General features: G+C 51.7%; 92 protein-coding genes, 5 tRNA genes and 1 pseudogene. 32 read left to right on the top strand and 66 right to left on the bottom strand.

Annotated elements, in window-relative coordinates; all coding sequences use genetic code 11:
- Window positions 1–1095, top strand: a 1095-nt coding sequence (locus tag PKO01S_RS11670; RefSeq protein WP_164779577.1) for an Rqc2 family fibronectin-binding protein, incomplete at its 5' end; no start/stop codon positions are given.
- A 307-nt stretch (window positions 1096–1402) separates the two neighbouring features.
- On the opposite strand, the gene PKO01S_RS11665 is transcribed toward PKO01S_RS11670, so the two are convergent.
- The 12 genes from PKO01S_RS11665 to PKO01S_RS11610 form a co-directional block, all read right to left on the bottom strand.
- Window positions 1403–2242 (bottom strand): ATP-binding cassette domain-containing protein, encoded by an 840-nt coding sequence (locus PKO01S_RS11665; protein WP_127531518.1) that lies wholly within the window; start codon window positions 2240–2242, stop codon window positions 1403–1405.
- Window positions 2212–3009 carry an ABC transporter permease subunit gene (locus PKO01S_RS11660; RefSeq protein WP_127531517.1) on the bottom strand — a complete coding sequence of 266 codons (798 nt, stop codon included), beginning with the start codon at window positions 3007–3009 and terminating at the stop codon, window positions 2212–2214. The genes PKO01S_RS11665 and PKO01S_RS11660 overlap by 31 nt, the downstream gene beginning before the upstream one ends.
- A 12-nt stretch (window positions 3010–3021) precedes the next feature.
- Complete coding sequence (gene ssuD, locus PKO01S_RS11655; protein ID WP_127531516.1) at window positions 3022–4167, bottom strand: FMNH2-dependent alkanesulfonate monooxygenase; 1146 nt, start codon at window positions 4165–4167, stop codon at window positions 3022–3024.
- A gap of 36 nt (window positions 4168–4203) precedes the next feature.
- The gene (locus PKO01S_RS11650) at window positions 4204–5208 is read right to left on the bottom strand and encodes a sulfonate ABC transporter substrate-binding protein (RefSeq protein ID WP_127531515.1); all 1005 of its coding nucleotides are present in this window, start codon (window positions 5206–5208) and stop codon (window positions 4204–4206) included.
- Window positions 5209–5486: 278 nt separating this feature from the next.
- Window positions 5487–6347 carry a PHP domain-containing protein gene (locus tag PKO01S_RS11645; RefSeq protein ID WP_127531514.1) on the bottom strand — a complete coding sequence of 287 codons (861 nt, stop codon included), beginning with the start codon at window positions 6345–6347 and terminating at the stop codon, window positions 5487–5489.
- The gene (locus tag PKO01S_RS11640) at window positions 6338–7249 is read right to left on the bottom strand and encodes a selenium metabolism-associated LysR family transcriptional regulator (protein ID WP_127531513.1); all 912 of its coding nucleotides are present in this window, start codon (window positions 7247–7249) and stop codon (window positions 6338–6340) included. Before PKO01S_RS11640 ends, PKO01S_RS11645 begins: the two co-directional genes overlap by 10 nt.
- 167 nt (window positions 7250–7416) lie before the next feature.
- Entirely contained in the window at window positions 7417–7854 is a 438-nt protein-coding gene (locus tag PKO01S_RS11635) for a hypothetical protein (RefSeq protein ID WP_127531512.1), read from the bottom strand.
- A gap of 244 nt (window positions 7855–8098) precedes the next feature.
- Entirely contained in the window at window positions 8099–8362 is a 264-nt protein-coding gene (locus tag PKO01S_RS11630) for a YlbG family protein (protein WP_127531511.1), read from the bottom strand.
- A 46-nt stretch (window positions 8363–8408) separates the two neighbouring features.
- Window positions 8409–8912, bottom strand: a complete 504-nt coding sequence (locus tag PKO01S_RS11625) for a YlbF family regulator (protein ID WP_127531510.1) — start codon at window positions 8910–8912, stop codon at window positions 8409–8411.
- 78 nt (window positions 8913–8990) lie between these two features.
- Window positions 8991–10961 carry a helicase-associated domain-containing protein gene (locus tag PKO01S_RS11620; RefSeq protein ID WP_127531509.1) on the bottom strand — a complete coding sequence of 657 codons (1971 nt, stop codon included), beginning with the start codon at window positions 10959–10961 and terminating at the stop codon, window positions 8991–8993.
- A gap of 1 nt (window position 10962) precedes the next feature.
- Entirely contained in the window at window positions 10963–12660 is a 1698-nt protein-coding gene (locus PKO01S_RS11615) for a DNA repair helicase XPB (protein ID WP_127531508.1), read from the bottom strand.
- Between the two features lie 152 nt (window positions 12661–12812).
- Complete coding sequence (locus PKO01S_RS11610) at window positions 12813–14003, bottom strand: M20 metallopeptidase family protein (RefSeq protein WP_127531507.1); 1191 nt, start codon at window positions 14001–14003, stop codon at window positions 12813–12815.
- 220 nt (window positions 14004–14223) lie between these two features.
- Between PKO01S_RS11610 and PKO01S_RS11605 the strand changes: the two genes are divergently transcribed.
- Window positions 14224–14568, top strand: a complete 345-nt coding sequence (locus PKO01S_RS11605; protein WP_127531506.1) for a YugN family protein — start codon at window positions 14224–14226, stop codon at window positions 14566–14568.
- 12 nt (window positions 14569–14580) lie between these two features.
- Window positions 14581–15747 carry a putative lipid II flippase FtsW gene (gene ftsW, locus PKO01S_RS11600; protein ID WP_127531505.1) on the top strand — a complete coding sequence of 389 codons (1167 nt, stop codon included), beginning with the start codon at window positions 14581–14583 and terminating at the stop codon, window positions 15745–15747.
- A 67-nt stretch (window positions 15748–15814) separates the two neighbouring features.
- Here ftsW and PKO01S_RS11595 read toward each other — a convergent pair whose 3' ends face one another.
- Window positions 15815–16198 carry an Asp23/Gls24 family envelope stress response protein gene (locus PKO01S_RS11595; protein ID WP_127531504.1) on the bottom strand — a complete coding sequence of 128 codons (384 nt, stop codon included), beginning with the start codon at window positions 16196–16198 and terminating at the stop codon, window positions 15815–15817.
- A 161-nt stretch (window positions 16199–16359) separates the two neighbouring features.
- Here PKO01S_RS11595 and cax point away from each other — a divergent pair, with 161 nt between their 5' ends.
- Window positions 16360–17424: a calcium/proton exchanger gene (gene cax, locus PKO01S_RS11590; protein WP_127531503.1), complete on the top strand. Its 1065-nt coding sequence runs from the start codon at window positions 16360–16362 to the stop codon at window positions 17422–17424.
- Window positions 17425–17650: 226 nt separating this feature from the next.
- A complete protein-coding gene (locus tag PKO01S_RS11585; RefSeq protein WP_127531502.1) occupies window positions 17651–19408 on the top strand; it encodes an alpha-glycosidase in 1758 nt (585 codons plus the stop codon).
- Window positions 19409–20029: 621 nt separating this feature from the next.
- On the opposite strand, the gene PKO01S_RS11580 is transcribed toward PKO01S_RS11585, so the two are convergent.
- The 3 genes from PKO01S_RS11580 to PKO01S_RS11570 form a co-directional block, all read right to left on the bottom strand.
- Window positions 20030–20866 (bottom strand): sugar ABC transporter permease, encoded by an 837-nt coding sequence (locus tag PKO01S_RS11580; RefSeq protein WP_127531501.1) that lies wholly within the window; start codon window positions 20864–20866, stop codon window positions 20030–20032.
- The gene (locus PKO01S_RS11575) at window positions 20863–22176 is read right to left on the bottom strand and encodes a carbohydrate ABC transporter permease (protein WP_127531500.1); all 1314 of its coding nucleotides are present in this window, start codon (window positions 22174–22176) and stop codon (window positions 20863–20865) included. Before PKO01S_RS11575 ends, PKO01S_RS11580 begins: the two co-directional genes overlap by 4 nt.
- 118 nt (window positions 22177–22294) lie before the next feature.
- Window positions 22295–23623: a sugar ABC transporter substrate-binding protein gene (locus PKO01S_RS11570; protein ID WP_127531499.1), complete on the bottom strand. Its 1329-nt coding sequence runs from the start codon at window positions 23621–23623 to the stop codon at window positions 22295–22297.
- A 468-nt stretch (window positions 23624–24091) separates the two neighbouring features.
- On the opposite strand from PKO01S_RS11570, the gene PKO01S_RS11565 reads away from it, so the two are divergent.
- Both PKO01S_RS11565 and PKO01S_RS11560 read left to right on the top strand, forming a co-directional pair.
- A complete protein-coding gene (locus tag PKO01S_RS11565) occupies window positions 24092–25120 on the top strand; it encodes a LacI family DNA-binding transcriptional regulator (RefSeq protein ID WP_127531498.1) in 1029 nt (342 codons plus the stop codon).
- A 7-nt stretch (window positions 25121–25127) separates the two neighbouring features.
- On the top strand, window positions 25128–27065 hold the full coding sequence (locus PKO01S_RS11560; RefSeq protein ID WP_127531497.1) for a glycoside hydrolase family 15 protein: 1938 nt from the start codon (window positions 25128–25130) through the stop codon (window positions 27063–27065).
- Between the two features lie 78 nt (window positions 27066–27143).
- Here PKO01S_RS11560 and PKO01S_RS11555 read toward each other — a convergent pair whose 3' ends face one another.
- Together PKO01S_RS11555 and PKO01S_RS11550 are read right to left on the bottom strand one after the other, a co-directional pair.
- Complete coding sequence (locus PKO01S_RS11555; protein WP_127531496.1) at window positions 27144–27431, bottom strand: YlaN family protein; 288 nt, start codon at window positions 27429–27431, stop codon at window positions 27144–27146.
- 153 nt (window positions 27432–27584) lie between these two features.
- On the bottom strand, window positions 27585–27827 hold the full coding sequence (locus tag PKO01S_RS11550) for an HPr family phosphocarrier protein (RefSeq protein ID WP_127531495.1): 243 nt from the start codon (window positions 27825–27827) through the stop codon (window positions 27585–27587).
- A 252-nt stretch (window positions 27828–28079) separates the two neighbouring features.
- On the opposite strand from PKO01S_RS11550, the gene PKO01S_RS11545 reads away from it, so the two are divergent.
- Entirely contained in the window at window positions 28080–29195 is a 1116-nt protein-coding gene (locus PKO01S_RS11545) for an aminopeptidase (protein ID WP_127531494.1), read from the top strand.
- A gap of 81 nt (window positions 29196–29276) precedes the next feature.
- On the opposite strand, the gene PKO01S_RS11540 is transcribed toward PKO01S_RS11545, so the two are convergent.
- A complete protein-coding gene (locus PKO01S_RS11540; RefSeq protein ID WP_127531493.1) occupies window positions 29277–30125 on the bottom strand; it encodes a hypothetical protein in 849 nt (282 codons plus the stop codon).
- Window positions 30126–30207: 82 nt separating this feature from the next.
- Window positions 30208–32130, bottom strand: coding sequence for a sensor domain-containing diguanylate cyclase (locus PKO01S_RS11535; RefSeq protein WP_127531492.1), 1923 nt, complete (start codon window positions 32128–32130; stop codon window positions 30208–30210).
- Between the two features lie 442 nt (window positions 32131–32572).
- Between PKO01S_RS11535 and rpsD the strand changes: the two genes are divergently transcribed.
- Window positions 32573–33175: a 30S ribosomal protein S4 gene (gene rpsD / locus PKO01S_RS11530; protein WP_127531491.1), complete on the top strand. Its 603-nt coding sequence runs from the start codon at window positions 32573–32575 to the stop codon at window positions 33173–33175.
- Window positions 33176–33307: 132 nt separating this feature from the next.
- On the opposite strand, the gene yidC is transcribed toward rpsD, so the two are convergent.
- Both yidC and PKO01S_RS11520 read right to left on the bottom strand, forming a co-directional pair.
- Window positions 33308–34183 (bottom strand): membrane protein insertase YidC, encoded by an 876-nt coding sequence (gene yidC / locus PKO01S_RS11525; RefSeq protein WP_127531490.1) that lies wholly within the window; start codon window positions 34181–34183, stop codon window positions 33308–33310.
- The gene (locus PKO01S_RS11520) at window positions 34135–34470 is read right to left on the bottom strand and encodes a hypothetical protein (RefSeq protein WP_127531489.1); all 336 of its coding nucleotides are present in this window, start codon (window positions 34468–34470) and stop codon (window positions 34135–34137) included. The genes yidC and PKO01S_RS11520 overlap by 49 nt, the downstream gene beginning before the upstream one ends.
- 159 nt (window positions 34471–34629) lie before the next feature.
- On the opposite strand from PKO01S_RS11520, the gene PKO01S_RS11515 reads away from it, so the two are divergent.
- The gene (locus PKO01S_RS11515; protein WP_127531488.1) at window positions 34630–35991 is read left to right on the top strand and encodes a TrkH family potassium uptake protein; all 1362 of its coding nucleotides are present in this window, start codon (window positions 34630–34632) and stop codon (window positions 35989–35991) included.
- Window positions 35992–36179: 188 nt separating this feature from the next.
- Complete coding sequence (locus tag PKO01S_RS11510; protein ID WP_127531487.1) at window positions 36180–39299, top strand: transglycosylase domain-containing protein; 3120 nt, start codon at window positions 36180–36182, stop codon at window positions 39297–39299.
- Between the two features lie 141 nt (window positions 39300–39440).
- Here PKO01S_RS11510 and acsA read toward each other — a convergent pair whose 3' ends face one another.
- Window positions 39441–41165, bottom strand: coding sequence for an acetate--CoA ligase (gene acsA / locus PKO01S_RS11505; protein WP_127531486.1), 1725 nt, complete (start codon window positions 41163–41165; stop codon window positions 39441–39443).
- A 209-nt stretch (window positions 41166–41374) separates the two neighbouring features.
- On the opposite strand from acsA, the pseudogene PKO01S_RS11500 reads away from it, so the two are divergent.
- Window positions 41375–42006: pseudogene (locus PKO01S_RS11500) on the top strand (GNAT family N-acetyltransferase).
- A gap of 65 nt (window positions 42007–42071) precedes the next feature.
- Window positions 42072–43256 carry an acetoin utilization protein AcuC gene (locus PKO01S_RS11495; protein ID WP_127531485.1) on the top strand — a complete coding sequence of 395 codons (1185 nt, stop codon included), beginning with the start codon at window positions 42072–42074 and terminating at the stop codon, window positions 43254–43256.
- 83 nt (window positions 43257–43339) lie between these two features.
- Here the strand turns inward: PKO01S_RS11495 and PKO01S_RS11490 are convergent, their stop codons facing one another.
- From PKO01S_RS11490 to PKO01S_RS11470, 5 genes are all read right to left on the bottom strand, one after another.
- A complete protein-coding gene (locus PKO01S_RS11490; RefSeq protein ID WP_127531484.1) occupies window positions 43340–44044 on the bottom strand; it encodes a 5'-methylthioadenosine/adenosylhomocysteine nucleosidase in 705 nt (234 codons plus the stop codon).
- Window positions 44044–45051 carry a catabolite control protein A gene (gene ccpA / locus PKO01S_RS11485; protein ID WP_127531483.1) on the bottom strand — a complete coding sequence of 336 codons (1008 nt, stop codon included), beginning with the start codon at window positions 45049–45051 and terminating at the stop codon, window positions 44044–44046. Before ccpA ends, PKO01S_RS11490 begins: the two co-directional genes overlap by 1 nt.
- 69 nt (window positions 45052–45120) lie before the next feature.
- Complete coding sequence (gene ytxJ, locus PKO01S_RS11480; protein WP_127531482.1) at window positions 45121–45477, bottom strand: bacillithiol system redox-active protein YtxJ; 357 nt, start codon at window positions 45475–45477, stop codon at window positions 45121–45123.
- A gap of 72 nt (window positions 45478–45549) precedes the next feature.
- The gene (locus PKO01S_RS11475) at window positions 45550–45981 is read right to left on the bottom strand and encodes a hypothetical protein (RefSeq protein WP_127531481.1); all 432 of its coding nucleotides are present in this window, start codon (window positions 45979–45981) and stop codon (window positions 45550–45552) included.
- 117 nt (window positions 45982–46098) lie between these two features.
- On the bottom strand, window positions 46099–46551 hold the full coding sequence (locus tag PKO01S_RS11470) for a VanZ family protein (RefSeq protein ID WP_127531480.1): 453 nt from the start codon (window positions 46549–46551) through the stop codon (window positions 46099–46101).
- Window positions 46552–46613: 62 nt separating this feature from the next.
- Here PKO01S_RS11470 and PKO01S_RS11465 point away from each other — a divergent pair, with 62 nt between their 5' ends.
- Entirely contained in the window at window positions 46614–47147 is a 534-nt protein-coding gene (locus tag PKO01S_RS11465; protein ID WP_127531479.1) for a type 1 glutamine amidotransferase domain-containing protein, read from the top strand.
- A gap of 79 nt (window positions 47148–47226) precedes the next feature.
- Here PKO01S_RS11465 and ptsP read toward each other — a convergent pair whose 3' ends face one another.
- The 6 genes from ptsP to PKO01S_RS11435 form a co-directional block, all read right to left on the bottom strand.
- A complete protein-coding gene (ptsP, locus tag PKO01S_RS11460; protein ID WP_127531478.1) occupies window positions 47227–48963 on the bottom strand; it encodes a phosphoenolpyruvate--protein phosphotransferase in 1737 nt (578 codons plus the stop codon).
- The gene (locus tag PKO01S_RS11455) at window positions 48957–50846 is read right to left on the bottom strand and encodes a glucose PTS transporter subunit IIA (RefSeq protein WP_127531477.1); all 1890 of its coding nucleotides are present in this window, start codon (window positions 50844–50846) and stop codon (window positions 48957–48959) included. The genes ptsP and PKO01S_RS11455 overlap by 7 nt, the downstream gene beginning before the upstream one ends.
- Before the next feature lie 117 nt (window positions 50847–50963).
- Entirely contained in the window at window positions 50964–51551 is a 588-nt protein-coding gene (locus PKO01S_RS11450) for a hypothetical protein (protein WP_127531476.1), read from the bottom strand.
- Between the two features lie 87 nt (window positions 51552–51638).
- A complete protein-coding gene (locus PKO01S_RS11445; protein ID WP_127531475.1) occupies window positions 51639–52073 on the bottom strand; it encodes a CoA-binding protein in 435 nt (144 codons plus the stop codon).
- A 108-nt stretch (window positions 52074–52181) separates the two neighbouring features.
- Window positions 52182–53474 (bottom strand): 3-phosphoshikimate 1-carboxyvinyltransferase, encoded by a 1293-nt coding sequence (gene aroA / locus PKO01S_RS11440; protein ID WP_127531474.1) that lies wholly within the window; start codon window positions 53472–53474, stop codon window positions 52182–52184.
- A gap of 16 nt (window positions 53475–53490) precedes the next feature.
- Window positions 53491–54063 carry a shikimate kinase gene (locus PKO01S_RS11435; RefSeq protein ID WP_127531473.1) on the bottom strand — a complete coding sequence of 191 codons (573 nt, stop codon included), beginning with the start codon at window positions 54061–54063 and terminating at the stop codon, window positions 53491–53493.
- A 121-nt stretch (window positions 54064–54184) separates the two neighbouring features.
- Between PKO01S_RS11435 and PKO01S_RS11430 the strand changes: the two genes are divergently transcribed.
- Window positions 54185–54487 (top strand): hypothetical protein, encoded by a 303-nt coding sequence (locus PKO01S_RS11430; RefSeq protein ID WP_127531472.1) that lies wholly within the window; start codon window positions 54185–54187, stop codon window positions 54485–54487.
- A 28-nt stretch (window positions 54488–54515) separates the two neighbouring features.
- Here the strand turns inward: PKO01S_RS11430 and gndA are convergent, their stop codons facing one another.
- The 5 genes from gndA to PKO01S_RS11405 all read right to left on the bottom strand — a co-directional run bounded on the left by gndA (window position 54516) and on the right by PKO01S_RS11405 (window position 60451).
- Window positions 54516–55928, bottom strand: a complete 1413-nt coding sequence (gene gndA / locus PKO01S_RS11425) for an NADP-dependent phosphogluconate dehydrogenase (protein WP_127531471.1) — start codon at window positions 55926–55928, stop codon at window positions 54516–54518.
- Between the two features lie 257 nt (window positions 55929–56185).
- On the bottom strand, window positions 56186–56782 hold the full coding sequence (locus tag PKO01S_RS11420; protein WP_127531470.1) for a hypothetical protein: 597 nt from the start codon (window positions 56780–56782) through the stop codon (window positions 56186–56188).
- Window positions 56783–57161: 379 nt separating this feature from the next.
- Window positions 57162–58316, bottom strand: coding sequence for an ABC transporter permease (locus tag PKO01S_RS11415; RefSeq protein ID WP_127531469.1), 1155 nt, complete (start codon window positions 58314–58316; stop codon window positions 57162–57164).
- Entirely contained in the window at window positions 58309–59487 is a 1179-nt protein-coding gene (locus tag PKO01S_RS11410) for an ABC transporter permease (RefSeq protein WP_127531468.1), read from the bottom strand. The genes PKO01S_RS11415 and PKO01S_RS11410 overlap by 8 nt, the downstream gene beginning before the upstream one ends.
- 19 nt (window positions 59488–59506) lie before the next feature.
- Window positions 59507–60451: an ABC transporter ATP-binding protein gene (locus tag PKO01S_RS11405; RefSeq protein WP_127531467.1), complete on the bottom strand. Its 945-nt coding sequence runs from the start codon at window positions 60449–60451 to the stop codon at window positions 59507–59509.
- A gap of 170 nt (window positions 60452–60621) precedes the next feature.
- Here PKO01S_RS11405 and PKO01S_RS11400 point away from each other — a divergent pair, with 170 nt between their 5' ends.
- From PKO01S_RS11400 to PKO01S_RS11385, 4 genes are all read left to right on the top strand, one after another.
- The gene (locus tag PKO01S_RS11400) at window positions 60622–61767 is read left to right on the top strand and encodes a sensor histidine kinase (RefSeq protein WP_127531466.1); all 1146 of its coding nucleotides are present in this window, start codon (window positions 60622–60624) and stop codon (window positions 61765–61767) included.
- Between the two features lie 23 nt (window positions 61768–61790).
- Entirely contained in the window at window positions 61791–62474 is a 684-nt protein-coding gene (locus PKO01S_RS11395; protein ID WP_127531465.1) for a response regulator transcription factor, read from the top strand.
- Between the two features lie 34 nt (window positions 62475–62508).
- On the top strand, window positions 62509–63177 hold the full coding sequence (locus tag PKO01S_RS11390; protein ID WP_127531464.1) for a YktB family protein: 669 nt from the start codon (window positions 62509–62511) through the stop codon (window positions 63175–63177).
- 560 nt (window positions 63178–63737) lie between these two features.
- Window positions 63738–64631: a transposase gene (locus PKO01S_RS11385; RefSeq protein WP_127531463.1), complete on the top strand. Its 894-nt coding sequence runs from the start codon at window positions 63738–63740 to the stop codon at window positions 64629–64631.
- Between the two features lie 725 nt (window positions 64632–65356).
- Here PKO01S_RS11385 and PKO01S_RS11380 read toward each other — a convergent pair.
- Window positions 65357–68386: an efflux RND transporter permease subunit gene (locus PKO01S_RS11380; protein WP_127531462.1), complete on the bottom strand. Its 3030-nt coding sequence runs from the start codon at window positions 68384–68386 to the stop codon at window positions 65357–65359.
- A 235-nt stretch (window positions 68387–68621) separates the two neighbouring features.
- On the opposite strand from PKO01S_RS11380, the gene PKO01S_RS11375 reads away from it, so the two are divergent.
- Genes PKO01S_RS11375 through PKO01S_RS11365 form a run of 3 tightly spaced genes read left to right on the top strand, consistent with a single transcriptional unit; the run spans window position 68622 to window position 71108 of the window.
- On the top strand, window positions 68622–69398 hold the full coding sequence (locus PKO01S_RS11375; protein WP_174818567.1) for an ABC transporter ATP-binding protein: 777 nt from the start codon (window positions 68622–68624) through the stop codon (window positions 69396–69398).
- Window positions 69388–70413, top strand: coding sequence for an ABC transporter permease (locus tag PKO01S_RS11370; protein WP_127531521.1), 1026 nt, complete (start codon window positions 69388–69390; stop codon window positions 70411–70413). Before PKO01S_RS11375 ends, PKO01S_RS11370 begins: the two co-directional genes overlap by 11 nt.
- A 20-nt stretch (window positions 70414–70433) precedes the next feature.
- Window positions 70434–71108 (top strand): TetR/AcrR family transcriptional regulator, encoded by a 675-nt coding sequence (locus tag PKO01S_RS11365; RefSeq protein ID WP_127531461.1) that lies wholly within the window; start codon window positions 70434–70436, stop codon window positions 71106–71108.
- Window positions 71109–71159: 51 nt separating this feature from the next.
- Here PKO01S_RS11365 and PKO01S_RS11360 read toward each other — a convergent pair whose 3' ends face one another.
- The 6 genes from PKO01S_RS11360 to PKO01S_RS11335 form a co-directional block, all read right to left on the bottom strand.
- The gene (locus tag PKO01S_RS11360; protein WP_127531460.1) at window positions 71160–73931 is read right to left on the bottom strand and encodes an ABC transporter permease; all 2772 of its coding nucleotides are present in this window, start codon (window positions 73929–73931) and stop codon (window positions 71160–71162) included.
- Complete coding sequence (locus PKO01S_RS11355) at window positions 73925–74611, bottom strand: ABC transporter ATP-binding protein (protein WP_127531459.1); 687 nt, start codon at window positions 74609–74611, stop codon at window positions 73925–73927. The genes PKO01S_RS11360 and PKO01S_RS11355 overlap by 7 nt, the downstream gene beginning before the upstream one ends.
- Window positions 74612–74721: 110 nt before the next feature.
- On the bottom strand, window positions 74722–76041 hold the full coding sequence (locus PKO01S_RS11350; protein ID WP_164779576.1) for a sensor histidine kinase: 1320 nt from the start codon (window positions 76039–76041) through the stop codon (window positions 74722–74724).
- Window positions 76042–76064: 23 nt separating this feature from the next.
- Window positions 76065–76790, bottom strand: a complete 726-nt coding sequence (locus PKO01S_RS11345) for a response regulator transcription factor (protein ID WP_127531457.1) — start codon at window positions 76788–76790, stop codon at window positions 76065–76067.
- A 189-nt stretch (window positions 76791–76979) separates the two neighbouring features.
- The gene (locus PKO01S_RS11340; RefSeq protein ID WP_127531456.1) at window positions 76980–78170 is read right to left on the bottom strand and encodes an MFS transporter; all 1191 of its coding nucleotides are present in this window, start codon (window positions 78168–78170) and stop codon (window positions 76980–76982) included.
- Window positions 78171–78190: 20 nt separating this feature from the next.
- Entirely contained in the window at window positions 78191–79441 is a 1251-nt protein-coding gene (locus tag PKO01S_RS11335; protein WP_246070542.1) for an MFS transporter, read from the bottom strand.
- A gap of 177 nt (window positions 79442–79618) precedes the next feature.
- On the opposite strand from PKO01S_RS11335, the gene PKO01S_RS11330 reads away from it, so the two are divergent.
- Together PKO01S_RS11330 and PKO01S_RS11325 are read left to right on the top strand one after the other, a co-directional pair.
- Window positions 79619–81088 carry an aminotransferase class I/II-fold pyridoxal phosphate-dependent enzyme gene (locus PKO01S_RS11330; RefSeq protein ID WP_127531520.1) on the top strand — a complete coding sequence of 490 codons (1470 nt, stop codon included), beginning with the start codon at window positions 79619–79621 and terminating at the stop codon, window positions 81086–81088.
- A gap of 128 nt (window positions 81089–81216) precedes the next feature.
- Complete coding sequence (locus PKO01S_RS11325) at window positions 81217–81651, top strand: DUF1885 family protein (protein WP_127531454.1); 435 nt, start codon at window positions 81217–81219, stop codon at window positions 81649–81651.
- Window positions 81652–81716: 65 nt separating this feature from the next.
- Here PKO01S_RS11325 and PKO01S_RS11320 read toward each other — a convergent pair whose 3' ends face one another.
- The 3 genes from PKO01S_RS11320 to PKO01S_RS11310 form a co-directional block, all read right to left on the bottom strand.
- Window positions 81717–82028 (bottom strand): DUF1292 domain-containing protein, encoded by a 312-nt coding sequence (locus tag PKO01S_RS11320; protein ID WP_127531453.1) that lies wholly within the window; start codon window positions 82026–82028, stop codon window positions 81717–81719.
- Between the two features lie 131 nt (window positions 82029–82159).
- Window positions 82160–82723, bottom strand: a complete 564-nt coding sequence (locus PKO01S_RS11315) for a stalk domain-containing protein (protein WP_127531452.1) — start codon at window positions 82721–82723, stop codon at window positions 82160–82162.
- 184 nt (window positions 82724–82907) lie between these two features.
- The gene (locus tag PKO01S_RS11310; protein WP_127531451.1) at window positions 82908–83114 is read right to left on the bottom strand and encodes a hypothetical protein; all 207 of its coding nucleotides are present in this window, start codon (window positions 83112–83114) and stop codon (window positions 82908–82910) included.
- Window positions 83115–83316: 202 nt separating this feature from the next.
- Here PKO01S_RS11310 and PKO01S_RS11305 point away from each other — a divergent pair, with 202 nt between their 5' ends.
- On the top strand, window positions 83317–84048 hold the full coding sequence (locus tag PKO01S_RS11305; protein WP_127531450.1) for an MBL fold metallo-hydrolase: 732 nt from the start codon (window positions 83317–83319) through the stop codon (window positions 84046–84048).
- A 119-nt stretch (window positions 84049–84167) separates the two neighbouring features.
- Here the strand turns inward: PKO01S_RS11305 and PKO01S_RS11300 are convergent, their stop codons facing one another.
- The 3 genes from PKO01S_RS11300 to PKO01S_RS28770 all read right to left on the bottom strand — a co-directional run bounded on the left by PKO01S_RS11300 (window position 84168) and on the right by PKO01S_RS28770 (window position 84930).
- On the bottom strand, window positions 84168–84404 hold the full coding sequence (locus PKO01S_RS11300) for a DUF3892 domain-containing protein (RefSeq protein ID WP_127531449.1): 237 nt from the start codon (window positions 84402–84404) through the stop codon (window positions 84168–84170).
- Window positions 84405–84418: 14 nt separating this feature from the next.
- Entirely contained in the window at window positions 84419–84703 is a 285-nt protein-coding gene (locus PKO01S_RS11295) for a hypothetical protein (RefSeq protein WP_127531448.1), read from the bottom strand.
- Window positions 84704–84765: 62 nt separating this feature from the next.
- Window positions 84766–84930, bottom strand: a complete 165-nt coding sequence (locus tag PKO01S_RS28770; RefSeq protein ID WP_164779575.1) for a hypothetical protein — start codon at window positions 84928–84930, stop codon at window positions 84766–84768.
- Window positions 84931–85077: 147 nt separating this feature from the next.
- On the opposite strand from PKO01S_RS28770, the gene PKO01S_RS11290 reads away from it, so the two are divergent.
- From PKO01S_RS11290 to PKO01S_RS11265, 6 genes are all read left to right on the top strand, one after another.
- The gene (locus PKO01S_RS11290; RefSeq protein WP_127531447.1) at window positions 85078–85269 is read left to right on the top strand and encodes a DUF2524 domain-containing protein; all 192 of its coding nucleotides are present in this window, start codon (window positions 85078–85080) and stop codon (window positions 85267–85269) included.
- Between the two features lie 143 nt (window positions 85270–85412).
- Window positions 85413–85488: transfer RNA gene (locus PKO01S_RS11285), tRNA-Val, on the top strand.
- 195 nt (window positions 85489–85683) lie between these two features.
- A tRNA-Val gene (locus PKO01S_RS11280) sits at window positions 85684–85759 on the top strand.
- 25 nt (window positions 85760–85784) lie between these two features.
- Window positions 85785–85860 (top strand) — tRNA-Val (locus PKO01S_RS11275).
- Between the two features lie 122 nt (window positions 85861–85982).
- Window positions 85983–86321: a L,D-transpeptidase gene (locus PKO01S_RS11270; RefSeq protein ID WP_127531446.1), complete on the top strand. Its 339-nt coding sequence runs from the start codon at window positions 85983–85985 to the stop codon at window positions 86319–86321.
- A 177-nt stretch (window positions 86322–86498) separates the two neighbouring features.
- The gene (locus PKO01S_RS11265; RefSeq protein ID WP_127531445.1) at window positions 86499–87485 is read left to right on the top strand and encodes an S-layer homology domain-containing protein; all 987 of its coding nucleotides are present in this window, start codon (window positions 86499–86501) and stop codon (window positions 87483–87485) included.
- Window positions 87486–87529: 44 nt separating this feature from the next.
- Here PKO01S_RS11265 and PKO01S_RS11260 read toward each other — a convergent pair whose 3' ends face one another.
- Entirely contained in the window at window positions 87530–88216 is a 687-nt protein-coding gene (locus tag PKO01S_RS11260) for a uracil-DNA glycosylase (RefSeq protein WP_127531444.1), read from the bottom strand.
- Between the two features lie 174 nt (window positions 88217–88390).
- Here PKO01S_RS11260 and PKO01S_RS11255 point away from each other — a divergent pair, with 174 nt between their 5' ends.
- A complete protein-coding gene (locus tag PKO01S_RS11255) occupies window positions 88391–89146 on the top strand; it encodes a GTP pyrophosphokinase (RefSeq protein ID WP_127531443.1) in 756 nt (251 codons plus the stop codon).
- 68 nt (window positions 89147–89214) lie between these two features.
- On the opposite strand, the gene PKO01S_RS11250 is transcribed toward PKO01S_RS11255, so the two are convergent.
- The 13 genes from PKO01S_RS11250 to pyrF all read right to left on the bottom strand — a co-directional run bounded on the left by PKO01S_RS11250 (window position 89215) and on the right by pyrF (window position 102514).
- Window positions 89215–89754: an NUDIX hydrolase gene (locus PKO01S_RS11250; protein ID WP_127531442.1), complete on the bottom strand. Its 540-nt coding sequence runs from the start codon at window positions 89752–89754 to the stop codon at window positions 89215–89217.
- A 254-nt stretch (window positions 89755–90008) separates the two neighbouring features.
- Window positions 90009–90635, bottom strand: a complete 627-nt coding sequence (locus tag PKO01S_RS11245) for a nitroreductase family protein (RefSeq protein ID WP_127531441.1) — start codon at window positions 90633–90635, stop codon at window positions 90009–90011.
- 379 nt (window positions 90636–91014) lie between these two features.
- Window positions 91015–91103 (bottom strand) — tRNA-Leu (locus tag PKO01S_RS11240).
- Between the two features lie 22 nt (window positions 91104–91125).
- A tRNA-Ile gene (locus PKO01S_RS11235) sits at window positions 91126–91202 on the bottom strand.
- A gap of 138 nt (window positions 91203–91340) precedes the next feature.
- Window positions 91341–91508, bottom strand: a complete 168-nt coding sequence (locus PKO01S_RS28765) for a hypothetical protein (RefSeq protein WP_164779574.1) — start codon at window positions 91506–91508, stop codon at window positions 91341–91343.
- A gap of 248 nt (window positions 91509–91756) precedes the next feature.
- Window positions 91757–93337 carry an ABC transporter substrate-binding protein gene (locus tag PKO01S_RS11230; RefSeq protein WP_127531440.1) on the bottom strand — a complete coding sequence of 527 codons (1581 nt, stop codon included), beginning with the start codon at window positions 93335–93337 and terminating at the stop codon, window positions 91757–91759.
- 5 nt (window positions 93338–93342) lie between these two features.
- Window positions 93343–94218: an ABC transporter ATP-binding protein gene (locus PKO01S_RS11225; RefSeq protein ID WP_127531439.1), complete on the bottom strand. Its 876-nt coding sequence runs from the start codon at window positions 94216–94218 to the stop codon at window positions 93343–93345.
- 3 nt (window positions 94219–94221) lie between these two features.
- Complete coding sequence (locus tag PKO01S_RS11220; RefSeq protein WP_127531438.1) at window positions 94222–97101, bottom strand: ABC transporter permease; 2880 nt, start codon at window positions 97099–97101, stop codon at window positions 94222–94224.
- A gap of 3 nt (window positions 97102–97104) precedes the next feature.
- Complete coding sequence (locus PKO01S_RS11215) at window positions 97105–98190, bottom strand: efflux RND transporter periplasmic adaptor subunit (RefSeq protein WP_127531437.1); 1086 nt, start codon at window positions 98188–98190, stop codon at window positions 97105–97107.
- Window positions 98156–99007, bottom strand: coding sequence for an ABC transporter ATP-binding protein (locus tag PKO01S_RS11210; protein WP_246070541.1), 852 nt, complete (start codon window positions 99005–99007; stop codon window positions 98156–98158). The genes PKO01S_RS11215 and PKO01S_RS11210 overlap by 35 nt, the downstream gene beginning before the upstream one ends.
- 207 nt (window positions 99008–99214) lie before the next feature.
- Window positions 99215–100936, bottom strand: a complete 1722-nt coding sequence (locus PKO01S_RS11205) for a methyl-accepting chemotaxis protein (protein ID WP_127531436.1) — start codon at window positions 100934–100936, stop codon at window positions 99215–99217.
- Window positions 100937–101132: 196 nt separating this feature from the next.
- Entirely contained in the window at window positions 101133–101780 is a 648-nt protein-coding gene (pyrE, locus tag PKO01S_RS11200) for an orotate phosphoribosyltransferase (RefSeq protein ID WP_127531435.1), read from the bottom strand.
- The gene (gene pyrF, locus PKO01S_RS11195) at window positions 101777–102514 is read right to left on the bottom strand and encodes an orotidine-5'-phosphate decarboxylase (RefSeq protein WP_127531434.1); all 738 of its coding nucleotides are present in this window, start codon (window positions 102512–102514) and stop codon (window positions 101777–101779) included. The genes pyrE and pyrF overlap by 4 nt, the downstream gene beginning before the upstream one ends.
- Between the last annotated feature and the right edge of the window lie 95 nt (window positions 102515–102609).

The raw sequence follows: 102609 nt of genomic DNA, 5'->3' as shown, positions 1-102609 counted from the left end.
GGCAGCGACGAGCCGTTCGTGGACACCGCCCCGTTATGGCGGGCATTCGACGGGATGATGTCGCCGATTCGCAACCATATTTATTCGCCTGGAATCGTCACCGAGACGAGCGGCAAATCGTATTTTTCCGTAACAGAATTAACGAGGTTTGCGGGCGATCGGCAGTCGTTCGACTCCGTCAGCGGTTGTCTCGAAGCCTATTACGGCGATAAAGCGGAGCGCGATACGGTCAAGCAGCGTGCTGCCGACCTGCTGAAATTCGTCCACAACGAAATAGGCAAGAACAAAACCAAACTCGAGAAGTTGAACGATACGATTGAGGAAGCGCGCGGCGCTGATCAATACCGCATTCTCGGCGAGCTGCTGACCGCATACATGCACGCGATCGGCAAAGGCGATACGGCAATCGAAGTGATCAATTACTATGACGAGGACCAGCAGCCGATAACGATCACCCTAGATCCGCTTCTAACCCCATCGGAGAACGCGCAGCGGTATTTCCGCAAATACAACAAGCAGAAGAACAGCCTGCTAGCGGTTGAAGAGCAAATCGGATTAACGGTGCAGGAGACGGCCTACTTGGAGCAAATCTTACAGCAGCTGCAAACCGCAGCATTGCAAGACTTGCAAGAAATACGCGATGAGCTCATCGAGCAGCAATATTTGCGGGACCGGGGCAACAAGCGGGGCGGCAAAAAGAAAAAGCCGACGAAGCCTTCGCTGCTCTGCTACACGTCATCCGAAGGCATCCCGATCTACGTCGGCAAGAACAATACGCAGAACGAGTATTTGACGAACCGTCTGGCCGCTTCTTCGGACACATGGCTCCACACGAAGGACATTCCAGGCTCTCACGTTGTCATCCGCAGCGAACAGTTCGGCGACGCAACGCTGCAGGAAGCGGCCATGCTGGCTGCCTATTACAGTCAAGCACGGGAATCGAGCCAAGTGCCGGTCGATACGACGCTTATCCGCCACGTCCGCAAGCCCAACGGTGCCAAGCCCGGCTTCGTCATCTATGACAAACAGAAGACACTATATATTACGCCAGACGATCAGCGCATCCGCAGCTTGCCGAGCGTTATAAAGAACTAGGCGCGGCGGATAATCGCAACGGCAATGAGGTACGCTAACGAACTGCAGGAGCCCTATTTGCGCCAAAATTTGCCTGTTTCGAATTTTAACGAATCGAGGCGACGCTATTTAGCCCAATTAGCCGGATTTATGAGACGAAATAGCCAAATAAGGTTTCCTCGATTGGTTACACACTCGAATGCACCGTTTTACCTCGAATAAGGTTGCTGAGGTTCGTTAGAACCGACATCCAAGTTGCTTATGTCTGTCTGTTCAACACAAACGCACAAAGGCGGAACAGGTTAACCCTGCTCCGCCTTTGTGTTTATTAAATCGAGAATCCTTCCTTCGCGCCACCACTCGTGCGTCTTCCCAGTACGCGATTCAAAATGTTGCTCTCGTAATGGGCGAACCCGCTGTCTTTCTCCCTTGGCCGCGCCAAAGCGATATTCACATCATGCGAGATCGTCCCGTTCTCCACCAGCACGACTCGGTCGGTCAACGCTACCGCCTCGCTCACATCATGCGTAACGAGCACCGCCGTAAACTTTCGTTCCTGCCAGAGCCGCTCGATCAGCTGCTGCATCTCGATGCGGGTAAGCGCGTCTAACGCGCCAAGCGGCTCGTCGAGCAGCAGCAGGCTCGGGTCGCCGGCTAATGCACGGGCGAGAGCTACCCGCTGTTTCTGTCCGCCGGACAACACGCTCGGCCACTCCTTAGCACGGTCTGCCAGACCGACGAGAGCAAGCGCTTCGAGCGCTTTGCCGCGGTCTCCGCCCGGCACGCCGATCCGAACGTTGTCGAGCACCGATTTCCAAGGAAGCAGTCTAGCGTCTTGGAACATGATCCGCACATCCGGACGCAAGCCGGAGGTAACGGAACCGTCGAACTGAACCGCCCCTTCGGTCGCTGTCTGCAAGCCAGCGATGAGCCGAAGCAGCGTACTTTTGCCGCAGCCGCTTCTGCCCACGACGGAGAGGAATTGACCGGATGGAATCGTCAGATTGAGCTTGTGAAGCACGGTAAGCTCCCCGAACCGGACTTCTGCATCATGGATATCGATTCGAATACCGCTGCCAGATGTACTCGGAGACTGCGATTGAACAACAGGCACCGTTCCTAGCGCCGGCCTTGCTGTTATTTCGTTTTGCGGAAGTGTGGATGCCATTGCAGCCACCCCCTTTCCATCAGCTTCGCGACCCAATCCGACAACTTGCCCAACAAAGCGTAAATAATGATGCTCAGTACGACGACGTCCATTTGGAAAAACTCTCTCGCATTCATTGCCATATATCCGATGCCGCTGTTCGCGGATATCGTCTCCGATACGATCAGCGTAATCCACATAATGCCGAGCGCGAAGCGCAGACCGACCAGAATGGACGGGAGCGCCCCAGGGAATATAATCGACCGGAACAGCGTGAAACCGCGCAAGCCGTAAGTACGGCCCATCTCGATCAGTCCCGGGTCAACACCGCGAATGCCATGGAGCGTATTCAAATAGATCGGGAACGCGACGCCGAGCGCCACGAGAAAAATCTTGCCCTGCTCGCCGATGCCGAACCAGGCGATAATAAGCGGAATAAGCGATAAGTGCGGAATAGTACGAATCATCTGTATGCTGGAATCCGTCAGTTTCTCGAACAGCGGCAGCAGTCCATTAATGATCGCAAGCACGAAGCCGATTCCGCCGCCAATGACGAATCCGAGCAGCGCCCGCCGGGTGCTGTCACCGATATAGACGAACAGATTTCCGTTTTTGACGAGCTTCACGCCCGCTTCGACGACCGACAAGGGCGATGGCAGAATACGCTGCGAGATCCAGCCCGAACTGGAAAACCATTGCCAGAGCAGGACGGTCAGTACGGGAATGATCCACTCCAAGCCAACATTTCGCAGCTGGTTCGTCCATTTTGCCGAAGTTGAACTTTTCATGGTTGACGCCTCCTAGCTGACTGGAGCCTGCACAGACGGTTTGATCGAGTTGGCGATAAGCTCGCCGAACGGACTCGTCGAGGATGGACCGTCTGCAGACTTAAGATGATCGATCGGCAGCAGCGGGAATACGAGCTCTGCGAACCGGTAAGCTTCTTCCAAGTGCGGATAGCCGGACAAAATAAACGTTTCGATGCCAAGATCCGTGTACTCTTTCATGAGCGCGGCTACCTCTTCCGGGCTGCCCACAAGCGCAGTGCCTGCACCGCCCCGGACAAGTCCGACCCCAGCCCACAGGTTCGGATAAATTTCAAGCTGGCTGCGCTCGCCCCCGTGCAGGTCGGACATCCGCTTCTGCCCTTCCGAGTCGTAACGGCTGAATACTTTACGCGCCGCTTCAATTGCCGATTCGTCTACCTTGCTGATTAGCCGGTCCGCTTCACGCCATGCTTCTTCCGACGTTTCACGCACGATGACGTGAAGACGAATGCCGAACCGTACCGTTCTGCCTTGCTCGGCCGCCAGCTCACGAACACGCGCAATCTTCTTCGCCACTTCTTGCGGCGGCTCGCCCCAAGTCAGATAAACGTCGACGTGATCGGCCGCGACCTGATGCGCCGCTGCGGATGAACCGCCGAAATAAAGCGGCGGATACGGACGCTGCTTCGGCGGATAAAGTACCTTACCGCCGACGACTTTCAAATGGTCGCCTTCGAAATCAACCGTTTCGCCGGCCAGCTCTCTGCGCCATATTTCCAAAAACTCGCTCGTCAAATCGTAACGCTCGTCATGGCCCAGGAACAAGCCGTCACCGGCATGCTCCACCGGATCGCCGCCCGTCACGACGTTGACGAGCAGCCGTCCGCCCGATAACCGGTCGAACGTCGCTGCCATACGAGCCGATAGCGTCGGCGACATCAAGCCTGGACGAATCGCCACAAGAAACTTAAGCCGTTCCGTCACCGGAATGAGCGACGATGCGACAACCCATGCATCTTCGCAAGAGGTGCCCGTCGGCAGCAGAACTCCGCCATAACCTAGCCGGTCTGCCGCTTGGGCAACCTGCTGCAAATATTTAGTATCAACTGCACGCGCACCTTCCGCCGATCCCAAATAACGTCCGTCTCCGTGTGTCGGAATAAACCAGAATACTTCCATTTGTATGCACCTTCCCCGCTTTGTTTTGGAATGGATCTATTTCAACGTCGCTTCTTTTACATCGATTTTGTCCGGAATCAGCCCAAGTTCATGGAACGTGTCTGCAATTTGCTGCTGTGCCGAGATAATAGAATCATCAATCGGCTGCAAGCCGTAATCTCTCCGTCCCGAAGCAAGCTCAAGCGATGGAATGTCAATGCCAAGCTGCGGCGACAGCAGGGCAGCTACCTCTTTCTGATTCGCCTTCGACCACTCGTCGATTTTGTTCAGCTCTTCCTTAAAGATATCAATGACCGGCTTATTCGCCTCGGCGAACTTGCGGGAAGCCAAGTAAAATTCAATATTGGATACGAGATCTTTGCCGTCAGTCAGCACTTTAGCTCCCGTTGCGGACTGTGCAGCCGCGAGGAACGGATCCCATATAACCCAGGCGTCCACGTTGCCATTCTCGAACGCAACGCGCGCATCGCCTGGCGGAAGGAATACAGTCGTAATATCTTTATAGTCAACGCCGGCTTTCTCCAGCGCTTTTACGAGCAAATAATGAACGTTAGAGCCTTTATTCAATGCGACTTTTTTACCCTTCAGATCGGCTACCGAAGTGATAGCGGAATCTTTCGGTACGATAATCGCTTCGCTGGCTGGGCTTGCCGGTTCATGGGCCAAGTATACGAGCGGGGCACCTGCAGCCTGTGCAAAAATCGGAGGCGCTTCGCCGGTATGGCCGATATCGATGCTGCCGACGTTCAATGCTTCGAGCAGCTGCGGTCCGCCTGGGAATTCAGTCCAAGTGACTTTATAGCCTTCGGACTCCAACCGTTTCTCGAGTGTGCCTTGCGCTTTAAGAATGTTAACCGTGCCATATTTTTGATAGCCGATATGAATCTCTTTGCCATTGCCGGCGCTTGCCGTTTCGGATGGCTTCGTGTCGCTGCCCGATTCTTTGGAACCGTTCGAGCCGCATGCCGCCAGCAGCGCAAGCACACCGACTAGCGAAATAAGGAGCAGTGCACGGAATGATTTCGATTTTTTCTTATTCATTGGACAAATCCCCTTTATTAAGAATTCAATTCGAATCGTTATCCTTCATGCCAAGCTCCTAGTAGAGTATCGACAGTTTAATTCTTTGTAAACCAATAGGAATTAAGGAGATGATTACTTTCTCATTATCTACATATAATTCCTATAAGTCAACTATGAATTTAAATAATAAATAAAATAAGCTTTTGCCCAATCCATTTATTTGTCCATAAAAAAAGACAAGCCGCTTCGCCCGTAGGCCTGCTGCTTGTCTATACACATGCATGTTTATATTAATATTACCTTGTAATTAATAGTTTCATACGTTCCAACACTGTCACATCGACGGACCGGTGTCCAAGCGGACCGTGGAATACGACGCCTCTCTTCTCGCCGTGAAAATCGGAGCCGCCGGTTACAAGCAGGCCGTGCTTCTCTGCCATCGCCGCATACTTAAGCTCCTGATCCGCATCATGATCCGAATGGAATGCTTCGATCCCTTGCGCGCCATGACGCACGATCTCCTCCACCATATCGTCGTCTCCATATAAACCAGGGTGCGCAATGACGCTCACGCCGCCCGCTGCCCGAATCCAATCGACCGCGTCGAACGGGAGCGGCCTCGGCGGATTGCAATACGCCAGCCCGTTCTCGCCCAAATAACGGTCAAACGCTTCGCGAGTGTTCGAGACGACGCCGCGTACGACGAGCGCTTCCGCCAGATGCGGTCGCCCAATCTGCTCGGCGCTATCCGCCTGCTTCCCGCTCTTGCGCGCTATTGTAATTACCTCGTCCAAAGTGACATCGATGCCGAGCTGCTGAAGCTTCTCGATCATCATCACATTACGCTTACCGCGGAAGCCCTGCTGCGACTGGAGTCTTTGCTGCCACTGTTGATCTGCAGCATTGCACCAATACCCTAGAATGTGAACGTCACGCCCATTCATTACGGTACTAAGCTCCACTCCTGGAACGACCTCGATTCCGAGCCGTTCTCCCTCGGCTAATGCCTCGTCCCATCCGTCTATCGTATCGTGATCGGTAATAGCTACTGCGGCAAGTCCCGCCTCTTTCGCCAACCGGACGACAGCTGACGGCGAGTTCGTCCCGTCAGAAGCAAGCGTATGCGTGTGCAGATCCGCCCGTTGATTTACAACCATTGCTGCAAATCCCTCTCTCGCAAAAAAGTTAAAAACGTGACCGCAGAAATCGGCAGCAGCGCCGATTTCAAATGAATCGAATAAAAATGGCGTTTGAATCTGGCATCGGCAAGAGGCACAATCCGAATGAGACCGAGCGCAACTTCGTGCTTGACCGACGATGCCGATACGACGGATATACCTACGCCAGCTTCAACAGCCGACTTAATCGCGCCGGTGCTGCCCAGTTCCATGACGATATCGAGCGAGCTAGGATCGATGTTCTTGCTCTTCAACTGTTCCTCCATCACTAGCCGTGTACCTGATCCTTGCTCCCTTACAACGATACGGTGCTTCACCGCATCCGCAATCGTAACATGATCCATCTTCGCCAGCGGATGGTCTTGCGCCACGATAAGCACAAGCTCATCGCTCATCACTTTGTCCATCTGCATGTCTGGATGATTGACCGGCGCCTCGATTAATCCGAAGTTTAATTGATGGGTCGAGATATCGTCCATGATCTGGGCCGTGTTCATCACTTTCATACTGATGGAAATGTCCGGATATTCGCGGCCGAACGGTCCGAGCAGACGCGGCAATATATATTCACCGATCGTCAAGCTGGCGCCAAGCTGCAGTCTTCCCTTCAGCTTGCTCGTGAACGCGGACATCGCGGCGTCCGTCTCGCGAATCAGCTCCATGCTTCGCTGCGCATAAGGCAGCAAGGCACGGCCTGCTTCGGTCAGATCGATCCGCTTCGTCGAACGCTGAAGCAGCTTCGTACCGAAGTAATCCTCGAGCGACTGCACTTGCATCGTAACGGCTGGCTGCGTCATATGCAGCGCTTGAGCCGCTGCGGAGAAACTGCCTCTCTCTGCGACGGTATAAAATATGTGCAACTGATGAAAGTTAAGCGCCATGGTTTGTCGTTCCTGCCTTTTCGTTAATCGCTTCTTTCGTTCCATTATAACGCAACTTACTGTGTATACGCATGCAAATATAAACGGGAATTTATCAGCCGCCGTGCCCTTACTAGCAGCATAAAAAAAAAATAAGCGCCACCAGGCGCTTATTCATCAAACATACGTTATTTTCTCTTCCTGCTGTTCTTAATCAGCGTCATCCGCCGCGAGTGGCGCAACCACGAGTAATAAGACTTCAGATCGCGCAGTTCAATCGTTTCGGACATTCTGCCGAGAAAGGTTACCACGATCATCTTGTGCAGCGGATTGCCGATCAAATCCCGTTCATTCTCGAGCTCAGCAAATTCTGCGACAAATACGAGATCGTCGTCAATTAAGTAGACATCTTGTTCATTGCGGTAGTAGGAGGCGATGCGTCCCTGCTTCAGACATTGCCACATATATTCTGCAATATCGGCGAAGCCGGTCTTCTCGCTTTCTACGCGATCCGTCCATCTGCTCTTAGCATGGTTGGTTATAACGATGTCTGCGACTTTCTTATCAGCCAGTACGACGTGAAACGGTTCGTAAGTACTCCATCTCTCGGTCAACTTGTCTCTCATCCCGACTCACCCCTCCCCGGGAAGCAGGTCTTTTATACTATAATTATGCTTGCTTCCATTCTACCATTCCGGTTCGATAATTCAACTACAAAAATTAATGACACGCCATTACTGTTATTTATTGTATTACCATTATATGAAATATCTCAAGATCCATTCAAGCTTCTTTAACATAAGTTTAAAAAAAATTCCCCGTGCCCTTCCTTATGAAGCAAGGGACACAGGAAATTGGTTAGGCACAGCATTATAAACTGTAAAATCGGGTTTTATCTGGTACGTTCTTCGTATATTCGGTCTTTAATTCATTCCGGTAAGAACGTTCAATCTTGCGTACAAACGGCAGTCTCGCGACGTTGCGCGACGTATCCTCCGCACGGTCCGCATCGACGTAAAATACGACGTAGTGCATTCTTCTTGACATATAATGGACCGTCCCGTATTTATCCAATGTTCGAGCCGCCTTCAAATCCGATACCCAAACGATAAAGCCTGTACGCTCCGACAACATGACGACCTTCACTCCTCTTCACATGACAACTGGCCTATCTAGCCGATTAACCGCAGCCGCCGCTTCCGCAACCGCATGAACCGCCGCTTCCGCAGCCGCCGCCCTTAGGATTCGGATCGTTGCTCGGCACTTTGACCGTCTCCGAGACCGAATCGGCGATCAGACGCGATACATCGTACAGCAACGCGTCGACAGCTTGCTCCGCCGTCTTGAAGCTCTGCACGGATTCAAACGTATCGAGCTGCGCCTGTACTTCCTTCATCCGGTCCTTCGCCGCGTTGTAATCCGGATGGAACCGTCCGAAACGCTCGCATTCCTGAAACTGCTCCTTCGCTTTCGCGAATTGCTTCACCACGGCCTGCACATCGGCATCCGAATCGACAACCGACTTCCAATATAAATAATCGGCGACTTCAGCCGAATGATTGATTAATTCTCCCAACTCATAAGCTTTCATCGTCAGTTCCGTCATGTCGATCTCACTCATGACATCGACAAACTCGTCCGAAACGATAAAGTCCAGTTCGGGTTGTTGTTCTACTTGCGGCATCCGTTCACCATCTTCCCTTAAAAATTGAACGTTTCCTCTTTACTATACCATCTCAACCAAGTTTACGATAGAGCTGGCTTACGAACCGCTTTCATTTGGCGCCATCCGTGGAATGACAATCCGCATTTCTTCCCACATATCCGGCGAGAGACGAACATGTTCAATCCTGCTGTCTTTGCGGATATAGCCGGACACGAGCCACGGCTCAGAACCGCTTTCCAGCCGTTCAGGCAGCAGCTCCACCGATTGCCCCCCTGTAACCAGTTGAATCGGCGCTCCCCATTCCAATGCACTCTCTATCATAAGCTTGCGGGTAGAGTGATGATAGCTGCGCATCGGACCGGTCCAAGCCGTCGGCCAATCCGACGGAAACCATTGTTCGATCGCTCCATCCGATGAGCCTGGTGCCAATGTTGGCGCCAATAACTCGTAGCGTTCAACCGCGTGTTCATTATAGATAAAAGAATGCAGCCCATTCGTTAGAGGCTGCTGCGTACCGTTCCGTCTTTTGCCGGAGGCAGAAGCCTCAGCCTTATGGCTTGCGGCACTTCTGCTCCTGTCTGCTTCATTCATAAGCGGCGGCCATCCCGCACGCTCCAGCTCCTTGCGAAGCTTCGCCGTTTTTTCGGCGCGGACGATGAATGTACGGTCGCCGAGCCTTTCCACAAGAAGTTCCTTCAGCTCTGTACGCTCCGAGATGGCATCTGCTATTTCTTTCGCCTCGCACCTAAGCAAGACGACGTCTTCGACGGAAGTCCGGCATGCGCTGGCCGACCAGTGCCGGATCGCATGAACGAGCTCATCAGGTAACGGAATCCCGCCGGCAGCTTCTTGAAGCAGCATCAACTGCTCATCTGCCTGCATCCCTCTCTCCGCAGCAGAAGCGGCTGACTCCGCCGTGATGCGATAGATAGAGACGACATCGTCCCGCACCCACTGTGCGATACGCTCCAGCTTCCATCGCACGGCCAAACCCGCATAAGGGGGAACGATCAATTCGCCATCTGGAAGAACAATGACGGCTTCGCCATGCGCCGATTCCAGCGCATCCCGACGGTCAGCTATCGGATCGATCAGCCATCGGAACGTGCAGCCGCCGTCTGCATCCGCTTCATATTGTGCCCATCCGCATCCGTCCAGAAACCGCATCCACTCGATATGGAACGGATCAAGCCCCATCCCGGCGTTAGTTGTAAATTGGCACCTAGGCTCAAGCTTCAACAACCCGGATGTAAAAAAAGCTTCTTGCGGACTGTGGAAGCCGTACATCATCGTTACGAGCTGCGCCATCTCCGCCTCGCGTATCCGCTCGTCCCCGCCCAGCCAATCATCCAATGCTGAAACCGACCAGTTATATCGCCCATCCTCAAATTGAATGAGCCCAAGCTTAAGGGCAATATCCAGCGCCATTGCAAACGGTACCGGATAAACATTCTCATGGACGGGCCGAAGACGCGCCATAATATTGGAAACAGGCATGTCGAGCAGTCTTGTGACGTTATCGACCGTCTTCTTCGGAAACAATCCTTTGCCGGTCAAAGTAAGCCCAAGCCGTTCGAGGGTGGCGTAAGCGCGCAGCAGCCGCCTTGTGAACGTCGCACCTGGGGCGGTATCCAACTTCTCGCCGCTCGAGGACCGGGTCAACTCGGCCCATTCATCGTCTTCGTCAAGCGTCTGCCGCCAAGCTATATAACAGTCGGCAGGCATGAATAGAAGCCGTTCCCCCCAAGACTTGCGGACGGCGTACAATATGCCGCAGGCGCAAAGTTCTTGGACGGCGGCTTTCATTTCCGCTGCGGCTAACCCGGCATCCGGAACGCTCCGATTGAGCAGCTTCTCCTCTTGAATGGGCAGAGGCCCTACCGTGAGAATCCAATAGCCAAGCAGCCTTCGGCTCCATACGGAAAGACGGTTTGCCGCTTCGAAAAGCTCATCCGGATGAAGGAGCGCCTCAGGCCATGGTGTGGAGAAGCGTTCCCATACATAAGCCGTTTGAACCGCTTTAATGGAATCCGAAGATATCCGGTTCAATACGTCCTGTAGTCTCATCTCAATTCATCTCTCCTTCCTGCGCTTTCACCGTCGTCAAGCCGTACCGGTAGCCTTGTTCGGTCATAAAGCGCTGTCGCTTCAACGCATAATCGACCTCCATCGTTCCGTCGGACACGAGCGTATAGAACACCGCACTGTTGTCCTCCTGCTTCGGACGCAGCAGCCGGCCGATTCGCTGTGCTTCCTCTTGCCGGGAGCCAAAGCTGCCCGACACTTGAACAGCAACGGCGGCATCCGGGAGATCGACGGCAAAGTTGGCGATCTTCGAAACGACCAGCACCCGCTCTTCCCCGCGTCTGAACGCTTCATATAGCTTAGCCCGCTCCTCATGCGGCACTTCTCCCGTAAGCAGCGGGGCATTCAGCGCTGAGGCGAGCGACTTCAACTGCCGGATATATGCCCCAATGATCAGCGTCTTCTTATCTTTATGGCGATCGAGCAAATGTCTGACAACCGTCGTTTTGTTTGGATTTTCCGCTGCAAGCCTTACTCTCGTTCGGGAATCGCCAATCCAATAGTTGCGTTCGGCCGATTCCGGGAGCGGAACCCGTACTTCTTCACATCGAAGCTCGGCGATTTGCCCTTGCTGCTCCAACTGCTTCCACGGCATCTCGTACAGCTTAGGGCCAATTAGAGAAAATACATCCCGCTCCCGGCCGTCTTCCCTAACGAGCGTTGCAGTCAGCCCGAGCCGTCTAGTCGCCTGCAAGTCTGCCGTCATCCGAAAGACGGGCGCAGGGAGCATGTGCACCTCGTCATAGATGATCAAGCCCCAATCCCGCTCGTTGAACAGCCGCATATGGCGGTAATCCCGTTCTTCTCTCCCGCTGGTCGCCAGCATATTGTACGTGGCGATCGTAACCGGCCTTACTCGCTTCTCCTGCGACGAGTATTGTCCGATCGAATCATTGCCGAGCGTCGTCTTGTCCAACAGCTCTGCCTCCCACTGTTGAACAGACGTCACGCTGGAAGTAAGAATAAGCGTCTCACATTGGAGAGCTGCCAGCACCCCAATACCGATAATCGTCTTGCCCGATCCGCATGGCAGCACCATAATGCCGCTTCCGCCAGCCGCCGAGTCGCCTTGAACGAATCGCGCAACAGCCTGGCTCTGATAATCCCGCAGTGTGAACGCAGAGCCTCCGCACAATTGCCCTCGCAGGGCAAGCGGTAGCGTCTCGCCTTCACGATAGCCGGCTGCATCGACGACCGGATATCCGAGACGCATCAGTTCCTGCTTCACAGTGCCTCTTCGCTCTGCGCTAAGCCGGAAGGGCTCTCCGCTCCCTCGGCTGCCCAACAACGATTGCAGCGACTGCTCCTCTTGCAGCTCCTGCATAATCTCTTCGTCTCCGGACAATACCAGGCTGTTTTCGCCGGGACCGGCCAATCGGTTCAGACGCAGACGTCCGAACCGGTCCATCAGCCTCTTCAGCTTGTCCGCCAGACCAGACGGCATGTCATACTTACTGAAACGGCATAGCGTCTCTATAACTTGAACGCCTGTCATCCCTGCCGATGCCGCATTCCACAGCGTGAGCGGCGTCATTCTGTAAGTATGAAGATGGCCGGCATTTTTCATGAGCTCAGCGAATCCCGACAGCTTGGCTCTAGCTTCTTCACTGCCTGTGGTCCGATCATCGAATAGGAGAGTCATATCCGACAGGACGATGAGCGGTTTTAGATTCTGCTCCATTTGCCCAGTCCCTCCTATGTTCCATTTTGCACATACCCTTCTAGTTTCCGATAACAGCCGGGTTTTTATTCCTCCATGCACGCCGTTAACAAAAAGAGCTGCCCCATCGTCATCCGAAGATGTCCGATAAAGCAGCCCTTCCGGAGCCAGCGCTATCCGCGCTTCTCCGCCGCCCGGTGCTCAGCCATCCCGATCAATAGTCGGGCCGACATTAGCATCGCACGTTCGTCTATGTCAAATTTAGGATGATGATGGGGATGAACTGCGCCGCAAGCTTCGCCTCCGGCACCAACGAACAAGAAACAGCCTTTCACCTTCTGAAGATAATAAGAAAAATCTTCGCCTGCCATTATTAAAGTCGATTGCTGAACCGCTTGCCGTCCGAACAGTTCTGCCGCTACGGCGTCGAACCTTGCCGCTTCGGCTTCATCATTAATGACAGCGGGATACCCTTCCCGGTAATCGAACGTAATGCTGGCGTTAAACATTGCCGCCGTATGTGCGATGATCGATTCCATTCTGTCCCGTATCCTTGCTCGCGCTTCCGACGTGAACGTCCGTACTGTGCCAAGAAGCACAGCTTTCTCCGCAATGACATTGCCGGTCGAGCCCGCCTGGAATGAACCGACTGTTACGACCGTCGGCTCGAGAGGATCCACGTTGCGGCTGACGATCGTCTGCAGCGATTGGACTAACGATGCTCCCGCAATGACAGCATCGATCGTCTGATGGGGCAATCCGCCATGGCCGCCTTGACCGACGATCTCAATCTTAAATTCATCGGGCGCTGCCATGAATGCGCCTCCGCGTGTCGCAACGATACCATAGGGAAACGGCGTCCACAGATGTACGCCATAGATCGCATCGACGCCTTCCAGCACGCCGTCTCGAATCATTGCATTTGCTCCGCCCGGACACAACTCTTCTGCTGGCTGGAAGATAAACCTCCGACTGCCGTTCCAGCCGTCTCGGTTGTCTGAATAGGTCTTTGCAATAGCAAGCAAAGTTGCCGTATGCCCATCATGGCCGCATGCATGCATAACGCCTGGTACGGTCGATGAATATTCACATTGCTTGGCATCTTGTATAGGAAGAGCGTCGATATCGGCCCGCAGCGCAATGCACGGTCCTTCGCCCTCGCCTTCGATATCGGCAATTACGCCATATCCGCCGATTCCTTCCGTTACCTTACATCCAAAAGAGCGCAGCTTGCCGGCGATCCAAGCCGATGTTCTCTTCTCCTGAAACGAAAGCTCAGGATACCGGTGCAAATATCGCCGCCATTCGACCATTTGCGGATAAGCGCTTTGCAGTTCTCCTATTGGATCCCACCTTGCTGTCATATCCGTTTTCCTCCTGTCCTTTCGTGGATTCACTTAATTTCTAATTGTACCAGAATAGGCCTCGCCAAGGTAGTGCCGCGGCAATCGGATAATGGGCTGCAAGGCTTGCGCGCAAAGGGGAAACATACTATCATGGGTAAAGAATAGAAACAAACGTCACAAGCCTCTGGCCAATGACTATGACAATTTTTCTTCGTGAACTTTAGGAGGTCAACTGCAAATGATTATCGAGAATACGGGTTTGAACGGCATGACTAGTGATTTGGGGCATTTGGACGAGTCCGCAGAAAAGCTTGGCTTCGTTAGATGGCAATGGGAATATACGCGCGCTACATACGACTTGAAGCTGGAAGACAACGCAAGCCGTGAAACCTATTTCGTACGTTTCAATACGCGTGCTGTCGAAGGCAAGCTCGAGAATCCGAATGCCGTGCTCTCGATCGAAGCCGTTTACCTCGGCCGCGCAACGTTCCCGCACGGACTTGATTATGAATCGCAGGTTCCGCAACAAATTTTAAATATCGCGAACCAACGTCTAGAACAGCTTCGTAAACTGCTTGCATAGAAGGGCTGCCCTATGAAATCTAAGACGGGAACCGTGTCCAGAGGACGGCCTGATTTTTTGCTGCTCGTGCTCATCCTGCTGCTCGTCGGCTTCGGTCTCGTCATGGTATTCAGCTCCAGCGCAAGCACGGCGGTCTCCGATCCGCGCTACGGCTACGACGCTCTCTACTTCACCAAGCGTCAGATCATGTTCGCCTTCATCGGCATGGCTGGCATGTTCATCCTGATGAACATGCCTTATATGTCGTTTCAGAAGAAGTTGTTCACATGGTACGCCGTCGGCTCGATCGCACTGCTTGCTGTCGTGCCCTACATCGCTACCGAAGTTCATGGTGCTCGCAGCTGGCTGTATATCGGCGGGTTCGGCATTCAGCCGACCGAATTCGCCAAGCTTGGCCTTATTCTTTATCTTGGACGGCTGATCGCGAAGAAGGGTGAAACCTTCCGGGATTTCAAGAAAGGCTTGCTTCCGGTATTCATTATACTCGGCGTCGTATGCGGATTAATTATGAGACAGCCCGATCTCGGCGGCTGCCTTATCATCGCAGCCACAGCCGGCATCATGATGGTCGGCGGCGGCGCCAACATGAAGCAGCTCGCTTCAGCTGGCATATTGTCGGCAATTGGAGCGAGCCTGTTCCTGGCCGTTAGTGCGCTAATCGATCCGGAGAAATCATCGTACCGGGTTAACCGGTTCACTTCTTACATGCATCCGCTTGAGAATGCGCAGGAAAGCGGCTTCCATCTAGTCCGTTCTCTTGGCGCGCTTGGACACGGCGGCCTTACAGGCGCCGGCTTCGGCCAAAGCGTTCAGAAGCTTGACTACTTGCCTTTCCCTTATAACGATTTTATCTTCTCCATCATTGCCGAAGAATTCGGTTTTATCGGAAGCGCCGTCTTCCTGTTCGTATTCCTGCTGTTCCTATGGCGCGGATTGATTGTAGCGCTTCGTTGTCCGGATATTTACGGTACAATCGTAGGCACAGGTATCATCGGACTGATCGGCATACAAACGTTCATCAATATCGGAGGCGTAATCGGCGCCATTCCGATTACCGGTGTCACGCTGCCGTTCATCAGCTATGGCGGCTCTTCCATCATCGTCATGCTCATGTGCATGGGTGTACTGCTCAGCATATCGCGCGAGTACTACAAAACCGATCGGCCTGTTAAAGGCTAATGAACGACAACGCCCCTTCATCCAGCTCGTGAGCCGGGATGAAGGGGCGTTGTTTGGTTTTTCATTATTATTTCACGCGGTTGAGATCGGCTTCCGGTACGTCGTCTTCTTTGAATGCGACGCCTTCTACCTTGACGTTCACTTCAACGACGTGAAGACCCGTCATATTCTCGACGGATTCGCGTACGTTCATTTGAAGGGAACGGCATACTTCATGAATAGGAATGCCGTATTTCACAATGATGCGAAGATCGATAGCAGCTTCTACTTGCCCTACCTCTACCGTTACACCCTTCTGCACGTTCTTGCCGCTGAGCCGCTTGGCAAGACCTTCCGAGATGCCGCCGGACATTGCTGCAATGCCGGGTGTTTCCAATGCCGCCAAACCTGCAATCGTAGCGACAACGTCGTCGGATATCCGAATAAGTCCGGTTTGAAGTTGTTCAGTCATGTCGCTCACTCCTCTAATTACCATTTGTACTTATTGTATCGGAACGCCCTTGCGGAAGCAAGCCGCGAATGCCGTCGAATATGGAAAAGTTTACATACATTCTATTTTCAAGTATAGTATTGAGCAGTTAACACACAATGTTGTAAAACGGGGTGTTTAATTTGAGACAGAAACTGTTTTTCGCCGGACTGATCGTCATGTTCGTCCTAAGCGCAATCGGCCATTACGCGCATTGGGATATGACCGCTCAATTCGTTATTTCTGCCATTGCCATCATATTCGTGGCCGGATTTCTTGGCAAAGCGACCGAGAGCGTCGCGCATTACGCAGGTCAACGGCTGGGCGGATTTCTGAATGCCACGTTCGGCAACGCTGCCGAGCTGATCATTGCGATATTTCTCGTCAAAGAAGGTTTGTTCGATATGGTCAAGGCGAGCATCACCGGCTCCATTATCGGCAACCTGCTGCTCGTTCTCGGACTAAGCGTACTGTTGGGTGGGCTAAAATATAAGGTACAAAATTTCAATGCCAAGCTAGCCGACCATAACGGTACGTTAATGACCCTTGCCGTCGTCGCCTTGTTCGTTCCGGCTGTCTTCATCAAGGTCGAACATTTCTCCCTCGATCAAGATAAGCTGCTCAGCATTGCCGTTGCCTGCATACTGATCGTCAGTTACTTGCTCTGGCTTGTCTTCTCGATGATTACGCACAAAGACATGTTGGCTGATGAAGAAATGATCGCTGATCACGGCGAAGAGCCGACATGGTCCAAAGGCGTCTCCATCATCATGCTGTTTGTTGCGACAGCCATGGTCGCGTTCGTTAGCGAGTGGCTCGTTCATACGCTCGATACGTTCACCCACAAATTCGGCTTGTCCGAGCTGTTCGTAGGTGCATTCGTTATCGCAATCGTCGGTAATGCGGCAGAGCACAGTGCGGCCGTTATGCTCGCTATGAAGAACAAAATGGGAGCAGCCGTTGAAATTGCAATAGGCAGCAGTCTGCAGATCGCCCTGTTCGTTGCGCCAGTGCTGATCCTGCTCAGCGTTCTGTTCAATAAATCGTCGATCATGGATATCGTATTCTCTCCAATCGAGCTGACTGCGATCGGCGTATCCGTCTTTATCGCCAAATCGGTATCCAAGGACGGTTCGACGAACTGGTACGAAGGCGCCCTGCTGCTTATGCTGTATGTCATTCTAGGGTTTGCATTTTTCCTCGTCTAGAACAATCCATCGATTCTACTATGGCGTTTCATGCAGCAATACGATATAATAATGCCAGAAGAAGGGTTTTCTTGTCCCTTCCGACAATTTAAAGGCAATGTTACCTGTGAACCTGACAAAGGTACAACCTCGGACGTCTTACGACGATTTCGACGGTTGTACCTTTTTTGTTGTATCGGTAACAACCGAAATCATTCTATTCTAATGATTAAAGGAGCTGGCCCGCATGTTGCAAGAAGCAATTTACCACAGACCGAAATTGAATTGGGCATTCGCATACGATGCGGAAACCATCTATCTGCGAATCCGCACGAAGCGCGGCGACGTTACATCGGTTGAGACGATTTACGGAGACAAATATGCTTGGTCGCAAACGATGAACACAGCTGAGATGAGCATTTTCGCTTCGGATGAGCTGTTCGACTATTGGGAGGCGTCCGTCAAACCGCCCTTCCGACGGCTGCGGTATGCGTTCAAATTAACGGACAGCCATGGCGAGACGATGATTCTGACCGAGCAGACGTTCCAATCCGAACTTCCGGAAGATTCACTTACGTTCTTCGACTATCCCTATATGAACCCCGCAGACCTGTTCAATCCACCGGCATGGGTGAAAGACGCCGTCTTCTACCAGCTGTTCCCGGAACGGTTCGCCAATGGCGATCCGTCTATTAATCCGCCCGGCGTGGAGCCTTGGGGCGGCGTACCGACTCCGGGCAATTTTTTCGGCGGCGACCTTCAGGGTGTGATTGACCATCTCGATCATCTGAGCGAGCTCGGCATTACAGCTATCTATTTTAATCCGCTGTTCGCCGCACCGACGAACCATAAATACGATACATCCGATTATATGAAGGTCGATCCGCAATTCGGCACGAATGAACTGCTCAAACAGCTTGTGGACGAGTGTCATGCACGCGGTATCCGTGTGCTGCTCGATGCTGTCTTCAATCATTCCGGACGGACATTCGCACCGTTCGTCGATGTGGTGAACAATGGGGCTTCATCACGGTATGCTGACTGGTTCCATGTGCGGGAATGGCCCATTGCCGTTAAGAACGGCATACCTTCTTATGAAACGTTCGCTTTCGAGCGGAATATGCCGAAGCTAAATACCGAGAATACCGAAGTGAAACAGTATCTGCTCGGCGTCGCAAAATATTGGATCGAAGAAATCGGAGTCGACGGCTGGCGGCTTGACGTTGCCAATGAAGTCGATCATCACTTCTGGCGGGAGTTCAGACAGACGGTCAAATCCGTCAATCCGGACGCGTACATTTTGGGCGAAATCTGGCACGACTCCTTGATGTGGCTGCAAGGCGACCAGTTCGACGCCGTCATGAACTACCCGCTTACGAACGCCATTCTCGACTTTGTCGCATATGGCAAGCGCGATGCCAAGCAGTTCGCCGACGCCATCGGCCGGCAGCTTGCCGAGTATCCGCTTCAAGCGACCGAATCTGCGTTCAATCTGCTCGGCAGCCACGATACGCCTCGTCTGCTGACGATATGCGGCGGCAGCGAGCAGAAGACGAAGCTTGCCTCGTTGTTCCTGCTCACTTTCCCAGGCGTACCGTGCATATATTACGGCGACGAATTCGGGATGGACGGCGACGGCGATCCAGGATGCCGCAAATGTATGGTATGGGACGAGGAGCAGCAAAACCGCGATCTGTTCGCTTTCTACCGCGAACTTATTGCTCTGCGCAAATCATCTCCTGCTCTGCGCGGCACCGGCCTCTCATTTGCCAGCGCCGAAGCAGGCAGCAGCTTGCTCGCCTATGAGCGTGTGCTTGCAAATGAACGATTGCTCATTGTTATGAACGTATCGGAGGAACGGGCCGTGTACTCGTTGCCTGACTCCCCTGCATCAGCTTGGACGTACCGGATGACCTCCGGCGCGAGCCTTAAGACAGGCAATGCTGCTGCGGAGCTAACGCTTGAACCGCTTGGCTTTGCTGTTCTTCAGTTGCAGTCGAAATAAATCTCATTACCACAGAACCACTGGGAAAGCGAATGTTCTTACGATCGCTGTTGTCTTCGGATTGTTTTGAATTTGTAATACCACTAAGCGGTGACAATCCGAAGACAAAGGCGACCGCTGACGCTTCTTCAGAATCATTTGCTTACTCCGTTTAGTGTGGTACGGATCATACCGTCAAAACAACCTAATGCAACTGTCCTGTTAGCGATTGAAGCATATCTTCAATCGCTAGCTGAACAGTTGCTTTCGCATGTGCATTTTTTTCGAACAGCGGACAGTCTTCGATCATAGGCTCGAGTGCTTTGCAGCTTAAATGAAAGTACTCCATTACATGCAAGCTCATTAATACAAGCCAGCAGCGATATAAACAGCAAAAGGGAAGAGCTGAATTCATATCAGCTCTTCCCTTTTTTCACTTTTGAGTATTGGAGTGCTTATTGCAAAGCATGGAACGAAGCAAGCGAATGATTCTGAAGAAACGAAGTGGTCGCCTTTGTCGCCGGATTGCCCCCTTGTTGCGGTCTCACTAATTCAGAGCAATCCGGCGACAACAGCGATCGTAAGAACATTCGCTTGCGGAGTGACCGAACATTCGCTTGCGAAGTGGTTCGTGCTGGCTCCCTACCCCTTCGAAGCGCCGGAAGTCAAACCTTGCACGAGGAAATTTTGCAGGAAAACAAACAACAGCGTAATCGGAATTGCGATCAAAACAGCCCCCGCCGCGAACAACGTAAAGTTGCTGTTCTGGAACGAATTGACGAGATCCCACATGCCGACGGCTAGCGTCCATTTCTCCTTCGTCCGAAGCACGAGCCGCGCGAATATAAAATCGACCCACGCGCCAGTGAATGATGTCAACGCGACGTAAGTTAATACCGGGCGGGACAGCGGCAGCATGATCCGGGCGAACACCTGTAGATGGGAAGCCCCGTCTATACGCGCTGCTTCATCGAGACTGCGCGGAATCGTATCATAGAAACCTTTCACGATAAAGCCGCTAAGCACCGAACCCGCCGAATAGACAAGAATAATCGCTGCATGCGTATCGAGTAAATTAAGCTGCAGCAGAATAACGTAGATCGCAATCAGACTCATAAAGCTCGGGAACATGCCAAGTACGAGCATAACCGTCAGCGTTGTCTTGCGTCCGCGGAACCGGAACCGGGACAGTGCGTACATGCTGAGCGTAATGAGTATCGTGGAGAAGATCATCGAAAGGGTTGCGATTTTCAACGTATTTACATACCATGTGCCGTATAGAAACGTTTTGTTCGTGAACAGCTCACGGTAATGATCGAGTGTAAACGATGATGGCCAGAACCGTTTGCTGTACAGCGACGGTCCCGGACGTAACGATGACAGCAAGACCCATAGTGCCGGATACAAAGAGCATACCGCAATTGCGGCCAATGCGATGTAAGTGAACGTCAGCCGTACAAAGCCGGAGCGCTTGTTCATTGAATCATGTCCTCCTCTTTAAACGACCGCGAGCGGCGGTAATTCCAGATCGAGAATGCTGCTACGATGATGAATATAATGATGCCGATCGCCGAAGCCATATTGAATTGGCTGAAGTTGAGCGTTAAGTTATACAGCCATGTGACGAGCAGATCGGTATGGCCAGCATATTGATAATCGCCATTAACCGGCGCGCCGCCAGTCAGCAGGAAGATAAGATTGAAGTTATTGAAGTTGCCGGCGAATTGCGCGATCAGTATCGGCGCCGTCGAGAACAGCACGAACGGCAGTGTAATGATACGGAATTTCTGGAAGGCACTCGCTCCGTCCACTTCCGCAGCCTCATACATATCACGCGGAATCGAAGTCAGTACCCCAAGAATAAGGACCATCGATACCGGTATGCCAACCCACATATTAACGACAATTACGGTCACTTTCGCCCAGAATGGGTCGGTCAGCCACGGCAGTCCGTCCAGTCCGAACGATTTGAAATATTGATTGATCGGCCCGAACTGTCCATTGAACAGGTTGCGCATAACAAGCAAAGAGATAAGCTGCGGAATCGCATACGGCAGAATAAAGATCGTGCGCCACATCTTTTTGAAACGGACTCCCTGCTGTTCAATAAGAAGCGCTACGAGCAGCCCGCCAAAATAAGTCGTTCCCGTCGCAACGACGGCCCAAATGACCGTCCATTTCAAAATACCGAGAAAGGTGCCGCTCCAAGATTTTAATTGAATAAGGTCGGCAAACGTCTGAAACCCAACCCAATCAACGAGCTTGGCCGGCGGTATATGTCCAGGCGACGAATAATTCGTAAACGCCAGCATGATCGTGAACAAAATAGGCAATATCGTAAGGAACAATACGCCAATTGCCGGAATGGCAAGCATAATATGAGGAAAATAGTAATCGGTGACGAAACGGTACGATTGAACGAAATTGTTCGGTTTCGCTCCTTCGTCTCTCGCTTTGCCGATTCGCTGCGCATCATAAATGTTCGCAACATAAATCCCGATTACAACAAGCAGCAATAACACAATAATAAGACCGTCAATCATCAAATAAATCGAATGATCACCTTGTATAACCTTCGTTATCTTGCCGACTTTAACCCGCTGTTGCGCTTGATCGCCAAGCGTTATCAACCCCCACAAGGCATGGCCCACCTTCGGAGCCAAATAAATTAAACTGATCACCTGTAGTCCAAGCAGAACAAGGCCCTTGCCAATCTGTCGGTTGTATAGCTGGCCAAGTCCCATCGAAAGCACCGATAAGACTCCGGCTGTCGCGCGATGACGATTCATTCCGCCCCGCTCCCTCCTGCGAATGGTTCTCTAATTCTGATTCTAATTAGACGTCCCGCCGAGTCGTCCTCGGCGGGACATGATTGAAGCTCGCCGTCCCTTAACCGGTCATCGGCGCTTATTTCGAGTTAACTGCGTTCGCATCCTTAATCTGCTGAACGGCATTGTCAAGCGACGCTTTCGCATCCTTGCCGTCGTTCCATACTTCGGACAGCGCCGCAGCTGCCGGGTTCCATACGTTGCCCATTTCCGGAATGGATGGCATCGGCTGCGAGACGTTGAATTGATCCAGGAACGCCTTCGTTACCGCATCGCCTTGCACTTTGGAGTCGGCAGCCGCTTCTTTGTTCGCTGGCAGTATGCCGTTCATTTCAAACTCTTTCAGCTGAGCTTCTTTGCTCGTTACGAACTTCGCGAACAGCTTCGCCGCATTCGGATATTTCGTGAACGAATTGACGTACCAAGCTTTAACGCCGGAGAACGAAACCATTGGCTTGCCGCTAATCGTCGGAAGCGGTGCTACGCCATAATCGACACCGGAAGCTTTGTAGTCCGGCAATGTCCAAGGACCGTTAATGTCGATGCCAAGCGTACCGCCCGTGAACAGCCCTTTCTTAATGTCGTACGTAACATCGCCCGTGTTCATCGGAATAATGTCTTTGAGCGAAGCGTAGAACTTCGCGCCTTGAACCGCACCGTCGTTGTTCAGACCGATATCATCCGCTTTCGTACCGCCATCGCCGAACAGGTAACCGCCTGTAGCCGCAAGGAAGCCGTAATTGAAGTAGAAGTTACCGATTTCCCACATGATCGCAAACTTATTGTTTTTCGTATCGTTATACGTCTTCGCGAATGTCACGATATCCTCGAACGACTTTGGAGCGCCTTCCGGGAACAAAGTTTTGTTATAGATCATGGCATAAGTTTCAACTGAGCGGGGGTATCCGTACAGCACATCGTCATACGATACAGCCTTCACCGCGTTATCCGCGCTAGCATTTGCCGTTTCTTCGCCGAACACGTCGTTCTCAAGCACCAAACCCGCCGATACAGCACGGCCGAGCTGGTCGTTCGGGAAGTTGACAAGGTCAGCACCAAGGCCAGCAGGACCATCCGTCGTCAGCTTGTTGACTTGTTCCGGGGACTCGACTTCTTCGACCTTAACCGGTACGCCGTACTTTTCCTCGAATTGCTTCGCCATTTCGTCGATATACGCGCGTCCTGTCTTGCTGTCCCAGACGATCAGACTTGCTCCGTCCTCCGGCTGCAGTTCCTCTTCGGCAACGGCCGTCGTATCCGCAGCGGTTTTGTCAGTAGTTGCAGTCGTTTCACTTGTCGCTGCCGTATCCGTTGCCGTCGTCGTGTCCCCTGATTTGCTCGTATTACCGCATGCAGCGAGCATAAATACCATGGTGCTGACGATCATTAAGCCGACCCATTTCTTCATGAAAAGATCCCCTCTCTTAATCGCGAATTGAACAGTAACCGCGTTATCGCTCCGAGAAACGGTGAAATGGTGCATAACAAATCAAAACTTCGTTAATTTGGGTTTGAAAATCGACAAAATTTTGTGCAAACGTTTGTTCAGGCGTGCGCACTTTGCCCTTGCTTAACGAGTTTTCGAAACGTTTTTGACCATTAATCCACCGTTTCCCCGGATTGTAAGCGCTCTATTCACGCCATCATCATACATGACAGAGCTATTCGTTGTAAAAACGTTTGCACAGTCCGTTTCTTCCCTATTCCACGCTTAATCACACCCTATCCTTCTAATTCCTCACGTTTGCTTACAAATTCATCGTTTTTCACTCGACTCCCCCTGTCCGAGTGCCTATCTATTTACATTCGCGGAACGATGCATTAACATGGGATTAAGCATGATTACAAACGATTGCACAGAAAGGCTGTTGTCGTTATGGTCACGATTAAAGATATCGCCAAGCTTGCGGGAGTCTCCCCCTCGACCGTGTCCCGAGTCGTATCTAACCACCCCCGCATAAGTCTGGACACATCGCGTAAAGTAAAACAAATTATGGAGGAGCTCGGCTACCATCCGAACATCATGGCGAAGAGTCTCGTATCCAAAACGACTCAGACGCTCGCGATTCTGCTGCCGCGCCCGGCCGAAGAACTGTTCCAAAACTTTTTCTTCGGTGAGTTGCTTCGCGGAATATTGACCGTTGCCAACCGTTCCGGTTACGACACGCTGCTGACGACGGCGACAGGCGAGCATGATGAGATTGAATCAGTAGCGAGGCTCGTCCGCGGACGCCGTGTCGACGGGATTATTTTGTTAAGCTCCCGAGTGAACGATCCGATCGTTGCTTATTTGGCCCAATCGGAGTTCCCGTTCGTCCTCATCGGCAGTTGCCAAGCGCATCCCGACATATTGTCCGTCGACAACGACAATACGCAAGCTGCGTTCGACGCTACTCAGCATTTAATCGCTCAAGGCCATGAACGAATCGGATTTGTAAGCGGACCTGCCAATTTGACCGTTTCGAACGACCGTTTGCACGGCTATCAGAAAGCGTTGGAAGCTTATCGTCTTCCTATTCGTTCGGAGTGGATCGTCGAAGGCGAGTTTCTGCAAGAGAGCGGTTACCGGGCTATGTCTCTCATTATGAGTTTGCCGGAACGGCCTACTGCGCTTGTCGTAATCGATGATGTCGTTGCTTTCGGCGTATTGCGCGGATTAACCGAGCTCGGTTATAAAGTGCCGGACGATATTAGTCTGGTCAGCTTCAATAACATCGCGTTATCCGAACTGGCTAGTCCGCCAATTAGTTCGATCGACATCGGCACGTACCAACTTGGCTATACAGCAGCTCAAGCATTAATTCGAGATGTGCAGGAACAACCGGTTCAGACCGCTAGAATGGTCATTCCTCACCGGCTGATGATCCGGGAATCGTCCTTATCTACCATGATTAAGAAAGGTTGACTGACTTATGAACGCTAATAAACCTTATTTGATCGACGCAATCGTCGGAAATGGCTCTATGCTCGCCGCCTTCGGGCGGACGGGCACTTTATATCGGCTCTGGTGGCCTCATATCGATTTCCCGCAGCATGCGGATGCCGTTCGTTCGGGTATCCGGACCACCGGACAGATGACGGACTGGCTGGACGGCGACCAATGGACACATACCGCTGCGTACGAGGAAGATACGAACATTTTCACCATAGCCTCAGCGAATACAGGCCTGCCGCTATCGGTGAATAGCCGTTATTTCGCTATCCCTGACCGCGATGTGCTCGTGATGGAACATACGTTCCGCAATGACGGGTACGAACCGCTCGAATTCGAATGGTTGACTCATTCCTCCTTCCATGTACAGGAAAGCCAGCTTTATAACACGACTTTGTTCGAGCCTTCTGAGGATGCATTATTGCATTACCGCAGCGGTACTTTTTTTGCGCTCTCGAGTGCAAACGTGTGCACAAAATTTCAATCCGGTCACGCTTGGAACGCCGCCCAGTCCGGCCAGCTTAACGGCAACATAATCGACATGCAGCCAGACGGCGCATTAGCCTGGGATATCCGTCTTCCCGCACACGGCGATACCGTCACGTTGCCAATATATATCGCCGCCGGAGACAGTCGCCCCTCGGTATGGGCGAAGCTGCAAGAGGCAAAATCAAAATCTTCATCCCAATGGGCGAACGAAACGGCTGGTTATTGGCATCGGTTTTTGGAAGAAGCAGCACCTTGTCCGACTGATGCAGGGCCAATCAAACGACTTTACAACCGGTCGCTGCTTACTTTCAAGCTTATGGCGGATAAGCAGACGGGCAGCATCGTCGCCGCCCCTGAATTCGACGAGACGTTCTCCCGCTGCGGCGGCTATGCATATTGCTGGGGACGGGATGCCGCATTCATTACTACCGCGTTCGACAAAGCTGGACTGTACTCGCTGTCCGAAAAGTTTTACGACTGGGCGCTAACCGCTCAGGATCCGGACGGCTCGTGGCAGCAACGCCACTATCACGACGGCTCGCTTGCTCCGTCTTGGGGACTGCAGATTGACGAAGGGGCATCGATTATTTGGGGGATGTGGCAGCATTATTCGGTAAGAAGCGACCGCGAATTCGCTGAACGAGTCTGGCCTGCCGTACAGCGGGGCGCCGATTTTCTATTCGCCAGCCTCGATCCGGAAACGGGCTTCCCGCTTCCGAGCAACGATCTATGGGAAGAACGAGAAGCGGAGCATACTTATTCCGCCGCAGCCGTATATGGCGCGCTGCGCGCTGCCGCTTCGTTCGGCCGGCTGCTTCTCGATATAGAACCCGCAAACCGTTGGGACGCTGCAGCGGACCGAATCGCCGATGCCATTGCAACGCTTGGCTGGAATGAGGAGGCGGACAGCTTCTACCGCGGACTGAAGCTGACAGTACCGGAGCATGCGTATACTCAGGAGACCGCTCAAGGGCGTTCCGGCTATATCGTTCCGGTGCTGAAAGACTACCGGAAACATATACTGGACCGGGATCCGATTGTCGACATCAGCTTGCTGGGGCTTTCCGTCCCGTTCGCAGCCGTCGCGGCTGACGACCCTCATATGAGAAGCACGGCCGACACGATCGAACGGCTCCTCACCGTCCCTGGTGTAGGCGGTATTAAACGCTACGAAGACGATCATTATATCGGAGGCAATCCTTGGATTCTAACGACGTTATGGCTCGCGCATTACCGGATCCAAACCGGCAGCTACGAGGAAGCTAAACGCCTCTTGCAATGGGCTGTGGAACATCAGACCGAAACCGGGCTCCTCCCCGAGCAGGTCGATCGAACAACGGGCAATACGGCCTGGGTCGTTCCGCTTACTTGGTCGCACGCAATGTACGTTCTCGCCGTCACGATGCTGGCGGATCACGGACAGATTTAATAAGAAGGACGGCTCATCCGATGAGCCGTCCTTTTGCTATACCCGTACAAAAAAAGAAGCAGTCCCAGTTGCTCGGGACTACTTCTTGTTATTCAACGCTTCATAAAGCTTGGCTAAATTCCGTTCGAGCTTACTGACGATGTCGCGGCCAACCGATTCATCTACGAGCCCGGCGCGTACCGCGAAATCGACCTCACGGGAGAAGCCGTACATCTGGGTGTCCAACACCTCTTCGTACAATGGACATTGACGAGTCGTCAAGTTTTCCATTTGAACCTCAATCAGCTTTTCGATTTTATTAGCATCTTCCTCAAGAAGATTGAGCGCTTTCTGATGCAAGTGGTCTATAACATTCGGTGAAGACATCGTTTTCCCCCCTGTGCGCATTTCCTCGCCGTCTTCTATCCTTTTACTTTATATTAGACGAAAAAGCAAAGAAGTACAAGGAGGGAAACAAAACAAAGCGCCCTATAAGAGCGCTTTGTCCGAAAGTCCTTAATATGACCTCATTAGTAACAATTATTCGGATACGACGGTTACGTTCAAGTTGTGCTTCGCGAACACTTCCGCCATCGCTTTCTTCGCATCTTCGGCATCTGGGCCATGTACATGGAGCTCATATGCATGTCCGCCGAGAAGCGTTGTGAACAGTCCGAGGATACTCTTCACATCGATATACTTATTCTCAGCTTGAAGAACGATCGAAGACCGAAATTGGCTTGCCGTTTGGGAAATTTCTACGATTGCAGCATTGTTGGACATGACAATCCCTCCACCATTCAATAGTAACCTTTTCCTGTAATACCTTCATCATACCGTGAAAAACAGCAGCGTTCAAGAGAAAAAAGAACGATTCCGCTTATTTATTCATTTCCATATGCAAGTTGTCCTTGCGTTGAACCATATTGTTCAACTCTGTTATTATATACAACGTATTCATTACGATACCTGCTTGGTTGAATTCGAAAAGAATGAATATAATAATACACGAATCTTATGCAAAGGGTGTGCCCAATGATAGACCCAAGATTAGAGCGGCTGGCCGACGTACTAGTCAACTACTCGACAACCGTACAGCCTGGCGAGAACGTGCTCGTCGAAGCCTTCGGCATTGACAACGCCCTCGTGAAATCGATTGTGCGCCATATCCACGCTGCCGGCGGCAGACCGTTCGTTAATATTCGAGACAATCAAATTACGAGAGAACTGCTCATGAATGCGACCGAAGACCAAATCCGCACATGGGCCGAATATGATGCGAACCAGATGACGAATATGCAGGCTTACATAGGCGTCCGCGGCGGCTCTAATATTTATGAGCTGTCAGACGTACCCGACGACAAAATGAAGCTATACAGCACGATCTACAGCCATAAAGTCCATTCTTCCATTCGGGTGAAGAAAACAAAATGGGTCGTTCTCCGCTACCCTAGCCCGTCGATGTCGCAACTTGCATCGGTCAGTACGGATGCGTTCGAACAGTTTTATTTCGATGTCTGTACGATGGATTATGAGAAGATGAGCCGCGCGATGGATGCTCTGGTCGAGCTCATGAACAAGACCGATAAAGTGCGCCTAACGGGCAAAGATACCGATCTTACGTTCTCGATTCATCAAATCCCGGCGGTCAAATGCTCTGGTTTGCGCAACCTGCCTGACGGCGAGGTATACACGGCGCCTGTACGCGACAGCGTCAACGGCGTCATCTCTTACAACACACCAAGCCCTTATAACGGTTATGTGTTCGAGAACGTCAAGCTTCGCTTCGAGAACGGCAAAATCGTCGAAGCCACGGCGAACGATACAGACCGCATCAACCAAATCTTCGAAACGGACGAAGGCGCGCGCTATATCGGCGAATTCGCAATCGGTGTCAACCCTTACATTTTGAACCCGATGAAGGACATTCTGTTCGATGAGAAAATAGCGGGGAGCATCCACTTCACGCCGGGCCAATGCTACGACGAAGCATACAACGGCAACGTGTCGGGCATTCATTGGGACATGGTGCTCATTCAACGTCCGGAATACGGCGGCGGCGAAATATGGTTCGACGACAAGCTGATCCGCAAGGACGGACGCTTCGTCATTCCCGAGCTGGAAGGCTTGAATCCTGAAAACCTCAAATAATACCGCTCAGCGATAAAAAGGCGTGCACACCGAATTCCGGTGCGCATGCCTTTTCCCTTGTCGTTGCCTCAGCATGGCCTGTTATCCTGTAAACGTTACGGTGCCGGAATGAGATTCCTGACGCTCCTTCCCGTTCGCTTGGAAACGGAGCGTAGAATGCTCGACCACTTTCAGAGGCAGCATCGTGCGGCTGTCGGCCGTAATCTCGATTCGTGTCTCCGCTTCGAGCGAATCGAGCATAGCAGCCAACTGCTTGCCCGATTTCTCATAAGCAATCGACCACTCGTCTCTGCCGCTTGCAGCCGTTTGAACGGTTCTGCCGCCCGCAACCGACTCCCACTCCGTTTCAATGCGATGCCGCCATTCCTGCTTCGCTGCAGAAGGCTCTAAGACGATTTGTATAACCCGATGCCGGTCGTTCCCGTCCGTTCCTCCATATGCGACGCTCTTAGCGGCATCCTTTAGCCGTTCCAGTCTCTCAAGCGGATTAATTCCAGCCCAGGTGCTCTCGGACCACGAAGAGGATGCGTTCAAAGTCCGCATGCCATTGCCCGCATTGGCCGGAAGCCAGCGGTCCGCTCCACGTCGGGCGAGCAGCTTCCAATCACCGTCTTCCGACATCACTCCGACACCGCTTGTACCGCCCCCCCCGTCTCCGTTGCCTGTCATCTGTACGGTCATATTGGCATGATCGGTTACTTCTCCTTTATAGGAGACTGAACCGACTGTAACGCCAACCGGCAGCACGATCCCGCTTTTTCCCTCGAATGTATACTGGTCGATTCCAGCGAGCCCAGAAATCGAGAGCGACAAAAATTGGTCAGCCGGCAGAGACTCGGATGCCGCACCGCAGCCTGCAAGTCCGATCGATGCAGCCAGCATACAAGCGATGATCTTCCCCGGCACTCTGCCTTTATTATGGTTGCGCATGCTTGATGACCTCCGTTTCCGCCCCAACAGTCTTCAATCAAGCCTAATGTAACCATAAAAAAAGGACACTATGCGAGTGTCCTTAACCGATCGTTATGCAATTCCGTCCACCATGCTTTGCTTGATACAACGCCATATCCGCCCGATAGAACAGCGATTCAACGCTAATCTTGTCATCCTCGAACGTCCATTCCGAAATGCCGCAAGAAACAGTCACGGACGGACTGGTCTCGCTCTCGACCTTAATCCGGATCCGTTCTGCGATCCGATAGGCTTGATCCTTGCGAATTTCGGGGAGATATACCGCCATCTCCTCGCCGCCCCATCTTGCCGCGATGTCCGAATCGCGAATGACGGACCGTATCTTCTCGGACACTTGAACGAGGATCCGATCGCCGACCAAATGGCCGAAGCTGTCGTTCACTTCTTTGAACTTATCGATATCGACAACAATCAACGAGCCGCAACGGTCTTTGCGCTGCTTGCGTACGATCCGGTCGTTCAAGTAATGCCTTGCGCTTAAACCCGTCAAATGGTCCGTAATGACCATTCTGCGCACCTCGGCATGCAGCGACGCGTTCGACATCGCAAGCCCGATATGGCTCGATAACACTTGCAGAAGCTTATAGTTGTCATACGAGAAATAATGCGGGCTGCGGTGGCCGACCAATATGACGCCCGCCACTTCCGATCCGGCAAGAATAGGTGCGGCGATAAGCGACCGCGAACCCGTCTCATCCATCCAGCGGGAAGGTACTGAATTAGATTGCCAATAGTCCGAAATGATGACCGCCTCTTGCGAACGGTAGACCAATCCTGTAAAGCCGTACTCGATCGAGAAATGCTCGTTCTCGAACGATGGCAAGCTGCTGGACATGACGATGAAGCATTCCTGCTCCTTATCGTAATTCAGCAAGCAGCAGCAGTCCGCATTATAGATACGAAGCAGCTCGCTCGTCGTATAGTGAAATACGTCCTTCAACTTAAGCGATTGGCTGAGCCGCTTCGTTAGTTCGTTGATAAGGCGCAGCTCGGATATAAGCAGATTCGACTGTTCGTACAGCTTCGCATGCTCGAATGCGCTGCCGGCCGTATCCGCCAACAATACGAGCGCAGGCAGATCAGCCTCGTCCCATTGCTCTTGACGCACTAGGAGCCGAAGTACACCATACACCGCTTGCTTGCCCGCCATTGGAATAACGACATCCACGCTTCCGGAATCATGCTGGCGAATGCCCGGTTTCGCTTCCAGAAACGATTTGACAACGAAGTCGCCCGAAGGATGGTTGAACTGCAGCGATTTGACCCTTGTATCACCATTGACATGATCTTGAGACAAATAGAGACGAATGCGTGATTCCGGATACAATGAACTCAGACTTTGCATCATCTCCGACAAGACCGAGCCGACGTCAATCCCGTCATACAGCCGCTTCGCTGCGGCGAACAAGGCGGCGCGATGAAGCGCTTCCGTTTCGGACAGACGCTGTTGGCGCATAATATCGGTAATGAACATCCGTTCGAATCTTCTATAAAAGCAGCTCCGCAAATGATAGGTTGCGGAAAGCAGCTGTGCCGACAGCGATTCGTCAACATGAGGCGCAGCAGCGACAAGAACCGCGAATGGCAAACGATCGTCCGTTCTTCTCATGATCGGCACTGCGGCAGCCATATGGCTCGCGTGCGAGCCGGCGGAAGGCCGGTTAGCCGCCAAGGAAGCAGCTGCAGCCGCAAGCGCGGCGAGCTCTGAATCATCTTCAGCGCTCGAACGTCCTGCCCTATCCACGATATGTTCATCAGTCGACACTAAAAAGATGGCGGCTTGTCCAAGAAGCGGCAAGCCGATCGATTCGGCTACCCAATCGCTGAAGCTTTCCTTCAGCAGCGCAGCCAAATATGGGACATCGCTGATATTAATATCTTGACCTTCGTACCACAACTCTGTCTGTTCCGCCGCCGTACGAAAGTTAGAGGCGTCCGCATGCAATAATATATGTTGGCGCATAGGTAGCTCACCATCCTTCCATCTTACCAGGAATGAATGCTTGCAACAGCCGCTCGACCGGATTTTTAATCCGCCGTATCATCAAATAAATCTAGTTATTGTTATCATACTGTATTTTCATGAAATATGCACTACTTGTATAGGTCTTTTGTATCAAAGAAATATAAAGTTAACGTAAATCCTGCGTACATTCCTCCCACTCGATTCCTTCGCGCAATGCCGCTATTCTCTTGACAACCGATACCGATTTCCTATAGAATTTATTAATGATTGTTGGGCGGGGCTTTTTGTGTCACCCTTAGGAATCGATCGCTGACAAGCCAGCGGCTGAACTAGCTTGTCAGATCTTTAGCGGGCTTATGCCTGATGAAGTGAAGACCGTTTCCGGCGAAACAGCGACCCCCTTTTCAAAATCCCAATTTGAAGAAGGAGTTACACACATATGTCACGTTATACGGGTCCTAAATTTAAACTTAGCCGTCGCCTCGGTATTTCCCTGAGCGGCACGGGTAAAGAGATTGCTAAACGCCCATTCCCACCAGGCCAACACGGCGCTAACCTTCGCAAGAAGATCAGCGGATACGGCATGCAATTGATGGAGAAACAAAAGCTTCGCCACATGTACGGTTTGAACGAGAAGCAATTCCGCAACCTGTTCGACCGCGCTTCGAAGCTGAAAGGTATCTCCGGCGAGAACTTCATGTTCCTGCTTGAGAGCCGTCTGGACAACCTCGTTTACCGTCTTGGCTTCGCGAACTCCCGTGCAGGCGCACGTCAGCTCGTAGCACACGGTCACGTTACGGTTAACGGCAAGAAAGTCGACATCGCTTCCTACACGGTTTCCACGGGCGACGTTATCGGCCTGCGTGAGCGCAGCCGCGCTATGAAATCGATCAAAGAAGCTCGCGACGCTCGTACGCACGTTCCTAACTACCTGGACTTCAACGAAGCTGCATTGGAAGGTAAATTCCTCCGTCTGCCAGAGCGCGCTGAACTGTCCCAAGACATCGACGAGAAACAAATCGTCGAGTTCTACAGCCGTTAATATCTGCTTCTGCTTCTTGCAGAGCAACAAGAACCCTTGGACCTATTGGTCCAAGGGTTCTTCTTCTTATTGGACTGTCAAACAAAAAAGCTTGGACCAGTTGGTCCAAGCTTTTTTGTTTTTGGAATGGCGCTATCCTTCCGCACCCTTCACTTTTGTTTTTGATTTCGTTTTCGGCTTGGCTTGCTCATCGGTTGCACTAGGCACCGCATCATCCTTTGACTGTCGCTTGTACAGCCAATAAGTCAAGAAAGACTGACTGATCATAAAGATTGCGCCAACCGTCCAGTACAGCGGCAAAGCAGCCGGCGCCGTGAAGGAGAACAGACCCATCATAACCGGCGACAAATAGATTAGCCCCGCCAACGGCTGTTGCGAACCGGAGTTTGCCGTTCCGGATAAACGCTGAGTAAGCAGCGATTGAACGAGGTATGCTCCCGCCGCGACGAACGGCAACACCATATCCTTAGACCCTAACTCGAACCACAGGAATGAGTGTGCCTTAAGCTCCGGCGTCATTCGAATGGCGTAATACAAACCAGTCAGAATCGGAAGCTGAATGAGCATCGGGAGACAGCCCATAGCGAATGGATTAACGCCATGCTGCTGGTATAACTGCATCGTCTCTTGCTGCTGTTGGCGCATCGCATTCGGATCTTTGTTCGACTTATATTTGTCCTTTAATTGCTGCAATTCCGGCGCCAGCTTCTTCATCTTCTCGCGTTGTTTCATCATGCCGAGCTGTTGCCTTATCATAAGCGGCATCAGAACGATTCGTACGAGCAGCGTCATGACGATGATCGAAATGCCGTAATTGCCGCCGAACCAATCTGCGATATGCTGGATTAATTCGGAGAACGGATAGACAACATAATGATTGAACATGCCTGGTGTATTGCTGTCGATCGTTCCGTTAGCGCTGCATCCGCTAAGCAGAGCAAGCGCAAGCAATGCGATTATTAGAACGTAACGACGTTGAAAAGGGAACCTCTTGTTTGTAGTTTGCATTGTTTTCCTCCTCGAATGATAGAACGTAGTTGAGCATTCGAGGATTGACAATCTGAAGCGTCCTCATCGGGCGCTTCTTTCCGTTTTACTTTGCGGACCAATTCGTGCCTGTAGCTAGCCCATTCGCGTATCGGTCCAGCCACCCGGACCGCTTCGGCAAGCTGCAATCTTTCTCTTCCGGCCGGATTGACCTTCGGCTGCGTCGACCACTGAAAGTAGACGTAAGCGAACGAACATAATACGCTGATGGAGAACAAATACGGGATAATATCATGTAATTCAAACATCGGGTTCACCTCCTTCTGCGTCGTTCGATTTCGATTACAGGTTAGTATCCAATACTCTAGCTTCTCTTATTGTAGACTTAGACTTGCCTGATTTCAACAAAGACGGTATGCTGAATTCGGTTTGAACTTCACGATTAGATCTTCTTGGAGATGGAATCCATGTTGAATTACGCGAAAAACAAGAAATCGTTTCACCCGACGCCGCCGCAATTTCTTGCAATCGGCTTTGTCGTTATCATTCTGATCGGGTCCTTCTTGCTCGCATCGCCTGCGGCGAATACAAACGGACACCACTTGTCTTATCCGAACGCCCTCTTCATGTCGACGTCAGCCGTCTGTGTGACAGGCTTGTCCGTACTCAATGTCGGAGCGGATATGACGATGTTCGGACAAATCACGCTGATGCTGCTCATCCAAATCGGCGGACTCGGCTTTACGACGATGGCCAGCCTAATCGCCATTGTTTTCCGCCGCAGAATCTCATTTCGCGAACGGCTTATTTTGCAAGAAGCATTAAACCAATCGACACTTGAAGGAATCGTACCGCTGATCAAGAAAGTCATCCTCTACTCGCTCGTCATCGAGAGCTTCGGCGCCTTGCTGTTTACAGCCCGCTTCATGACTGAAATGCCGCCGCTTCAAGCGATTTACTTCGGCATCTTCCACAGCGTATCCATCTTCAACAATGCCGGCTTCGACCTGTTCGGAATGTTTCCAGACCGGGCAGCCAGCTTGATGCATTATGTCCGGGACCCGCTCATTAATATCGTATCGATGCTGCTTATCATTTTCGGCGGCCTGGGCTTTATCGTCATATCGGACCTTATTACATACCGCCAGAACAAGAGGCTGACGCTGCACTCGAAGGTCGTTCTTACCACGTCCGGCATACTGATCGTCCTTGGCGCTGTCATCATCTTCATCTTCGAATATACGAACTCGCAGACGATGCAGCCGCTGTCTCTAGTGGACAAAATATTTGGATCCCTGCTGCAATCGGTCAGCTCCCGTTCGGCTGGCGTCAGCACGGTTGATACCGCTTCGCTTAGGCAGGCAACGCAATTCGTGATCGTCCTGCTGATGTTCGTCGGCTCGGCGCCAGGCTCGACCGGCGGAGGCATTAAAGTGACGACGCTTGCGGTGCTGTACGGCGCCGTTACGGCAATGATCCGCGGACGGCAGGATGTCGTACTGTTCCGCTTCCGGCTTGATCAAGAGCGTATCCACAAGGCGATTACGTTCACGTTGCTCTCGTTCTTCCTCATCGTCATCGCAACGATGATACTGGCAACGACGGAGAACGGACCATTCCTTTCCATTCTGTTCGAGGTAACGTCCGCATTCGCAACAACCGGCATGTCCACCGGTCTTTCCGGCGGATTTACTTCGTTCGGCAAAATATTCATTATCATTCTTATGTTTGTCGGACGACTAGGACCTGTTACGCTTGCTTTCGCCCTGACTAGCCAACCGGAGAAAGAGAAGTTCCGGCGGCCGGAGGGCCGCATTACGATCGGATAACAACCTGCTGTACAAGCCGCTACGGACCTGGTCCGGGCGGCTTATTTCTTGCTGAATCGCTGAAATTTCGACAGCTGCAGCAGGCATGTCTAGTACGTGCAATATGGCAACAGAAGCCATGAAAATGTGCCTACAGGGATCGAGATATGCTATAATAGTTCTGTTAATCGGAGGAGGAATTGGCTTTTATGGCAGAAGGGCAGAAGTCACCATCACCCGCGTCACACAGCAAATGGCGAACGTTTGGGGTCGTCATGTGGATTACATTCAAATGGATGTTTATTTTCGGCCTAATGATCGGTTTATTCGCTGGGGGCATTGCTGCCGGGTACGTCGCTTCCCTTGTAAAGGACGAGCCTGTGCGGCCGCGGGCATTAATCGAAGAGAAAATCGGAGAAAACTCAGAAACCGGATTTGTCTATTTCAATGATAACGTAACGCCTATCGGTCAACTCCGCACGCAGGAAGACCGCCGGCTTGTCGAATTGAAAGACGTGCCTAAACAAGTGATCGACGCAGTGCTCGCGACAGAAGACAATAACTTCTACGAGCATTTCGGTATCGATATGAAAGGTACGGCCCGCGCGGTGCTGCAGAAAGTGATGAACAACGATACGCAGACCGGCGGCAGTACGCTCACCCAACAAATTGCAAGACGGATGTTTCTAAGCCTCGACAAGACCGACAGCCGGAAAGTGAAAGAAATCTTCCTTGCCATCCGGATGGAACGCTTCTTGACGAAGGACGAAATTCTTGCCGCTTATTTGAACAAAGTACCGTTTGGCAACGGCTCCAGCGGGTATAACCTGTACGGCATTAAAGCTGCAGCCAAAGGGATCTTCAACGTGAACGATCTGAATCAACTGAACATCGCGCAGGCGGCTTACTTGGCAGGCTTGCCGCAGCGCCCTTCGGCTTATACTGCTTACACAGGCAAAGGCGAATGGAATGAGAAAGGTCTGAAATTAGCCATTGAACGGCAGCATAACGTCCTTTCTTATATGCTGAACAAGGGCCGTATTACGCAAGCCCAATATGACGAAGCACTTGGCTTCGATATCCGTTCTTCCATGGCTCTGCCAGCGAAGAAAGCCTACACTACGTTCCCTTACCTCATGCTGGAATCGGAGCGGCAGGCTGCAACCATCCTGCTCATGCAGGAGAATCCAGATTTGACGGAGAAGGAAATCGCCGCAAGTCCGACCATGCTGGAAGAAGCACGCGACCAACTGCAGCGCGGCGGATACCGGATCTACACGACGATCGATAAGAAGATATACAATCTCATGCATGAAGTCGGCGAGAATCCGGACAACTTCGCTCCGGACAGCAAGGAGAAAGGCATAGAGCAGATTGCCTCGATTATGATCGATCATAAGACCGGTGCGATACTAGGTATGCTCGAAGGCCGCGACTTCTACGAGGAGCAGATGAACTTCGCCACGCAGATGGCGCGTCAACCAGGCTCGACGATGAAACCGATCGCCGCTTACTTGCCAGCCCTTGAACAAGGCTATATTCAACCTGGCGGCGTGCTGGACGACTCGCCGATTGTGCTCAAGGACGGCCAGAAAGGGTTCCATATACCGAAGAACTCGAACGACCGGTATCTCGGTCTCGTCACGGCGCGGGAAGCGTTGAACCGCTCGCTTAACCTTCCAGCTCTGAAGCTGTTCTTGAACGAAGTCAAGATCGACAATGCATGGAAATTCGCCCGCTCGCTCGGCATCACGACGCTTCAGCCGGAAGACGATTATGCGCAGACTGGCGTTATCGGCGGTCTAAGCAAAGGCGTGACCGTCGAGGAGCTTACGAACGCATATGGTTCGATTCCGAACAATGGCGTGTTCAACGATGCTTACATGATTTCGAAAATTACGGATGCGACCGGCAAAGTTATCTATGAGCATAAAGCACAGCCGAAACGTGTCTACTCCGAACAGACGGCGTTCCTCATGACTGATATGCTGCGTACCGTTATTTCCGACCCGAACGGTACAGGACATTCGATTATGTCGAACTTCAAGAACTATGGTAAAGTTCCGGTCGCCGGCAAAACTGGCTCGACGAGCGATTATGGCGACGTTTGGTTTATGGGCTTTACGCCGGATATAACGCTCGGTGTATGGGCTGGTTACGAGAAATCGATACATACTCTGTCGAAGGACGGCCGTACGCGCGCCCGTTCGATCTGGGCGAAGATTATGAACGAAGTAACCGACGCAAAACCGGAGCTGTTCCCGACTAGGGAATGGTCGCAGCCGGACGGCATCGTCAGAGCAACCGTATCAAGCGTAAGCGGCAAGCTGCCGACCGATCTGACGAAGCAAGCCGGCAAGCTCGTAACCGATTGGTTCAACAAAAAGTATTTGCCGAAGGAACCGGATGATGCGCTCGTAAACATGGCATTCATTCCGTATAACGGCGTCAATTATATTCCGAACGAAGCAACGCCTGCAGACATGGTCCGCGAACAAATCGTCGTGAAACGCGAGAAGCCGCTAGACCAGCTTATGCAAGAAATCGAGACCGCTCAAGCGGCACTGCCTGCCGAGAACCGCAGACCGATCAGCTTCTTCCTGCCTGCGGATGCGAACAACAACGCGCCTTCGCTCGTCGATCCGCGTATCGATGACGGCAGCGCGCCTGGAACGCCGGTCAACGTTAGGATGAATCCGATAAGTGCTTCGGAGTCTAAGATTACGTTCAACCCTAATCCGGAGAAAGACGTCGTCGGCTACAGGCTTTACCGCTCTGATGCATCGGGTTCGTTCGTTCCGTCAGGTTCGACGATTCTTGTAGGAGAACCGACCGTGTTCAAAATTACAGTTGCCAACGGGGGCAGCTATTACATTACAGCTGTTGATGTCACTGGACATGAATCTTCGCCAAGCCGGACCGTCGGGAATAACAGCTCGACACCGCCTGCAGGCGGCAGCTCGACAACCGATAACGGCACCGGATCCGTTATCGATCCGAATACAGGCCTTCCAACCGATCCAGCCGCCGGAGGCAACGATGGAACAACCGACGCACCTGCTGCGGAGCCAACCGCTCCTGCAGATGTGAAGATCGAATCGACGGGACTCGGCGTTCAGCTGACATGGAGCCTGAACCCCGTATCCGATCAAGTTACGCAGTACAACGTCTATTACAGTGCTGATAGCAGCGGCAATTACGTAAAGCTCGGTTCCTCTACAGAGGCACACTTCGAATACGTAGCGCTTCTCACGAAAGGCACGTATCAAGTACGGGCACAGAACGATCATGGCGAGTCGTTAGCAACATCGGTGGAGTATTCCGGTTAACGTTAGTCATACAGCAACAAAAGAGCGATCCACAGCGGTATAACGCCGCTGCCGGATCGCTCTTCTTCGTTACCTAACAAATTAAAAAGGGATTAGCCTGAAGCCCGTTGTAACGGAAGCTTCAAACCAATCCCTATTTCTTTAATCCTCGATTGTTGACAAGTCGCCAGTTGGCAAATTCAGTTCCCAAGCTTTCAGAACGCGGCGCATAATCTTGCCGCTGCGCGTCTTAGGCAGCTTATCCTTGAACTCGATCTCGCGCGGCGCTGCATGCGCAGACAGTCCCACTTTGACGAATTTCGCGATATCGTCCTTCAGCTCGTCAGAAGGGACAAATCCTTCACGGAGCGCGATGAACGCTTTAATAATTTCGCCGCGAAGCGGATCCGGCTTGCCGATTACGCCCGCTTCTGCAACAGCAGGATGCTCGACCAGCTTGCTCTCAACCTCGAATGGTCCTACCCGCTCGCCGGACGTGTTGATAACGTCGTCGATCCGGCCTTGGAACCAGAAATAGCCGTCCTCATCCATATAAGCCGAGTCGCCGGAAATGTACCAGCCGTTAATACGGAAATACTCTTCGTATTTTGCTTCGTTGTTCCAAACGCGGCGCATCATCGACGGCCATGGCGTTGCAACCGCCAGGTTGCCCATCCGGTAAGGCGGCAGCTCATTGCCTTGATCATCGATAATCGCAGCTCGTACGCCAGGGATAGGCTTGCCCATCGAACCAGGCTTAATATCCATAGATGGATAGTTACAGATGAGCTGGCCGCCTGTTTCCGTCATCCACCACGTATCGTGAATACGTTGATTGTACGTTTTCAGCCCCCAACGGACGACCTCAGGGTTGAGCGGCTCTCCTACGCTCAGTACGTGGCGTAAGCTCGACAAGTCGAAGCCGGACGCTACATCGTCCCCTGCACCCATCAGCATGCGGAATGCGGTTGGCGCGCTGTACCATACCGTTACGCCATAACGCTGAATCGTGCCGTACCAATCCTGCGGACTGAAGCGTCCGCCCCGGATAACGTTCGTCGCGCCGTTCAGCCATGGAGCGAATATACCGTATGATGTACCTGTTACCCAACCTGGGTCGGCCGTACACCAGTAAATATCGTCCTCGCGAAGGTCTAGAACGACCTTGCCTGTATAATAATGCTGCAGCATTGCATTCTGTACATGGAATACGCCTTTCGGCTTGCCCGTCGAACCGGACGTGTAATGAAGAATAAGTCCATCTTCCCGTCCGAGCCATTCAATCGCCGCTTCATCGGAAGCTGTGCTCATCTCCTGTTCGTAGCTGACGATTCCATTGCCCAGTTGATCCGTCTCGCCAAACACGATGATGTGCTCCAATTCCGGCAGCTCATCACGCTTGATCCGACCCAGCAGCGAAGGCGTCGTTACGATCGCTTTCGCGCCGCTGTCCAGCAAGCGGTCTTTCACAGCCGTTTCCATGAAAGCTTCGAACAGCGGGCCGACAACGGCACCAACCTTCAACGTGCCCAGCAGGCTGACATAGAGCTCCGGCGTACGCGGCATGAAAATAAATACACGGTCGCCCTTCCCTACGCCATGCTTCCGGAGAACGTTGGCGAACCGATTGGAGTGTACGCTGAGCTGTTCATACGTCCAGCTCTCATCTCTAGCCGCATCGCTGTAATGTAACGCAACTTTGCTTCCCTTGCCTTCTTGCACATGACGGTCAATTGCCTCATAGGCCATATTAACCTGTCCTGTTTCATGCCAAGTAAACCGTTCTTCCACTTGCTTCCAATCAAATTGCTCGCGTGCCGTTTCATAGTTACCTATATTAGAGCGGCTCGTTGTTGCCGGAATTCGTTCTTGATGTAAGTTGATCATATGGTATATCATCTCCCCATCTAGGCTATCCGAATTGAAAGACAAACCGGTTATAAGTATGCGTTTTCATTTCACGTAGGCTATTATAGCATAGATGCAAGAGCTAGACTATCCTTTTCAAAACAATGCAATTTTGCTATAAGTGTAGTAGCAGTACTTGTTCAGGGGTGCACACACGCCGATACATCACGAATGAAGAGGGTGACATGTTGGAGCATTTTAAGCGGCATCAACGGATGACCGTTACGCTGAATAATCATGAACTCGTTATAGAAGGTCCTGTTTCTCCTGACCGTTTACGTACTTTGCAGATGCATCCTGGACTGCACGCCTTTCGCCGGCCTGCCGACCAATTGGAAGCATTAATTGAAATCGCCGACCTTCCGGAAGGCCGAATTATTGTATGCCGGGACGGCGATATGATCGTCGGTTACGTCACATTCCACTATCCAGACGAGCTAGAACGTTGGTCGGATGCCGGTATGGACGATTTGATCGAGCTAGGCGCTGTCGAGGTAGCTTCTGAATACCGCTCAGGCGGGATCGGCAAGCACATGATACAAACGGCTTTCGCAGACGGCCAATTGGACAGGATGATCGTATACACGACCGAATATTACTGGCATTGGGATCTTGAAGGCATGAAGCTTAGCGTATGGGAATACCGCAACATGATGGAGCGTGTCATGCAATCGATTGGCATGGTATGGTTCGCCACAGACGATCCCGAAATTTGCTCGCATCCCGCCAATTGTTTAATGGTACGGGTCGGCCCGAAGTGCCGCTGTCATCCGTCGAGAAGTTCGACCGAGTCCGGTTTCGTCAACGGTTCATGTACTAAAACACGTTATATCATCCTATTGTTCGTTTCAACCGCTTTGAGCGGCAGAAAGGGGTTTCGTCCTCATGACGACGGCAAACGCCGTATTCATCCATCATCCCGGTTCCGAGCTATACAAGTTTCATGAACACCACCCCTTCAATCCGATTCGGCTACAGTCTTCCATCGACCTGCTTATTCGATGCGGCGCACTGAATAAGGATCAAATCGTTGTACCTACTATCGCGGATGAACAGACAATTATGACCGTTCACCGTGAGGACTATGTTCGTACCGTACGGCAATTAAGCGAAGCAAAGCCCGTCGCCGATGCTGCCGCACTAGCCGATGCATTCGGTTTGTCCGATGACGATACACCCTATTTCCAAGGCATGCATGACGCTACAGCTGCCATTGTAGGCGGGTCTGTCTACGCGGCCGAAACCGTTATGAGCGGTCAAGCGACTCGCGCCTTTCATATGGCGGGCGGTCTCCACCACGCTTTCCCGCATCGGGGTGCCGGATTTTGCATCTACAACGATGCAGCCGTCGCTATCCGCCGTATCCAACGCAAATATGGAGCACGGATCATGTATATCGATACCGACGTGCATCACGGGGACGGCGTCCAATGGGTATTCTACGACGACGACTCCGTATTTACGTATTCGATCCATGAAACGGGCAAATTTTTGTTCCCTGGAACTGGGTTCGTTCACGAGCGCGGTGTCGATGCCGGGGTAGGCGCATGCATGAACGTGCCGCTTGAACCTTACACAGAGGACGATTCGTGGCTTCACAGCTTCCGTACAACCGTAGAGGCTGCAGCGCGCATGTTCAAACCTGATCTGATCGTCAGTCAGCACGGCTGCGATGCGCATGCTCTAGATCCTCTCTCTCATATGCATTGCAGCATGCGTATCTATCGCGAAATGCCGCTCATCATTCGCGATCTCGCCGATCGTTATACAGAGGGTCGATGGGTTGCGCTTGGCGGCGGCGGATATGACATTTGGAGAGTCGTGCCGCGTGCCTGGTCGTACGTTTGGCTTGCTTTAACGAACAACCCGATTGTTGCTCAGACGGCTCCAGAAGCCGCTCCAGTCCCGCTGCCCGCTGATTGGACGGCCGCATGGTCGAACGCAGCAGGAGGCGTAGATGAGCTTCCCGTTCATTGGCTCGATTCGACGGACGAATGGACACCGATGCCAAGACGAAGCGCCATACGGGAGACGAACGAACAAACGTGCAGCCGCGTGCTGCATCAATAGCTTTACATACAAGAAAAGGACAGCCCCTCGTTAGAGTGGCTGTCCTTCTTTGGTTTATTCAAGGTCGTGTTAACCGCCTTGTCTTATTGAACCATATGACGAATGATGTGATCAACAATACGAAAGGAATGATTCGCTGCGGTAACGGTGAACTCAGCAAAATTAACATGTGCAGAGCCGTCGGCTTTGTCCGACATCGAACGAATGACGACGAACGGAATCCGGTTCATGTCGCACACTTGCGCCACAGAAGCCCCTTCCATCTCTGTACACGCGCCGCCAAGCTCCTCGTAGAGCTGATTAACCGACTCACGGCTTGCAATGAACTGATCGCCTGACAGCACTTTGCCTACCCGATTCCGGCCAGGGAACAGCTCTTCCGCTGCGTCTTGCGCCAGCTTAACGAGTATGGGATCCGCTTGAAAGTCCCAATTGTCTTGGAACGGGATCTGTCCGCGTACGAATCCAAGCGGCGTAACGTCCATATCATGCTGTACACAAGATGAAGAGACGACAATATCTCCGATCTGAAGCACCGGATCGACTGCGCCTGCAACACCTGTAAATAGAATACAATCTACGTCCATGCCGGCAAGCAGTTGCGTGCATACAGCCGCATTCACTTTGCCGACACCGGATTTGCAATAAATCACTTTCTTGCCGTACAGTAAACCTTCATAGTAGGTGATGCCCGCTTTAACGCTCTCCGCCTTGACATCGACATGCTGATGCAGCAGTTCAATCTCCTCGACCATCGCACCGATAATGCCGATTGTGCCGTAATTCATTAAGCGGGGCCTCCTACCGAATTGCGGGTAATGACTTCGTGCGGCAAAATAACTTTCGCCTGATCGACTGCTTCCTTCTTCATCAGCTTCGTCAACAGGCGCATCGACACCGCTCCGATGTCATACATCGGTTGGGCTACTGTCGTGAGCTGAGGACGTACCATGGAAGCCATCCGGCTGTTATCAACACTAATGACGGAAATATGCTCCGGTACTTTCAAGCCGGCATCTTGAATGCTGTGAATGGCGCCAATCGCCATTTCGTCCGTTGCGGCGAACACGGCCGTCGGGCGCTCCGGCAGATCCAAGAAGTATTTGACCGCGTCAACTCCCGATTCATACCGGTAATTGCCCGTACGGACATAATCTTCGGATACCGCAATTCCCGCTTCCTCCAGTGCACGCTTATAGCCTTGATAGCGTGCAAATCCGTTCGAAGGATCCTGCAACGTTCCGCTAATCATCGCAATGCGGCGATGGCCGCTAGTAATGAGGGTGCGTACGGCATCATAAGCCGCCTCTTCATGGTTGATATCGACCGAAGGAATCAAGCCCTGCTCGTCCGTTGTTGCACATAGCACAACAGGAACATTCGCGGTCTTAAACGCTTGCAGATGCTCGTCCGTAACAGCGCCGCCCATGAACAGCAAGCCGTCCACTTGCTTCTCCAGAAGCGTGTTGACGACGCGGATTTCTTTCTCTTTGCGCTTATCGGCATTACATAGAATAATATTATAATGATACATATTAGCAATATCTTCGATACCCCGCGCTACTTCAGCGAAGATGGCATTGGATATATCGGGAATGACAACGCCAACCGTTGTCGTCTTCTTGCTGGCCAGACCACGGGCAACAGCATTCGGACGATAACCGAGACGTTCAATTGCTTCGTATACTTTCTTACGGGTCTGAGGCTTAACGTTAGGGTTATTATTCACAACCCTCGATACTGTCGCCATCGACACGCCTGCTTCTCTTGCTACATCATAAATGGTTACCGTCACGTTCTTCTCTCCATTGCTTCGAATTTTTATCGCACCGTATCATTGTTAACGTAATGATACGACAAAAATTTACTTTCCGCAATGCGCACGAAGATGTTCCTCTATGGAGTCGTACGTAATATGCCAATGGGACGTATTCCATACTACTTCCCCGCCTACAATAAGCAGCGCCTGAGGAGAAGCATGCGTAACCCCTGTCTCTTCTGCAATGGCATTCGAGACTGGACGGTCCTCGACCACTTTGACGAGCGTCTGGCGAATGCCGGATTGTTGGTTGTCCTCGAGCCACTTGTTCCAAGCCTCGATCGCTTCCGCACTGACCGAGCAGCGTGTGCTGTGTTTAAAAACGAACAAAGGCTGATCTGCGGAGGATGCCGATGCGTCCTCCCATTGTTCTACCGTAGTTAGCGTTTCATAAAATGCCATAACATGATCCCCCTCCATAAAAATTGTGTAAACAAGCCAATCGGATTGGCTCTCCTATTTACATAGTAATATTCACGGAGCTACAGCGCTTTTATGTATATGGGCAGAATGGCTGATTTGTGCCAATCGCTTCGAAAGGTCCTCTTTCCATTCACCATCACCAAGCTTCTCTGCCAGCGAATACAGATCAAGCAGCATATCGATCCGGTCGGCCTTGAGCCGTTCGACGGCAGCCATATCAGGCTGCTTAGTCGTATTACACGCTTCTACTAAAATATTTGCCCATTCGTTCCATTCGTTAAACCTGAAAATTTGCTTCTCCGGACGAGCACCCAGCTTACCGATCAAACCAGTCAAATCCGGCTTCACGATAGGGTACACCTCGCTTCGGCTGCACTTTTTGCAAGTATATACGGGAACGTTATCAATTTCTACTTTGCCTGAATAAATGACAGTACGAAGCTTTATTCGCATCGTCTGTCCGCATGAACATATCTTCTGCAACAAAAGTCACTCCTTCGCCGGAAGGGCAGTAAGTTGCATGTCTTTACGACTTTTGCAACGGATACTGTTTCGACTTCGTTCGCATAAAATCCTTCTATTAAGAGGATGTAATTTTTACTATCCAATCAGCCGTCTCCAGCGCCGGCGCACAATCGGAATGCTTAACAACAGCACTGCCGTAGATGCTCCAATCGCATCATGCAGCAGATCATTCATATCGAACATTCGCCCTTCGACGCTCAGTTGATGAATCTCATCCGTCAGCCCATATATAATACAAGCTATAATGATCCAGCCTTTGACGGCAATTCGGTCGGATCGTCTCCCGGCATAATAATCGAATGCAACGCCGAGAGCGAAGTAGGCTGCATAATGGCCCCAATTGAACCCTTCCATTGAAGGAAACCATTTCTGAAACCAGGGCAGAAAAACGGTATTCAACTCTTTACCCGGCTGAGCGGACAAAATGAAAATCGCGGCCATAACGATTATAGCCGGAATGATCCGATAATTCGAATAGGATTGCGGACGAGTCTGCCTGTATGCGGCGCGGCTGGTCGTTTGCTTCATGACTTCACCTTCGTTACAATGGAATTGCTTGTTCTACATTATGGAATGGAGAGATTGTCCTTATGAGTCTGCATAATCAAACGGTCATTTGTTTGCTCGATGACGAGTTCGAAGATTTAGAGCTCTGGTACCCGGTCTACCGCGTACGTGAAGAAGGAGCAACCGTCTTGTTCGCCGGACCGGACAAAGGCAAGCAGCATATCGGCAAATACGGCGTTCCTGCCGTCGCCGACCTGTCGTACGATGAACTGGACAGCGCATCGATCGACGGCCTGCTCGTTCCCGGCGGCTGGGCTCCTGATAAAATCCGCCGATATCCGAAGGTGCTGGACATCGTGCGCGAATTGAACGAACAGAACAAACCGATCGGTCAAATTTGCCACGCAGGCTGGGTGCTTATTTCGGCCAAAATCTTAAACGGCCGGCAAGTTACATCAACGCCTGGCATTCGCGACGATATGGAGAATGCCGGCGCAACATGGTTCGATGAACCGGTCGTCGTCGACGGCAATCTCATCTCCGCGCGCAGACCGCCCGATCTACCTGAATACGGTCAAGCGTTCGTTGAAGCGCTGCGCTCGCGTAACACGAAATAACCCATCGCATCTGAGCGCCAATCAGCCGGCTGGCCCGTTGTAGCATACAACGGACAGCCGGCTGTTTTATGGTCAAAAGTTAATGTACTGCGGAAGCGAACGCCCGAAGCTTCTCATGAATGTCCGTACTCGTGCTGCACCGCAACAACTCGCCGAACAATTCTATGCTATCCTGCTGTGTCGTCAGAAGCAGCCGTTCCTTCAGCTCCAATATCGCGTGCCCCGACATACTGAGCTCATCGACATCTAACGCCAGCCAAATTGGCAATGCACTCAAATCACTTGCCATCTCCCCGCATACGCCGATCTTGATGCCGTTCTTCTTCGCGGCTTCGACCGTCATGCGCAGCATACGCAAGATAGCAGGATGAAACGGATCGTACAGATGCGAGATTTGTTCATTCATTCGGTCGACCGCAAGTGTGAACTGAACGAGATCGTTCGTTCCAATACTGAAGAAGTCGACCTCCTCTGCCAACAGTTCCGCGATTTGCACCGCTGCCGGCAGTTCGATCATGATTCCCGTTTCAATGGTGTCGCTGAACGAGTGCCCTTCGTCGCGCAGTTCTTGCTTTACTTCGTTCAGCAACCGGTTCGCACTGCGAACTTCCTCGACAGAGGAGATGAGCGGATACATTATTTTCACATTGCCATAATGGCTTGCACGAACGATGGCCCGCAGTTGTGTCTTGAACAAGTCTGTCCGGTCAAGGCTGATCCGTATCGCACGATAGCCGAGGAACGGATTATCCTCTTCCGGCAGTTCGAAATAATCAAGCTGCTTATCGCCGCCGATATCGAGAGTACGAATAATGAGCGGTTTGCCGGCCAGCCGCTCGGCAACGCTCTTATAGACCTCGAATTGTTCGTCCTCCCGCGGGAACCGGCTTCTGTCCATGTATAGAAACTCGGTGCGGAACAATCCGACGCCGCGGGCGCCGCTTCCAAGTGCAACTTCAAGTTCTTTGAGCGAGCTGATATTAGCAGCCAGACCGAGCTCCTTGCCGTCCGGCGTGACCGGCACGACATCGGCAAACCCTTTGAGCCGCTGTTTCGCTTCCTTCTCGCGCCGCTGCAACTCCGAATAAGAATCGATCTGTTCGCTGGTCGGGTCGATCCATATGATACCATCCGTCCCGTCAATAATGAGCGTCTCGCCGGTCTGAATCGGAATGACATCGGCCACTTCAGGCTCGACGTCCACCCCAACGACAAGCGGAATACCCAGCGCACGCGCCATGATTGCCGAGTGCGATGTCGTGCTGCCGGATAACGTCACGATGCCAAGCACATGCTGCGGATTCAAATGCGCCAGCTGCGAAGGAGACAGTTCCTTCGCCACGAGGATAAACGGCTGCGTATCGGACGGCAACGTAATCTCAGGCGCACCCAACAAATGTTTAAGCAGCCGGTTGCCGACATCCTTAATATCGAGCGCTCGTTCCTTCATATATTCGTCATCCAGCAGATCGAACATCGCGACAAAATGGTCAATTGCTTCCTTCACAGCCACTTCGGCCGCTTTGTACTGGCGTTGAATCATTCCTTGAATTTCGTTCATGAATGCCGGATCATCCAGTATCGCAAGATGAGCGTCAAAAATGGTGCTTTCCGCCGAGCCCACAACTTCCCGGAGTTCATCCTTCATTTGCTCGATCTCGTTCTTGGATGTTCGGATTCCTTCATAAAGCCGGTCAAATTCGCGCGCTAAGTCCGCAACGTCAATTTTCTGGTCTGTCAATTCCCACTCCCAGTTCGGGAGAACAAATGATTTGCCTATCGCAATGCCCGGCGATGCCCCTATTCCGTTCATGATCGTTTCTCCCCCCCAGCCTCTCTCTCTGTTAACACGACCGACATTACCGAAGCTTGACCTTTCTTAACCGCTTTGAACGGTGCGAAACGCCACGATTTGACCATATCGGAATTTGTAATAATCATCGGCGTAGCGAGCGATTTGCTTGCTTTGCGGACTCTGTTGAGATCGAACCGGATCAATAGCTGGCCCGGCATTACCGTATCGCCTTCGCTGACGACGGCATGGAAATAACCTTTATCCGTCAGCTTTGAAGTTTCGATACCGATATGAAGCAGCACCTCAAGCCCTTCATCCGTCCGGATGCCAATAGCATGCATCGTCGGATACAGAAGAATAATTTTGCCTTTGACCGGCGAAACCAGTTCACCCTTATCCGGCATGAATGCGACGCCTTGACCGACGAGCTTGCCGGCGAATATCGGATCCGGCACTTCCTCCAGCGGCATCATGCGCCCTTGCATCGGCGAGAAGAACAGGACTTGAGATTGGCCGGTACGGATGACCTTGTTCATCTCTTCCTTAATCAACTCGGAGAACGTGCCGAACACGATCTGAACATGGCCGCCGCCGAGCCGAATGACGCCGGCGGCGCCGAGATTGCGAAGCGAGTTAATATCAAGCATCTTCTCGTTCGATACTTTGATACGCAATCTTGTGATGCAGGCTTCCATCTGCACGATATTTTCTTTACCGCCGATTGCCTCCAGAATCAGAGGCGCCCGATACGGGATATCGCCTGCCCATTCATCCAGCTGCGAGCCTTCCTCGCGGCCAGGTGTCGGGATACGAAACCGTCGGATCGCCCAGCGGAACAGCACGTAATAGAACAACCCGAATACAAGGCCTATCGGTATAATCAACCAGCCGCGCGTCGCCAAATGCTCATTAAGCAAATAGTCGATAGCACCTGCCGAGAAAGAGAAGCCGTGCCGGATGCCGAGCTCGTATGTAACCCACATCATGACGCCTGATATAAGCGCATGTATAACAAACAAATATGGCGCGACGAACAAGAAAGCGAATTCGACCGGCTCGGTTACTCCTGTTAAGAAAGAAGCGAGCGCTGCCGTTAGAAACGTGCGCCGAATTTTCGGCTTCAAATCTTCGCGCGCTTCCTGGATAATGGCCAACGCAATAGCAGGCAGCGCGAACATCATCGTTGGATACAAACCAGCCATATAAGCGCCGGCTGTCGGATCGCCTGCGAAGAATCTAGGCAAATCGCCGTAAGATACGGTACCGTCAGGTGCCGTATAGCCGCCGACCTGGAACCAGAACACATGGTTAAGTAAATGATGCAAGCCGAACACAACGAGTATCCGGTGAATGAAGCCGTATAGAAAAACGCCGAAGCCTCCGGCTGAATTGACAATGACGCCAAGCTCGATAAGCCCGTTCTGGATATGCGGCGCAGCCCCGACCATTAACGAGGCGAAAATAACTGAGAAGAAACTAACAAACAATGGAACGAATCTGGGACCGCCGAAAAACTGAATATACTCCGGCAGCTTAATATTTTTGAACCGTTCGTGGCTTAACCCTGATACGAGTCCAATAAGCGCGCCGATCAATACGGTCGGTTCGATGTCGGCATTGCCCGACTTTGTAATGCCGGTATAGATGAACATGCCGACAAGCGCAGCCATGCCGGCCGCTCCCGCGTTGCCGGACATCCCCATTGCGACACCGATAGCAAATACATAAGGAAGAAACGTGAAGATCGAATGGCCGGCTAACAACAAATAATCGGCCATAGACGCAAGACCGATCCGTTCCCATGGCAGCGTGCTTAAGCTAAGAAATATCGATGCTGCGGGCAACGCGATCATCGGCAGCATAAACGATCTGCCTAGCTGTTGCAGCCTTCCGAGCACGTTCACTGTGATGCTTCCTCCTCTCGTTAATCTAGTAAGATCGTAAGCGCTGAACATGCTTTTGTCAAAGCCATGCATAAGGAGGGCTGCTCCCGGCGGCGCCGGGAACAGCCCTTTACGTTGTTACCTGTGGTTCGACTCCCAGCCGCCGTAATGCTGGATGACTGGACCTGCTTGCTCATAAGCGTGTGTCGCTTGATACACCGGATGCTGATTCGTCAGCGAGCCGAAGCTTGCGTTATGCTGCGGCTGATGCTGTTGATAGCCGCTGTTAAAGCTGCTTTGCTGCTGGAAAGCATTATTTACAGGACCGCGAGCATCAGGTCCGGCTTGGTAGCCGTAATGCGAAATGACTGGCTGGGACGAGTACCCTTGCGAGAAAGACGAGCTCGAATGAAACGCATTATTCGATGGGGCATAATGTTGCGCCTGTTGATGCAGATCCGGACCTGCTTGCCAGCCTAAGCGGGAAATGACCGGACCAAGCGACTGCGAAGCCGGCGTAAAGTTCTGATAGCCGGTTGGTGCCGATTGGTACGAGTGGCTCGCTTGGGATGCGAACGGATGAGGCGATGGAATGATTCCTCCTTGTCCGAAGCTCGGTTGGCTCAATTGGCCTTGGTAATGAGATTGGACATATCCGCCGCTTCCCTGGAACGGTTGCTGTGCATTCGATTGGAACTGCGAGCCTTGCTGGTTGTTGGCATACATTTCGTAGTCGTCCTCCATTGCGGGTAAGTTTTAGTTTCCGATCGGAAACCTCTCTTATTGTGGGAGACGACCTCTTATTTTATCCCCTCAACTTTTGGCTTTTCCGCCTGGCAGCAAAATCGAATCCTCGACCTTAATACAACGGTCCATGACGACGAACAAACCGCCTTGCTCAGCGATCTCGGCCGCCTCTTCATTCGCTATGCCAAGCTGCAGCCACAGCGCCTTGGCGCCAATCGCTACGGCTTCCTCCGCGACAGGAGGCGTGTGCTCACTCCTACGGAATACATTCACGATATCGACCGGTTCCGGTATGTCGCGAAGCGACGCATAGCTTTTCTCGCCTAATATCGTTTCCGCGTTCGGATTGACAGGAATAATGCGGTAACCTTTCGCTTGCATCGCTTCGGATACCATATAAGACGTACGATCCGGCTTATCGGATAAGCCAACCACTGCAATCGTATTCGAGCGCTCCAGCAGCTCGCGGAGCTGATCTCTGGATGGATGCGTATATGCCACGGCAGATGCCTCCCTGACCATAAAATGCCCGAAGGACGGCTAAGCGCCGTCCAAATGGGATTTGTTTAGGTTCTTCCGAACATGCGGTCTTTTATACTCCCGCTGCTTCTACTCGACCCATTCCACTTGCGCGCCAAGCGCCTTCAGATGGTCGAAATAGATTGGGTACGACTTTGCGACATGGTGCGCATCGCGAATCCGGATCGGCTGCTTGGAGCGCAGACCGACGATCGTAAGCGCCATAATAACGCGGTGATCATAATGCGCATCGATCTCGACACCACCCTCTACGCCTTCCGGACGTCCGTGGACGATAATTTCAGCTTGACGCTCTTCCACTTTGGCGCCGGCTTTCCGGAGTTCATTCAAATAGTCCGTGATGCGGTCGCATTCCTTATAACGCAAGTTCTCTACATTATAGAAACGGGATGTGCCTTCTGCGAACACAGCTGCTGCCACCATGGCGAGCACCGCATCCGTCGCCGCGTCGCCGTCGAACTCGACAGCTTTCAGTTGCTTGTTGCCTTGTATGCGGATGACAGAGTCCTCATGCGTCAGAGGCACATTCATCATGCGCAGCACGTCGACGATCGCGCGCTCGCCTTGCTTGCTCGTCTCGGACAATCCGCGCAGCGTCACATCCGATTCCGTTACTGCCGCAGCTGCAAGTACGGCAGCCGAGCCCGGGTAGTCGCCTTGCACGCGGTACGTCTTCGCCTCATACTTCTGGCGGCCTGGAATACGGTAGTGCATCAGATCCTCGCTGGCATGGATAACAACGCCTGCCTGCTCAATAACTTCGAGCGTCTGGCCGATGACGATCTTCGACTTCAGATCGTGCAGCACTTCGATCTCGCTGTCTTCTTCAAGCAATGGCGTCAAGAACAGAAGCGCGCTAAGAAACTGCGAGCTGATGTTGCCGGATACCGTAATTTTACCGCCCTTCAAGTTGCCGCCGCGAATCGTAATCGGCAGCTTCCCTTCGCGGTGCTCAATCGTAGCGCCAAGCTGCTGGAGCGAATCGATCAAGTCGTCATGCGGACGCTTGCCAAGCGAATCTGGATAGCGGTTAATGAACGTCACTTCCGGGCTCAGCGAAGCAATTGCCATCAGGAAACGAAGTACGGCGCCTGCATTGCCGACGTCCAATTGCTTTACGTTGCTCGGATGGTTGCCGAAGCCCGTGATAACGATCTTCTCGTCGTCTTCTTCGATCGTAGCGCCAAGGTCGCGAATGCAGCGGCGCATCGCATCGCTGTCCTCGCTGTGGGCCGGATAATAAACAGTGCTCGTTCCTTCCGCCAGAGCTGCGACCAACAGGTAACGAGTCGTATAGTTTTTGGAAGAAAGCGCTTGAAGATCGCCTTGCAGTTTCGGTGTAGGCGTTACAATAACATCCATATTCGTTGAATCTCCTTTATTGTAATGGTGAGGTATGAATTACATTCCATTGCTGCATAATTGAAGCGCATACCGCCTCAGGCGACAGCCCGGTCGTATCGACGATACATGTCGCGAAATCATATACCGTTCTGCGTTCTTCGAGCAGACGGCGTACGTTCGCCGCAGCATCTCCTTGCAGAAGCGGTCTGCTGGAATCGTTCCCTACGCGAGAAATGATATGCTCTTCATCCGCTTTCAGAGCAACGACGAATGCGTGCTCCAGCATGATAGCACGATTGCCCTCGCGAAGTACGGCGCCGCCTCCGGTAGCGATAACGGCCGGCTCGTCCAATGCCATTAGAGCACGAATCGTATCCGTCTCCATGTCGCGGAAATGCTGCTCTCCGCCATGTTCGAACAGCTCAGGTATCGTCTTGCCGGAACGATGGACGATCTCCTCGTCCGAATCGATTCTGCGCCAGCCCAGTTGTTCAGCCAGCAGCTTCGACACGGTCGATTTGCCGGTGCCCATAAATCCGACCAGCACAATCTTGCCCGCCGCACCCGATTTCGCAGCATCCGTACGAGGATTTGGTTGCTCAATCATAAGAATCCTCCTTTTGCATACCGCCTTATCATACCATTTTTTATGTACAGCCGGGTATAAAAATCTTTCTTTTGCCGTAAGGATGATAGTAATGCCTAATCATGAAAGGAGCTGAATCATCATGCACAGCAACCATTCCACGAATTTGCCGAGCAGCCTCGCAGCTGTACGAGTCAACCGGTTGCTCGACAACAGCTACCCGCTCTGCCGGGAAGATGTCATCTGGATACTCGAATATATTAAAAAGAAAGTGGCTGACGAAGATCCGAAATTGCTGGATCTGTCGCAGCCACATTTGCTCAAAATGTTTCATTCGTTCGCTGAAGCATCGATGAGTCTTATCCAGCGCAAGCACGGAGACCATGAGGTCGACCGTCTGCGCCGATGGCTCAAAGATGCGGTGGATGGGGTCGTCTCCCTGTAACAGGGGACAACCCTATCCGCTTAAGCGATTAGTTGCCCATCCAGTTGTGGTGGAACGAACCTTCTTTGTCCACACGCTTGAACGTGTGAGCGCCGAAGTAGTCGCGCTGTGCTTGCAGCAGGTTCGCAGGAAGACGCTCCGTACGGTAGCTGTCGAAGTATGCGATCGCGCTTGCGAACGAAGGCACTGGAATGCCTTGTGCAACTGCCGTTCCCACAACTTCGCGCCATGCGCCTTGATACGACTCGACGATTTCTTGGAAATACGGATCGAGCAGCAAGTTGCTGAGCGCTGGGTTGCGGTCATATGCGTCTTTGATGTTTTGCAGGAAGCGTGCACGGATAATGCAGCCGCCGCGGAAAATCATCGCGATATCGCCGTAACGGAGGTTCCAGTCGTACTCGTCCGATGCTGCGCGCATTTGCGCGAAGCCTTGTGCGTAGGAGCAAATTTTGCTCGCGAACAGCGCTTTGCGAACGGACTCGATGAATGCCGCTTTATCGCCTTGGAACGGAGCAGGCTTAGGCCCTTTGAGCAGCTTGCTTGCCGAAACGCGCTCTTCTTTCATTGCCGACAAGAAGCGTGCGAATACCGATTCCGTAATAATCGACAGCGGAACTCCGAGGTCGAGCGAGCTTTGGCTCGTCCATTTGCCCGTACCCTTCTGGCCTGCCGAGTCGAGAATGACGTCAACCATCGGTTTGCCCGTCTCAGGGTCATATTTCGAGAAGATGTCAGCCGTGATCTCGATGAGGTAGCTGTCCAATTCCCCTTTATTCCATTCCGTGAAAATCTCATGAAGTTCTTTCGCATCCAGACCGAGCACCGTTTGGAGCAGGTTGTACGCTTCGCAGATCAACTGCATGTCGCCGTACTCGATGCCGTTATGTACCATCTTCACATAGTGGCCGGCACCGTCTGGACCGATGTATGTGCAGCAAGCGTCGCCGCCGACTTTAGCCGAGATAGCCGTCAGGATCGGCTCAACAAGCTTGTATGCCGACTCTTGTCCGCCTGGCATGATGGACGGGCCTTTAAGCGCGCCTTCTTCGCCGCCGGATACGCCTGTACCGATGAAGCGGAAGCCTTTAGCTTCGAGGTCTTTGCTGCGGCGTTGTGTGTCAGGGAAATATGCGTTGCCGCCGTCGATGATAATGTCGCCTTCCGACAGATGCGGAACGAGCGAGTCGATCGTTGCGTCAGTACCCGCACCAGCTTGTACCATGATCAGGATTTTGCGCGGAACTTCAAGCGATGCAACGAACTCTTCGATCGAATACGTCGGCACAAGATTCTTGCCGGCTGCTTCTTGCATCAGATCGTCCGTTTTCTCACGGGAACGGTTGTAAACCGATACCGTAAAGCCTCTGCTCTCAATGTTAAGGGCCAAGTTTTTGCCCATGACGGCAAGGCCAATTACGCCAATTTGTTGTTTAGACATCTGTTTCTTCCATCCCTTTTCTCTCATAGTATGGTTCGCAATACCTCTTATTGTACTCGTTTTGTCCTCTAATGAAAACTATCGACAAGGAAAAAATCGCCGCATACCATTACATTTTCTAATCATACTATTAAGCAAACGTTATATCTTATACATGACTAAGCGGGATTGGTCCTCGCGTGAGGTTCCAATCCCGCTTCATGCTGTCCTTGTATTCGCATTGTCTATGCACCTTGTACAGGCTTTTTTAAATCCGGTTATAGCTCCAGCTGCAGCATTTCAGATCTTAATCCGACGAGTCTTTCCTTCGATGCCTGAATCGTCTCCTCATCATGGTTCGACAACGCTTCGTATAGTACCGACAGCTCGTAATCGAGCTCGTAGCGCAGGACGGCTGCACGTTCCTCCGCCCTTTTCGACTGGAACGCCTGAATCATCTCTTCGATCGTAACGAACGGTTTTTTTTGATAAATAATCCGATGTTCCATGCCGGACACCTCCACTAAACGTATAATTTCACCGAACATAATGTTCTCAATAACGATTTGACGATCTTTGATCCGTTTGACGACTGCGTGTCCCCGAGTGTCGTTAATCAACTTTTCAATTAACTCCGACAACTTTTCGTCTTTGATCAGATAGTCCCCGACGATTTTGTAACGCTGCTTGATGCGCTGGAACCGGAGCTTAACGAGCTTGCGTCCGGTCCGGATCGAAATCAAAAATTGGTATTCCGTCTCGCTCCAATACAATGAGTAACCTTCCTGGATAAGATCCCGAATGAGATTCTGGATTTGCCGGCGGTCGAATCGCAGCTCCAAATTGCAATATTCAACTTCGTGGCTCTTATTCACGGCAATCCCTCCCTTGCTTCGGCAGTAATTGTTCAGTTATCGAAATGTTCTGACAATTACTTCTTGTATCTAGTTTATACTTCATCGTATGTTCTGGCAACTTGGATTATTGACTATTTTTGAACGCTGGAGCGCCCGATTTGTCCCGGCCGTTAGACAAATCGACCTCCTGCGCCGGCTGCGATGTGTTCTTGTTGAATAAGAGGGGTATTGTCATCCTATTCACCATACCCTGCTCAATATCCATGTTCCGCAAAAAAAGTTCTTGCTCTGCGCGTCCGCGTCGCAGCGCATGGTTATGCGCTTTCATTCCATAGGTGCGAAGAGGCGCAGCAGCCGATGAACGGCGCTGCGCCTCTTCGTATGGACAACCTTCGAATTAACCGCTAACAGCCTTGCGGCTCGGACGGAGTACTACTGCGCCGAACGCGAGCATTACGAGGGCGAACAGGACAAGAATGACGACCGGAATCGCAATGTCAGACGCGCCTCCTCCAGCGGATAGATGGTCCGCCGCTTCAAGCACCCATTTCTGCGGAGTAAAATTGGCTAGTTTTTGCATATATTCCGGCATCATCGAGATCGGCCAGAAGCATCCGCTTAGCATACAGGTCGGTGTAATGATAAGCGTGCTCATCTGCCCCATCTGCATGCCATTGCGTACGAGTCCTGCGAAAGCAGAGGTCAGTCCGACAGCCGCGAGCAGGAAGAATTCGAGCAGCAAGAACAGATTGATCGGGGCGAAGCCTGGATCATACCCGAACACGTAGCATGACAGAGCAACCATGATCGCTAATTGAATGGTGCCGACCAGGAATACGCCCAAGAAGTTGCCGAGCGCGATTTGAAACGCACGCACAGGCGCTGTGAACATCCGGGCCATCGTCCGATGCTCCCGGTCTTCCATAACGAGCGAGATGGACTTCGTGACAAGCAAGAGGACAAACATCAGCATCAATCCGATAACCATCGGCTGGGAGATAGTGCTGCCGAGCTTCGTATCCGCTTCTGTGGAGGTGATCAATTGCTTCCGGTCCTGCTCCAGCAACTTCGTCAGATTCGCTTCGTTCAGCGAGCCGCTGTTCGCAAGCAGTGCGGCAGCTTGATGCATCCGATCCGTTTCAGCTTGAAGCGTCAGTTGCAAAGATGCGTTCCACAGCTGCTCATTCATGCGGTACATCACGATTTGCGGCTTATTGCCGGCGAGAAGCTGCTTCGAGAAGGATGCCGGGATTACAATAGCGGCATCCGCATCGCCTTCTTGAACCCATTGTTTCTGCTGTTCTTCTGTTCCGCTCGATACGACTTCAATTTCATACATTGATTCTTTCTCGATCATAGAGGTCAGTTGTTGACCGTAGGCGCCTTCATCGCTGTTCAATACCGTTATATGAGCTTTCTCATTCAACTGGGAAGCGAACAAACCTACGATAACTGCAAGCACGACGGCAGGAAGGATAAGACTGGTCAGAATGTCACGACGGCTTGCGAACATTCTTTTGACTAGCATGGAAGCAATAATGAGACTAGGCATGTTGTTTCACCACCTTGGAGAGGCGCATCGCACCTAATGTAATCAACACGACGGCAACTGCCGCCAAAATACCGACCGGCTCCCACAATTCTGCGCCGCTTGCTCCGTTCATCACGCCTCTCAGCCCTTTCGTCGACCAGTAATTAAGAGTAAACTTCCCGATGTCGCCAAGTGTTCCGCTTAGATTCGCCACCATACCGCCGCTAAGGAACAATGCGACGAACGAAATCACCTGATATAGAGACTGGAAAGCTTTCGGCGTTGTCCCGAACGAGGCGATAACGACGGTCAATCCGACCCCGGCCAAGATCGTCAGCAGACATACCAGTGCAACAAGATCAAGCCGGTTACCCCAATCCACATCATAAACTTGCGAAGTGAACAGGACGATGAAAGCGGACAGGAGCAGACCGATACCAACTACTCCGCCAAGTTTTCCGTACACGACAAGCTTGAAATTAACCGGTTGCGAATAGATCCGCTGCAACGTATTGTTCTTCTTCTCCGTCAGCAAGGCAACCATCCCGGTCATACCAATGAGGAGGAGAAACAGAATGAGGTTCGCTACTGCATAATATTGCATGGCCGACACCGAGCCGAACAAATGATCTGCGCCTGCACCCAGCGTTCCGACGACAACCGAATCTTGAGCCTTTTCCGAAGCATCTCCGCCTTCTTCCGATAGAGGAGCAAACGCTTCTACACTGCCGAAGCCTGTCATGGCTGCGGCCTGCTGCAGGTTTGCTTCCGACAGATATCGCTCCGCCACAGCGCGCGCTGCAATATTCCGTTCGTCGTCATGCCCCTCCAGCAGTTCCCACTGAACCGATTGCCCCGATTCCGCAAGGGAAGAGAAGTTTTCGGGTACGATTACGCCGAAATCGACGTTCCCTTTCTCGACGAGCATATTAACAACTTCAGCCGATTTTGCCTCGCGAACTTCCGCATATGGCTTAATAGTATCCGAATGCCAGAATGTGTTAATCGAATCGTGCAATGCACCTTGGTCTCCGATATAAACCGCAACTTTTGCAGGCTCCATCTGCCCGCCGAATGTGTTGCCTAGCAGAAATATAATGAGAAGCGGCAGCCCGAACATGAGCAGCATCACATTTTTCCTGCGAAAGAACGTTAGCATTTGATACTTTGCAGCCGTCCAAAACGTATTCATTCCATTCACCCCTTTTCAGTTAAGCGTCCCGCAGAGTGCGGCCCGTCAATTGCAGGAACAGCGTTTCCAGTCCCGGTTCAATCCGCGTCAGCTTGCGCACCGAAACGCTATGCTTATTAAGAATGAACAACAAGTCCTGCAGCACGGTAGGAGAATCTTTGATTCCGATTTCCAGTTGGCCGTCTTTCACCCGGTTCACATTGTTAACGCGCGGATGGCTGCTAATTTCAGTTACCGCCTCTTGCGAATCACGGTCGAGTTCGAGCACAAGCTTATCTTCTTGACCCGACTGCAAAATTAACTGTTCCTTCGTTCCGCAAGCGATAAGCTTGCCGCGGTCGATTACCCCTACACGCGTGCAGATCGCTTCAACTTCCTCCATATAGTGACTCGTATAAATCACAGTCGAGCCTAGCCGGTTGAGCTCACGGACCGAGTTCAAAATATGGTTGCGGGATTGCGGATCGATGCCTACCGTCGGCTCATCCATCACGATCAGCTTCGGCCGGTGTACGATAGCACAAGCGATATTGAGCCGCCGCTTCATGCCGCCGGAGAACGTCGAGGGCTTATCTTTCGCCTTATCCAGAAGCCCTACGAATCGAAGCGCTTCGTCGACCCGTTCCTGCAGCAGTTTCCCGCGCAACCCGTACAGCTTGCCGAAGAAAGTGACGTTCTCTCTGGCCGAAAGCAATTCATACAACGCTAGCTCTTGAGGAACAATTCCGATTTGACGCTTCACTTCGATCGGGCTTCTCTTTATGGAACGTCCCCCTACGAGAATATCTCCGCCGCTCAGTTCCACCAGTCCTGACAGCATGCTGATCGTCGTGCTCTTGCCTGCTCCGTTCGGTCCAAGCAATCCGAAAATTTCGCCTTCTTCGATATCCAACGTTAAATAGTTGACTGTCGTTACGGCTTCGTATTTTTTCACGACTTCTTTGAATTCCACGAGTTTGCTCATTTATTTTTCATCCTCTCGATATCTCATTCATTGACTTTATTGTAAGTCTTCCGTTTCATTGCCGCAGGTCTCGAAAGTCATTTGATGGAAATGACAAAAGTCATTTTATGAGCCGACAGGCGAAACCGCTGTGGTATAATGTAACAAAACAATTTTAGGGAGTTCATAGCATGACGCTGCTCATGAGATGGTTGCGCCACTTGTTCATCATCATTCCGGCTGTAGCAACCTTATTGATTCGCCCGATCGAAATATCCACCAGCACATTCATCATTTGTGTCCTGCTGGCTCTGCTTGCTGCAAGAACTAGCGAGCAATTCCCGCGCTTCACCGTGCCCATTGCTATAGCCGAGCTGATTGGATTCGGAGCAATGTCTTATGAATGGGGGGGCTTCCTGCACCTGCTCCCCTACTCGACATTGATTGCAGTCTTCTCTCTATCGCTGCCTCCAAGCGCACTCATCTTATGGACAATCGGCGGCTTGGCTATTCAGATTACTGCATTAGATCAGAGAGCGACGGAACTGAAAGTATCCGATGGACTGCTATGGCTGATGTTAGCAGCCGTATTGATCGCAGCAAGGCAGTTAGCCGACCGGCGCGAACGTACCGAGCAGTTGTACGACAAGCTCGCGAATCAACACGAAGAACTTGAAGCGGTCCGGCGCCGATTGCTCGACTATGCAGCACAGATCGAATTGTACGCTCAGACAGAGGAACGAAACCGGATCGCAAGAGATATTCATGACGATCTTGGCCACCAGCTGATACGGGTCAAAATGATGGCCGAGGCCGCACTTCATTTATTCGATGCCGATACAGGGCGGGCACGCCATACGGTGGAGCAAATACGCGACCAGCTTCAAATCAGTATGGAACGGATGCGCCATACCGTCCGCAAGCTGTCCGCATCGGATGCGGACAGCCGTGTCTATTCAATGGAGAAGCTGGTGAATGAAGCAAGCTCGTCGCTCGGAATCAGCGTATTTCTCTCCTATGCAGGAGAACCGCATGCTCTCTATCCAAGTATGGAATATGTACTGTACCGGAACGCTCAAGAAGCAATTACGAATGCTATGCGCCATGGGGGAGCAACGGAAGTTACGGTCGTTGTCGATTACCGCAAAGACGGAACGGCACTCATCATCGCGAATAACGGACGCATGCCAGAGGGCCCTGTCACGAATGGCCTTGGGATGCGCGGCATGATCGAAAGAGCAGCGCTTGTCGGCGGCGTAATCGATTGCGATTGGCAGAACGGTCAACGCTTTTCCGTTACGACCTGGCTGCCTGCCTTACAGGAAACGGCCGGATAAATTCATAGAAAGTTGGCTAATCAATGATTTCGATATTAATCGTCGACGACGATCCGTTCATTCGCGAAAGCATGCAGGTCATACTCGGGCTGGATCCAGACCTGACGGTTGCCGGAACGTGCAAAGATGGCAAGGAAGCGTACGAATTCGCATCCGCTAACCATGTTGATGTCGTACTTATGGATATGCGCATGCCTGGCTGCGACGGAGTTGAAGGAACGCGGCTTATCAAATCGCTGACTCCCGCTCCTGCCGTACTCGTTCTGACGACGTTCGACGATGATGAGTACATTGCGGCGGCGATTCAGCACGGGGCCAACGGGTACCTTCTCAAGAACGTCCCGCCGAGCCGTATTGTCAGCGGCATTAAAACCGTGTTCGAAGGCTCTCTTCTCATTCATCCCGACGTTGCTCGCAAACTAGCGGGCATGATTCAATCCTCGCCTGCTAATGAATCCAAAACGGGCACCGGGGGCGCGCAACCAATAAATCCACCCGATCGCGTGCGTGATTTGAGCTCATTTGGACTAACAGGCGCAGAGCAAACGATCGTCCGCCATATAGCGGATGGGTTATCGAACAAAGAGATTGCCGCAGCACTATTTTTGAGCGAAGGGACAGTCAAAAACTACATTTCTGAAATACTGGACAAACTGGAACTGCGCGACCGAACCCAAATCGCTATCTTTTATTTGAAGTTACCTTAATCAAGTTATGAAAGTTAGGAGCGACATATCAAACATGACACTTACACCAACTACGCCTGCTTCCATCGAAGTTCACGACGCAGGTTTTCTTGCCAACGACTTTGCGGTATTTACGATAGATGGACTTGAGCAGCGTATGGCCGCTATTCAATCCCAGATTCGTCCTAAATTCCAAGCGCTCGGAGAGCAGCTGACAGCCGAGCTCGCTCCGTCAGTTGGAGGCGAGCTATTCCTTCATGTTGCCAAGCACGCCCGCAGAACCGTCAACCCTCCCAAAGACACTTGGCTCGCATTGTGCGAGAATAAGCGGGGCTATAAAGCGCATCCACATTTTCAACTCGGTTTGTTCGAAGACCATCTGTTTATGTGGCTCGCCTTTATCTACGAACTTCCGTCTAAATCAAACGTCGCAGCCACGCTGCTTAACGAACTGGATACGGTCATCCGCACCGTACCTGACGATTACGTCATTTCGCTGGATCATATGAAGAAAGACTCGACGCCTGTATCCGGTATGGACACAGACGACTGGCGTACCGCGCTGGTTCGCTTCCGCGACGTCAAATCCGCAGAACTGCTGATTGGCCGCCACCTTCAGCCGAACGACCCTGCCGTAAGCGACGGCGAGGCGCTCCTGCGGACCGCTCAGCAAACATTCGAGACGTTAATGCCTCTGTACCGTCTCGCAACAAGCCAAGGCTAAACAGAAAAAAGACCATTCCGATCTCACTCGAAATGGTCTTTTTTTATCTCGAATAGCATTTGAAATTACAAATATCTGCAAATCATTTGCGTCTTCTCATATCAGTTGACATTCCCCTTCTCCAAACGGTCTTATTTGCTTAAAGTCCTTTCCTTCCCGCGACTCAATTGCCTCCCTTCTCTCCACTACTCCATGCTTCCTAGATCACTCTTCCCTTAATACTCCCTCTTGCTCTTGCTCTTGCCCTAGCTCAAGCTCTAGTTCAGTTCTTTGCTCCACTATCCCTTCTGCTCAGGTTGGGTCCGTAGTTACTTACATTTATTGTAAATCAATACTTCCCATATAGTCTGTTTGCAAGCTTATTCTCAACTCACCGCTCAGGAATAAGTCGTAATACCCCGTTCCTGAATCATTGAACTAATCAATAATGTCATCGCAAAAGGGTATGAAAGATTATTCATTTATTTTTCGAAAAAACATTGAAAACAGAACATATGTTCGATATAATAAAATAAGAATATTTGTTCCTGTTTATTGAGACATTTTAAGGAGAGTGCGATATGTCATTTGCTTCTCTTGATGAATTCGAAGCTTATTTTCATAGTGAAGATATTTGTTCGAATTATTTGTATCAACTGAAATGGCCGCACGGCTTTCGCTGTTCCTGCTGCGGGAATACGAAAGCTTATTCCATCATGACTCGCAGACTGCCTCTGTATGAATGCTCCCGCTGCAAGCATCACCACTCCTTGACGACGGGCACTGTAATGGAAAAGAGCAGAACGACTCTGCGCCGCTGGTTTGCTGCAATCTATTTGTTGTCCCGCTCTGGAAGCAGCATCAACGCATACAGCTTGAGTCAGCTCATTCAAGTAACCTATAAGACTGCATGGCTTATGCTGCATAAGCTTCGCGATGCACTCGACCAACCGGATCATCATACACTTCTGGATGGAGTCGTTCGCGTCCAAGGCGGCGCTTATGGCAATCCTTTTAATCCTTATACAGAGAAAGACGCTCGCAGGCATCCGCTTCTAGCCGCCGGTTCCTTAGTGGACTTCAACAACGTAACTGAACTGCGGCTTACCATTATGGACACAGAGCATATTAATCACAATGGCCATATTCGACAGACGGGTGAGCAACTGTTCATAGCTCGCAATGTCTCTCCCAATGCGGCGAACGTCCAATCTGTCCGATATAGGCTGCATATGTCCCGTTGTCGTCCATTAGTTCGCTGTATTGCGGAGTTTAACAACTGGGCAAGCTCCTCTTTCCATGGCCTCGGACGCAAATATTTGCAAGCCTACGCCAACGAATTCAGCTTCCGGTATAACATGCAACAGCATCCCCATATGGGGCTGGCCCGTTTGTTCCATTTATGCACTCATGTCAAAACAACGGTTACCTCCCGTTCCTTACTCGCTAAGTATCAACTACCCCGAGCAAGCTAACCCATCATGAAGCTGATACCGCATGTCTCCTTAATTCTCCATATGTAGGGCTTTGTGTTTAGAGGAGACGTTGATGAAGTTAAATGATACTTTCACCGTTGTGAGCACCGTTCTCATTTCTTTTTTGGTTTTCTATTTCGCTGCTCTTTGCTTATTTTCCCGTTAATTTGGCAATGCTTTCTCATTTCTTTTATTACTTCAAGCAGCGTTTCATTATGGAATAGGTTTGTGACTCCCATTTTCTTTCGCATTTACACTCTATCAGTTTCCATAGCCTCAAAGTCGTTTTCCTGTTCTTACGCAATGAAATCTACGTACTTATTCACTCTCCAAATTCCTGGTGACGTCCACGTGTTTATTCATTCTCCATATCCCTGGTAATGCCCACATACTTTTCTTTCTCCGAATTCCTGGTGACGTCCACGTGCTTATTCATTCTTCGCATTCTAGGTGCCTGCCGACTACGTGTTATTCGTTCTCCGCTTACTTTCACTCTCACCCTTCGTGATTTCCACGTGCTTATTCATTCTCCGTATCTCCAGTTATATCCAACCGCCATTCATTCTTCACATTCCTGAGTAGTCGGGATAGTAAAGCAAAGAAGCAAACAAAAGAAGTAATCAAAAGAATGTGATACCAACCGACCGCGCCATAGAGCTAGTTCCTAAAAAAATAAAGCCGCCCCATCTTACTCGATGGGACGGCGGCGCCAGTCAGGTCAATCTCTATTGAACGACTGCGTTCTTGATTTGTTGTTGTGCGGTTGCAGCTGAATTTCTGCGCTGCTTGCGCGATTTGCGGAAGAAGAACAGTTCGTAGACACACGGTACTACGATCAGCGTCAACAGCGTTGCAGCAGTCAAACCGCCGATTACGACGATGGCAAGGCTTTGCGAGACGATGCTTCCGCTTTCGTGTGAACCGAACAGCAGAGGCAGCATCGCGGAAACGGTAGCGATGGCCGTCATGATGATCGGACGCATACGAGTCGTCGCCGCTTCGATCAAAGCTTCCCGGATGCTCATCGTTTTCTCGTTCTGTTTCACGCGGTCGATAAGGACGATTGCGTTCGTGACGACTATACCTATGAGCATTAGAGCACCGAAGATTGCCGTAATGTCAGGCGTTACGTTTGCCACGAGCAGACCGATGACTGCACCGATCGATGCGAGCGGCAAGGAGAACAAGATAGCAAGCGGTGCACGCAGCGTCTTGAACGTCAGTACCATGATGAGATACACGATGCCGATTGCGATCAGAGCCGTCATACCCATGTCTGCGAAATCACCCGATTGATCGACGGATGCACCGCCTACAATCACCTTAACATCGTCAGGCAGTGTAAGTGCATCTGCCTTTTTCTTAATTTCGCTGCCGACGACGGACAGTTTAGCTGGGTCAGCTTGAGCCGTTACACGTACATAAGGTTTGCCGTCTTTATGATAATACAAGCTTGGTTCTTCCGTCTTCACAAGCTTAGCAATGCTCGTAATTGCAGTTGGGCCATTATCGGTCGCTACCGTCAGTCCGTTCAGGCTTTGCTCCGAGTCCGCCTTAATGGTCGGCTGCAACGTAACCGTCGATTCATGTCCGTCAAGCAAAATCGTGCCAATCGGCATTGGATTCAGCAAGCCTTGCAATTGCTGAGCGACATCCGATCCGCGTGCTTTAAGCGGGTCCACCTCGAACGTATAAACCGGTTTTTTCTGTTCCTGATTGCTCGATACTTTCGTAATACCGTCTACTGATTTGATTTGATCCATCAATTGGGTAGCCGCTGTTTCGAGCTTCGCTGGATCTTCACCTACGACGTCGACGAATACGCTCGAACCGCTGCTGCCGCCCATCATGCTGAATGTTTCAGCTTGAACGTCCCCGCCTTCAAGATTCGCTTTCTGAGCTTTCGCTTCGTCCATCAATTTTTCGGCGTCTTCGCCTTTTTTAACTTTCAACATATAAGTGACGAGTGTCGGAGAAGAAACATTGCCGTATTGAGCGTTATCGGCACTATTGCCGTATTGCATATACACCCATTCAACCGACTGATGATCCGTCAAATACTTTTCGAGCTTCTCGCCGTTCGCGAGCACCTTCTCCACCGTCGTATCGCTTGGATATTCAAGTGTCACGTTGAGTTGCTCGGCGTTCGAAGAATCGATCGCGCCTTTCGGAATACCGATATAAGTCGCGATAGAACCTGCACAGAGCACGATTGCGATAAGAATAGTCGCCCATTTGTGTTTCAAGTTCCATTCCAGGAATTTAGCAAAACGTTTCGAGCCTTCATGTTCCTTCTGTTTCGTATTCCGCAGCAGCACGGCGCTGAGAATCGGTACCACCGTCAGCGCTACAAGCAGAGATGCCAAGAGCGAGTAACCGACCGTCAATGCGAATGGCAGAAGGAGCGCCTGCAGCGATCCGCGAAGCAGTGCCATCGGAAGGAATACCGCGACGGTAACGAGTGTAGAGGAAGTGATTGCCGTCGATACTTCTTTCGTCGCATCGGTAACCAGCTTGAACGAGAATGCTTCCTTCTGTGCTCTTCGATAGATGTTCTCGATTACGACGATACTGTCGTCTACCAATCGACCTACTGCAACGGCAACGCCGCCAAGCGTAATAATATTTAGCGAGATACCGCTAATCTGCAACAAGTAAAGCGTGATGCCGAGGGAAAGCGGAATCGATACGATCGTAATAAGTGTTGCTCTAAAATTACGCATAAAGACAAGGATAACGATTGTTGCAAACAAAGCGCCCAACAATACTTCCTGCAGCATGCTGTCAACCGAATTGACAACTTGGTCGGAAGTGCTGATCATTACCGAAGCTTCTACGCCTTTATTCTCAGCGTTGATGCTGTCCACTGCCTTATTAACCTCTTTGCCCACGGACACGGCATTGGCTGTCGCCGACTTCGCTACCGTAATCATGAGTGTATCTTTGCCGTCAACGCGGCCAACGCTTTCTTGCTTCTTCGACAACTCTACCGTCGCTACATCACCTAAAGCTACACCAGGTGCAACAGGCAACTTGCGAAGCGTCTCAAGATCTTGGATTGCGCCGCTTACTTTGATATTGCCAGCTGCGCCATCGATATTTTGCTCCCCGATCGAAGCCGTTTCCCCTCTGCCTTGAAGGACGCCCATAATGGCTTGGAACGGAACGCCTTTGCTTGCCAGCTTAGCTGTGTCCGGCGTAATACTCACTGCTGGGGCAACACGTCCGTCAATCGTAACTTGGCCCGCGCCTTTGATTTGTTTGATTTGCTTCTCGATATCATTGATTTTCGCTTCTTTGTCTGCATCACTGATACTCTCGTCAAATGTTACAGCAAGCCAAGCAATTGGAATCATGGATGTATCGTATTGAACGACGAACGGTTTCATCACGCGCTCAGGGAGCTGAACAGCGCTGACGCTCCGTTCGATCTCCGCTTTCGCTTCTTTCATATTCGTTTTGGAATCGAACGAAACTTGAATGTTGCCGTACCCATTGCCTGTTGTTGAAAACATATCGGTCTTGCCCTTCGAGAACTGAACCGCTTGCTCAAGCGGATCGGTAACCATTTTCTCAACCGATTTCGCATCATAGCCTGGTGCGATAACCGTTACCGCTACACTCGGCTGATCCATCTTCGGCAAGAACTCCATCGGCAATCTGGCATAACTGATCGCGCCAATCCCCAGTGCCATTATGATCAGCAGCGCAACTGCCGATCGATTACGAAATGCCCATTCCGTTAATTTACTCATTGTCCTATCCTACTCCTTTATATTCCATCTCTTTATATCCACAAGTAATGATACAGGAGCAAACAATAGACGAGAAACGTCCAAGGTCGGTATTTCCGACTCGCCTGGAGTTGGAAATCCGTCTCAGCCTTGAGACGTAGATAAAAGTGAGTGATTACTCACTTCACATGCCGAGTTAAATCGCTTATACTCGATGTGAGTCACCACTCATTTCTTATAGATCGGAGTGAAACATATGAGTGTCCTGCAAAGTGAAACCGTGAGTGCCGAACCAGCTGTGGTAATATCGGGTGTCACTCGCTCATTCGGTCAACAACGTATTATCGATGACGTATCATTAACCATTCCACGCGGTGAACTTTTCGGGCTGCTTGGCCCTTCAGGTTCAGGCAAAACGACGCTCGTCAAACTGATGACAGGTATCGATAAGGCAGACAAAGGATCTGTCAGTATGCTTGGCGTACCCCTGCCTAAACTCGAAATGCTGCATCGCTTCGGCTACATGGCGCAATCCGATGCTCTGTATATGGAATTGTCCGGCAGACAGAACATGATGTTTTTCGGCAAGCTGTATGGATTGAATCGGCAATCATTAAGACAACGTATCGATGAAACGGCTGCTTTAGTTGATTTATCCGAACATCTTCATAAGCCGGTGACCGCCTTCTCTGGCGGAATGAAACGCAGGCTGTCGCTTGCTATTGCCCTTCTTCACCAGCCGGAAGTGCTCGTGCTGGACGAACCGACGGTTGGCATCGATCCTGTCCTTCGGAAGTCGGTATGGAAAGAACTTAAGATACTTGCCAAAAACGGCACCACTGTCATCGTCACGACTCACGTCATGGATGAAGCAGAAAAGTGCGATCGGCTTGGCCTAATCCGTGACGGTCATTTGATCGCGGTCGACAGTCCTGCCAGCATTATAGCTTCTACTGGATGCGGCAGCATCGAAGAAGCTTTCATTGCACTCAGTCAGCAGCAACGGTTTGGGGGCCAACATGATGAGAGTTAACGCACTGGCGCTAAGAATCATTCAGCAGTTTCTGCGGGACCGGCGAACGCTGGCGCTGTTGCTGCTCGCTCCTCTGCTCATACTGACTCTGATGAAGCTCGTCTTTGACGGGCAAGCGGTAACCATTACAATGGGAACTGCTCAACTCCCCAGCGAACTTAGCGCCAGATTGGATGACGCAGGCGCAGACGTACGAGCTTATGACGATCTGGAGTCTGCACTTGAAGATTTAAGGAAGGGTAAACTAGAGGCTGTAATTACACGACAAGAAAACAATCAGCCAGCTCTTACGCTGGAAGGCAGTGACCCTTCCAAGAGCAAAGCGGTACTTCTGCTCATCCAAAATGCGCTGCGCGGAAACGTCAGCACCGAGGCACTGCCAGCTGTCACTTATTTGCACGGCAGCTCCGATATGGCTTCGTTCGATTCATTCGGCCCAGTGCTGATCGGATTCTTCTCCTTCTTCTTCGTTTTCTTGCTTGCAGGTGTGTCGTTCCTTCGCGAGCGAACGAGCGGAACGCTGGAGAGACTACTTGCGACGCCCATTCGAAGGCAAGAGATCGTAACCGGTTATTTGGTCGGATTCGGACTGTTCGCTCTGCTGCAAGCTACTCTAATCGCCTGGTTTTCTGTCAAAGTGCTCGGTTTATATATGACTGGCTCGATCGGCTATATGCTGTTAATCAATTTGCTGCTCTCCCTTACGGCGCTCACGCTGGGAACACTTCTCTCTTCGTTTGCAAGCTCGGAGTTTCAAATCATTCAGTTTATTCCGATCGTCATTGTGCCGCAGGCATTCTTCTCCGGGCTATTCAATCTGGACGCTATGAATCCTTGGCTGCAAAAGCTAAGTATCGTCATGCCTCTTTACTACGGAGCCGATGCAATGCGCGGTATCATGATTCGCGCTGAAGGCTGGGCCGATATCCAACAGGATGCCTATGTATTGCTCGGCTTCTCCGCTGTATTCGCGCTGCTGAACGTACTGGCGCTGCGTAAGCACCGTAAGCTATAAATTAAAGGAGCTATACTGTAATGGAAGAACCCATCGAAGAGTGGCTGAAGGAAGTGCTCATGCTGGATCATGCCGAATCCAAAATGACGGTCAAACAGATGAAGATTGTGCAGGCTGCAGCTGAAATTTTCGCCCGCAAAGGATTTGCCGCCGCTTCCACCAGCGAAATCGCACAGCAAGCAGGCGTTGCGGAAGGAACAATCTTCCGCCACTATAAGACGAAGAAAGATTTGCTTCTTTCGATCGTTGCGCCGGTGATGAGCCGGCTTGTTGCCCCGTTCGTTATTCGCGATTTTGGAAAGGTACTGGAGAACCAATACGAAAGTTTTGACCAGTTTCTGCGTGCGGTCATCGAGAACCGAATCGAATTTTTACAACGCCACATGTCCATTATCAAAATCATGATTCAAGAAGTACCGTTCCATCCCGATCTGCAGGAACAATTTCAGAAAATCGTTCTTGCCCAAGTGCTCTCGAAAATGAAAGTCGTTGTGGACCGGTTCCGTGCCGAGGGAAAACTGCTCGATCTTCCGTCTGCTACGATCATCCGTCTAACGGTTTCATCCATCCTCGGCTATGTCGCTGTTCGCTCGCTATATGGCCATCAAGAAGATGCTAACTGGGACGACGAGGCAGAACGCCAGGCAACGATCGATTTTATTATGCGTGGCTTAGCGGTCCCCTCACCGAAGTAAACAAAAAGAGTCTTCCAGCAGTGCAGCACTGCTGGAAGACTCTTTCTTAATTTAATCGGCCGTCCGCAATACTTCTGCTGGCGCAAGCTTCAATGCCCCGCGTGCCGGACCCAAGTTGACGGCGACAGCCGCTGAGAGCAGCACCAGCAATAACGAACCAATAAGCATAAAAGGATACTCGAATGTTAAAGGATTTTCGCCTGGCAATACATCCTGTGATAACGTACGGATAAATACCGTCGCCCCCGTACTGCCGATTAGACAACCGACGAGCAGACCCGCGATGCCAATAATGCTTCCCTCTAGTATAAACATACCGCTAATGTGCCGTCCGGATAATCCGACGCAGCGCATCATTGCGATCGTGCTCGCCCGCTCTCCGACTGCTCGGAACTGAATGATAGCCAAGCCGAAAAGCCCGATCAATGCCGATAAAGCCGTGAATCCGATAAAGCCCCTCGACATTTGCAAATTAACAAGCTGGATAGCCCGATTGTCTTCGTACGGCGATTGGAAGGTTGTCACACCGCTAAGCAGCAGTTGCTCTTCGATACGCTGGGTCTGCTTAATATCGGCGTAATCATATTGCAACAGCACATACCCAAGTTCCTCGTGGTCCGACCACTTGCTGCCATGCGGACGCGACCGTTCATGCACAGCCGGATTCACATATAGTGGCCGAAAAATTGCTGTGTTTAGCTGTGTGTCGCTGTTATTCTCTGCGAATCCCGCAACGATGAAAGACTTCGTCTCAACCGGTTGCCATTCATCGCTTGCAGCGCGATGCTTACTCTCATAGATCGGAAGCTCGAGCGTCTCACCAGCCTTTATAAGCACTTGCGGGTCAAAGCTGGCCCGGTCCTGCCGAGTGTCCGCATATAAATAATCAAGCGGCAGTACGATATAGCGCTCATCGTTTCGAACCGCCTCCCAAGCTTCTTGCTCAGATTTAAACTGGGATGACCATTGGTGCATATGCAGCCCGCCGCCAGCAAGCAATTCATCTGTTACCGGTACGATTGAATTAGCAATTCCATTATTTTTAGTGAGCAGCATGTAGGGCTCTACATAGGTTGTCTGCGACACGAGCTCACGGATCGTTTCATTACTCTTCACGACCTGCATAATTTGATCCTTCTGCTGGACCGTATCATATGCGGCATAGCCGCCGAAGCCGAGCATCGTCTGGTTCGTCCGGTCTACGTCATCCTTTGTCTGAAACATGGATGACAGACTAGCGGTAAACGTTAGCGTCATCATTAGCAGCGCGAACAGCAGCATGATCGTAACGGTTCGGGAAGGATGCTGTCTCGAAAATTTCCCAGCTAATAAAATAGATACGTTCGAGAACCGAAACGTACGTGCAATGGCTGCGATGGGTCCAATTGCACTTGCAGCCAATCTCGAGATGATAAGAACGGAACCGATGCATGCAGCAAGCCAGAGCAGCAAAATAACAAGCAGCGAGCTTCCTGTTGCTTCAGCCGGCTTGCCTATTAACTGCGACAAATGTACAACAACAGCCGCGGCAGACAGGGTAAGCACCGCCATTGTGAGCAGCCGCTTCTTCTTGCCTTCTGGCCGGTTCGTGCTGACTGCCCGGCGCAGCGCGTCTAATATACGTGTGCGGCCCGCAGCTCGTGCAACAAACACAGCAATTAACGATAGGAACATGCCCATCATAGCCCATAGCACCACTAATGAAGGGATCGAGACATGTGGCACGACCGGAATATTTGCACCCGTCATTCGGCCAAGCTCTTGCGTATAGGCACCGTAGAACAGTTTAACCAGAAGAATGCCGGCACCTGCTCCTGCTATAGTGCCAACTAACGAACTGATGCCAGCCAGCAACAGCGCTTCCGCTCCGAACAAGCCGCGAATCTGCCGCTTTGAGAATCCGATCGCACGCAGGACGCCAAACAGCTCACGCCGCGAATCCGCAATCATGATGAGTACCTGCCGCATAAGAAGTGCACTCGAGACAACGGCAACGGCACTAATCATCGATACAATGAATAGCTGTTTGCTCATTTGATCCGCTCTCGACTCTGCTTGCCACTTGACCATACGTACCTTAAACAGATCATGCAGTTCATCAGGAATGGCGAAACTGAGATTAGCAGAGAATGCATTGCCTGCGAAAATCCAATCATAACCCTCCTTAAGCTGTGCGAGCTTTCTTGCCGATGCTTCCGACACAATAACCGTTGCCGCCGATTCCGCGTTTGCCCCCAGATAACCCGTCAAGCCTTCTGGCGGTACAATCTGACGAACCTGGAAGGTTAGTGCTTCTCCGGACGCCGATTCAAGTGTTATCGCTTCTCCAGCCGATAAACCAAGCAAATCAGCTGCATATGCATCGATGACCGCTGAGTCATCGTCCAGCTTCGCCGACCATAGCTCGGAATGGCGAGGATCTAGCTGTGCCGCAGCGTTGAAATCGAAACCTAACGTCAACGTTCCTGGCAATGCTTTGGACGGATGCCCTTGTCCGTCAAGAGGCAGCAGCGTCGTCTGACTATGTACGACTGGGAGCACTTTATACTCTCCTGGAAAAGTACGATATGTATTGCTGATTGCTTCTGTATCGCCGACGCTAAACAAAGCCTTACCGTCCGCCGGCGTGAGTTCCCATTTGATAGCGCCGTAATGCCGGTCTATCCATGCCTTTCCGCTGTATGTCGTCGAGGTGTAATTAACGTATGAAATAACGACGAGCATCGCGCCGATCGACCCAGCCAAAACGGTCAATAGCGTCTGCTTCCAGCTCCGGCTAATGTTCGCCAGCGCCATCTTCCATACGATGCGCCGCGCTAGCATCGTACCATTCCCCCATCGTGGACGACCCGGCCGTTGTGCAGCCGAATAATTCGGCCAGCCTGTGATGCGACACCGCTGTCATGGGTGACGGTAACGACGGTCGTCCCATCGTGCTTATTCAGCATGTCGAGCAGCCCTACGATTTGCTCCGCCGCTTCCGAGTCGAGTGCACCGGTAGGCTCGTCTGCCCACAATATATCCGGCTTGCCGACGATTGCTCTTGCAATGGCAACCCGTTGATTCTGGCCGCCGGACAGCTCTGCCGGATGACGCTTGGCATACTCCGACAATCCTACTCTTCTGAGCGACTCCATCGCCCGCTTGTTCGCTTCCGATTGACGGATGCCTCTAGCGATTAGGGGCAGCGCGACGTTGTCGAGCGCCGATAATACCGGTACCAGATGATACGACTGAAACACGAAGCCCATTCGTTCAAGCCTCAACCTGGAAACGTCTTTATCCGACATTTCGTGCAAGGCCGCCTCTCCGATCCACACTTCCCCTTCATCCATCGGCTCGATCCCAGCAAGTACGTTAAGCAGAGTCGACTTTCCGCAGCCGGATGGACCGACTATCGCAACGGACTCACCTCGGCCGATGTCCAAGCTTACTTCTTTTAATGCACGCGTCTGCGCACCGCCTTGACCAAATGATTTGGTTAAACCCTTTACTCGTATCATGGCCCGCCTCCACCTCTATGCTTGTTCGATATACGTTAAAGGTAACAGACCGATATGCAGTCATCGTGGAGCAAATATGCAGAAGTTGTGCAGATTGATAGCATTAATCATTAATCCATTATGGGCAGACTCACCTGAAAAGAAGTTCCTTCGCCCCAGCGGCTCGCGACTGTAATGGTTCCGCCATGAGCTTCTGCATATTGCTTCGCAATGGCTAATCCAAGACCGAGTCCGCGCGAATCGCCGGATGGCGAATACGATTGGCCGCGGTAAAACCGCTCGAACAGACTCGGCAGTTGCTCTTCCTCGATTCCGAACCCGTCGTCTCGAACCGTCCATTTGACGCCGGTATTGTTCAGGACAATATCGACCGTAACTTCCCGCCTGGCATGCTGAATGGCGTTCCCCGTCAAATTGACGATCAACTGTCTTATTCTAGCGGAATCGGCATAGACAGAGACGTCTTTCTCTGCCTGAAGGGAAAGAACAATTCCCCGATCGTCCGCTTCTACTTGCAGTGCTTCCGTTACCGCTTCGCTTAGCAATCGGAGCGAGAACCACCTCTTCTCCAGGGGCAGCTTGCCGGCTTCAGCCAGCGCAAGCTCCTGCAAGTCATGAACGAGCTTCGAGAGATGAAGCGTTTCGTCATGCATCGATGCGGCCTTCGCAAGCGGAAGCGGTACGCCAGCGTTCAATGAATTTTCCAATTGGGAACGCATAACGGCAAGCGGAGTACGAAGCTCATGCGCGAAGTCGGCTACCATGGATCGCCGCACCGTCTCAAGCCGGCCCGTATAGGACTCGATCTGCTGAGTGAGATGCTCAAGCTTGTAAGCAACCAGGCCTTCGCTTTGTCCTATATCATCAATGCCGCTGTCTGCTGCCGCTGCAGGTACGAGAGCAGACATACGCCAATACAGCCGCTCCGCTTGTTCTCGCACCGCGGCTTTCCGCCTCGCATGCTGCAGGTTCCATAAACCGAACCCAACCGCTCCCGCTGCTATAGCAAGCAGCCATATCCATGGCGTGAACAGCTTCTGACTTTGTACTGCCGTTTCCGTATAGCCGACTACTTCACCCTTCCATACAATCGGCATGCGCACAACAGTATCTGAAGATGCCTGACCGCCGAAACGAGCAATGGCTTGTCCATTGGTTTCCTTAATCGTGATGCTTGTAAATTCCGGTTCGGGATAATTCTCCGCCGCCGATTCCATCAGTAACGGAATTCCGTCCCAACCTTTATGAAGCTCGTAATAATTAACCGCATACAGGTTCCAGAACAGCCCGATCCGCTCATCTCGTCCTTTGGATGCATTCGATGATGCGATGAACGATCCAGCCAGCACAAGCAATGCCAATCCGAAAGCTGCCGCTCCGCCGAATACCAGCTCTAGGCGGTTCCCCGTCCTGCCGAGTTCCTCTCTCATCCTTCTGCTTCCTTCCATTCTATCTATAACACTTCGCCAAATTTGTATCCGACCCCGTATACGGTAATCACATACTGCGGCTCAGCCGGATCGTTCTCAAGCTTCCGGCGTAAATTGCGGATATGCGAATCGATCGTACGCTCGAACCCGAGATAGTCGCCGCCAAGCGCCGATTCCATCAGATGCGCCCTCGTATATACTCGACCCGGATGCTTCGCGAGCTGCCACAACAGCATAAATTCGGTCCGGGTCAGTTCGACGGCGCGGCCGTCTAACTCCACCTGATAACGTTCCGAATCAATCAAGAGAGAGCCGCGGCGAACGGCCGCTTCTGAATGATCCGATTCTGTATCGCCTAACGCATCGGCCGCCGCCACACTGCGGCCCGTTCGGCGAAGCACCGCCTTAATGCGTGCATTCAGCTCACGAAGACTGTACGGCTTCGACATATAGTCATCTGCCCCAAGCTCCAGGGCAAGCACTTTGTCGAACTCGTCGCCTTTTGCCGTCAGCATAATGACAGGCAGCCCCCATTCCCGCTCATTGCGCTTGCATAGATCGAGGCCGCTGCATCCGCCCGGCAGCATCCAGTCGACGAGCAGCAGCTGCGGCTTCACTCGTCCGATCAACTCCGCAGCCTCCTCGCAGCAGCTGGCGCCGTGTACCTGATACCCTTCCAACTGCAAAAAATGTATCCCTTCCGCAAGCAATGCCCGCTCATCTTCTACCCATACGATGGAGGTTGCCATCCCTCATCAGCTCCTCATCCTCACGCATATGTATCTTTCTGGTCTTTTCTACCAATCTATCATACACAAAAAAACCGGCCTGTCATCCACTTCATGGACGCCGGGCCGGATCGAGTTAATTACGCTAGATCATTGTGATGTCGTTGCACTTGATAAAATTCATGCATACTAGCGGCATTCCTGCCCTTGTTACGCTGTCTTCGTCTGGCTTGCTGATGCGGAATTCCGGTCGAGCCGGCCGAACTGCGCCAATAGCACAAGAGCTGCCAGCGAGAGGATGCCGCCGATCAAATAAGGCAATTGCAAGTTCAGATCGAACAAATAAGCGCCGAGCAGCGGACCGGTAATACGGCCGAGACTATCCATCGACGAGCTTAAGCCCGACGCAACGCCCTGACCAACCATCGTCTTCTGCGTAATAAGCGAGGTGACGCAAGGCCGGATGAGCGCATTACCGACGCCGAACACAGCAAGCGCCATCGTCGCCCAAGCGAGCGAATGAGCGTACAGCAGCAAGAAGAAGCCGATTGCCGAGATAATAAGGCCGATCATGATGTATTTCGGCTCTTCGCCTTTCTTGATTCGTCTGCGGACAACGCCGCCTTGAATGAGCGCCCCTACGATGCCGCAAATAAAGAACATAAAGCCGACTTGTCCCGGTGTAACGTCAAAGCGCTGAATGCCGAAAAATTGCAGAGTCGCCTCCATACCCGCAAGCGAAAACGAAACAACATACGCCAGCACGTACAAATATTTGAGCGGCCCGGTAAACGCCGTCCAGCGGGACGGCCGTTTGTCTGCTGCTTTGCGGCGACGCTCTTGCGGCAGTGACTCATTCAGCTTCGCGAGCGCAAGCAGAAAGGTAACACCTGATAAACAAGCCGCAATGTAGAATGGCATCTCGAGCGAGATGCGGCTAAGCAAACCTCCCACGCCTGGTCCGATCGTAAAGCCGAGGCCGATCGACATGCCGACGAGCCCCATTCCTTTTGTCCGCTGCTCCGGCGGCGTAATATCGGCCACATAGGCGACGATGACGGAAGTAACCGCTCCTGAGAACAGTCCCCCGAGCACACGCGAAGCGTACATGAGCGGCAGATTGCCTGCCGCAAGTCCGAACAGCAGGAAGCTGATTGCAAATCCGAGAATACCAGTCAGGATGACCGGCCGGCGGCCGATCCGGTCAGACAAACCGCCCCAGAGGGGCGATAAAATGAACGAGACCGCCGAATAAATCGCGAGCATCAAGCCGGTATGCATCTCTGCCGATCCCGAATCCGTCGCTAATATAAGCTCCGGCATAACCGGAATAATAATGCCGAAGCCGACGAATGTAATCATAAGCGTAGCCATTACAATGAATAATCGTTTGTCTTTCATCTGGACAATCCCTCCAACTGCTATCGTACCACAACTGTCTTCTTCTTGGTGATGAACAAATGAAGAACAAACAGCGTGATAAGTACGACGCCGCTCACCAGAAACGGCGAGTGCGGACCGAAGCTGTCCCACATTTTGCCCGAGAGAATCGATCCGAGCACCATGCCCGCACCTTCGATCGTTAAGAAGAAGCCCCAGACCGCGCCCCGCTCTTCCTTCGGAATCGCCTGCGCAATAAGCGCGTTCCACGCCGGAATAATACAAGCGTAACTAAGTCCGACCAATGCAACAACCGGCAGCACGAGCAGCAGGTCCCGCGTATAGCCGAGCAGCGGCAGCGTTATGGACGCCCCGAGAAATCCGGCGTGCAGAAACCAGCGCGTACCGTATTTGTCGACCGCTTTGCCTACAGGTATAAGACCGAGCACAGTTACCGCGCCCCCCGCAAGCAAATAAAGGCTGTATTGATGAGGTTTCAAATGGAGCACGGTTCGTGCATACAACGTCAAGATCGGAACGAGCAGCCCGAGCGCGAAGTTCTGCATGAACATCGCCGGATAGAGCAGCTTGCTGGCGTGCATCGAGCTGCCTACTTTGGCCAAGTACCGTCTGATTCGTTCTCCGATCGGACGATGCTCTTTCGAGTCTCCCTGCTCCGCTTGTTCCGCGAGCCCTTCTATCGCTTTCGATTTCGTCCTTCCCGGCAAGAACACGGTCACGATCGAAGCGATGATCATCATGACGATGAGCAGCTTGAACGCCGGTACATATGATTTCGCGATAAAAAAATTAATGACGATCGGTCCAATGCCGACGCCTGTCAGCCATGCCATATAGACAACGCTCATGATGGTACCGCCCGCTTCCGAGCCGGCAACGGCGGTCGCGCCGGTGATGACGCACGGCCAAAGCGGCGATGTGCCTACGCCAATCAGCACGCATGCAACCACGATCCATGGCAAAGAATCAAAGTAAGCGACGATAACGACCGCCGCGAACGTCAAGAGGACGCCAACGAGCATAACCGTCCGGTATCCAGCACGGTCTATAATCCAGCCTAGCGGGCTGCGGAATGCATTATCGCCTATGTACTGCAGCGCCAGCGCCCAACCAATCGCATAGGCAGACAGCCCAAGCACCTCGCCCATGTAAACCGGAAGAATAGACACCATCATTGCACCTTTGACGAACTCGACGAAAAACATAATAACAAGCAGTTGCAGGACAAACGGGGAGGTCAGAACTCTTCTTCCCGTAATCGTTGTACTCATCGTTGACATACCTTACCCCTTTCCATAATGCAGACCCATTTCGTCTAGCTTTGACTCCAACAAGCGGCAACGGGAGATGCGACCAAAAAAGCAGCTTGCATTCCCCCCTGTTTTTGCTATACTCAACCTTGTTTGTTTAACTTAGAAGAAGCTATAATGAAAGGCTGGGATGAAGCGATGGATCATAACGAAACTCCGCTCTTCAGCGCGCTTCGCCGCCATGCGGAGCATAATCCTTTACAATTCCACATTCCTGGACATAAGAAAGGCATGGGCAGCGACCCAGAATTCCGGGAATTTATCGGCGAGAACGCCTTATCCATCGATTTAATCAACATTGCACCGCTGGACGACCTGCATCAGCCGACGGGCGTAATCGAGCAAACACAAAAATTGGCAGCTGATGCCTTCGGTGCCGATTATACCTTTTTCTCTGTACAAGGTACAAGCACTGCCATCATTACGATGATTATGGCGGTCTGCGGACCTGGCGAGAAAATTATCGTTCCTCGCAACATACATAAGTCTGTCATGGCTGCGATCATTTTCTCGGGCGCCCGTCCAATCTTCATATCGCCTGCCCGCGACGGCAATCTGGGCATCGACCACGGCATTACGACCCGTTCGGTACGCCGTGCGCTTGACAAGCACCCTGACGCAAAAGCGGTGCTGGTCATCAACCCGACTTACTACGGCATTTGTGCCAATCTGAAAGAGATCGTCGACCTTGCGCACAGCTACGACGTGCCGGTTCTCGTCGACGAGGCGCATGGCGTACTTATCCACTTCCATGAGAAACTGCCGATGTCCGCTATGCAGGCCGGCGCTGACATGGCCGCAACAAGCATGCACAAGCTCGGCGGTTCGATGACACAAAGCTCGGTATTGAACGTCCGTGCCGGACGCGTCAATCCGACCCGTATCCAATCGATCATAAGCATGCTGACGACAACGTCGACATCGTACATTTTGCTCGCATCGCTCGATACATCCCGCCGCCATCTGGCGATCAACGGACATATGCTCGCCGAGCGGGCGATCGAGCTGGCACAGCATGCACGGGCTGAAATTAACCAAATTAAAGATTTGTACTGCTTCGGCGAGGACATCTTGGGCGGAGAAGCAACTTACGACTACGATCCGACCAAAGTCACGATTCACGTCCGCCATCTTGGCATTACCGGTTACGAAGCGGAGAACTGGCTGCGGGAACGGTATAATCTCGAAGTCGAAATGAGCGATATGTATAACATTCTGTGCCTGATTACGACTGGTGATACCCGCGATACAGTAGAACAACTGTTGACGGCACTTCGGACGATGTCCGATGAGTTCCACTCGAAGGGCGAGGTGCAGGAAATGGTGGTCAAAATTCCAGAAATCCCGCATCTGTCCTTGACGCCGCGCGATGCATTCTACGCCGAGACAGAAATCGTACCGTTCAAAGAATCGGCCGGCCGGATCATTGCCGAATTTATCTACGTTTATCCGCCGGGCATTCCGATCCTGCTTCCGGGCGAGGTCATATCGCAGCAGAATATCGACTACATCGTCGACCATGTCGAAGTCGGCCTCCCGGTCAAAGGTCCCGAGGATCGCAGCATTCAATTCGTAAAAGTAATCGTCGAGGAAGAAGCGATCTTCTAGATCAAATATTAACCGGCCTAAACACCTGCACGTTCGTGCGGGAGCTTGGGCCTTTTTTTATGACGGACCGTCGAGGTCCGTTGTCAGCTTTTCCCACCCCATGCTATGATGAGGGAGGAGGTGTCTGCATGAGTCAAAACGCTTACATTCGGCTGGTCAAGAGCTCAGCCGCACCGGAAGGCGTTACGCTTTCCGATTTGGAGCAATCGCTGCATGCCTACCAAGACGCGGTGCGCCGTACCGGCAGCCAGCTTGATTGGGAATACGAGAACGCCGCCTTTCCTTACACGATCGAACCGGTTACTCCGCCTTCGGAGAAGGAGCCTTCTTGGCTCTATCTGCGCGGCAGAGAATCCCGTTACCGACACATCGCCTTAAGCGCCATTCCTGCGGACACCGGCTCGGAAGACAGCTGCCCTATCGTGCAGATTGCCCTTCCCGACGGAGCAACACATGGGGATAAAAGCAAAGCTAACGAACTAAGCCGATTTATCGCCCGCAGTCTCAAGGCAGAGCTGCAGCTGTTCAACGGACGCATCATGTACTACAATCCGCGCAAATAACAGCACAAAAAACCGCCTGCGGCTAGCCACAGGCGGTTGTCGTTGCTCATATTAGACAGCAAAACTTAGTTGTTGCCTTGCTGTGCTGCAATCTCATCATAAAGCTTCGTAACGCGGTCCCACTCTTCGTCGTCTTCGATGCCGACAAGGAATGCTTCCTCGTTCTCTTCTTCGATGCGGAAGATCAGGCCGTCCGATTCCGGATCGTTGCGGTCAATCAGAACCGCATATACTTGATCTTGCGATTCGAACGTGTAGACCATTACCATCTCACGCTCTTCGCCGTCTTCGTCTGTCATAATAAATACATGCTCTTCATGCTCGTGATCGTGGCCGCAGCCGCAATCGTCGCCATGTTGGTGCTCATGCTCGCTCATTCGTTTTACCCCATTTCGCTCATTAATACGCCTCAATGTGCATACACCCTCGTATCGTATCACGTTCCTAGTTCGTGGTCAAACGAAAAGCTCCGCTCCCCATAGACTGCGAATGAGGACGGAGCTTGCCTTTATTGTGCTGTTATTAACTTCTCCGATACTTGGCGCCATTCGTCCGCTTCGGTCGCTTTCATATAGAAACGAACCGAATACTTGCCTGCGGAGTCGAAGTTGTACTTGATGTCTTCTGTCCGGAACCAGAAGTTGTCTTTGGATACGTTCACGGTCTGCTGCTGAATGACTTTCTCTCCGCCGAACGGATCGAAGATCGATACCTTCACTGCCGCGACGTCCGTTAACAAATTGTCGATCTGAGCGAACACTTTGAACGTATAGCGGTTGCCTTTATTAACATTTCCGAATATAACATTGTCCTGGAACAGAAACATATGCACGTTCGGTTTATATACGGTAACCTTCTTCGCATTCTCGTCCCAAGTGACCAGCGCTTGAAGCGTACCTGCAATTGGCCGAAGTGGCAAATACGTCTTGCCGTCCTGCAGCAATCCCGATTCATCCAATTCGCTGCCGTTAACAATGACTCGAACCTTCTGTACGGCGGAATCGGCGAATATCATGCTTCCTCCCCACACCGACAGCAAAATCAGCGCAATGATTACCTTTCTAGCTTTCATGAATGCAAACCCTCCATCGCAGTTCTGATGAAAGGTTATACTCGCCATATTGTCCAAAGTTGCGCCACAATATGAAACATTTACGAATAAGTGTCCAGGTGGTTACACGCTGTCGCTCCGTGTAGAAACTTGCGCTTCCCCGGGAAATGATCATGCCGTCCGAAGCGCATGATTTCCCGGCATGTTACTGATAATATTTCGTCAGCGGACAAGGGATGCCTTGGCCGACGGCACCCGGCTCCTGCATGCGCTCCCAATACTGCATGCCGCGGGCACAAGGGGTTTTGCATACTGCACAAGTGTTCGAGAGCACCAGCTTCATGAACATCTGCTTGCGGTCCGAGGCGGTCTTTTTCTTCTTCTTTGACGCTTTCGATTTCCCCTTGCTCATTCGTCCACACCTTCATTCGCATATTCATAGAAATGGTTTATTTCCATGATATGTAGGTGCGGGCGGACGCGTACCGGAACGGCAGCAGGATTGGGCGGCTGACGATGCAAGGACCTCACTCGCCGTCCGGTTTGCAGCTGGGGCATCTCAATGCTAATGTTATGAACAAATCCACTCGACGGAAATGAGGCCGCATGAACCGATGAAAGCTACCATAACCATGATCGGAACCGGCGACGCATTCGCCCAAAATTACGCCAACAACAACGCCGTTATCCATGCGGACGGCTTCCGACTGCTTGTCGATTGCGGCTACACGGCTCCAACTGCCTTGCAGCGGCTCGGTATGCCATTCAGTGATTTGGATGCCGTACTCATCAGCCATACGCATAGTGACCATGTTGGCGGTTTGGAGGAGCTTGCTCTCGAGATCATGCACACCTATCAGCGAAAGCTGGTGCTTTATTTGCCGAATACGCTTCGTGATCCGTTGTGGGAGAAGCTGAACAGCGAGTTGGCTCAAGAGCCTCTTCCGTCACTTGACGACTACTTCACGGTTAAGCTGATTCCGGTCGACGAGCCCACCGGCATTGCGCCGGGTCTTATTGTCGAGCCGGTCCAGACCGAGCACATCGACAATAGGCTCAGCTACTCGTTCATCATCAACGAACGTTTCTTCTACAGTGCCGATATGCGGTTTAATCCGAAGCTGCTTCATCAGCTTGTGAATGACCGCGGCATCCAGCTTATTTTTCACGATTGCCAGTTGAGCTCCCCCGGCACGGTGCATGCCAGCTTGGACGAACTGCTGACGCTGCCCGAATCGATTCAAACGATGACGAAGCTGATGCATTACGGAGATACGATGCCCGACTTTATCGGCCAGACGAGCCGGATGACATTCCTTGAACAAGGCATCGCTTACGAATTCTAATAATAATAGCAGTCCAACAGCAAAAACGGGACCAGAACAGCCAAGTAAGGGCTCATGCCCCTTTAGCCATTCCGGTCCCGTTCCTGGTTAATGCCCTTAAACAATACTTCGCCTGCCCCTTAGAACAGAGGCAGTTGATCCAAGTTGTTCGTAGGATCGCCGTCCGCATCGCCGCGAATATATGTTTCGCCATCTTTACCTTTAAAGGCGTTAACGCCTGCAATTTGGCCCGATTGAACGAGCTGCAGCGCTTCCGCGTAAGCCAGTTCACGGCCTGATGACGTCTTGAAACCCGTTAAATCGCCATCTCCATTTTTACGCACTGCTACGATGGACTCCCGATTGTCCTGCACCATCTTAACACCTTCCTCTAGTTCGTCATATTGGACGGAAGCTCTTCTTGCATCGCCGGCGAATACAGCTTGTCCACTTGATTCGAAGGCGACTGATGGCCGTTCATTTGTTCGCCGTCCCACTCGCCGTATACTTGCTCCCTAACACTGCTCCCATAAACATGAGAGCGGACTGAGGAAGAGGTCAGCGACTGGCTGAACCACCCCTGCTTATGAGCCGCACTGTAAGCCAACACGCACAGAAGCGACGCAGCCACTATGCCGACGGCTGCGCCGGACCATGCCGACACGTTCTGCTTCAACTAACAACGCCTCCATCGCTAATACCAACGTACGTTGTTAGTGTTGCCCGTTGAGACATTTTTCAATCTTTGCGCGATTCCTTCGGCAGCTTGCGCCGCCAGACGAACGACTCGTCATATGCAAGCGAATCCTTGATCACGAACCTCGCTACATTAACGATTACGATGCCGACAATGCCGAACAAACCGATCAGCCATACGAACAAATTGGCGTATTCCGCCGCCATCCAAGCATCCGCCTCCTAACGTCTTTAGAACAACGTATGCGCTTTCTGGGCGAAATAGAACACGGAATGACGAATAGAGGCACTGCCTCGAGTCATACTAATGGCGGTTCCTTCTTCACTTATTCCGCTCGAAAGGGGTGCTGTCCCATGACGCACAATTTGGAATCCGACTACGACTGCGCGAATGCGTCTGCCGATTTGCCCGATTTGATCGCTCAGTTGCAAAGCTTGCAGAACCAGCATTCGCTGTCGGATGAACAGCAGCAGCTTGCCAACCATCTGGACAACCAGATCCGATTCATCCGCAACAAGTGCGATATTCCAAAGGATCTTTCCTAACGGCTAGCGCATTATTCGAACCACAGCGACTGCTCCCCTCTGCTGAGGCGATGAGCAGTCTTTTTTATATTAGAAAAATGTTGACTGTGCCATATGGATTTGCTATATTAATAAACGTCCCTTTCGGACAACCTTTCCATTATGATCTGTTAGCTCAGCTGGGAGAGCACTATCTTGACAGGGTAGGGGTCAGTGGTTCGAGCCCACTACAGATCACCATACTTTACACACCATCCTCTTGAGACGGCGATCTCAAGAGGTTTTTTGTTTACCTTGGTCGTAACTGCTGACAATGCTCAAATTACGGTTTACAGGTTGCCCTACGCCTATCGCACAAAAAATTATTGATTATGCAAATAAACTATAGACACGCGCTTCTGTCCGTGATATATTATTTCATGTCGCTTCAAATGTGATCTGTTAGCTCAGCTGGGAGAGCACCATCTTGACAGGGTGGGGGTCAGTGGTTCGAGCCCACTACAGATCACCATTTAACTTCATACCGCATTACATATGATCTGTTAGCTCAGCTGGGAGAGCACTATCTTGACAGGGTAGGGGTCAGTGGTTCGAGCCCACTACAGATCACCATATTGTATACACTATCCTCTTGAGATGAGTCTCAAGAGGTTTTTTGTTGTCCCGATGCCGACTACAGCTCTGGCGAACCTCCCCCACTCTCCGTTGCATACGATATGGCGGAGGGATCACGAATGCCCGATTATCGCATTATTGTCGACTTGTCCGACCGGCGCCTTTATTTGCTCGACGGCGACGTCGTAACGCGCGCATTCCCGATCGGCATCGGCAGGATGCTGACACAAACACCGACCGGCGAATACCGCATTGTGAATAAACAGCCGAACCCAGGCGGACCGTTCGGTGCGTTCTGGATGGGCCTCTCCCGCCCTCATTACGGCATCCACGGCACGAATAATCCCGCTTCGATCGGCGGCCTAGTATCGCATGGCTGTATCCGGATGTATAATCAAGACGTATTGGAGCTGTCCCGCCTTGTGCCGATCGGCACTCGCGTAACCATCCGCAACTAGAATCACCTTTATCTAGCCTCTGCAAGAAGCTGCCGGCCTGACAGCATCGGAACCGCTGTGATGTTCGGCAGCTTCTTCTTGGCATTTGGACAAGCATGATTGATTGTGGCAGCTGCAACATTTTGCCTTATGGCCGCGTCTTTAAGCGTACAATCCATTGCGAAAGGGGCTTCAACGATGAAAAGGAAAGCTTCCCTCCTCCTTATTATGACGACCTGTCTGCTTGTCTTGCTGGGCCAATCCGTCTATGCCTTCTCCGATACTCAGGGCGACCCTAACGAAAGCCAAATCGAAGGTTTACACAAGAAAGGCATTCTATCCGGCAACGGAAGCAAGTTCAACCCGAAAGGCAAACTGTCGAACGCAGAAGGCATCGCGCTGCTTGTGAAAGGCTTCGATCTGAAAGACGACAACGTCTACATCAAAGAACCAAAAGCGAGCGACTCCTTTACGAAGGTCAAAGACGATGCTTGGTATGCCCCAGCGTTCGTTATCGCGCATGCCGAAGGCTTGGATCTCCCTCGGGACATTGAGCCGGCCGCTGCAATGACGCGTGAGCAGTTCGCTCATTATTTGTTCCAGGCGATGACTGCGGACCGTGAACTCGCCTTCATTCAGCTCGCCATTCTATACGATGATGAAGACCAGGTTACCCCTGCTTACCGGAACAGCGTCCAGAATCTTCTCATCACGAACATTGCGAAGCTGGATCACTCGAAATTTAACCCAAAGCAGTCTATTACACGCGGCACGGCTGCCGGATGGCTCTATAACGCCATCCAATTCGTCAAGGATCAGGAAGATGGCTCGAATAATGGCGGCGGAGGCAGCAATGCTTACGACATGAAGCTGAGTGTACAACCCGTCAATCCGTCGATTAACGAAGTGACCGTCACGGCGACGCTGCCGAATCCAGGTTATGGACTCCGCATCAGCTCCATCACGTTCCGCGATCAAACCGCTGTCATTGCGGTAGAAGTCAAGCACCCGGATCCAGACCGCGTGTATCCGCAGGTGCTGACGGAAGCCAAAGCCGTTACTTACGTGTCGGCCGAGTATGCGCCGGTTCTGGATGATACGAACGTCAGCGTGACATCCAGCTCGGCAAGTACAGGAGCAATCAGCATTGCAGTCCCGGAGAGCAGCGTATCTGCCGCTTCCTAACGCCATCAAAAACGCATCCGCTTATCGCGGATGCGTTTTTTGATTTATTCCGTCTGCAGAGGAGGAATCGCCCAATCGATCGGCTCGCAGTTCCATTGCTTCAGGAACTCATTCGCCTTGGAGAAAGGACGGCTTCCGAAGAAGCCTCTCCTTGCGGACAGCGGGCTCGGATGCACCGTCGCAATAACGCCATGCTTTGCCGTATCAATATACGACCCTTTCGCCTGTGCATGATTACCCCATAGAATGAACACAACAGGTTGCTCACGTTTATTCAGAGCCGCGATGACGGCGTCGGTAAGCTTCTCCCATCCCAACCCCTTATGCGAATTCGGCAGCCCCTCCCGTACCGTTAGCACGCTATTAAGCAGCAGCACGCCCTGCCGGGCCCACGACTCGAGCGAGCCGTGCGCAGGCGCTATGCAACCGATATCGCTCTCCAGCTCTTTATAGATATTGCGCAGCGAGGGCGGAATGGCGATGCCGGGCTGCACAGAGAAGCTAAGCCCATGCGCCTGCCCTTCGCCATGGTACGGGTCTTGTCCGAGTATAACGACACGCACCTGCTCATATGGTGTAAATTCTAGAGCGTTAAATATTTGGCCACGCGCCGGAAATACGTTCCCTGCAGCATACTCCGCATCCAGCTTATGCTGCAGTTGCTCGTAGTATGGCTGTGCCCATTCGCCCGCAAGTTTGTCCAGCCAATCCTGCTGCTGTATCGTTCTCATTTGCTCACCTCAATATTTGCTACCATTAAGTATAACGGCCTCTCCTTCACGCGGCAATTGGAGGCGCTTCCCCCGATGCATCCATTTGCTTTCCTCCCCTTAATTGTAATATGCTCATAGAGTGGCTCAGTCGTGCCGACTAACGCTACGGGAGACGGAGGAGAAAGAGAGAATATGAATACCAACTATCCAATGGAACAATTCAAGATGTTTAAGAACACGATCACTCGTTTTCTGATGGCTTACAAGTTTGCGCTGGACGAGATGGAAACCAAAATCGAAATATTAAAAGAAGAATTTCATCTGCTGCACGACTATAACCCGATTGAACATACGAAGTCGCGGCTGAAATCACCAGAAAGCATTATGAATAAGGTGATGCGCAAAGGATGCGACCTGTCGCTCGACAACATCCGGAACAACATTAAGGACATTGCTGGCTTACGAATTACGTGCTCATTCATCTCCGATATATACCGGATCAGCGACATGCTGCACCAGCATCACGATCTGCGAATCGTAGAGGTCAAAGACTATATTAAAGACCCGAAGCCTAACGGCTATCAAAGTCTCCACCTGCTGATTGAAGTACCGGTCTATATGTCCAACGGACTCGAGCGCATCTTCGTCGAGGTGCAAATCCGTACGATCGCGATGGATTTCTGGGCAAGCCTGGAGCATAAAATATTTTATAAATATAACGAAGCCGTCCCCCTTCATCTGCTGCAGGAATTGAAATCAGCGGCTGAATCGGCGAACGCGCTCGACCGCCAGATGGAGCGGCTGCACCGTGAAATTTCGGAGATTAAAGAAGCGCATGCAGAAGCCGAGAACGAACAATTGAAACGGATCATGATCAGCAATCAACAGTTTCAAATTCCTGCCGCCCTGCTCGAACTGATCGGCGACGTAGGTGACGAGAAGAAATAAGTATCCTCATCCTAACCAAAAGGCGCCAGCAACCACTTTACGTGGTACGCTAGGCGCCTTTGTTCAACTTAACCGGAAGCTTCCGCTTTATGGCCGTTCAGCCATTTGTCCGCTTCCTCGATAATCGTAAGATCCCGCAGCAATGTAAACCGTGAGGAATGATCCTTCAACACCGCTGCGGAATGCGAAAGCGTACGAATGGCATCCTTCATATGCATCCAGTTCAAATTCATCCCAAGCCGTTTCTCTTGCGCCGTTAACATGACAGGTCCGCAATCATTCGACGCCTTCGCTATATAACAATAAGACCGCTGCATGAAGTTGTTTCGATTCTTATGCTCTTCGATGTAGCCCAGCGTATGAACGATTTCGCAGACGTAGCCCGTCTCTTCCTTAATCTCGCGAACGAACGCCTGCTCATAATTTTCACCCTTCTCTACTCCGCCGCCAGGCAGCTTCGACAGCTTGAGGGTTGCCAAATCCATCATCGCTATTTGCTTCTTTTCGTTCAGCAGAACGCCTCTGGAAGCTACTCGGGATACAAAAGGCAGCAATACGATTCTGCCGCCGATAAAATCGCTGTCTGTAATCGTGCGAATTAGCTTCACAGTCTTCACCCGCATTCTTTATGGACTATGGATCCGTTAAACCGAAAATCATTTACATACGCATTATATATCCGCTATATTTCGACAACCCGTCATAAAACTCCTTCCGAGATATGAAAGATGTTCACCTGAATCGGAACCAAAAAGCCCCCTTCACCGCTAATCGGCAAGGAGGCTCATTGGACTAGACTTGCACAGCCAGCCTAATTCATATACATGGACATGTTGCCGTGCACAAGGTCGGACCCTTACAGTTATTCTCCAAAATACCGAACAAATTCATTAACAGGTTTACGATAACCCCGAGGCCGAAAACTTTCCGTTGCCGACTTGCCGATTGTAATCATCATTACGGGAACCAACTGTTCGGGCACATCTAACAAATTCGCTAGTACTTCTTCATCAATACTATGCATCGGACAAGTATCCCAACCTTTTTCCTTGGCAATCAGCATAAATTGCATAGCCGATAAGCCTGCATTACGTAATGCATCTTCTCGTTGAAAAGCTTCTCCACGACTCTCATAAAATTGAATCGTATTATTCACTGTCCGATCGTATTCTTCTTGACTCAAAATGCCTAATGCTTTCATGCCCTCATTGAGACTTGCCGCATGCAAATGCGCCTTAGTATCGCCAAAAACGAAAATAACGGCGGAAGCGGTTTTCACCTTATATTGCTTGTAAGCTGCTTCGTATATCTTCTCAATTAGATCACGATCCGTAACGACATAATAATGCGTATGCTGCAAGTTATAAGCAGATGGAGCATACTTGGTTAGATTTAATATTTCGTCCAGTTGATCTCGCGATATCTTTACACCTTCGACAAAACGGTTAGCCGATCTTCTTTCCTTAAGAATCGATACAAACTCACTCATACAATATCCTCCATACACTATAAATAATTTATTTACTTGATTTATGTAACTATCTGAAGTAATTATAATCTATAAATACAACATTCGAAAGCATATTCTCTTCATGTTATTAAGTTACTTGTAACAAACGCTATTCTGTAAATCGATTACGATTTGTCCAGTTCAGAAAATGCGTCTTCTAATCTAGTTGAGGCAACCTTCTTTATTTTCATTAATCAAGACAAAATAAAAAATCTCCTTTTCAAAATCTGATCGAAGTCAGATACTGAAAAGGAGATTCATCCATTTCTTTGCCATAATCCTGTGTACCAATTTTAGCTTTACAGGATTAACGCTTTGATAGGCGTTTTCGAATTCTCAAAAACCCTATAAAATCAAGTGGTGCCGAGGACGGGGGTCGAACCCGTACGGTGGTCACCCACCGCAGGATTTTAAGTCCTGTGCGTCTGCCAATTCCGCCACCCCGGCACGGGTGAAAAAAGTAATTCTATGGTGGGCCCTGAGGGACTCGAACCCCCGACCAATCGGTTATGAGCCGACCGCTCTAACCAACTGAGCTAAGGGCCCTCCTGACAGCCAACTCATCGTTTGGGATGAATTGCTGAATGGAGACAAAAATTAATATACTATATTCCATTACATCAAGTCAACCATTTTTTTATGGAAATACTCGCTAGCCGGCAACTAAAAAAACATAGAGTGCCGTCAAGGGACGAAACGGACGCCGTATCTGCCTTTACGCGAACGGAATACTTCTACCTCGGACGGGCTCTCGTAACCATAGATCCACCAATCATTCTCCATCCGCCGCACTAAGCAGCCCGCTTGAAATTTCGTTTCATACAACCTTCCCCAGTAGATCCATTTCATCATTCCCGCCTCCAGAGCTGGTGTCGCAATGTTGTTGTCTTTAATGTACCCAAATTCAGCGAAAACAAGCAACTTGTTTCCATATTGCTTCCCATACCTCTCCAGTCGCTCTACAGTCGCTCTTACCTGGCCTCAAATAACCGGACATAGCAAAACAGCCTCCCGCTCCGCCGTTCCTCAGAACGGGCGTGACAGAAGGCTGCTTGCTTATCAAATATACATGAGTTCGTTAGATCTTTACCTTTAGACCCTTACCCTCCGACGTTCACTTCAACCGCGTCCATCGCTTCAGCATCCGCTTCGCCGGATGCTTCTTTCAGCTTCTCTTCGTCCGACTTCACTTCAATCGTCGTGTCGTCTCCGTCTTTCTTCTTCGTCTCCAGCTTCGACAAAATCTCGTTGCCCTTCGTTTCCCACTCGGCAAGCGCTTCTTTGGCTGTCTTCGTTCCTTTGACAACTTCGGTGAACAGATCGTTACCCGGATTCTGCGCTTCCCAAATGCCCGGCTTCGTGCGGTACAGAGCATCTGCATCGGTAGAGGTAGGCGGGATCGGCTTCAACGAATAGAATGCTGCAATGTTGAAGTTAGTGCTGCCGTCTGCTGGCTTCAAGAACTCTTTGCGTGCCGTCAGCTCGTACTGGCTGCGCGACTTCAGCTTCGCCAATTCGCGGCTGTTGCTGAACTTAATAAATTCCCATGCATCATCCGCATTCTGGGCCTGTGCATTGATCCCCATCAGCTGGCTCAAATACATGTTGCCGCCGATGCCGGCTGCTTCTTGGAATTGAGGTACCGTTACGACATCCCATTCGATAGGCTTATAATCCTTAATTTTGTCCGCACTGGCATTCGCCATATTCAGCTCGTTCACGTAGTTGTATTCCGCGATAACCATCGCAGTACGGCCCGACATGAACCAGTCATTATCGAGCGGGTTATAGCCGCCGTTCGAATTGTTTTTGCTTTCGTTCACCTTGTTAATATCGTCTTGATCCGGGGTGATGTCGTCTTTATACAGCTTCGCGACGGTGTTCATCGCACCTTCCCAGCTGGAGTTGTTTACGAGCATTTTCTCGCCCTTGTCGTCCCACATTTTGAGTTGAAGCGCAGACGCATAGTTCTGAACGTCCCACACGCCGTTGCTTCCCGGCCAGCGGTTGAACATGAATCCATACTTCCGGTCTTTGCCTTCTCCCTTCGCAACACGGCTGGCAAGATCGATCACGTCCGGCCAGAACATGTTGTCCGTAGGTGGCGTTACGCCTGCTTCTTGGAACAATTTCTTATTGTAAAACAACGCCGAGCTGCCGAATGTCGGCGACAGCGCGAACAGACTATTGTCGCCCACCTGCTTGATGCCATCGATAACGGTCGGCACATAGTCGGTCAGATCGAACTTATCCTGCTTAATAAGCGGGTCGAGCTGCTGAAGCAAGTTGTCCTGAATCATGCGCTTCAACTGATTGTAATCGATGATGACAACGTCAACCGGATTTTGTCCTGTCAACAGCTTTTTGTACTCTAGATACGGATCCGGCTGTTCCTTCTGAGGTTCGTTCGGATCGTACGTTTGGTACCGTTGATCATCCTGATTGATCGCTGGAACGATCTCCAGTTCGATATTCGGGTGCGAGAACTCGAACATATCGGTATATTGCTGGCGGAAGTATGACTCTTGGTCTTTGCCGCCGTACAGCGTTCCAATCCGAAGCACATGCTTCTCATTCGAATTGCTCTTCTCTCCGCTGCTGCAAGCAGCAAGCGCTGGTACAACCATTGTTAGCGCAACCGATGTCACTGCTGCACGTTTCAGCCAAACTTTTCTGTTCATAATGATTACCCCTCCAATGATTTAGGCGGCAAGATGACGATTCGCTCTCCGTCGAACTCGATTGTCGCCTTATCTTTAATGCCAAGCGCCGACAAGTATTCCTTAGGCACCTGCAGCCTGCCTACGCGGTCGACGACCACATAAGCCTCATGGACCTGCTGCAGGCTGCCGGCGCCCGCTGCCATCTCTTCGTCAAGATTCGGATTTCGTTTAATAAACTCGGTACTCGTCAACCCGTCGCGGATCGCGACGACACGGTCTACCTTGCTCGCGAGTGAAAGGTCGTGCGTTACGATAACGACTGTAATGCCGAGCTCCCGGTTCATCCGCCGAAAAATATCCATAATCATATCCGACGTACGCGTATCGACCGAACCAGTCGGTTCGTCCGCCAGCAGCATCTTCGGCCGGTTCGACAGCGAGATCGCGATGGCAACCCGCTGCTGCTCGCCGCCGGACAACTGCTGCAGCTTGTTATGCATACGTTCCTTCAGACCGACCCATTCCAGCAGTTGCTTCGCGTAAGCACGGTCCAGCTTGCCCCGAAGCATCATCGGCATCTCGACATTCTCGAGTGCGGTCAAATACGGAAGCAAGTTTCTCGCATTGTTCTGCCAGATGAAGCCGACTGTATCCCGTTTGTACTCAACGAGTTGCTCCTCTGTTATCTTGAGCAGATCCCAGCCGCCGACCGATACCGAACCGGCCGATGGCCGATCCAGTCCGCCTAGAATGTTCAGCAAGGTCGACTTGCCGCTGCCGCTGTTGCCGATAATCGCCATCATCTCGCCGTCTTCGACGCGCAAGTTCAAGCCTTGCAGCGCTACAACTTCGAGATCGTCGGTTTTATAAATTTTGACTAAGCCTTCGCAATCGATCATCGGTTACCGCTCCTCTCCCATTTTGACCGCTTGATGCACGCGCAGCCTGCGAATATGTAGGAGCAGCAGCATTGCACCGATCATAATCATGACCGTTACGACGGCGTACAGCTGATTGGTGTCCTTCGAATCGAAGACAACCCTAAACGGCGGAACCGAATTGGCGACGTTCTCCGTCGTCTGCAAGAACGGCAGGAACAGCTTGCTGGCGATCTTGCCTATCGCAATACCTAGCCCGATGGACAAACCAGCCGTGAACAGCTGTTCTAACAGCAGCATGCCGGTCAGCTGAATACGCGACAAACCCATTGCCCGCAGTACGCCGAATTGGACGACCCGGCCCGACAGGTTGAAGAACCAGTACAGCACATAGCCGGTCAAAGATATCATAATCGAGACGAGGAAGCCTAGACTCAGAATACCGAATACGCCGCCGCGCGTCGGATGCTTCGACTGCGTGAGCAGCTCCGCACGCGAATCTTTGACATCGGCAAGCTCAATGCCTTTCTGCTGTAGCGTCGTCATAAGAGGACCAACCAGCGCTTTCGGCTTCATCTTCAGCCAAACTTCGTAAGGCATGATTGGAACTTGATCATAAATGTAATCCAGATTGGCGATAACGAACGGCGACTGATCCGGATATTGACTCGGCCAGTACGGCAGAATGCCCGCAATGGCGAACTCGATCATGCCGTCCGGCAAGCCGACTTGGATCGTATCGCCGAGCTTGAGCTGGTATTTGTCCGCCACGCTGGACGGAATGATAGCCGCTTGCTCGAACAATCCAAGATTGTTCAAATAGTAGTACGGATGAACCGGATACAGATCGCTGCCGAACCATGCCACTTTGGAGAAGTCGACGTTATCGATTCCCATCAGCGTTCCTTGGCCGACCGATTTGTTCGCGACGACGACATTGCCCTTGGTCTGCAATACGCGGGCTGCAGCCTCGACGCCATCCAGCTCCTTGAATACTTGGAATGGCGGTTCCGTATAGTTAATGCGAGACGGTACGGCACCTCCGCCCTGACCGCCGCCTCCTTGGCCACCTCCTTGGCCACCGCCTTGCCCGCCTCCTTGACCGCCGCCTCCGCCCGATTTGGACAGATCGATCTCCGGTGAACCGCTCCATACCGTCTGAATAATGACGTCGGTGCCGTACTTATACAACGTGCGCTCCGTCGAGTTCAGATCGATCGTACGCGCCGCCGAAGCGTTGTATACGCCAAGACCTAGCGTAAGAATAAGCAGAATCATAAGCGGATAATAACCTTTGGCCGAACGCGACAGCTGCGTAAGCGTCAGATAGAGCGGCACCGGGAGCAGCTTGCGTCCGAGCCAATTGAACAGTTTAAGCAGCCATGGGAATATACGCAGAAAGAATAGTCCTAATGCGAAGATTGCAATGGCCGGAACGAAGAACAGAAACGGCTGAACGTTCAATTGGTCGGTTGTCATGCCGGTCTGGAACGAAATCATTTGCCGTTCGTTGAACAAATACCAGCCGTAGCCGGCAACGCCGAGCAGAATGACATCGAGGAACCAACGCTGCCAGACCGGACGTTTGTCGGATCTCGCAAGCTGCTGCTTGTAGCTCACAATAGACGAACGGGCATAAATTACAGCCGGAATGACCGTTGCCAGAATGGCCAGCACAACGGCAGCGACGCCCGCAATAATCGCTTCGGTCGAGAAGCCGACCGGTATCGACTTGCGGTCGACGAACGTTAGGAAGCCATTAGCTGATCCGATGCTCTTCGCCATGAACCATCCCAGCATCGGACCGACGATGAGTGCCACAATCCCAAGCAATACTCCTTCGAGCAAATAGATCATAATAATTTGTCTTGTTCGGGCACCGCGGCTGCGAAGCACCGCAATATCGGACCGCTGCTTGTCGAGCGCTTGCCGGGCGTTCATCGCGATGAAGTAGAATACCATCGCTATCATCGGCGCTGCCAGCGTGAACAGCAGCGTCTGCAGCTGTAAGCTCTGCTTGCGGAACTCCGATAGCGTCGAAGCGAACGAAATTTCGATCTTCGTATCTTTCAGTTTCTGATACAGATCGATGTTAAGCCTCTCAAGCGTCCGCCCTAACGGAGACAATTGGCTCGTCTTGATTTCTCTAAGATCGAAGGCATAATACCAGTTCGCCATATGAAGCGGCACATGCTGCTGCTCGAGCAACCCCTTCACGAATGCATCCGATCCGATCTGCAGACCGCTCATCATGCTCTCTAAGCCTTGATACCAGTAAGGATCCGTATCCAGAATCGGTTTGTAAGCTCCGACGATCTTCACCTTCAACGTCAGATCAAGTCCGCCGTACACCGGATATTCAAATTCATCGTCGATATGGATATCGTTGCGGTACATGGCTTCTTCCAGCATGACCGCTTCGATCGTATCGCCCGTTGCCGTACTGTCATTGAACCAGCGGCCCTGCGTCACCTCGACCTTATCCTTCAACCCCGACATCGTCATGAGCGTCATCTGACGTACGCGGCTCGGATCGACCTTCGTGACATCGACCGGCACAATCTCCGTGCTGCGAACCGAATACGTCCGGACATCCGTCGTTACCGGAAACCCGATTCGCGACGGCACGTCATCTTTAATGTAAGAATCGACGTCGTTCAATGCTTTCAAATCCGTCTTCGAGCCGGCAGTCGCTTGATTGCGGATAAGCAAGGAGCCTGCTGGCAATCCATCGCTCTTCTCCTGCAGCGATTGCGCAACGACCCGTTTAAGCGCCCCATCCGTATACATCGGAATACTTGTCGCGAATGCGACCGCAATAACGAGGCCGACGAACGTACTGAGCGTCAGCCAACGCGTGTTCCACATTTTACGGAACAGAAATCGAAACAGCGGAATCCCCATCGATTATCGACCTACGACTTTCTGCCCCGGTGTCAATCCTTTCAGGATTTCCGCTTCCGTTGCGGTTTGCTGGCCAACCTCGACATCGACCTCGCGCTTCGTGCCGTCGCTCTCTACTACCTGTACATAGGAACGGGAACCAATGCTGCGAAGTGCCGACAGCGGAATGACGACGGCATTCTCCTTGCGGTTAACGATAATATTAACGGACAGCGGCGTTCCGCGTTTCGCTTCCTTCGGCAGCTTATCAAGCTGCACGAGCAGAAAATCTTCCGGACGCTCCGGCTTCTGCTGGCCGTTCTGGCTCGGGAATCCGCCGTTGCCGTTATTGTTCTCTTGATCATCCGATGGCAGCGGGAGCTGCTTGACGATGCCCTTCACTTCGCCCACGCCGTTGATGTCCGCGATGACCGGCATGCCAATCGCCACTTGCGCCAGCTCATCCTTGCCCAGCTTCGCGGCAGCTGTTAATTGGGATGTGTCCGCTATGACGCATACCGGGTCATAAGCTTTAAGCAAGTCACCCTTCTGCACGTTTAATGAAACAACCGTTCCCGAGAATGGAGCTGTAATAACCGATTTATCGATTTCTTCCTGGAAGTCGACCAGTTCTTGTCGGCCTTCCTCAAAGTCAATGACCGCCTTCTCGAATTCGATCGGGTCCATCGTGTCCTTGTCGCGGAGTGTCTGCTTCATCGCCACTTCTCTGCTGCGGAAATCAAGCTGTTTCTTCCGCAGCTGCTTGCGCAAATCATCGACATCAAGCTCCGCGATCGTATCGCCTGCTTTCACATTCTGGCCGTTCTTCACGTACAGTTCCTTGATCCGTTTTTCGTTGAGCGTAAAGTACATCGTTTCTTCCTGCATCGAAATCATTTTGCCGACGGACGATACTTTCTTCTCCAGCGTAGCCGTTGTCACATCGTACTCTGGCTTCTTCGATATCGTCGGCGGCGTAATCGCCGGAAGAACTTCCTCTTCTTGTTCCTTCGGCAGCAAGCCGCAGCCGCCCGCCGTAAGCAGCGAGACGGACAGCATCACTGCTGCGCCTCTCTTAAATAAACTTTCCGTCCACCATCTCGTAAACATGGTCGGCAACCTCCAAAATCGTAGGATCGTGTGTTGTCATGCATATTGTCACTTGTTCTGTTGCGATGATATTTTGAAATACCGCCATAATCTGAGCTGACATCTGGGAATCAAGCTCCGCAGTCGGCTCATCCGCCAAGAGCAGCTTTGGCCGGTGCGCAATCGCCTTGGCGATCGCAACGCGCTGCTGCTCGCCGCCGGACAGTTCGAACGGACGGTGGTGCATTCGTTTCTCAAGCCCGACCAACCGGAGACAGTGCGTTACGCGCTCCTTCCATTCTTTCTTCGGAACGCCGGCCATACGAAGCGACAGCTCAACGTTCTCCCATGCTGACAACAGCGGCATTAGCGCAAAAGCCTGGAATATAAAACCGATATCCCGGCGTCTGATCAACGTTCTGTCGCCGTCGCCAAGCTTATGGAACGGCTGACCGTCGAACCATATCTCCCCTTTGCTCGGCTGATCCAGCCCTCCAAGCATGTTAAGCAGCGTCGTCTTACCCGAGCCGGACCGGCCTCTAAGCATGACAAGCTGATTCGGCATAATTTGCATCGTAATACCTTTCAACACATGCAGCGGCTGACCGCCGACTTGAAAGCTGCGTTCGACCGTGCTTACCGTCATTAACGGCTCGCCGGACGATGTGATCCTTGGCTTTCTTACCGGCAGCGATGCTTGCGCTTCCGTCACCCCGGATTGCGGCGACTGGTCGGCCACCGCCTCCGAAGATTCACCGGCCGCGACTTCCATCTCAGCCGTTATACTGCCGGGTTGCTTCGATTTTGATTTCGATCTCCATGCAGTCCACAAACCCATAGGCAGGCGGACACCTCCCCTATCACTCTTTCATTTTTCTCATTTATCCTTTAGACGGCTATCTTGGAAAAAAAGTTACGGCATTAAAGGAATATTTTTATAAAGAAAAATTAAGATGTTATGTATGGTGAAACATATTACCAAAAGAAGGGCCTCTTACACGGAACTTGGTTCGATCCTGTAAGAAGCCCATTATTTTGAGTCCGACTATGAGACTTTGAAATACGCAGCGGCACGCTTCAAATCCGATACGATCTGCTGCAACTGGGATGCTGCCTCCGACATGCTGCCCATTAAGGCAAGCTGCTGCTCGGCTGCAGCCGCAACCGATTGGATCCGGCCGAGATTAACAGCGGACACGGACGATGATTGCTCCGTGGAGGCACTCACCTGCTCTGCGCTCGCCGACAGCTGTTCCGTAATGGCCGAATTTTCTTGAAGCTGATCCGTCATTTGCTGCACGGATGCCGATATATGCACGAATTGCTCATCCAAAGCGGCGATACGCAAGCTGCTATGCTCAACTTCCCGCAGCGTCTGGCTCATATAACCTGATGCACCCGCTATATCTTCCTGCGTACGGCCGACGAGTTCCCGAATATTATCAGCGGATACGAGCGATTGCGCAGACAGCTTCCGAATCTCGCCGGCGACGACCGCAAACCCTCTGCCATATTCGCCCGCGCGGGCCGCTTCGATCGATGCATTTAATGAAAGAATGCTCGTCTGCGAGGCGAAAGCCGTAATCTCTTCCGCAATCTGGCCGATCTGGCCAGAACGGTGCTCTAATGTGTGCACAGTCTCAGACAACTGAGCCAGCGTCTGACCGACTTCGTTCATCTGCTCAATCAAACGGTCGAGCGCTTCCCGTCCGTCCTTTGCATTAGCCGATGTATGGATGGATTGATCCGCCATCGCCGTCGTATTGTCCGCAATCCGAACGATTCCTACGGTCATTTCTTCCATCGCCCGGTACGTTTCATCCGCGCTCTTTGCTTGAACTTCGGAGCCAGCCGTCACTTCTTGAATGTTGGCTGCAACATGAGTGGCGGATTCCGCCGTTTCCTTTGCTGCCGCGTACATTTGCTCGGCGGAACCCGCCACTTTGCCGGTATTGTCGACGATGCTGCCGATCATGGATTTCAAATTGCCGATCATCGAATCAGTACTTTTCAATATCGTGCCGAGCTCATCGCTCGAATAATTGCTTTCGGGCTGAACCGTCAGATCTCCGCTCATAATACGGGACGTCTTCGACGCCGCAGTACGGACGGAATTGCCGATCCGACGTAAAGTAAGAAGCAAACTGACCGCAAGCACGACGATCAGCACAATTGAGATGATTAGCGTCGATTGTGTCATCTTTTTATTGTCATCTTCGATCGCTATTATCGACTGATGAGCATAAGAGTCCAATTCGTCGGTAATTGAATTCAGCCCGGCTCTCCCGGTTTCGAACGCTTCGTTCTGCTCTGCGGTTAGTACGCCGCCATTGTTAATCGCTGCGCTGACGTCGGTGCTCCACTGGCCGAATTGTTGTTCGAAATCGCCGAACAACGCCCGAACCGGCTTATTCGAGCCCTCAGCCGTGGCGTCCAGCAGTCCTGCCTGTTCAATCAAGGTTTTCGCCGACTTCACGCGGTCCTGCGCCTGCTTCGTGTTCTCCTCGAATGATTTCGCAGCCGCATCCTTCGCTTCTCCCGCCTTTAGAGGAATCCACTGCAAATAAGCGTTCTGCGCCTGGTAGACATCACGGTCGGCATTCAATATATCGCTGCTAGCCTTATAGGCCGTCTCATACACTTGGTTCATTGCATGGTCGGATTGAGTGTTGAAGTAGCGAGGATAGTAAATAGATGAGAATAAGTACAACATGAACGGAATGGAGGTTAGAATAAGCATCTTCATTCTAAAATTAAGCTTGATCATACGCTGGTTTCACCGCTTTCTGAACTGATGACATTCATATCGGCGGAAAGGCAGCAATATGCAATAGTTTCCATGTAGATATTAAAATTATTGTGTCGAATTGTGAAATATTGTGAACATGAACATAATTCAGCAAAATAAAAAACGGCCATCCAGGAAAGCATAGCTCCCTTAATGACCGTTTCATTTGCATCGATTATTTGCCGAACGATTGCGGATCCTCGCGCCACGATTTCAGTGCTGCAAGATCGGATTCCTGCACCTTGCCGATCTCTGCCGCCACTTCAACCAGTGCGGAATAATTCGACAACGTCTCGAGCGGAATACCTGCGCTTGCGAATGCTTCCGTCGCCTGAGCGAATTGGTAGGAGAAAATCGCAAGCACCGCGTTCACGTTCGCGCCAGCCTCTTGCACGGCAATAGCCGCTTTCAGCGAGCTGCCGCCTGTCGAGATCAGGTCTTCGATGACGACGACGTTTTGTCCAGCCGTAATACGGCCTTCGATTTGGTTCTGTTTGCCGTGGCCTTTCGCTTTATCGCGAATGTATGCCATTGGCAAGCCCAGCTTTTGTGCAACCCAAGCCGCGTGCGGGATGCCTGCTGTTGCCGTTCCTGCAATGACTTCAGCGTTCGGATAGCGCTCGCGGATAACCGCTGCGAAGCCTTCAGCGATCAGATCGCGAATAACCGGATACGTCATCGTCAGACGGTTGTCGCAGTAAATTGGCGATTTCATTCCGGATGTCCACGTGAATGGATCGTTCGGACGAAGTGCCACCGCTTCGATTTCCAGCAAACTTTTTGCAATTTCACGTGGCAGCTGCTCTACAGATACCGTCGTCATACACTCATCAGCTCCTTAATAATCGATTCAAGCGCAGCGCGCGGGCTTGGCGCCGCCGTAATCGGTCTGCCGATTACCATATAATCCGTACCTGCTTTAATCGCATCGCTAGGCGTCATAATGCGGGACTGGTCGCCGATATCAGCGCCTGCCGGCCTGATGCCTGGCGTAATCGTCTTGAAGCTGCTGCCGCAAGCTTCTTTGATCGCGACAACCTCTTGCGGAGACGCAACGACACCGCCCAAGCCTGCTTCACGGGCCAGCTTCGCGTAACGAATAACCGCTTCGTTAACCGGACCGGCAATACCGATCTCGTCGTTGAGCACCGCCTGGCTCGTGCTTGTCAGCTGGGTCACCGCGATAACCGTCGGTTTGTTCGCGCCGGATACGCCTGCAAGCGCAGCCTCTACGCCTTCCAGTGCCGCTTCCATCATTGCTTTGCCGCCTGCCGCATGGACATTGAATATATCGACTCCAAGCTTCGTAATGCTATTTGCGCCGCCTTTGACCGTGTTCGGAATATCATGCATCTTCAAATCAAGGAATACATTATAGCCGCGCTCTTTCAGCATCGCTACGAATGCCGGTCCAGCTGCGTAGTACAGCTGCATGCCAACCTTCATATAGCATGGAATGCCGTCCAGCTCGCGCAGCAGCTTCTCCGCTGCCGATGCTTCCGGATAATCAAGCGCAACCATTACTCGTCCAGCTGCTTGTTCCAACGTCAGACCCATCGCTGCTGTTCCCCTTTCGACTTGCTTTAATTAACCGACGATATGAAGCCGGACATGGAAGGCGGCCATCCGCCGCCCGCCTGTCCATCGCCTTG

The sequence above is a fragment of the Paenibacillus kobensis NBRC 15729 genome, assembly GCF_004000825.1.
GTDB lineage: Bacteria > Bacillota > Bacilli > Paenibacillales > Paenibacillaceae > Paenibacillus_T > Paenibacillus_T kobensis.
The sequence above is the reverse complement of the archived record's forward strand: the minus strand, read 5'-3'. Positions and strand labels throughout refer to the sequence as shown.

Excerpts from the sequence above, each read along its gene's own strand:
- PKO01S_RS11665 (WP_127531518.1), bottom strand. The coding sequence starts at position 2,242 with ATGGCATCCACACTTCCGCAAAACGAAATAACAGCAAGGCCGGCGCTA.
- PKO01S_RS11660 (WP_127531517.1), bottom strand. The coding sequence starts at position 3,009 with ATGAAAAGTTCAACTTCGGCAAAATGGACGAACCAGCTGCGAAATGTT.
- ssuD (WP_127531516.1), bottom strand. The coding sequence starts at position 4,167 with ATGGAAGTATTCTGGTTTATTCCGACACACGGAGACGGACGTTATTTG.
- PKO01S_RS11650 (WP_127531515.1), bottom strand. The coding sequence starts at position 5,208 with ATGAATAAGAAAAAATCGAAATCATTCCGTGCACTGCTCCTTATTTCG.
- PKO01S_RS11645 (WP_127531514.1), bottom strand. The coding sequence starts at position 6,347 with ATGGTTGTAAATCAACGGGCGGATCTGCACACGCATACGCTTGCTTCT.
- PKO01S_RS11640 (WP_127531513.1), bottom strand. The coding sequence starts at position 7,249 with ATGGCGCTTAACTTTCATCAGTTGCACATATTTTATACCGTCGCAGAG.
- PKO01S_RS11635 (WP_127531512.1), bottom strand. The coding sequence starts at position 7,854 with ATGAGAGACAAGTTGACCGAGAGATGGAGTACTTACGAACCGTTTCAC.
- PKO01S_RS11630 (WP_127531511.1), bottom strand. The coding sequence starts at position 8,362 with ATGTTGTCGGAGCGTACAGGCTTTATCGTTTGGGTATCGGATTTGAAG.
- PKO01S_RS11625 (WP_127531510.1), bottom strand. The coding sequence starts at position 8,912 with ATGCCGCAAGTAGAACAACAACCCGAACTGGACTTTATCGTTTCGGAC.
- PKO01S_RS11620 (WP_127531509.1), bottom strand. The coding sequence starts at position 10,961 with ATGAGACTACAGGACGTATTGAACCGGATATCTTCGGATTCCATTAAA.
- PKO01S_RS11615 (WP_127531508.1), bottom strand. The coding sequence starts at position 12,660 with ATGGAGCAGAATCTAAAACCGCTCATCGTCCTGTCGGATATGACTCTC.
- PKO01S_RS11610 (WP_127531507.1), bottom strand. The coding sequence starts at position 14,003 with ATGACAGCAAGGTGGGATCCAATAGGAGAACTGCAAAGCGCTTATCCG.
- PKO01S_RS11605 (WP_127531506.1), top strand. The coding sequence starts at position 14,224 with ATGATTATCGAGAATACGGGTTTGAACGGCATGACTAGTGATTTGGGG.
- ftsW (WP_127531505.1), top strand. The coding sequence starts at position 14,581 with ATGAAATCTAAGACGGGAACCGTGTCCAGAGGACGGCCTGATTTTTTG.
- PKO01S_RS11595 (WP_127531504.1), bottom strand. The coding sequence starts at position 16,198 with ATGACTGAACAACTTCAAACCGGACTTATTCGGATATCCGACGACGTT.
- PKO01S_RS11585 (WP_127531502.1), top strand. The coding sequence starts at position 17,651 with ATGTTGCAAGAAGCAATTTACCACAGACCGAAATTGAATTGGGCATTC.
- PKO01S_RS11580 (WP_127531501.1), bottom strand. The coding sequence starts at position 20,866 with ATGAACAAGCGCTCCGGCTTTGTACGGCTGACGTTCACTTACATCGCA.
- PKO01S_RS11575 (WP_127531500.1), bottom strand. The coding sequence starts at position 22,176 with ATGAATCGTCATCGCGCGACAGCCGGAGTCTTATCGGTGCTTTCGATG.
- PKO01S_RS11570 (WP_127531499.1), bottom strand. The coding sequence starts at position 23,623 with ATGAAGAAATGGGTCGGCTTAATGATCGTCAGCACCATGGTATTTATG.
- PKO01S_RS11565 (WP_127531498.1), top strand. The coding sequence starts at position 24,092 with ATGGTCACGATTAAAGATATCGCCAAGCTTGCGGGAGTCTCCCCCTCG.
- PKO01S_RS11560 (WP_127531497.1), top strand. The coding sequence starts at position 25,128 with ATGAACGCTAATAAACCTTATTTGATCGACGCAATCGTCGGAAATGGC.
- PKO01S_RS11555 (WP_127531496.1), bottom strand. The coding sequence starts at position 27,431 with ATGTCTTCACCGAATGTTATAGACCACTTGCATCAGAAAGCGCTCAAT.
- PKO01S_RS11550 (WP_127531495.1), bottom strand. The coding sequence starts at position 27,827 with ATGTCCAACAATGCTGCAATCGTAGAAATTTCCCAAACGGCAAGCCAA.
- PKO01S_RS11545 (WP_127531494.1), top strand. The coding sequence starts at position 28,080 with ATGATAGACCCAAGATTAGAGCGGCTGGCCGACGTACTAGTCAACTAC.
- PKO01S_RS11540 (WP_127531493.1), bottom strand. The coding sequence starts at position 30,125 with ATGCGCAACCATAATAAAGGCAGAGTGCCGGGGAAGATCATCGCTTGT.
- PKO01S_RS11535 (WP_127531492.1), bottom strand. The coding sequence starts at position 32,130 with ATGCGCCAACATATATTATTGCATGCGGACGCCTCTAACTTTCGTACG.
- rpsD (WP_127531491.1), top strand. The coding sequence starts at position 32,573 with ATGTCACGTTATACGGGTCCTAAATTTAAACTTAGCCGTCGCCTCGGT.
- yidC (WP_127531490.1), bottom strand. The coding sequence starts at position 34,183 with ATGCAAACTACAAACAAGAGGTTCCCTTTTCAACGTCGTTACGTTCTA.
- PKO01S_RS11520 (WP_127531489.1), bottom strand. The coding sequence starts at position 34,470 with ATGTTTGAATTACATGATATTATCCCGTATTTGTTCTCCATCAGCGTA.
- PKO01S_RS11515 (WP_127531488.1), top strand. The coding sequence starts at position 34,630 with ATGTTGAATTACGCGAAAAACAAGAAATCGTTTCACCCGACGCCGCCG.
- PKO01S_RS11510 (WP_127531487.1), top strand. The coding sequence starts at position 36,180 with ATGGCAGAAGGGCAGAAGTCACCATCACCCGCGTCACACAGCAAATGG.
- acsA (WP_127531486.1), bottom strand. The coding sequence starts at position 41,165 with ATGATCAACTTACATCAAGAACGAATTCCGGCAACAACGAGCCGCTCT.
- PKO01S_RS11495 (WP_127531485.1), top strand. The coding sequence starts at position 42,072 with ATGACGACGGCAAACGCCGTATTCATCCATCATCCCGGTTCCGAGCTA.
- PKO01S_RS11490 (WP_127531484.1), bottom strand. The coding sequence starts at position 44,044 with ATGAATTACGGCACAATCGGCATTATCGGTGCGATGGTCGAGGAGATT.
- ytxJ (WP_127531482.1), bottom strand. The coding sequence starts at position 45,477 with ATGGCATTTTATGAAACGCTAACTACGGTAGAACAATGGGAGGACGCA.
- PKO01S_RS11470 (WP_127531480.1), bottom strand. The coding sequence starts at position 46,551 with ATGAAGCAAACGACCAGCCGCGCCGCATACAGGCAGACTCGTCCGCAA.
- PKO01S_RS11465 (WP_127531479.1), top strand. The coding sequence starts at position 46,614 with ATGAGTCTGCATAATCAAACGGTCATTTGTTTGCTCGATGACGAGTTC.
- PKO01S_RS11450 (WP_127531476.1), bottom strand. The coding sequence starts at position 51,551 with ATGTATGCCAACAACCAGCAAGGCTCGCAGTTCCAATCGAATGCACAG.
- aroA (WP_127531474.1), bottom strand. The coding sequence starts at position 53,474 with ATGGATGTTATTGTAACGCCTACACCGAAACTGCAAGGCGATCTTCAA.
- PKO01S_RS11435 (WP_127531473.1), bottom strand. The coding sequence starts at position 54,063 with ATGATTGAGCAACCAAATCCTCGTACGGATGCTGCGAAATCGGGTGCG.
- PKO01S_RS11430 (WP_127531472.1), top strand. The coding sequence starts at position 54,185 with ATGCACAGCAACCATTCCACGAATTTGCCGAGCAGCCTCGCAGCTGTA.
- gndA (WP_127531471.1), bottom strand. The coding sequence starts at position 55,928 with ATGTCTAAACAACAAATTGGCGTAATTGGCCTTGCCGTCATGGGCAAA.
- PKO01S_RS11415 (WP_127531469.1), bottom strand. The coding sequence starts at position 58,316 with ATGCCTAGTCTCATTATTGCTTCCATGCTAGTCAAAAGAATGTTCGCA.
- PKO01S_RS11410 (WP_127531468.1), bottom strand. The coding sequence starts at position 59,487 with ATGAATACGTTTTGGACGGCTGCAAAGTATCAAATGCTAACGTTCTTT.
- PKO01S_RS11405 (WP_127531467.1), bottom strand. The coding sequence starts at position 60,451 with ATGAGCAAACTCGTGGAATTCAAAGAAGTCGTGAAAAAATACGAAGCC.
- PKO01S_RS11400 (WP_127531466.1), top strand. The coding sequence starts at position 60,622 with ATGACGCTGCTCATGAGATGGTTGCGCCACTTGTTCATCATCATTCCG.
- PKO01S_RS11395 (WP_127531465.1), top strand. The coding sequence starts at position 61,791 with ATGATTTCGATATTAATCGTCGACGACGATCCGTTCATTCGCGAAAGC.
- PKO01S_RS11390 (WP_127531464.1), top strand. The coding sequence starts at position 62,509 with ATGACACTTACACCAACTACGCCTGCTTCCATCGAAGTTCACGACGCA.
- PKO01S_RS11385 (WP_127531463.1), top strand. The coding sequence starts at position 63,738 with ATGTCATTTGCTTCTCTTGATGAATTCGAAGCTTATTTTCATAGTGAA.
- PKO01S_RS11380 (WP_127531462.1), bottom strand. The coding sequence starts at position 68,386 with ATGAGTAAATTAACGGAATGGGCATTTCGTAATCGATCGGCAGTTGCG.
- PKO01S_RS11375 (WP_174818567.1), top strand. The coding sequence starts at position 68,622 with ATGAGTGTCCTGCAAAGTGAAACCGTGAGTGCCGAACCAGCTGTGGTA.
- PKO01S_RS11370 (WP_127531521.1), top strand. The coding sequence starts at position 69,388 with ATGAGAGTTAACGCACTGGCGCTAAGAATCATTCAGCAGTTTCTGCGG.
- PKO01S_RS11365 (WP_127531461.1), top strand. The coding sequence starts at position 70,434 with ATGGAAGAACCCATCGAAGAGTGGCTGAAGGAAGTGCTCATGCTGGAT.
- PKO01S_RS11360 (WP_127531460.1), bottom strand. The coding sequence starts at position 73,931 with ATGCTAGCGCGGCGCATCGTATGGAAGATGGCGCTGGCGAACATTAGC.
- PKO01S_RS11355 (WP_127531459.1), bottom strand. The coding sequence starts at position 74,611 with ATGATACGAGTAAAGGGTTTAACCAAATCATTTGGTCAAGGCGGTGCG.
- PKO01S_RS11350 (WP_164779576.1), bottom strand. The coding sequence starts at position 76,041 with ATGAGAGAGGAACTCGGCAGGACGGGGAACCGCCTAGAGCTGGTATTC.
- PKO01S_RS11345 (WP_127531457.1), bottom strand. The coding sequence starts at position 76,790 with ATGGCAACCTCCATCGTATGGGTAGAAGATGAGCGGGCATTGCTTGCG.
- PKO01S_RS11340 (WP_127531456.1), bottom strand. The coding sequence starts at position 78,170 with ATGAAAGACAAACGATTATTCATTGTAATGGCTACGCTTATGATTACA.
- PKO01S_RS11335 (WP_246070542.1), bottom strand. The coding sequence starts at position 79,441 with ATGAGTACAACGATTACGGGAAGAAGAGTTCTGACCTCCCCGTTTGTC.
- PKO01S_RS11330 (WP_127531520.1), top strand. The coding sequence starts at position 79,619 with ATGGATCATAACGAAACTCCGCTCTTCAGCGCGCTTCGCCGCCATGCG.
- PKO01S_RS11325 (WP_127531454.1), top strand. The coding sequence starts at position 81,217 with ATGAGTCAAAACGCTTACATTCGGCTGGTCAAGAGCTCAGCCGCACCG.
- PKO01S_RS11320 (WP_127531453.1), bottom strand. The coding sequence starts at position 82,028 with ATGAGCGAGCATGAGCACCAACATGGCGACGATTGCGGCTGCGGCCAC.
- PKO01S_RS11315 (WP_127531452.1), bottom strand. The coding sequence starts at position 82,723 with ATGAAAGCTAGAAAGGTAATCATTGCGCTGATTTTGCTGTCGGTGTGG.
- PKO01S_RS11310 (WP_127531451.1), bottom strand. The coding sequence starts at position 83,114 with ATGAGCAAGGGGAAATCGAAAGCGTCAAAGAAGAAGAAAAAGACCGCC.
- PKO01S_RS11305 (WP_127531450.1), top strand. The coding sequence starts at position 83,317 with ATGAAAGCTACCATAACCATGATCGGAACCGGCGACGCATTCGCCCAA.
- PKO01S_RS11300 (WP_127531449.1), bottom strand. The coding sequence starts at position 84,404 with ATGGTGCAGGACAATCGGGAGTCCATCGTAGCAGTGCGTAAAAATGGA.
- PKO01S_RS28770 (WP_164779575.1), bottom strand. The coding sequence starts at position 84,930 with ATGGCGGCGGAATACGCCAATTTGTTCGTATGGCTGATCGGTTTGTTC.
- PKO01S_RS11290 (WP_127531447.1), top strand. The coding sequence starts at position 85,078 with ATGACGCACAATTTGGAATCCGACTACGACTGCGCGAATGCGTCTGCC.
- PKO01S_RS11270 (WP_127531446.1), top strand. The coding sequence starts at position 85,983 with ATGCCCGATTATCGCATTATTGTCGACTTGTCCGACCGGCGCCTTTAT.
- PKO01S_RS11265 (WP_127531445.1), top strand. The coding sequence starts at position 86,499 with ATGAAAAGGAAAGCTTCCCTCCTCCTTATTATGACGACCTGTCTGCTT.
- PKO01S_RS11260 (WP_127531444.1), bottom strand. The coding sequence starts at position 88,216 with ATGAGAACGATACAGCAGCAGGATTGGCTGGACAAACTTGCGGGCGAA.
- PKO01S_RS11255 (WP_127531443.1), top strand. The coding sequence starts at position 88,391 with ATGAATACCAACTATCCAATGGAACAATTCAAGATGTTTAAGAACACG.
- PKO01S_RS11245 (WP_127531441.1), bottom strand. The coding sequence starts at position 90,635 with ATGAGTGAGTTTGTATCGATTCTTAAGGAAAGAAGATCGGCTAACCGT.
- PKO01S_RS28765 (WP_164779574.1), bottom strand. The coding sequence starts at position 91,508 with ATGATGAAATGGATCTACTGGGGAAGGTTGTATGAAACGAAATTTCAA.
- PKO01S_RS11230 (WP_127531440.1), bottom strand. The coding sequence starts at position 93,337 with ATGAACAGAAAAGTTTGGCTGAAACGTGCAGCAGTGACATCGGTTGCG.
- PKO01S_RS11225 (WP_127531439.1), bottom strand. The coding sequence starts at position 94,218 with ATGATCGATTGCGAAGGCTTAGTCAAAATTTATAAAACCGACGATCTC.
- PKO01S_RS11220 (WP_127531438.1), bottom strand. The coding sequence starts at position 97,101 with ATGGGGATTCCGCTGTTTCGATTTCTGTTCCGTAAAATGTGGAACACG.
- PKO01S_RS11215 (WP_127531437.1), bottom strand. The coding sequence starts at position 98,190 with ATGTTTACGAGATGGTGGACGGAAAGTTTATTTAAGAGAGGCGCAGCA.
- PKO01S_RS11210 (WP_246070541.1), bottom strand. The coding sequence starts at position 99,007 with ATGGGTTTGTGGACTGCATGGAGATCGAAATCAAAATCGAAGCAACCC.
- PKO01S_RS11205 (WP_127531436.1), bottom strand. The coding sequence starts at position 100,936 with ATGATCAAGCTTAATTTTAGAATGAAGATGCTTATTCTAACCTCCATT.
- pyrE (WP_127531435.1), bottom strand. The coding sequence starts at position 101,780 with ATGACGACGGTATCTGTAGAGCAGCTGCCACGTGAAATTGCAAAAAGT.
- pyrF (WP_127531434.1), bottom strand. The coding sequence starts at position 102,514 with ATGGGTCTGACGTTGGAACAAGCAGCTGGACGAGTAATGGTTGCGCTT.